The sequence below is a fragment of the Robbsia betulipollinis genome (genome assembly GCF_026624755.1).
GTDB classification, from domain to species: Bacteria; Pseudomonadota; Gammaproteobacteria; order Burkholderiales; family Burkholderiaceae; genus Robbsia; species Robbsia betulipollinis.
In genome coordinates this window covers 56,133-171,475 of record NZ_JAPMXC010000002.1, presented here as the reverse complement: position 1 = coordinate 171,475, position 115,343 = coordinate 56,133, and the positions used below count along the sequence as shown (strand labels likewise).

At 66.2% G+C, this 115,343-nt stretch carries 90 protein-coding genes and 4 tRNA genes (1 of these 94 only partly in view); 50 read left to right on the top strand and 44 right to left on the bottom strand.

Annotation, left to right across the window (positions count from 1 at the left end):
• Positions 1–2,204 carry the 3' portion of an AsmA family protein gene (locus OVY01_RS12550; protein WP_432422236.1) on the top strand. Its footprint begins 178 nt before the window's first position, so 2,204 of the gene's 2,382 nt are visible here — the last part of the coding sequence; its start codon lies off the left edge, out of view; it ends in the stop codon at positions 2,202–2,204.
• Between the two features lie 123 nt (positions 2,205–2,327).
• On the opposite strand, the gene OVY01_RS12545 is transcribed toward OVY01_RS12550, so the two are convergent.
• Entirely contained in the window at positions 2,328–2,537 is a 210-nt protein-coding gene (locus OVY01_RS12545) for a dodecin (RefSeq protein ID WP_267847934.1), read from the bottom strand.
• A gap of 63 nt (positions 2,538–2,600) precedes the next feature.
• Complete coding sequence (locus OVY01_RS12540) at positions 2,601–3,050, bottom strand: hypothetical protein (protein WP_267847933.1); 450 nt, start codon at positions 3,048–3,050, stop codon at positions 2,601–2,603.
• Between the two features lie 250 nt (positions 3,051–3,300).
• Between OVY01_RS12540 and OVY01_RS12535 the strand changes: the two genes are divergently transcribed.
• Positions 3,301–3,423, top strand: coding sequence for a hypothetical protein (locus OVY01_RS12535; RefSeq protein ID WP_267847932.1), 123 nt, complete (start codon positions 3,301–3,303; stop codon positions 3,421–3,423).
• 157 nt (positions 3,424–3,580) lie between these two features.
• On the opposite strand, the gene mscL is transcribed toward OVY01_RS12535, so the two are convergent.
• From mscL to OVY01_RS12510, 5 genes are all read right to left on the bottom strand, one after another.
• Positions 3,581–4,048, bottom strand: a complete 468-nt coding sequence (gene mscL, locus OVY01_RS12530; protein ID WP_267847931.1) for a large conductance mechanosensitive channel protein MscL — start codon at positions 4,046–4,048, stop codon at positions 3,581–3,583.
• 185 nt (positions 4,049–4,233) lie between these two features.
• Positions 4,234–5,181: an efflux RND transporter periplasmic adaptor subunit gene (locus OVY01_RS12525; protein WP_267847930.1), complete on the bottom strand. Its 948-nt coding sequence runs from the start codon at positions 5,179–5,181 to the stop codon at positions 4,234–4,236.
• A 63-nt stretch (positions 5,182–5,244) separates the two neighbouring features.
• Positions 5,245–5,514 carry a DUF1656 domain-containing protein gene (locus OVY01_RS12520; protein ID WP_267847929.1) on the bottom strand — a complete coding sequence of 90 codons (270 nt, stop codon included), beginning with the start codon at positions 5,512–5,514 and terminating at the stop codon, positions 5,245–5,247.
• Positions 5,511–7,865, bottom strand: coding sequence for an FUSC family protein (locus OVY01_RS12515; protein ID WP_267847928.1), 2,355 nt, complete (start codon positions 7,863–7,865; stop codon positions 5,511–5,513). The genes OVY01_RS12520 and OVY01_RS12515 overlap by 4 nt, the downstream gene beginning before the upstream one ends.
• Positions 7,862–9,379 carry an efflux transporter outer membrane subunit gene (locus tag OVY01_RS12510; protein WP_267847926.1) on the bottom strand — a complete coding sequence of 506 codons (1,518 nt, stop codon included), beginning with the start codon at positions 9,377–9,379 and terminating at the stop codon, positions 7,862–7,864. The genes OVY01_RS12515 and OVY01_RS12510 overlap by 4 nt, the downstream gene beginning before the upstream one ends.
• A 204-nt stretch (positions 9,380–9,583) precedes the next feature.
• On the opposite strand from OVY01_RS12510, the gene OVY01_RS12505 reads away from it, so the two are divergent.
• Together OVY01_RS12505 and glgX are read left to right on the top strand one after the other, a co-directional pair.
• Positions 9,584–10,537 (top strand): LysR family transcriptional regulator, encoded by a 954-nt coding sequence (locus OVY01_RS12505; RefSeq protein ID WP_267848073.1) that lies wholly within the window; start codon positions 9,584–9,586, stop codon positions 10,535–10,537.
• Positions 10,538–10,800: 263 nt separating this feature from the next.
• The gene (gene glgX, locus OVY01_RS12500) at positions 10,801–13,002 is read left to right on the top strand and encodes a glycogen debranching protein GlgX (protein ID WP_267847924.1); all 2,202 of its coding nucleotides are present in this window, start codon (positions 10,801–10,803) and stop codon (positions 13,000–13,002) included.
• Between the two features lie 255 nt (positions 13,003–13,257).
• Here glgX and OVY01_RS12495 read toward each other — a convergent pair whose 3' ends face one another.
• Positions 13,258–14,475, bottom strand: coding sequence for a tetratricopeptide repeat protein (locus OVY01_RS12495; protein WP_267847922.1), 1,218 nt, complete (start codon positions 14,473–14,475; stop codon positions 13,258–13,260).
• Between the two features lie 13 nt (positions 14,476–14,488).
• Positions 14,489–15,166: a PspA/IM30 family protein gene (locus tag OVY01_RS12490; protein WP_267847921.1), complete on the bottom strand. Its 678-nt coding sequence runs from the start codon at positions 15,164–15,166 to the stop codon at positions 14,489–14,491.
• Between the two features lie 380 nt (positions 15,167–15,546).
• Here OVY01_RS12490 and OVY01_RS12485 point away from each other — a divergent pair, with 380 nt between their 5' ends.
• Entirely contained in the window at positions 15,547–17,952 is a 2,406-nt protein-coding gene (locus OVY01_RS12485; protein WP_432422235.1) for a penicillin-binding protein 1A, read from the top strand.
• Positions 17,953–17,991: 39 nt separating this feature from the next.
• Here the strand turns inward: OVY01_RS12485 and OVY01_RS12480 are convergent, their stop codons facing one another.
• Entirely contained in the window at positions 17,992–19,119 is a 1,128-nt protein-coding gene (locus tag OVY01_RS12480) for a cation diffusion facilitator family transporter (RefSeq protein WP_267847919.1), read from the bottom strand.
• A 162-nt stretch (positions 19,120–19,281) separates the two neighbouring features.
• On the opposite strand from OVY01_RS12480, the gene OVY01_RS12475 reads away from it, so the two are divergent.
• A complete protein-coding gene (locus OVY01_RS12475) occupies positions 19,282–19,740 on the top strand; it encodes an ArsR/SmtB family transcription factor (RefSeq protein ID WP_349293518.1) in 459 nt (152 codons plus the stop codon).
• Positions 19,741–19,767: 27 nt separating this feature from the next.
• On the opposite strand, the gene OVY01_RS12470 is transcribed toward OVY01_RS12475, so the two are convergent.
• The 4 genes from OVY01_RS12470 to OVY01_RS12455 form a co-directional block, all read right to left on the bottom strand.
• A complete protein-coding gene (locus OVY01_RS12470) occupies positions 19,768–20,631 on the bottom strand; it encodes a phosphorylase family protein (protein WP_267847918.1) in 864 nt (287 codons plus the stop codon).
• A complete protein-coding gene (gene shc / locus OVY01_RS12465; RefSeq protein ID WP_432422234.1) occupies positions 20,628–22,706 on the bottom strand; it encodes a squalene--hopene cyclase in 2,079 nt (692 codons plus the stop codon). The genes OVY01_RS12470 and shc overlap by 4 nt, the downstream gene beginning before the upstream one ends.
• Positions 22,707–22,788: 82 nt before the next feature.
• On the bottom strand, positions 22,789–23,724 hold the full coding sequence (gene hpnD, locus OVY01_RS12460; RefSeq protein WP_267847916.1) for a presqualene diphosphate synthase HpnD: 936 nt from the start codon (positions 23,722–23,724) through the stop codon (positions 22,789–22,791).
• 154 nt (positions 23,725–23,878) lie between these two features.
• On the bottom strand, positions 23,879–24,154 hold the full coding sequence (locus OVY01_RS12455; RefSeq protein WP_267847915.1) for a hypothetical protein: 276 nt from the start codon (positions 24,152–24,154) through the stop codon (positions 23,879–23,881).
• Positions 24,155–24,343: 189 nt separating this feature from the next.
• Between OVY01_RS12455 and OVY01_RS12450 the strand changes: the two genes are divergently transcribed.
• On the top strand, positions 24,344–26,659 hold the full coding sequence (locus OVY01_RS12450) for an FdhF/YdeP family oxidoreductase (protein WP_267847914.1): 2,316 nt from the start codon (positions 24,344–24,346) through the stop codon (positions 26,657–26,659).
• On the opposite strand, the gene OVY01_RS12445 is transcribed toward OVY01_RS12450, so the two are convergent.
• From OVY01_RS12445 to mdtD, 3 genes are all read right to left on the bottom strand, one after another.
• The gene (locus tag OVY01_RS12445) at positions 26,656–27,588 is read right to left on the bottom strand and encodes a Cof-type HAD-IIB family hydrolase (protein WP_267847913.1); all 933 of its coding nucleotides are present in this window, start codon (positions 27,586–27,588) and stop codon (positions 26,656–26,658) included. The two genes, OVY01_RS12450 and OVY01_RS12445, sit on opposite strands and share 4 nt — an antisense overlap.
• A gap of 47 nt (positions 27,589–27,635) precedes the next feature.
• Entirely contained in the window at positions 27,636–28,373 is a 738-nt protein-coding gene (locus tag OVY01_RS12440; protein WP_267847912.1) for an ROK family protein, read from the bottom strand.
• A 183-nt stretch (positions 28,374–28,556) separates the two neighbouring features.
• Entirely contained in the window at positions 28,557–29,996 is a 1,440-nt protein-coding gene (gene mdtD / locus OVY01_RS12435) for a multidrug transporter subunit MdtD (RefSeq protein ID WP_267847910.1), read from the bottom strand.
• 319 nt (positions 29,997–30,315) lie between these two features.
• Between mdtD and ppc the strand changes: the two genes are divergently transcribed.
• The 5 genes from ppc to OVY01_RS12410 all read left to right on the top strand — a co-directional run bounded on the left by ppc (position 30,316) and on the right by OVY01_RS12410 (position 38,551).
• Positions 30,316–33,420 (top strand): phosphoenolpyruvate carboxylase, encoded by a 3,105-nt coding sequence (gene ppc, locus OVY01_RS12430; RefSeq protein ID WP_267847909.1) that lies wholly within the window; start codon positions 30,316–30,318, stop codon positions 33,418–33,420.
• 156 nt (positions 33,421–33,576) lie between these two features.
• The gene (locus OVY01_RS12425) at positions 33,577–33,780 is read left to right on the top strand and encodes a DUF3311 domain-containing protein (RefSeq protein WP_267847907.1); all 204 of its coding nucleotides are present in this window, start codon (positions 33,577–33,579) and stop codon (positions 33,778–33,780) included.
• On the top strand, positions 33,777–35,267 hold the full coding sequence (gene mctP, locus OVY01_RS12420; protein WP_284700866.1) for a monocarboxylate uptake permease MctP: 1,491 nt from the start codon (positions 33,777–33,779) through the stop codon (positions 35,265–35,267). The genes OVY01_RS12425 and mctP overlap by 4 nt, the downstream gene beginning before the upstream one ends.
• 67 nt (positions 35,268–35,334) lie before the next feature.
• Positions 35,335–35,874 (top strand): response regulator, encoded by a 540-nt coding sequence (locus tag OVY01_RS12415; protein WP_267847906.1) that lies wholly within the window; start codon positions 35,335–35,337, stop codon positions 35,872–35,874.
• A gap of 181 nt (positions 35,875–36,055) precedes the next feature.
• A complete protein-coding gene (locus OVY01_RS12410) occupies positions 36,056–38,551 on the top strand; it encodes a hybrid sensor histidine kinase/response regulator (RefSeq protein WP_267847905.1) in 2,496 nt (831 codons plus the stop codon).
• Positions 38,552–38,631: 80 nt separating this feature from the next.
• Here the strand turns inward: OVY01_RS12410 and ycaO are convergent, their stop codons facing one another.
• The gene (ycaO, locus tag OVY01_RS12405; protein ID WP_267847903.1) at positions 38,632–40,344 is read right to left on the bottom strand and encodes a 30S ribosomal protein S12 methylthiotransferase accessory factor YcaO; all 1,713 of its coding nucleotides are present in this window, start codon (positions 40,342–40,344) and stop codon (positions 38,632–38,634) included.
• A 39-nt stretch (positions 40,345–40,383) separates the two neighbouring features.
• On the bottom strand, positions 40,384–43,341 hold the full coding sequence (locus OVY01_RS12400; protein ID WP_267847902.1) for a hybrid sensor histidine kinase/response regulator: 2,958 nt from the start codon (positions 43,339–43,341) through the stop codon (positions 40,384–40,386).
• 400 nt (positions 43,342–43,741) lie between these two features.
• Here OVY01_RS12400 and OVY01_RS12395 point away from each other — a divergent pair, with 400 nt between their 5' ends.
• Together OVY01_RS12395 and OVY01_RS12390 are read left to right on the top strand one after the other, a co-directional pair.
• Positions 43,742–44,794, top strand: coding sequence for a phosphotransferase (locus tag OVY01_RS12395; RefSeq protein WP_267847900.1), 1,053 nt, complete (start codon positions 43,742–43,744; stop codon positions 44,792–44,794).
• Positions 44,795–44,915: 121 nt separating this feature from the next.
• Positions 44,916–46,274, top strand: a complete 1,359-nt coding sequence (locus OVY01_RS12390) for an aspartate aminotransferase family protein (protein WP_267847898.1) — start codon at positions 44,916–44,918, stop codon at positions 46,272–46,274.
• A gap of 98 nt (positions 46,275–46,372) precedes the next feature.
• Here the strand turns inward: OVY01_RS12390 and OVY01_RS12385 are convergent, their stop codons facing one another.
• Positions 46,373–46,711 carry a hypothetical protein gene (locus tag OVY01_RS12385; protein ID WP_267847897.1) on the bottom strand — a complete coding sequence of 113 codons (339 nt, stop codon included), beginning with the start codon at positions 46,709–46,711 and terminating at the stop codon, positions 46,373–46,375.
• Between OVY01_RS12385 and OVY01_RS12380 the strand changes: the two genes are divergently transcribed.
• From OVY01_RS12380 to OVY01_RS12355, 6 genes are all read left to right on the top strand, one after another.
• Positions 46,706–47,611 carry a DNA/RNA non-specific endonuclease gene (locus tag OVY01_RS12380; RefSeq protein WP_267847896.1) on the top strand — a complete coding sequence of 302 codons (906 nt, stop codon included), beginning with the start codon at positions 46,706–46,708 and terminating at the stop codon, positions 47,609–47,611. The two genes, OVY01_RS12385 and OVY01_RS12380, sit on opposite strands and share 6 nt — an antisense overlap.
• Positions 47,612–47,829: 218 nt before the next feature.
• Positions 47,830–48,945, top strand: a complete 1,116-nt coding sequence (locus OVY01_RS12375) for a porin (protein WP_267847895.1) — start codon at positions 47,830–47,832, stop codon at positions 48,943–48,945.
• A gap of 192 nt (positions 48,946–49,137) precedes the next feature.
• Positions 49,138–49,992, top strand: a complete 855-nt coding sequence (locus OVY01_RS12370) for a TauD/TfdA dioxygenase family protein (RefSeq protein WP_267847893.1) — start codon at positions 49,138–49,140, stop codon at positions 49,990–49,992.
• A gap of 100 nt (positions 49,993–50,092) precedes the next feature.
• Positions 50,093–50,794 carry an ABC transporter substrate-binding protein gene (locus OVY01_RS12365; RefSeq protein ID WP_267847892.1) on the top strand — a complete coding sequence of 234 codons (702 nt, stop codon included), beginning with the start codon at positions 50,093–50,095 and terminating at the stop codon, positions 50,792–50,794.
• A gap of 196 nt (positions 50,795–50,990) precedes the next feature.
• Positions 50,991–51,896: a cation diffusion facilitator family transporter gene (locus OVY01_RS12360; protein ID WP_267847891.1), complete on the top strand. Its 906-nt coding sequence runs from the start codon at positions 50,991–50,993 to the stop codon at positions 51,894–51,896.
• A 79-nt stretch (positions 51,897–51,975) separates the two neighbouring features.
• Positions 51,976–56,046, top strand: a complete 4,071-nt coding sequence (locus tag OVY01_RS12355; RefSeq protein WP_267847890.1) for an ATP-binding protein — start codon at positions 51,976–51,978, stop codon at positions 56,044–56,046.
• Positions 56,047–56,099: 53 nt separating this feature from the next.
• On the opposite strand, the gene OVY01_RS12350 is transcribed toward OVY01_RS12355, so the two are convergent.
• Positions 56,100–57,311 carry an asparaginase gene (locus OVY01_RS12350; RefSeq protein ID WP_267847888.1) on the bottom strand — a complete coding sequence of 404 codons (1,212 nt, stop codon included), beginning with the start codon at positions 57,309–57,311 and terminating at the stop codon, positions 56,100–56,102.
• 189 nt (positions 57,312–57,500) lie between these two features.
• Here OVY01_RS12350 and lexA point away from each other — a divergent pair, with 189 nt between their 5' ends.
• The 6 genes from lexA to OVY01_RS12320 all read left to right on the top strand — a co-directional run bounded on the left by lexA (position 57,501) and on the right by OVY01_RS12320 (position 60,712).
• Positions 57,501–58,145: a transcriptional repressor LexA gene (lexA, locus tag OVY01_RS12345; RefSeq protein WP_267847887.1), complete on the top strand. Its 645-nt coding sequence runs from the start codon at positions 57,501–57,503 to the stop codon at positions 58,143–58,145.
• Between the two features lie 13 nt (positions 58,146–58,158).
• Positions 58,159–58,545, top strand: coding sequence for a hypothetical protein (locus OVY01_RS12340; RefSeq protein WP_267847885.1), 387 nt, complete (start codon positions 58,159–58,161; stop codon positions 58,543–58,545).
• 171 nt (positions 58,546–58,716) lie between these two features.
• Positions 58,717–58,884, top strand: a complete 168-nt coding sequence (locus tag OVY01_RS12335; RefSeq protein ID WP_267847884.1) for a hypothetical protein — start codon at positions 58,717–58,719, stop codon at positions 58,882–58,884.
• A gap of 94 nt (positions 58,885–58,978) precedes the next feature.
• Positions 58,979–59,356 (top strand): hypothetical protein, encoded by a 378-nt coding sequence (locus OVY01_RS12330; RefSeq protein WP_267847883.1) that lies wholly within the window; start codon positions 58,979–58,981, stop codon positions 59,354–59,356.
• A gap of 164 nt (positions 59,357–59,520) precedes the next feature.
• Positions 59,521–60,567 carry a tRNA dihydrouridine(20/20a) synthase DusA gene (gene dusA / locus OVY01_RS12325; protein WP_267847881.1) on the top strand — a complete coding sequence of 349 codons (1,047 nt, stop codon included), beginning with the start codon at positions 59,521–59,523 and terminating at the stop codon, positions 60,565–60,567.
• 69 nt (positions 60,568–60,636) lie between these two features.
• Positions 60,637–60,712: transfer RNA gene (locus OVY01_RS12320), tRNA-His, on the top strand.
• 200 nt (positions 60,713–60,912) lie between these two features.
• Here the strand turns inward: OVY01_RS12320 and OVY01_RS12315 are convergent.
• From OVY01_RS12315 to OVY01_RS12305, 3 genes are all read right to left on the bottom strand, one after another.
• Complete coding sequence (locus tag OVY01_RS12315) at positions 60,913–61,143, bottom strand: DUF1653 domain-containing protein (protein ID WP_267847880.1); 231 nt, start codon at positions 61,141–61,143, stop codon at positions 60,913–60,915.
• Positions 61,144–61,464: 321 nt separating this feature from the next.
• Positions 61,465–61,815, bottom strand: a complete 351-nt coding sequence (locus tag OVY01_RS12310) for a Rap1a family protein (RefSeq protein ID WP_267847878.1) — start codon at positions 61,813–61,815, stop codon at positions 61,465–61,467.
• 159 nt (positions 61,816–61,974) lie between these two features.
• Positions 61,975–62,199 (bottom strand): hypothetical protein, encoded by a 225-nt coding sequence (locus tag OVY01_RS12305; protein ID WP_267847877.1) that lies wholly within the window; start codon positions 62,197–62,199, stop codon positions 61,975–61,977.
• Positions 62,200–62,422: 223 nt separating this feature from the next.
• On the opposite strand from OVY01_RS12305, the gene OVY01_RS12300 reads away from it, so the two are divergent.
• The 4 genes from OVY01_RS12300 to OVY01_RS12285 all read left to right on the top strand — a co-directional run bounded on the left by OVY01_RS12300 (position 62,423) and on the right by OVY01_RS12285 (position 65,790).
• Positions 62,423–62,499 (top strand) — tRNA-Met (locus OVY01_RS12300).
• A 457-nt stretch (positions 62,500–62,956) separates the two neighbouring features.
• Complete coding sequence (locus tag OVY01_RS12295) at positions 62,957–63,229, top strand: hypothetical protein (RefSeq protein WP_267847875.1); 273 nt, start codon at positions 62,957–62,959, stop codon at positions 63,227–63,229.
• Between the two features lie 620 nt (positions 63,230–63,849).
• Positions 63,850–65,175 carry a hemolysin family protein gene (locus OVY01_RS12290; RefSeq protein WP_267847873.1) on the top strand — a complete coding sequence of 442 codons (1,326 nt, stop codon included), beginning with the start codon at positions 63,850–63,852 and terminating at the stop codon, positions 65,173–65,175.
• Positions 65,176–65,349: 174 nt separating this feature from the next.
• Positions 65,350–65,790, top strand: a complete 441-nt coding sequence (locus OVY01_RS12285) for a hypothetical protein (RefSeq protein WP_267847871.1) — start codon at positions 65,350–65,352, stop codon at positions 65,788–65,790.
• Positions 65,791–65,797: 7 nt separating this feature from the next.
• On the opposite strand, the gene OVY01_RS12280 is transcribed toward OVY01_RS12285, so the two are convergent.
• From OVY01_RS12280 to OVY01_RS12270, 3 genes are all read right to left on the bottom strand, one after another.
• Positions 65,798–65,965, bottom strand: a complete 168-nt coding sequence (locus tag OVY01_RS12280; RefSeq protein WP_267847869.1) for a hypothetical protein — start codon at positions 65,963–65,965, stop codon at positions 65,798–65,800.
• A 123-nt stretch (positions 65,966–66,088) separates the two neighbouring features.
• The gene (locus OVY01_RS12275) at positions 66,089–66,454 is read right to left on the bottom strand and encodes a DUF1488 family protein (protein WP_267847867.1); all 366 of its coding nucleotides are present in this window, start codon (positions 66,452–66,454) and stop codon (positions 66,089–66,091) included.
• A 45-nt stretch (positions 66,455–66,499) separates the two neighbouring features.
• Complete coding sequence (locus tag OVY01_RS12270) at positions 66,500–66,772, bottom strand: hypothetical protein (RefSeq protein WP_267847865.1); 273 nt, start codon at positions 66,770–66,772, stop codon at positions 66,500–66,502.
• Between the two features lie 234 nt (positions 66,773–67,006).
• Here OVY01_RS12270 and OVY01_RS12265 point away from each other — a divergent pair, with 234 nt between their 5' ends.
• The 7 genes from OVY01_RS12265 to OVY01_RS12235 all read left to right on the top strand — a co-directional run bounded on the left by OVY01_RS12265 (position 67,007) and on the right by OVY01_RS12235 (position 72,294).
• The gene (locus OVY01_RS12265; RefSeq protein ID WP_267847863.1) at positions 67,007–67,351 is read left to right on the top strand and encodes a hypothetical protein; all 345 of its coding nucleotides are present in this window, start codon (positions 67,007–67,009) and stop codon (positions 67,349–67,351) included.
• A gap of 71 nt (positions 67,352–67,422) precedes the next feature.
• A tRNA-Met gene (locus OVY01_RS12260) sits at positions 67,423–67,499 on the top strand.
• 367 nt (positions 67,500–67,866) lie between these two features.
• Positions 67,867–68,415, top strand: a complete 549-nt coding sequence (locus tag OVY01_RS12255) for an NUDIX hydrolase (RefSeq protein ID WP_267847861.1) — start codon at positions 67,867–67,869, stop codon at positions 68,413–68,415.
• 23 nt (positions 68,416–68,438) lie between these two features.
• Positions 68,439–69,176 (top strand): leucyl/phenylalanyl-tRNA--protein transferase, encoded by a 738-nt coding sequence (aat, locus tag OVY01_RS12250; protein WP_267847859.1) that lies wholly within the window; start codon positions 68,439–68,441, stop codon positions 69,174–69,176.
• Between the two features lie 72 nt (positions 69,177–69,248).
• A complete protein-coding gene (locus OVY01_RS12245; RefSeq protein ID WP_267847857.1) occupies positions 69,249–70,079 on the top strand; it encodes an arginyltransferase in 831 nt (276 codons plus the stop codon).
• 185 nt (positions 70,080–70,264) lie between these two features.
• Complete coding sequence (locus OVY01_RS12240; RefSeq protein WP_267847856.1) at positions 70,265–71,302, top strand: quinone-dependent dihydroorotate dehydrogenase; 1,038 nt, start codon at positions 70,265–70,267, stop codon at positions 71,300–71,302.
• A 182-nt stretch (positions 71,303–71,484) separates the two neighbouring features.
• Positions 71,485–72,294: an IclR family transcriptional regulator gene (locus tag OVY01_RS12235; RefSeq protein WP_267848069.1), complete on the top strand. Its 810-nt coding sequence runs from the start codon at positions 71,485–71,487 to the stop codon at positions 72,292–72,294.
• Positions 72,295–72,416: 122 nt separating this feature from the next.
• Here the strand turns inward: OVY01_RS12235 and pbpG are convergent, their stop codons facing one another.
• The 4 genes from pbpG to aceE form a co-directional block, all read right to left on the bottom strand.
• Positions 72,417–73,526: a D-alanyl-D-alanine endopeptidase gene (gene pbpG / locus OVY01_RS12230; protein WP_267847855.1), complete on the bottom strand. Its 1,110-nt coding sequence runs from the start codon at positions 73,524–73,526 to the stop codon at positions 72,417–72,419.
• A 264-nt stretch (positions 73,527–73,790) separates the two neighbouring features.
• Complete coding sequence (gene lpdA / locus OVY01_RS12225; protein WP_267847854.1) at positions 73,791–75,653, bottom strand: dihydrolipoyl dehydrogenase; 1,863 nt, start codon at positions 75,651–75,653, stop codon at positions 73,791–73,793.
• Positions 75,654–75,757: 104 nt separating this feature from the next.
• A complete protein-coding gene (gene aceF, locus OVY01_RS12220) occupies positions 75,758–77,503 on the bottom strand; it encodes a dihydrolipoyllysine-residue acetyltransferase (protein WP_267847852.1) in 1,746 nt (581 codons plus the stop codon).
• A 183-nt stretch (positions 77,504–77,686) separates the two neighbouring features.
• Positions 77,687–80,395, bottom strand: a complete 2,709-nt coding sequence (gene aceE / locus OVY01_RS12215) for a pyruvate dehydrogenase (acetyl-transferring), homodimeric type (protein WP_267847850.1) — start codon at positions 80,393–80,395, stop codon at positions 77,687–77,689.
• Between the two features lie 284 nt (positions 80,396–80,679).
• On the opposite strand from aceE, the gene OVY01_RS12210 reads away from it, so the two are divergent.
• From OVY01_RS12210 to OVY01_RS12195, 4 genes are all read left to right on the top strand, one after another.
• Positions 80,680–83,292, top strand: coding sequence for a PAS domain S-box protein (locus OVY01_RS12210; protein WP_267847849.1), 2,613 nt, complete (start codon positions 80,680–80,682; stop codon positions 83,290–83,292).
• Complete coding sequence (locus OVY01_RS12205; RefSeq protein ID WP_267847848.1) at positions 83,285–83,905, top strand: response regulator transcription factor; 621 nt, start codon at positions 83,285–83,287, stop codon at positions 83,903–83,905. The genes OVY01_RS12210 and OVY01_RS12205 overlap by 8 nt, the downstream gene beginning before the upstream one ends.
• 203 nt (positions 83,906–84,108) lie before the next feature.
• The gene (folD, locus tag OVY01_RS12200; protein WP_267847846.1) at positions 84,109–84,966 is read left to right on the top strand and encodes a bifunctional methylenetetrahydrofolate dehydrogenase/methenyltetrahydrofolate cyclohydrolase FolD; all 858 of its coding nucleotides are present in this window, start codon (positions 84,109–84,111) and stop codon (positions 84,964–84,966) included.
• Between the two features lie 91 nt (positions 84,967–85,057).
• Entirely contained in the window at positions 85,058–87,202 is a 2,145-nt protein-coding gene (locus OVY01_RS12195; protein WP_267847845.1) for a M3 family metallopeptidase, read from the top strand.
• 144 nt (positions 87,203–87,346) lie between these two features.
• Here the strand turns inward: OVY01_RS12195 and OVY01_RS12190 are convergent, their stop codons facing one another.
• Entirely contained in the window at positions 87,347–87,508 is a 162-nt protein-coding gene (locus tag OVY01_RS12190; protein WP_267847844.1) for a DUF1328 domain-containing protein, read from the bottom strand.
• Positions 87,509–88,043: 535 nt separating this feature from the next.
• On the opposite strand from OVY01_RS12190, the gene OVY01_RS12185 reads away from it, so the two are divergent.
• A complete protein-coding gene (locus tag OVY01_RS12185) occupies positions 88,044–89,618 on the top strand; it encodes an FAD-dependent oxidoreductase (protein WP_267847843.1) in 1,575 nt (524 codons plus the stop codon).
• Positions 89,619–89,636: 18 nt separating this feature from the next.
• On the opposite strand, the gene OVY01_RS12180 is transcribed toward OVY01_RS12185, so the two are convergent.
• Both OVY01_RS12180 and OVY01_RS12175 read right to left on the bottom strand, forming a co-directional pair.
• Positions 89,637–90,485, bottom strand: a complete 849-nt coding sequence (locus OVY01_RS12180; RefSeq protein ID WP_432422242.1) for an aldo/keto reductase — start codon at positions 90,483–90,485, stop codon at positions 89,637–89,639.
• Positions 90,486–90,569: 84 nt separating this feature from the next.
• Positions 90,570–90,872: a putative quinol monooxygenase gene (locus OVY01_RS12175; RefSeq protein WP_267847841.1), complete on the bottom strand. Its 303-nt coding sequence runs from the start codon at positions 90,870–90,872 to the stop codon at positions 90,570–90,572.
• A gap of 160 nt (positions 90,873–91,032) precedes the next feature.
• Here OVY01_RS12175 and OVY01_RS12170 point away from each other — a divergent pair, with 160 nt between their 5' ends.
• A complete protein-coding gene (locus OVY01_RS12170) occupies positions 91,033–91,335 on the top strand; it encodes a DUF4148 domain-containing protein (RefSeq protein WP_267847840.1) in 303 nt (100 codons plus the stop codon).
• Between the two features lie 126 nt (positions 91,336–91,461).
• Here OVY01_RS12170 and amaB read toward each other — a convergent pair whose 3' ends face one another.
• A complete protein-coding gene (gene amaB, locus OVY01_RS12165; protein ID WP_267847839.1) occupies positions 91,462–92,973 on the bottom strand; it encodes an L-piperidine-6-carboxylate dehydrogenase in 1,512 nt (503 codons plus the stop codon).
• Between the two features lie 363 nt (positions 92,974–93,336).
• On the opposite strand from amaB, the gene OVY01_RS12160 reads away from it, so the two are divergent.
• Both OVY01_RS12160 and hutG read left to right on the top strand, forming a co-directional pair.
• Positions 93,337–94,317: an aldo/keto reductase gene (locus OVY01_RS12160; protein ID WP_267847838.1), complete on the top strand. Its 981-nt coding sequence runs from the start codon at positions 93,337–93,339 to the stop codon at positions 94,315–94,317.
• 117 nt (positions 94,318–94,434) lie between these two features.
• Positions 94,435–95,244 carry an N-formylglutamate deformylase gene (hutG, locus tag OVY01_RS12155; protein WP_267848068.1) on the top strand — a complete coding sequence of 270 codons (810 nt, stop codon included), beginning with the start codon at positions 94,435–94,437 and terminating at the stop codon, positions 95,242–95,244.
• Between the two features lie 54 nt (positions 95,245–95,298).
• Here hutG and uvrA read toward each other — a convergent pair whose 3' ends face one another.
• Positions 95,299–101,328 (bottom strand): excinuclease ABC subunit UvrA, encoded by a 6,030-nt coding sequence (uvrA, locus tag OVY01_RS12150; protein WP_267847836.1) that lies wholly within the window; start codon positions 101,326–101,328, stop codon positions 95,299–95,301.
• Positions 101,329–101,657: 329 nt separating this feature from the next.
• Here uvrA and OVY01_RS12145 point away from each other — a divergent pair, with 329 nt between their 5' ends.
• The gene (locus OVY01_RS12145) at positions 101,658–102,620 is read left to right on the top strand and encodes a chemotaxis protein (RefSeq protein WP_267847835.1); all 963 of its coding nucleotides are present in this window, start codon (positions 101,658–101,660) and stop codon (positions 102,618–102,620) included.
• 42 nt (positions 102,621–102,662) lie between these two features.
• On the opposite strand, the gene OVY01_RS12140 is transcribed toward OVY01_RS12145, so the two are convergent.
• Together OVY01_RS12140 and OVY01_RS12135 are read right to left on the bottom strand one after the other, a co-directional pair.
• Positions 102,663–105,038: an ATP-binding protein gene (locus OVY01_RS12140; RefSeq protein ID WP_267847834.1), complete on the bottom strand. Its 2,376-nt coding sequence runs from the start codon at positions 105,036–105,038 to the stop codon at positions 102,663–102,665.
• Positions 105,039–105,171: 133 nt separating this feature from the next.
• The gene (locus OVY01_RS12135; RefSeq protein ID WP_267847832.1) at positions 105,172–105,723 is read right to left on the bottom strand and encodes a glutathione peroxidase; all 552 of its coding nucleotides are present in this window, start codon (positions 105,721–105,723) and stop codon (positions 105,172–105,174) included.
• Between the two features lie 138 nt (positions 105,724–105,861).
• Here OVY01_RS12135 and OVY01_RS12130 point away from each other — a divergent pair, with 138 nt between their 5' ends.
• A complete protein-coding gene (locus OVY01_RS12130) occupies positions 105,862–107,073 on the top strand; it encodes a putative DNA modification/repair radical SAM protein (protein WP_267847831.1) in 1,212 nt (403 codons plus the stop codon).
• Between the two features lie 5 nt (positions 107,074–107,078).
• Positions 107,079–108,644 (top strand): UdgX family uracil-DNA binding protein, encoded by a 1,566-nt coding sequence (locus OVY01_RS12125; RefSeq protein ID WP_267848067.1) that lies wholly within the window; start codon positions 107,079–107,081, stop codon positions 108,642–108,644.
• A gap of 56 nt (positions 108,645–108,700) precedes the next feature.
• Here OVY01_RS12125 and OVY01_RS12120 read toward each other — a convergent pair whose 3' ends face one another.
• Positions 108,701–109,795: an NADH:flavin oxidoreductase/NADH oxidase gene (locus OVY01_RS12120; protein WP_267847830.1), complete on the bottom strand. Its 1,095-nt coding sequence runs from the start codon at positions 109,793–109,795 to the stop codon at positions 108,701–108,703.
• 175 nt (positions 109,796–109,970) lie between these two features.
• Between OVY01_RS12120 and OVY01_RS12115 the strand changes: the two genes are divergently transcribed.
• Both OVY01_RS12115 and OVY01_RS12110 read left to right on the top strand, forming a co-directional pair.
• A complete protein-coding gene (locus OVY01_RS12115) occupies positions 109,971–110,273 on the top strand; it encodes an ArsR/SmtB family transcription factor (RefSeq protein WP_267848066.1) in 303 nt (100 codons plus the stop codon).
• Between the two features lie 185 nt (positions 110,274–110,458).
• Positions 110,459–110,716 (top strand): hypothetical protein, encoded by a 258-nt coding sequence (locus tag OVY01_RS12110; RefSeq protein WP_267847829.1) that lies wholly within the window; start codon positions 110,459–110,461, stop codon positions 110,714–110,716.
• A 332-nt stretch (positions 110,717–111,048) separates the two neighbouring features.
• On the opposite strand, the gene OVY01_RS12105 is transcribed toward OVY01_RS12110, so the two are convergent.
• The 5 genes from OVY01_RS12105 to tilS all read right to left on the bottom strand — a co-directional run bounded on the left by OVY01_RS12105 (position 111,049) and on the right by tilS (position 115,332).
• Positions 111,049–111,258, bottom strand: coding sequence for a hypothetical protein (locus OVY01_RS12105; protein WP_267847827.1), 210 nt, complete (start codon positions 111,256–111,258; stop codon positions 111,049–111,051).
• A gap of 70 nt (positions 111,259–111,328) precedes the next feature.
• Positions 111,329–111,601: a hypothetical protein gene (locus tag OVY01_RS12100; protein ID WP_267847826.1), complete on the bottom strand. Its 273-nt coding sequence runs from the start codon at positions 111,599–111,601 to the stop codon at positions 111,329–111,331.
• A 223-nt stretch (positions 111,602–111,824) separates the two neighbouring features.
• Positions 111,825–111,918 (bottom strand) — tRNA-Ser (locus OVY01_RS12095).
• Positions 111,919–112,021: 103 nt separating this feature from the next.
• A complete protein-coding gene (locus tag OVY01_RS12090; protein WP_267847825.1) occupies positions 112,022–113,272 on the bottom strand; it encodes an aspartate kinase in 1,251 nt (416 codons plus the stop codon).
• Between the two features lie 374 nt (positions 113,273–113,646).
• On the bottom strand, positions 113,647–115,332 hold the full coding sequence (gene tilS, locus OVY01_RS12085) for a tRNA lysidine(34) synthetase TilS (RefSeq protein ID WP_267847824.1): 1,686 nt from the start codon (positions 115,330–115,332) through the stop codon (positions 113,647–113,649).
• Positions 115,333–115,343: the final 11 nt, after the last annotated feature.

The following is a 115,343-nucleotide window of genomic DNA, read 5'->3' as shown; positions in this document are numbered from 1 at the left end:
TGTCCGACGAACTGGGCCGGCCCTTCGCGATCAATGGCGATCTGAGCGTGCGCTGGCGGCACCCACCTGACGCGCCCGGCTGGCGCGGCTGGATTCCCTGGCCGCATGTGCGCGCCAAGAACATCACCCTCGCCAATACCGACTGGGCGCGCACGCCGAGCATGGCGAGCGTCGACCAGGTCGACTTCGATATCGCCATCCCGCCGTTGCTGGTCAAGCATGTGGTCATTCCAACGATCGCGCTGAGCAATCCGGTGGTGGACATCGAACGCAAGCTCGACGGCCGCAACAACTATACTTTCGCGACCAAGAGCAGCGGCCAGCCGAGCGCCTGGAGCGTGGACCTGCACGACATCACGTTCGGCACCGGCAAGGTGGCATTGCTGGAGGAGAGCCGCAAGGCCGACCTGAACGCCACGATCGACACGCTTGGCAATCCGATTCCGTTTGGCGACGTGCTCAAGCAGCAGTCCACCGTCGCGCGCGACGAATCCGCGGGCGTGGTCGGCAAGCAGGGCGCGGCGCAGTTCCGCAAGGCCGCGGTGGCCAACGAGGCGTCGCAGGCGCAGGCGGCCTCTGCCACCAGCGCCGCGTCGGCGGCCGAAGCGGTGTCGGGCGCGATGGCGCAGACGGCATCCGGAGCGAGCGGCACGGCGAGCGCGTCCGCTGTCGCCAGCGCATCGTCGGCCGCGGTGGCCCGGGTGGCCCCGCAGTCGATCGATCCGTACAAGATCGCGTGGACGATCGCCGGCAAGTACAACGGTACGCCCGTCAGCGGCTCCGGCAAGCTGGGCGAGGTATTGTCGCTGCGCGACGCGACCCGTCCGTTCCCGCTGCAGGCGGACGTGAAGATCGGCGACACGCGCATCGCGCTGGTGGGGACGCTGACCGATCCGGTTCATCTGGCGTCGCTGGATCTTCGGCTGTGGCTGCAGGGCACGAGCCTGTCGCACCTGTATGCGCTCACGGGCGTCACGCTGCCGTCATCGCCGCCGTTCGCGACGGAAGGCCGGTTGGTGGGCGAATTCAAGAAGAGTGGCGACATCTTCCGCTACCAGAATTTCACCGGGCGCGTGGGTGGCAGCGATCTGAACGGTACGCTGGTGTATGAGGGCGTGAAGCCGCGCCCCCGGCTCTCCGGCGCGCTGGTGTCGCACCTGCTGCAGTTCTCCGACCTCGCACCGCTGATTGGCGCGGATTCGAACAAGAGCAAGGAGGTGCGCGGCGCGACGACCAAGCAGCCGGCGGACAAGGCCCTGCCGGTCGAGGAGTTCCGCACGGACCGCTGGAAGGCGATCGATGCCAACGTCGAGTTCACCGGGAAACGCATCCTGCGCGACAAGGATCTGCCGATCACGGATCTGTACACCCACGTGATCATGACCGACGGCGTGCTGAAACTGGTGCCGCTGCGTTTCGGCGTCGCGGGCGGCAACATCACGTCCGATATCAACCTGGACGGCAGCACCACGCCGTTGAAGGCGAAGATGTCGCTGGGCGCGCGGCACGTCAAGCTCAAGCAACTCTTCCCGACGTCGAAGACGATGCAGCAAGCGTTGGGCGAGATCAATGGCGAAGGCGCATTGTCCGCCACGGGCAATTCTCCCGCGGCGTTGGCCGCCTCGTCGAATGGTGAAATCAAGCTGTTGGTCAATCAAGGCGCGGTCAGCGCGTTCCTGATGGAGGCGGCGGGACTGAATATCGCCAACGCGGTGGTGGAGAAGCTTTTCGGCAACCGCGACGTGAAGATCAATTGCGCGGCATCCGATTTTGTCGTGACCAACGGCAAGCTCGATTCCAAGGTGTTCATCGTGGATACCGACGACGCGGTGATCAATGTCGACGGCTCGATCGATTTGAAGTCCGAGACGATGGACCTGGGCGTGCATCCGCACACGAAGGGCTTCCGGGTGTTTTCGTTGCGCTCGCCCCTGTATGTGAAAGGCACCTTCAAGAAGCCGAGCATCGGCGTGAATCCCGTGCCGCTCGCGCTCAAGGGCGCGGGCGCGATCGTGCTGGGGCTGATCAACCCGTTCGCGGCGCTGATTCCATTGCTCTCGCCCAGCCATAACACCGACACGCCGTGCAGCCAGTTGCTGGCGGCGATGAACAAGAGCACGAAAGCGCCGCCGCCGGGACAGAAGATGTCGCCGCACGCAGCCGATGCCACGGTACGTGCCGTGACGGGAAAGACGGCGAAGTAATGCGTCGATGCGGGCACTGCCCGCATCCGACGAGCGGTTCCGAAAACGAAAAAGGCATCCCGCGGGATGCCTTTTGCATGGGGGCGGCCGTTCCGCGCCGTGATGCGCGTACCGCCCCGTCGATCAGTCGTCGATGCGCAGGCCGACCTTGAGCGTTACCTGCCAATGCGCGACCTTGCCGTCCTGCAGGTGACCGCGGGTTTCGGTGATTTCGAACCATTCCAGGTTACGCAGCGTCGCCGAGGCCTTGGCGATCGCCGATTGCACGGCGTCTTCGATCGACACTTCGGATGAACCGGTCAATTCGATTTTCTTGTATACGTGATTGCTCATCAGCGTATTCCTCCGGAAGATGGGTGTCGGGAGCCGGGCCGCAAGGCAGCGCCGGCCGTCAGCCTATCTTAACCGGATGCCGCGAAGGGTGCTGGCCGCCACGCGCGCGTTCGAGCCGAGCGTGTCGGCGCCGAAATCCCGCAGGATGCGGGCGCGCGCCGAACTGGCGAAGACCAGCACCGCCAGCCCGTTGAATTCGTACCAGTGTCCGCCTTCCTCGATCCGTCCCGGCGGCTGCGCCAGTGCGTGGGCGACGCTGTCAAGGCAGCGCTGCCGCAATTCGGAAAGCGCCGGGTAGGGCGCCCGTGCACCGGGAACCGCGCACAGAAGCAGATCCAGGCCGGGCAGCAGATGCGAGTACAGGACAGGTTCGTCCTGGGACCGCGCCCGGGCGAGCTTGGTATCCAGACGCGATTGCACGCCCCAGCCAGGGGTCCAGTCCAGCAGGATATCGAGATAGGAAGAGGTCCCGGCGGCGGGCCGGTCGCGTTGGATTTTCTTCGGAATCGGCATGACGCGGAAGAGAAGCGGGAGACGGGCAGGAAAAAAATGACGGCCCTCGCGCTTACGCCATGGCGCTGGCGCGGGAAGCGAATCCGGGCACATCGAAAAGGCACGCTAGGGTTTAGCATACCGCATATACGCGTCGGGTTCAGCAAGGAACGCGTACTGGTGGCTGCCCCGCGGCGTGCGTTTTATGCCACGGCTTTATGCGAAACTACGGGCTGTCGCAGGTTCGTTTCAACCGGAACTGGAGAAGGAAATGATCAGGAAAATCGCGGTGCTCGGGTTTGTCAGCGGCGTGGCGCTGTTTCTCTATGGCCGCAAGCTGCTAGCGCAGACACAGGCCAGCGTCATCCCGGGCGAAGACGCTGGCGGTCGGTAGTATCCGGCGATCCGGCGATCCGGCGATCCGGCGATCCGGCGATCCGGCGATCCGGCGATCCGGCGATCCGGCGATCCGGCGATCCGGCGATCCGGCGATCCGGCGATCCGGCGCGCACGCGTTCGCGCGCCGGGTCGTCACCGCCAGGGCGTTGCGCTCAGGAAACGTTGCGCGGGGCGCCACCCGTGGTGTGCAGCGCATCGCGGATATCGCGCAGCAGCAGGACTTCCTCGGCGATCGCGGGTGCGGCCGCCGCCTGTTCGAGATGCGCGGCGGTACGCAGGCGGTTGATGCCCTTGACCATGAGGAAGATGATGAAGGCCAGAATGATGAAATTCAGCAGCACGGTAAGAAAATTGCCATAGCCGATGGCCGCCACGCCGGCTTTCTGCAGGTCGGCGTACGACGCGGGGTTACCGTGGAACGTCTCCGGCAGGTGGCCGATGCGAATGAACAGATTGGAGAAGTCGAGGCCGCCGACCGCCAGGCCCACGACCGGCATGATCATGTCCTTGACGACCGAATTGACGATGGTCGAGAAGGCGCCCCCGATGATCACCCCGACGGCCAGGTCGACGACATTGCCCTTTATGGCGAAGTCCCGAAATTCACGAACGATACTCATACTCGGCAAACTCCCTTGTTGGCTGGACGAAAAGATGCGATTGCGTATCCCGCGATTGCGTATCTCGAAATACCGCTGACAATGGCATCGGATGCGCCTCGCGCGCTTATGTTACAACGGGTAACCTGCGGGTGAGATGGGAAGCATGCGGCTGTGCTTCGCATGTCGGTGCCGGAATTCTGCAATCAGCGCAGCGGCTGGTGCCGTGGTCCCGCCGGCCGGCCCGGCCCGGCGGCGTCGGTGTCGGCCCCGGTGTCGGCCCCGGTACCGGCCGCCGCCGGCGTGACGACGACCGTGCAGGTCGTGCCAGCGGCCAGCAGCATGCCGGGCGGAACGGCGTCGATATGGATGCGAACGGGCACCCGCTGCGCGAGACGGACCCAGTTGAACGTCGGATTGACGTCCGATATGAGTTCGTGGCCGACCGGGTTGTCCCGGTCGGTGATGCCCCGGGCGATGCTCTCGACGTGTCCCTGCAACTGTTCGCCGCTCATCATCTGCATGCGCGCGGCATCGCCGACCTTGATATGGGGCAGCTTGGTTTCCTCGAAATAGCCGTAGACCCAGAACGACGCGCTGTCGATGAGGGCGACGCGCGCGACTCCTGCGGCGGCGTAGTCACCGCGATGCGTGAGCAGATTCGTGACGTAGCCGTCCACCGGTGCGAGCACGCGGGTTCGCGACAGATTCAGGCGCGCCGCGTCGAGTTGCGCCTGCGCGGCCTGGTATTGCGCGGCGGCCGAATCGGCGCTGCGCACGGCGTTTTCGCGGGATTCGCTCGACACCACGAGACTGTCGAGATCGGCACGGCGCGCGGCGTCGCGGCGCCGCATCTGCAGGTCCGCGCCGCGCGCGGCCAATAGCGCCTGGGCTTCGGCGACGGCGATCCGGTAACGTTCGGGATCGATCTGCATGAGCAGTTCGCCGCGATGCACGAATTGATTGTCGTGCACCGGCAGGTCCACGATCATTCCCGAAACGTCCGGAGCGACATTGACGATGTCGGCCCGCACGCGTGCGTCGCGCGTCCAGGGCGCGTCCATATAGTGCTGCCACAGCAGGCGTCCGGCCAGGATCGCCACGGCGAAAATGCACAGCGTCACGCACACGCTGAAGAGATTCTTGATCGTCACTTTTTTCTCGATAAAAGCCGCGCTGGCAAACGGTGCCCGGCCAGGATGATGCGAAGTGCCATTTCAGCCGTATAGCGCCAGGCCCGCCACCGACAGCAGGCAGACGAACAGGCTGATGCGAAACAGCGGCGGGTGCCAGATGAAGCGGTAGGCACCGGCACGCGCGAGACCGAGGTCGATCAACCAGGTCAGTGCGCCGCAGCCGACGAAGACCACCATCAGGGTGGGCACGTAGGCGCCGCCGAGCGAGGTTTCGCGCGGCAGGGTCCAGGACGCGAGCCAGCGGTGCAGGAGCGTCAGCCAGCCGGGCAGCGTGGACGTGAGGTCGCTCATCGCGACGGCGCCGGTGAGGACGCGGGGGGATCGCGTCGCGCCATGGATGCCGTTGCGGCCCCGCCGCAGGCCGCAAGCGGCGATTGCGGATCGAGCAGGGCGGTATGGATGAAATGCAGATAGCTGAGAATACGCTGCAGGCGCTGGCGTTCGTCGCGCTCCCGCGCGATAGGCAGCATCGCCTCGGTCTGCGCGAGTGCCCGCGTCGTCAGGTCCGCTGCCGTGCGCCAGCGCGCCGCGCTGGGCCGTTCGAAGAGTTCGACCAGACCGCGGCGCAGCGCGCGCAGCGGCTGGCGCCAGCGCGAGCCCGGCTGGTATAGCGGATCGCGGGCGAGGGCGGCCGGCAGGGACGCGAATTCTTCGCGCAATTCGATCAGCGCATGGCCGATTTCGAGCACGGCGAACATCCAGCCGAGCATCGCGCGCTGCTCGGCGGGTTTTTCAGCGGTCAGGCCGCCGATCTGAAACATGTAGTCGCGGGTCTGGTTGTCGAACCGATGCGCGAGACCGGCGAGCTTGCCGAAGCCCGCGACGCCGACCTGGCGCCGCAGGTCCGCCGCCATGCGGCGCAGCAACCAGCCGGTGGTGGGCGGCAGGAGGATGCCGAACGCCGCGGCGCTGACGCCCATGGCCACCATCAGGGCGATGCAGTTGTTGACATAGACGAGCACATCGTAATTGTTCCGGTTGTCCGGGCCGGCAAGGAAGCAGAAAAAGATGCAGAAGCCCATTCCCGCGCCCATGCCGTTGCGCCGTGTCGTCAGCCACGCGCCGAACATTAAGAAAGGGGCAAGCCCCGCGGCCATCAGCAGGAAGCCGGAGCGGTCGACCAGCACGTGGAACGTGAAGACATAACCTGCCAGGCAGGCAAGGGCGGAACCGATGGACATCTGGACCGCGGCGCGGGCGGGTTGGGGCGATGCCGACACCAGCGCGCAGACCGTACCGGCGGTCACGGCGGCGAAGTCGCCCGATGGCCAGCCGCTGAAGATCCAGAACGCCGACACCAGCAACAGCGTGACGCCGGCGCGCGCGCCGGCGATCGCGGCCATCAGACCGTTCGTCTTCGGCGTATAGCGCCATGCGTTGGCGCGGTCCCGGTCGGCGCGGTCGGGCCCTGGATCGGCGGCGCCCTTCCGGGTGCGTTCGGGAGCGTGGTTGCCCGGGGTGGAACGGCGCAGCGCGGCATAGGTCGACGCGAAGTAATGCAGTTCGACGACGAACCGATACAGGAGTTCGGTGGCGCTATCGAAATCCCGCATCTGACTGTGCGGCACTGCGGCGATCGCCGCAGCGGACGGCAAGACGCGCGCCGCGGCGCGCGTGGCGCGCAGGCGTGCCGGCAGCCGCGCCTTGAAGCCGTCCAGCTGCGCGGCGACGCGCGCCGCACCGGCCGCGTTCGGCACCGATTCGCCATCGATGCTCAGTTGCTCGCTCAACTCGTGCAGGTAGGGCGTGATCGCCTCGACGATCCAGGGCGCGCCTTGCGCACGCACGCGTTCGAGCAATTGATGCAGCGCATGAAAGCGTGTCGCCACGCTCATCGATTCGCCATTGAAGCGCGCGATGTGGGCGCCCATGCGGCGTGAGACCGGATCCTCGAAGATCGTATAGCTGCGCAGGGCTTCGAGGCCGACCACTTCGGCGATGAACCCCATGTTGCGCCGCTCCATCGCCGTGCGGTCGATGCTGCCCCGCAGTGCGGCGCGCACGAATTCGACGAAGCCGCCGAAGCGCGCGCGCACGTGTGTCTGCAACGCGGCCGACGCATAGCGCGGAAAGATCACCGAACTGACCACGGCCGAGCAGAGAATGCCCAGACTCACTTCGATCGCGCGCGTGACGCTGGCGTCGAACGCGCCCAGCGGCGCCTCGGCGTTCGTCACGCCGACCAGGGCGGCGGTGTAGCCCGCGAGCAGAAAGCCATACGAACGGAAATGGCGATTGCGTGCCGAACCTGCCGTGCAGACGCCGATCCACGCTGCCAGGCCCGCCAGGAACAGCGCATGGGCCTGGGAAAACAGGCTGATGAGCGTGAGCATCGCCGTCAGACCGGCCAGCGTGCCGAGCAGGCGGTAGAAGCTTTTCGACAGCACCATCCCGCTTTGCGGCGTCATGACGACGAATACCGTCGTCAGCGCGGTGCGGGGCGAGGGCAGTTCCAGACGCATCGCCAGGTAGAGCGCGAGCAGACCCGCGAACACGGCCTTGCCGACATGCACCCACAGGGGGCCTTCCGTGTGGTACCAGTCGCGCGCGGTATCCGCCAGCGCCCGGCGCAGCGGCACGCGTGGCGCGGCACCGGACGGCGCCGTGCCGGGTCGATTCGGCGAAGGCAGGCCGCCGCTCATCGGACGGGCTCGCCCTGCGCGATACGCGGCGGCTGCACGCGCGGCGAGTCCGCCGGTTGCGCCAGTCCCCCGCCCAGTGCCGTCATCAGGTCCGCGTAGGCCGTCAAGCGTGACGCCTGGAGGCGCTTCATGCTGCGCTCCTCGCGCAGCAGGCCGTCCTCGGCGTTCAGAACGTTGAGATAGTCGGTGAGGCCGCGCGTGAAGCCCATCGTCGCCAGGTCGAAACTGCGCTGCGCGGTGGCGATCGCGCGGGCCGCTGCCGCCTGTTGGCGTCCCAGCGACTGGAAGGTCAGCACCTGATCGGCGATCTCGCGCAGCGCGCGGACCACGGTATCGTTGTACTGGCCGACCGCGACGTCGTACTCGGCGGCTGCCGCGCCAAGACCGGCGCGCAGGCGCCCGCCCTCGAAAATCGGCAAAGAGAGGGCCGGGCCGAACGACGTGCCCACGCTCGACAGACGCGCGAAGCTGGAAAACACCGGACTGACCGCCATCGCCCCGGCGCTGGCCACCAGGTCGACATTGGGGTAAAACGCCGCCTGCTGCACATCGACGGCGCGTGCCTGCGCCTCGATCCGCCAGCGCATCGCCACCACGTCGGGCCGATGCCCGATCAGTTCGGCAGGCAGCGCGGAGGGCAGTGCGATGGCGGCATCGAACTGTAGCGCCGGCGTCTGCAGGGCGTCGCCGGCGCCCGGTCCCTGGCCGATCAACGCGGCGAGCTGGTTGCGCGACAGGGCGATTGCCTCGTCGATCTGTTCCAATGCCACTTCGCTTTGCGGCAGCGGCGCCTGCGCCTGGCTGATTTCCAGTTGCGTGCCGATGCCCGCCTGCCAACGCCGTTGCGCGAAATCGCGCACGCGCTGCTGGTCGACGAGCGTGCGCCGCGCGACGTCGCGCAACGCGAACTGCAACGAAAACCGAAGATAGGCGCGCACCACGTTCGATTCGAGACTCAACTGCGCCGAACGCGCGTCGGCAGCGAGCGCATGCGCGGCGTCGATCGCGCGTTGCGCGCCCTGGCGCTTCGCGCCGAACAGATCCAGCGGATAGTCGAAGCGCAGGGTGGCCGTATTGTTGAAATTGTTTTCGCCGGGAAACGTCGCCTTGTAATAGCCGCTTTGCGGCCAGTGCTCGCGGCTCAGATTGGCGCTGGCGTCCAGCGTGGGCAGGGTCGCGGCGCGTGCTTCGCCGGCCATCGCCAGCGCTTCGCGCAGACGCGCCGCGGCGATCGACTGCGTCGGGTTGCCGTCGATGGCCGCGTCCACGAGCCGGTCGAGCTGCGGGTCGCGATAGACGCGCCACCATTGGCGCATCGGCCATTGCGCGCTGGCGTCGGCCGCGGCGCGCGCGGCGGGGGCGGCGTCGCGCAGCGTGTGGCCGGCATCGAGATCGTTCGCCGCGCGCGCCGGCACGTGGGGCGTGATGCCCGACCAATCGGCGCATCCGCCCAGGGTCATGCCGATGGCGAGAACGGCCGCACGGCGCGGGTGTCGGCGCAAGGCAGAAAACACGGTTCGTCGGGACGCGCGCCCCATGGTGAAGGAGGAGCGATTGTAATGGCCCGGTTGCGCCGGAAATAGGGGGTTTCCTGCGAATTTTTCTTACGTAATATGCAACAATCGGCGCGGATGGCGGGTGCCGTCCCCCTTTCCCTGCGGACCCTGTCCGCGCCCTCAATCACGCTCGATCACGCAGAAGACGCCGGGAGCCGGAACATCGATACGCTCAACAATATGCGCATCTTCACGCGCGTCGTCGACGCCGGCGGGTTTACCGCGGCGGCGCGGCAACTGAACGCCACCACCGCTCAGGTGTCGCGCGCGGTGTCGGACCTGGAAACCCATCTGCGCACGCGGCTCCTGAACCGCACGACCCGCCGTCTCGCGGTGACCGAGGCGGGGCAACGCTACCTGCAACGCTGCGCGCACATCCTGGCGATCGTCGATGAAGCCGAGGCCGAAGCGGCCGACGCGAACGTCGTCGCCTCCGGCACCTTGCGCATTCACGCGATGACCAGTTTCGGCCAGCGCTATCTGATTCCGGCGATCGCGCGTTACCGGGAAGCGCATCCCGCGGTGGCGGTGGAATTGACACTCTCGCAGCGCATCCCCGATCTGATCGACGAGGGATACGACACGGCGGTGGCGCTCAGCGGCGGCCTGCCCGATTCGGGCATGATCTCGCAGCGTCTGGGCAGCGTCTACAGCGTGTTGTGCGCGTCGCCCGGCTACCTGCGCGCGCATGGCACGCCGAGCACGCCGGAGGCGCTCGCCGGTCATCCGTGCCTGCAATTGCAGGGACCGTTCTTTCCGCTCGACCGCTGGACCTTCGAACCGCTGCCGGACGGCGGCGCGGGGCCCGCGTGCAGCATCGACGTCAGCATGAGTTCGTTTCGCGTCAATGTCGCCGAAGCGCTCGATCAGGCCATCCGGGAAGGCATGGGCATCGGCATGCTGCCGTCCTACGCCGCGCTCGATGGATTGCGCGACGGCTCTCTGGTGCGCCTGTTCGCGCACTACCGGCTGCAACGCTTCGAGATCCACGCCCTCTATTCGTCGCGGCAGTACATCGACGCCAAGATCCGCACCTGGGTGGATTTCCTGAGCGCGCGGCTGCCGCTGGCGATGGGTGAGGACGATGCCGTTCTGGCGGAAATTGCACGTCGTTGAGCATCGCGGGGCTGGATGACGCGCCCGGGCGCGGATCCTGCTTCATCTGGCCGCGATCGGCTCGCGGCGGCCCGGCGGACGGGACGCACGGCAGGGCCGCGATGCAAAACGGCGGTGCAGGCCCCGTGGACGACCGCGCTTGCTGCCCAGTCAGGCGGCAAGGAAACGGTCGGTGCATATCGAGATTCCTCGCCGGTTCGGCGATTTTTTAATTTTCCGGCCCACCAGTGGTGGCCGACCAGGACCGTGGAGCAAAGGTAAAAATGACGAAAACCCAGAGTCGTATTTCCGAAGGATCGCCGTTTCCGCGTGGGGCGACGTGGGATGGCAAGGGCGTGAACTTCGCGATGTTCTCCGCCAATGCGACGAAGGTCGAACTGTGTCTCTTCGACAAGGACGGCAAGTCCGAACTCGAGCGCATCGAGATCCCCGAATACACCGACGAGGTCTGGCATGTCTATGTCCACGATCTGCCGCCGGGCACCGTGTACGGCTATCGTGTGCATGGGCCGTACGAGCCGGACGCGGGTCACCGTTTCAACCCGAACAAGCTGTTGCTCGACCCGTACGCGAAGGCGCATGTCGGCGAACTGAAGTGGGGCCCCGAGGTGTTCGGCTACACGCTGGGCCATGCCGATCAGGATCTGTCCTTCGACACCCGCGACAGTGCGGCCTTCGTGCCGAAATCGTGCGTCGTCGACACCGCCTTCAGCTGGCACCATCCCACCCGCGTGCGGGTGCCGTTCGATCGCTCGGTGGTCTATGAAACGCATGTGCGCGGCTACACGAAGCGCCACCCGGGCGTGCCCGAGGAACTGCGCGGCACGTTCGCCGGGCTCGGCGAGCCGGCCGTCGTCGACTATATCCGCGGCCTGGGCGTGACCACCGTCGAATTGCTGCCGATCCACTCGTTCGTCAACGACAGCCAGCTGCTCGACAAGGGCCTGACGAACTACTGGGGCTACAACACGATCGGTTTCTTCGCCGCCGACCAGCGCTTTTTCGCGACCGGCAAGATCGAGGAATTCAAGCAGACCATCGACCGGTTCCACGATGCGGGCCTCGAAGTGGTGCTGGACGTCGTCTACAACCACACCGCCGAAGGCAACGAACTCGGGCCGACGCTCTGCTACAAGGGCATCGACAATTCGACCTACTACCGTCTGATGCCGGAGCAGCCGCGTTTCTACATCAACGACACCGGTACCGGCAATACCCTGAACCTGTCCCATCCGCGCGTAGTGCAGATGGTAACGGACAGCCTGCGCTACTGGGTCACCGAGATGAACGTCGATGGCTTCCGCTTCGATCTCGCGACGATTCTCGGCCGCGAACCGGACGGTTTCGACCAGCGCAGCGGTTTCCTCGACAGCTGCCGCCAGGATCCGATCCTCTCCAGCGTGAAACTGATCGCCGAGCCGTGGGACTGCGGTCCCGGCGGCTATCAGGTGGGCGGTTTCCCGCCGGGCTGGGCGGAGTGGAACGATCGTTACCGCGATACCGTACGCAGTTACTGGAAAGGCGAAGAAGGCGAAACGCCGGAACTCGCCAAGCGCATCACGGCCTCAGGCGACAAGTTCAACCACCGTGGCCGCCGGCCGTGGGCGAGCGTGAACTTCATCACCGCGCACGATGGTTTCACGCTCAACGACACGGTCAGTTTCAACGAGAAGCACAACGACGCGAACGGCGAGGACAATCGCGACGGCAGTTCGGACAACCGGTCGTGGAACTGCGGCGCCGAGGGCCCGACCGACGACGTCGAGATCAAGGCACTGCGCGAACGGCAGAAGCGCAACATGCTCGCGACCCTGCTGTTCTCGCAAGGCACGCCGATGCTGCTGGCGGGCGATGAATTCGGACGCACCCAGCATGGCAACAACAATGCCTATTGCCAGGACACCGAGATCAGCTGGGTGGATTGGGAGGGTATCGACGAGGACGGTCACGCGCTCGCCGAATTCACGCGCAAGCTGCTCTCGCTGCGCCGCACCCTGCCTGTGCTGCGCCGCAATCGCTTCCTGACCGGCGAGTGGAACGAGGAATTGCAGGTCACGGACGTGCGTTGGGTCAGCACCGACGGCAACGAACTCACGCCGGAGCAGTGGAGCGATCCCGCGATGAAATGTTTCGGCATGGTCATCGACGGCCGCGCGCAGTCTTCGGGCATCCGTCGTCTCGCGTCCGACGCCACGCTGTTGATGGTATTCAACGCGCATCACGACGTGGTGGACTTCGTCTTGCCGGATGTGACCGGTAGCGAACAGTGGACCTGCATGATCGATACCAACGTGCCGGTGCGCGACGACTTGCCGCAGTTCGGCTCGGGGGATGTCTATCAGGTGACGGGACGCTCGCTGCTGCTGTTCGCGCTGCGCGCACGCGGCGCGACGCAGCGGGTCTTCGACAAGCTGGGTGAAACGCTGACCTCCGAATCCGACGCCTCGGCGCCGGGCGCGGCCTGAGTTCGGGGCTGAACGTCGGCGTCTCCCTCTGGAGCCAGTTCGTCTGGCTCTGGGACACGCTCGTGGCCATCGTCCGGTTCTTCTTCGGTTTGCTGGCCTGGCTGGCGCGTTGAAGGAAAAGGCGGCAGCGCAAAGCGATCAGGGGCGGCAGTCATTCGTGACTGCCGCCCCTGATCGCTTTCGGGTTCATGTGTCGATGCCCTGCCGGTTCGACGCGCCCGGTTTCACCGTACGCGTCGGACCGGAGCATGCCATTCAGGCATTGTCGTCCCAGCTGTTGTCGTCCGCGTTGCCCGCGTCGATCTGTCCGCCGCCGTCGGACCAGCTATCGTTGCCATTGCCAAAATCGACCGCACCGCCGGTGTTGCCCGCGTCCGCCTGCTGGAACGGCGGCGCGGGATTGTCGCGCTCGACGACGACGTCGCGTTCGCGGTGGCCCCCCATGATCTCGCCCAGCACGACGCCGGCAGCCAGTCCGCCCAAACCCGCGCCGAGGGTCGATCCCATCCCGCCTTGCGGTTGCTGCTGGACCGGCTGATTGCCCCACGGCGCGGACCCGGGCTGCTGCCCGTACGGTTGCTGGCCATAGGGCGTCTGGTACGGCGGCGGCGCCATCCGGTTCGCTTCGCCGGCATAGGGCGAGGCATTCGCCATGCCGGCCTGCGGGTCGGGCCGGCCCGCAGCCAGCGCCTTGAGCCGTTCGACGCTGCGATCGAGTTCCTCCAGCTGATACGCCGGGGCGGTTTCGGGCCCGCGCGCGCCACCGGTCGTGCCCAGGGTGTCGATCAGATGGCTCAACTGCGCTTCGACGTCTTCCGCGTCGCTGACCCACGTTTGCCGGTCGGGCGAGGTGGACAGTTTCAGATCGAGTTTCACCGCCCGCACGCTGTCGAGCAGCTCGGTCGCGCGTTTGAGCGCGGCGCGATGCATGTCCGTCGCCCCGACGTCGTCCTGCTGGCGCCGGCGTCGCATGCTCCAGACGATCAATCCCACGACCGCGGCGAGCACGATCAGCAGGCCGAGCCAGGCGATGGGCGAGGGGCCGCGGTGCACGGGCGCGGCGGGCTGCACCGACGACTCACCGGCGTTTGGGAAGGACTGGATCGACGTCGCCGGACGCGTGCCCGCCTGCGCCTCGGCACTGATGCGGCGCTGCACCGTTTCGAACTTGGCGCGATCCGTGAAACCGAGGGCGGGGTCGATACGGCGTGCCGCGTCGAGCTGGGTCAGCGCGTCGCCATAGCGGTGATTACGCTCGAGCACCTGCGCGTCGAGGTAGTGCGCACGGGCGCTGCCCGGATGCGCCGCCACGACCTGATCGAGCATGCTCTGCGCGCCTTGCAGGTCGCCGCGGTTGATCGCCTGCTCGACATCCTGGACCGAGGGCGCCGGGGACGCGGCGAACGCGCTCGGCGACAGACTCGCTGTCAGCATCGATGCGCACAGCGCACCCCTGATAAGCCATGTTTTCATCGCGGAAGCCGCCTTAGACGTCGGTGCCAATCTGTTTTTTCAATGCCGCCAGACGGTCTTCGACCGACGGCCCCTTGTCGATCGACGCGAGCCGGTCGTCGAGCGACTTGCCGCTGGCCTGATCGATCGAACCCAGGCGGGCGTCCGAGCGTGCGTTGGCCAGATTGACCTTTTCCTCCATGCGTCCGAAATCGGCCGACAGATCCTTGCCGCCGATGCCGCCGAGCGCGGTGGCCGCGACATCCTTGGCATTGGCGATTTCCTGCTTCGCGGACAGGATATTGGTGCGCGAGCGCAGGTCGTCGCGACGCTTGCGCATGTCGGCGATCTGCGTCTTCAACTGATCGAGCGACGGCTCGAGCTTGGCCAGCTCGGCCCCCAGCGCGTCGCGCTCGGCTTCCGCGTTCGACTGCGCGGCCAGCGCCTCGCGCGCCAGGCCCTCGTCGGCGCCTTTCAACGCGCGCAGCGCGCCATCGGCGTATTTGCGCGCCTTGTCGTCGGCGAGATCGCGCTTGCTGCGCTGATTGCTCAACTGCGCCTGGATCTCGATCATCGCGTTTTCCGCGCGACCGATGCTTTCGTCCAGTTCCCGGACGATTTGCCGCGCATCGCGCGACGGGTCCTGGACCGAATCGGCGGCATCGTTGAGCAGCCCTTTGAGGGTACGGGAAATACTATCGAACAGCGACATGCTGGCCTCCGGAATGGGGGGTGGTGAATGGGCGCCGAAACGGCGCCGGGCGATGTTTTTCAACATAGCACAGACGCGCGCGCCGGGCCGGCGCAATGGCCGGTATCGCGCCCGCGCCGGGGCCTTTTTTTGTGACCAGCCTGGGCTTTCGGTAACGGCCCGTTGCGGCGCGGCCGAATCCGCCCGGCGGCGCCGGAAAACCACGCAGGGCCGATTGCGTCGCGCTTGCCGGCGGGTTTCTTTACAATGCGGCTTGGCGCAGTACTTTGTCCCATCCTACCGTCGGACATCCGGCCGGCGCCGGCGGGGCGCGCGTGGCAGGGCATGGGTCCGCCACCGCGCCCCGCCGGCGCCGGCCCGAACCGACCGAACGCTTCTACATGGCTCCTACCCGACAAACGACTCCCCCCGGCAACGTGCCGAAACCCTCTCGCTCGCTGGCCTCCCGCCTGCTACTTGCGATCCTCGCACTTTTCGTCGGTCTGGGCGCGCTGGGCGCGCTGTTCGCCGGCTACGTGCTGATCGTGATGACGCCCAATCTGCCGCCGCTCACGGCGCTGACCGACTATCGCCCGAAGGTGCCGCTGCGCGTGTACACCGCGGATCACGTGCTGATCGGCGAGTTCGGCGACGAGCGGCGCAGTCTCGTGCGCTTCGATCAGGTGCCCGACGTGATGAAGCACGCGGTGCTGGCGATCGAGGACTACCGTTTCTATCAGCATGGCGGGGTCGATTTCCTGGGAATCCTGCGCGCGGGCGTGGCCGACGTGGTGCGGGGCGGCGCCTCGCAGGGCGCGAGCACCATCACGATGCAGGTCGCGCGCAACTTTTTCCTGTCGAGCGAGAAGACCTACACGCGCAAGGTCTACGAGATGCTGCTCGCCTACAAGATCGAGTCCGCGTTGACCAAGGACCAGATCCTCGAGCTGTACATGAACCAGATCTACCTGGGGCAGCGCGCGTATGGTTTCGCCAGCGCCGCGCGGGTCTATTTCGGCAAGGACCTGAAAGACATCACGCTCGCGCAGGCCGCGATGCTGGCGGGGCTGCCCAAGGCGCCGTCGGCGTATAACCCGGTGGTCAATCCGAAACGCGCCAAGATCCGCCAGGAATACATCCTCAAGCGCATGCTCGATCTGGCCTATATCACGCGCGAGCAATACGATCAGGCGATCGCCGAGAACATCCATACGCGTGCGGGCGGCGCGACGCAGTTCAGCGTGCACGCCGAGTACGTGGCCGAGATGGTGCGCCAGATGATGTACGCGCAGTACAAGGAAGACACCTACACGCGCGGCCTGAACGTGGTGACCACGATCACCTCGGGCGATCAGGAGGCGGGCTACCGCGCGGTGCGCAAGGGCATCATGGATTACGAGCGCCGTCACGGGTATCGGGGTCCGGAAGCCTTCATCGATCTGCCGGCGGCCGACGACGACCGCGAACAGGCGATCGAGGATGCCTTGCTCGATCACCCGGACAACGGCGATCTGGTGTCGGCGGTGGTGGTGGCGGTGTCGTCGAAGGAAGTGCGGGCGGTGCGCCTGAGCGGCGAGACGGTGACGATCTCCGGCGCGGGGCTGCGTTTCGCGGCACCGGCGCTGTCCCCGCGTGCCCAGCCGAACCAGAAGCTGCGCGCGGGCGCGGTGATCCGGCTGCTCGCCGACGACCGCGGCAACTGGCAGATCACGCAGTTGCCCCAGGTGGAGGGGGCGCTGGTCGCGGTGCATCCGAACGACGGTGCGCTGGTGGCGCTGGTGGGCGGCTTCGACTTCAACAAGAACAAGTTCAACCACGTCACGCAGGCCTGGCGGCAGCCGGGCTCGACGTTCAAGCCCTTCATCTATTCGGCGTCCCTGGAGAAGGGGCTCGCACCGGCGACGATCATCAACGACGCGCCGCTGTATTTCAGCGCGGCGGAAACCGGCGGGCAGCCCTGGGAGCCGAAGGACGACGATCAGCCCGAGGGACCGATGACGATGCGCGCCGCGCTCGAGAAATCGAAGAATCTGGTCTCGATCCGCATCCTGAACTTCATCGGCACCCACTACGGGCAGGATTTCGTGTCGCGCTTCGGTTTCGATCCGGCGAAGAATCCGCCGTATCTGCCGATGGCCCTGGGCGCGGGTCAGGTGACGCCGCTGCAACTGGTCGACGGCTACAGCGTCTTCGCCAACGGCGGTTACCGGGTCAACCCCTACCTGATCGCCGAGGTCACGGACGCGAACGGCGCGGTGCTCTCGCGCGCCGAGCCGCTGGTGGCCGGCGCGAACGCGCCGCGCGTGATCGACGAACGCAACGCCTTCGTGATGGACAGCCTGCTGCACGACGTCGCGACCAAGGGGACCGGCGCGGGCACGAACGCGCTGCGCCGCAACGATCTGTCCGGCAAGACCGGCACGACGAATGATGCGCACGACGGCTGGTTCGCCGGGTATCAGCGCTCGGTGGTGGCGGTGGCGTGGCTGGGTTACGATCAGCCGCGTTCGCTCGGCAGTCGCGAGTTCGGCGCGCAGCTGGCCTTGCCGGTGTGGACGGCCTATATGGGCGAGGCGCTCAAGGGGGTGCCGCAGACGCGCATGCCGATGCCGGCGGGTCTGACGACGATCGACGGCGAACCGTATTTCGACAATATGACGCCGGGCGCGGGTTTCGTCGCCTCGATCGGCATGGATGATCCGGGTGCGGGCACGCCGGCCGATGGCCTGCCGGGCGCCAGTCAGGTCGCGCCGACGATCGATTCGAACGAGCGGCAGCAGATTCTCAATTCGTTCGACAAGCCCTAGCCGCAGGAAAGGCGGCAGGGGGGAACGTCGGGCCGCCGCTCAATAGCACTGCGCGGCGGGAGGCTTCGGGGCGCCGGTAGCGGATTCTTCGCGCGTCGGACCGTGGTCGTGCCCATCGTGGTCGTGGGCGCCGTGGTCGTGGCCATCGTGCCCGTGTGCGTGCCCATGTTCCTGCTCATGCGCTTGCCCCGCGCCGTCGGCGTCCGTGCAGTGCTCGGCTTCGACCTGCACGGTGGCGTGATCGATCGAGAACCGCTCCTTCAACCGCGCGCAGACGGCCGCCGGAATGCGCAGCGGGTCCGCGCCGGGGGTGGCGCGAGCATGCAGCGTCACCATCGCCTGTTCGGAGGTCAGCGACCAGGCATGCAGATGATGCACGTCGCTGATCTCGCCGATCTGCGCGATCAGGTCGGCACGGACCTCTTCCAGATCCAGATCCGACGGCGTCGCCTCCAGGAGGATACGGCCGGCGCTGCGCACGATCTGCCAGGCGCCGCGCACGATCAGCACCGAGACGAATATCGACAGGATGGGGTCGATCGGCGAGAAACCCGTCAGCAGGATCACGCCGGCCGCGATGATCGCCGCCACCGACGAGACCATGTCGCCCAGCACGTGCAGCCAGGCCGAGCGCATGTTCAGGTTCTCGCGGCTGCCGCCATTGAGGATCAGGAAGGTGACGACGTTCGACAGCAACCCGGCGACGGCGACGGCCATCATCATCGGGCCGAGCACCGGTTGCGGTTCGGCGAAGCGCCGGACCGCCTCGATCATCACGCCCAGCGAGACGAGCAGCAGCGTCAGGCCGTTGATAAAGGCCACGAGTACTTCGAGGCGTCGATAACCGTAGGACAGACGCGCCGTCGCCGGGCGCCGGCCAATGCGCAATGCCGCCCAGCTCATGCCGAGCGCCACCGCGTCGGACGCCATGTGCGCGGCGTCCGCGATCAGCGCCAGCGAGCCCGACAGCAGGCCGCCGACGATCTCGATTCCCATGAAAAGGACGATGACCAGCAGCGCCCAGGCGAGCCGCGTCTCGTTGGTGCTGCCATGCACGTGCATGTGACCCGCGCCGCCGTGATGGTGACCGTGGTCGTGGCCGGCGTGACCATGATCGTGCGTGGAAGAGGCGGGGGCGCTTGCCCCCGATGGGTGCTGTTGGGTCATTCGCGATCACTCCGAAGCGCAGGTAACGATACAATGGACCTTAACATAGTTACGTATGAATAGTTGTTCATATGTAATCGCATGACAGCGCCGCCGCCGGTGTGACTCCCGTGGTTCGCCGATGCGCGTTTTCAACCCGTTTCAGAGAGCAGCACGAGCGTCATGTCCCGAATTCCACCGCACAGCGTGCCGCGTCGCGCCGGCACGGCCGTCGCAGGCCCCGCCGGGCACGCGGTGCCCGCGCCAGCGGCTGCTGCCGTGCCGGCCGCCGGCCCCGGTGGGCCGGCGTTGCTGGAGCGCGACGGCGCGGCCGATCCAGCGGCGGGAACCGCTTTCGTGGTGGATGCGCTGGCGCCGTTGTTTCGCCTGCTGGGCGACCCGAGTCGCCTGAGCATCGTCTTCGTCTGCCTGCACGAGGCGGTGTGCGTGTCGGAAATCGCCCGGGCGACGGGCTTGTCGCCGTCGCTGGTCAGCCATCATCTGCGTTTGCTGCGCGGTGCGCGGGTGGTGCGCGGCGTGCGCCGCGGCAAGCAGATCTTCTATACGGCGGCCGACGACCATGTGCGGCGCATGATCGACGACATGCGCGAGCACGTCGTCGAGTGCCCGCAGGACGAGTGACCGCCTCGACCCCGCCGTCCCCGCAGGTCAGCCCCTGCCGAAGCCGGGCGGCATGTGGCGCGCCAGCCCGGTCATCGTGCGCCGCGCGCGTCGCGCGTCGTTGGCCAGTGCGAGCAGGGACGGCAACTGTGCGGGATGGCGCAACAGCGAGGCGATGACCGGCAGGATGCGGGTACCGCCGTCGGCATGCATGCCGGCGAGCGCGGCAGCCGGCAGCGTGTGGCTGGCGCGGTCGATCACGACCCGGCAGACGACGAACGGCAGGCCGTGCGTGGCGGCGACGCGGGCGAGCGCCGCCGACTCCATGTCGACGGCGGCCGCGCCGGTGCGCCGGTGCAGCAGCTGTTTTTGCGCGGCGCTTACGACCGGCGTGGCCGACCCGACGAAGTCCACACAGGCGGCATGCGGCAGGGCGGCAACCAGTCGTTCCAGCCAGCGGGCGTCGACGGGATGGCGCCGCATGTCGCGGGTCCCGGTTTCCGTTCCCGCTTCGCTTCCCGCCCGGGGCATTCCCGCCCGGGGCATTCCCGCCCGGGGCATCCCCGCGTGGGGAGACACGACATCGGCGGGGTCCGGCGCGCGCGCCGGGGGCAGTTCCAGCACGGTCCGCGCGAGCAGGCAGTCGCCGGGCTGGCACGCGGGATCGAGCGCGCCGGCCGTGCCGAAGCTGACGATCCCGCTCGGGCGCCGCCCGGCCGCCGCCAGCCGGGCATGCAGCGCTGCCGCGGCCGCGGCGCCCACGCCGAAGAGGACGTCCACGTCCGCGCAGCGGCGCGCGATCGCCGCCTCGAACGCGAGCCCGGTGACGACGAGCACGCGTGGCGCGCCGTCACCGGCCGACGCGCCGCGGCCTGCGCCCTCCTGAACCGGATCGTCGCGGCCTGGCGTCACAGTCCGTAGGCGACGTGACGCGTGCCCGCGCGCCGCAGGTTGCGGTAGCGGGCGAGCGCCCAAAGCGGGAAGTAATGCGCATACCCGTGGTAGCGCAGATAGAACACGCGGGGAAAACCGGTGGCCGTGAAACGCGGTTCGTCCCAGAACCCCGCGCGGTTCTGCGTCGCGATCAGATAGGCCACCCCCCGCGCGACCCGGGCGTCGTCGACGACGCCGGCCGACATCAGGCCCAGCAGCGCCCACGCGGTCTGCGACGCGGTGGAGGGCGCGCTCGCGTGACCCCGGTAGTCGAGCCGGTAGCTGTCGCCGTCCTCGCCCCAGCCGCCGTCTGCATTCTGGATCTGAAACAGCCAGTCCACCGACCGGCGGATCAGCGGGGAGCCATGCGCGTCGATGCCCACGCCATTGAGCGCGCACAGCGCCGCCCAGGTGCCGTAGATATAATTCATGCCCCAGCGGCCATGCCAGCTGCCGTTCGCTTCCTGATGGGTGAGCAGATAGTCGGTCACCCGCGCCACCGCCGGATCGTCGCGGCTCGCGCCCAGCTGGGTCAGCATCGACAGGCAGCGTGCCGACACGTCCACCGTGGGCGGATCGAGCAGCGCGCCGTGATCGGCGAACGGAATGTTGTTCAGATACTCGTGCGTGTTCTCGGGTTCGAATGCGCCCCAGCCGCCTTCGCTGCTCTGCATGCCCAGTACCCATTCGCGCCCGCGCGAGATCGACCGGGTGTAGTCGGCCGTGCCCGCGAGGCGGTCCATCGCCATCACCACCACCGCGGTGTCGTCGACATCGGGGTAATGGTCGTTCGCATACTGGAACGCCCAGCCTCCCGGGCGCACGTCCGGCCGGCGCGCCGACCAGTCGCCGGCGGTCTCCAGGATCTGCAATGGTCGCAGCCACTCCGCGCCGGCAAGGGCCGCGCGCCGCGCCGCAGGGGTGCCGGACTCGAGCAGCGCATGCGCGGCCAGCGCCGTGTCCCAGACGGGCGAGAGGCAGGGCTGGCAATAGGCTTCGTCGTCACGGATGACGAGCAGTCTATCGATCGCGCGGCGGGCGATCGCGCGTTGCGGATGCTCCGGCGGGTAGCCCAGCGCGTCGAACATCATGACCAAGTTCGCCATCGCGGGGTAGATCGCCCCGAGGCCATCCTCGCCATTGAGGTGCGACGAAACGAATTCGACCGCCGTGCGCTTGGCGCGTTCGCGCAGCGAGGCGGGCATCAGCCAGTCGGTCGCCCGCAGCAGCACGTCGGTCACGCGGAAAAAGCGGAACCAGTGGCGGTTCTGATGCGGGGCGTGTTTCGCGAGCCCGACGTTCACCGCCGGCTCGACGAACAGTTCGTCGAGCCGCACGCCGCGCGGATTGCGCGCGCGTGGCCGGTCGAGTTGCAGCACCAGCAGCGGCACGATGACCGTGCGCGCCCAGTACGAGATCTTCGACAGGTGGAAAGGGAACCAGCGCGGCAGCAGCACGATCTCGATCGGCATCATCGGTACCGCGCGCCACGACAGCACCCCGTACAGTGCCAGCAGGATGCGGGTGAAGACATTGCTGCCCGCCGCGCCGCCGTGCGCGAGGATCGCCTCGCGCGCGCGGCGCATGTGCGGCGCATCGATCGCGTCGCCGATCATTTTCAGCGCGAAATAGGCCTTCACGCTCGCACTGATATCCAGCGGTCCGTCGTGAAAGAGCGGCCAGCCGCCATGCGCGCCCTGGATGCGTCGCAGATAGACGGCAATCTTCGCTTCCAGCGCCACATCCGGTTTCTCGGCCAGATGGTGCACCAGCAGCACGTATTCGGCGGGGATCGTCGCATCGGCCTCGAGTTCGTACAGCCAGTGACCGTCGGGACGCTGGGCATCGAGCAAACTCTGCGTGGCGGCCTCGACCGCGTTTTCGAGCCCGGCGGACGAGGCGGCGTCGGGCGCCATGGGCAGACCGGGCGACGTGGCCAGGGTTGCGGATCGCGATCGCGGCTCGGCGCGCATCCCCGGCGCAATGGCGTCCGCGTTCGCGCGAAGGAGGGTGTCGGCGAGGGCCTGCTTTTCAGGCTGAGTGGTATCGTTCATGCGTTATCTTGGCTTTGCGTCGCCGCTCGAAGGCGGCTGTCGTTTCATCACCGGTGCCGCAGATTGCGCGACGCTCCCAATATCAAAAGAATCCGTATCGAAGATACAGGGTGGCCAGCCGCAATCGCGATACCCGCACGCGCTCGCGGGGAGCCGTCCAGCCGCGCGCGACGGTTTTTTCCAGCGTTTCGCGATAGACCGCCGACATCAGGCGCGGCGCTTTCACCGTGGCGCGCGGCGCGCGGCGCATCAGCGCATCGGCTTCGACGTAATGCACCCGTGCCGCGCGCGCCAGCCAGGTGCAGGCGAGCGGCAAGCCCGCGGCGGCGAGCACTGCGTGCGGGGTCCGCTCGGCGATATCCGCGCCGATCAGCGATTCGCGCGCGAGGTAGAGACGATTGATCGCCGCGTCCTCGTCGAGATCGCGCAGGATGTTCGTGAACTGCAGCGCCCGGCCCAGGTGATGGGCGAGCTTCACGCCCAGCGGGCGGGGCAGACCGAAGACCTGGGTGCAAAGGCGGCCGACCGCGCTGGCGACCCGGTCGCAATAGAGATCGAGAACTTCGAAGCTGGGCGCCTGGATATCGGCGTCGAGATCCATCTGCATGCCATCGATCACGGCGACGAAATCGGCCTGCTGCAGGTCGAAGCGGGCCACGGCGGCGGCAAGCCGGGGCGGTGCCACGGCGCCCGGGCCGGCTGCGACGTTCACGGTCGACGTTCCCGGATACATCGCATCGATCCGCTCGCGCCATACGTCCAGCGCTGCACGTCGCGCGCCGCGCTCCCCGTCGCCGTCGGCGATATCGTCGACGGCGCGACAGAAGCTGTAGATCTCGTACATCGCTTCGCGCTGCTCGGGCGGCAGCACGCGCATCGCCAGATAGAACGAACTGCGCCGCGCCTGCAAAGGGCTGCCGTCACCCGCGTTGACACCGTCGGCGCCCGGTGCGGGGCGCGTGCCGGGTTCGACGGGTTCGCGGGGTTCGATGGGATCGATGGAATTCGCAGTCGCCAACCGGCTGCTCCTGATTGAGGTCGATTGAGGTCATACCCCGGCTTCAGGGTCCGGGTCCGGAGAGGATTATACCGAAGCAGTGCAAAGACGTTCGATGGGCGCGCCCGGGGGCCGACCAGCGTGGCTCACCGCGAAGGGCAGTACGGTGCCGCCGCTAGCAGAGCAGTCCGTTGCGCGGCTTGAGTTCGGTTTCGGCGTCGTCGGACTCGCTGTCGTCGGACTCGCTGTCGCGCTCGACGTCCTCGCCATCGTCGTCGTCCGCCGCGCCGGCCGGGCCGCTGGCGGCACGCCGTCGCGCGCGGTTCACGATGCGCTCCAGGAAGGCGAGTTGCTGGTCGAGCCGCGCGTCGCGTGCCTGCGGATCGTCGGGCAGGCCGGGGTCGTCCGCTGGCAGGATCACGGCTATTGCGGGTCGGTTTCGGTCGGACATGGCACCCTCCGGCGGCAAGCGGGCCGCGATTGGTCGGTCAAGCCATCGATTGACCGCACTCGGGATTGCATTCGAGTGTAGACGATCGCGCGCCGAGATCAAGGCGCAAAGCCGTCCCGTGCGGCATGGTATCTGCTAGGGTTTGTCATAGGGGTGCGGTGCGTACCCGATCGAGCAAGGACGATGACCATGAGCGCGACCACGAGCGGCAAGAAGATGAGCGACCCCTATCCCCATCCCTCCGGCGGCTGGGGGTCGATTCGCGAGGTGACGGAGATCCTGGTCCAGGAAAACGTCCTCTCGGCCAAAGGGATCAAGGTACTTCTCAAGCAGAACAAGTCCGATGGCTTCGCCTGCGTGAGCTGTTCGTGGGCGAAGTCCGGAAAACCGCACGTGGCGGAATTTTGCGAAAGCGGGGCGAAGGCGAGCGCCTGGGAAATCACCAGCAAGCGTGCCGACGCCGCCTTCTTCGCGCAGCACACGCTTACCGAACTGGAAAGCTGGAGCGATCACGAACTGGAGGGCACCGGCCGCCTCACCGAGCCGATGAAATGGGACGCGGCGAGCGACCGTTACCTGCCGATCGCCTGGACGCAGGCCTTTGCGGAAATCGGCGCGGCGTTGCGCAAGCTCGATCCGAAATCCGTCGTCTGTTATGCGTCGGGCCGGGCTTCGCTCGAGACGTCCTACATGTGGCAACTGTTTGCGCGCCTGTACGGCAACAACAATCTGCCCGACAGTTCCAACATGTGCCACGAAACCACCTCGGTGGCGCTGCCGCAATCGATCGGCGTGCCGATCGGCACGATCCGTCTCGAGGATTTCGAGCACACCGACTGCATTTTCTTCTTCGGCCAGAATGTCGGCACCAACAGCCCGCGGATGCTGCATCCGCTGCAGGAAGCCCGCAAGCGCGGTTGCGAGATCATCACGTTCAATCCCATCCGCGAGCCGGGCTTGATCAGTTTCGCCAATCCGCAGTCGCCGCTGGAGATGCTGACGCCGAAACAGACGACGATCAGCACCCAGTATCATCAGCCGCGCGTGGGCGGCGACAGCGCGGTGGTGATGGGCATCTGCAAGACGGTGATCGCGGCCGACGATGCGGCGCTGCGCGACGGCGACGCGCGCATACTCGACATCGAATTCATCGAACAGCACACGCACGGCGTCGAGGCGTTCAAACAGGCGGCGCGCGCGACCGCATGGGAGGTCATCGAACGCGAGTCGGGGCTCAAGCGCGAGGCGATCGAGCGGGCGGCGGCCGTGTACATGAAGGCGAAGGCGGTCATCGTCCTGTACGGGATGGGATTGACGCAGCATCGCAAGGGCGTGCGCAATGTGCAGATGCTGTGCAACATGCTGTTCCTGCGCGGCAATATCGGCAGGCCCGGCGCAGGCGTCTCGCCGGTACGGGGCCATTCGAACGTGCAGGGGCAGCGCACCGTGGGCATCACCGAGAAGCCGGAGCTGGCGCCGCTGGACAAGCTCGCCGAATTGTTTCATTTCGAGCCGCCGCGCGACAAGGGACTGACCACGGTGGAAGCGTGCGAGGGCGTGCTGGACGGTAGCGTCAAGGCCTTCCTCGGGCTGGGCGGCAATTTCACCCGCGCGGTGCCCGATACGGACCGGGTCGAGGCGGCGTGGCGCTCGCTGCCGCTGATGGTGCAGATCGCCACCAAGCCGAACCGCAGCCACCTGATCCACGGCGAACTCGCCTACCTGCTGCCCTGCCTGGGCCGCATCGAGATCGACCGGCAGGCCAGCGGCGAACAGGCGGTCTCGATGGAAGACAGCACGGGCGTCATGCACGGCTCGCGCGGACAGGTCGAACCGGCGGCCGACACGCTGCTTTCCGAGGCGGCGATCGTTGCCGGGATCGCGAAGGCGACGCTCGACCCGAATCCGCATGTCGACTGGGACGGCTGGGTCGGCAACTACAGCAGGATACGTGACATGATGGCGCTGACTTTCCCGGAAAACTACAAGGACATCAATACCCGGATGTGGTTTCCGGACGGTTTTCCCCGGCCCAACGCCGCTCGCGAACGCAAGTGGAAGACCAAGACCGGCAAGGCGACCTTCGCCACCCCCGACAGTTTCGAGGCCAATCCGGACATGCCGGAGACCGAACCGGGCAGGAACCTGCAACTGTTCACGATCCGCAGCGATGGCCAGTTCAACACGACCGTCTACACGATGGACGACCGGTTCCGCGGCGTCTATGGCACGCGCAAGGTGTTGCTGATGAATCCACGCGACATCGCCCACTGGGGACTGAACGACGGCGAGGTGGTCAAGGCGAGCACGATCTCGCACGACGGCATCGCGCGCAGCGTCGGCGGGCTGAAGATCATGTCCTTCGACGTGCCCGACGGTTGCGTGGCGGGCTATTACCCGGAATGCAACCCGCTGATCCCGCTGTGGCATCACGACGACCAGGCGAAGACGCCGGCGTCGAAATCGATCCCGATCAGCCTGGAGCGGGAGCCGGTGGCGGCCTAGCCGCGCTGCACGCGCGGCAGTATCAGCGCGTGGATGGCGGCGGCGACGCCGTCGTCGGCATTGCTCAACGTGACGGCGTGCGCGTGCGCGCGCACGTCTTCGCGCGCCTGACCCATGGCGATCGCCAGTCCCGCCTCGCGAAACATCGCGACGTCGTTGGCCATGTCGCCCAGCACCGCCACTTCGGTAACCGGCACGCCCAGTTGCCGGGCGATGCCCCGCACCGCCTGCCCCTTGTTGGCGTCCGGATGGGTGATGTCCAGGTAATAGACCTGCGACAGACCGATCGTCAGCGCATCCCCGAGCGCGGCGCGCATGTCCCGGTCGACCTCGGCCAGATGCGCGACGTCCACGCATGGCCCGACGATCTTGTCCACCGAGCTGAGGTCGTCGAAGCGTTCGACGAGGGTCGGCCCATAGCCGATGGTCTGCTCCTCGTGGTCGACATAGTCGCCGTCGCGGCGCCGGATCTGCCAGGCGCCGCGCGTGAACACCCAGGCGTCGATGCCCTGGGCTTCGAGCATGTCCAGCACGCGCCGCGCGAGTGCCGCGGGAATCGGATGCGATTCCAGGACATCCAGCGACGGCGAGACGATATTGCCGCCGTTGTAGGCGGCGAGCGGCGCCGTGATGCCCAGTTCGTTGAGATAGCCGAGCAGGCCGCGGGGCGGGCGTGCGCTGGCGAGCGAGAACGGGATCCCCGCCGCCTGCAGGGCGCGCACCGCGGCCACCGTTGCCGGCGCGAGCGACTTGTCCGGGCGCACCAGCGTGCCGTCGATATCCGAGATGACCGCGGAAATGCGTCGTGCCGGCGGTGCCAGGCCCGCGTCGCGGATTTCCTGGTCCGTGCGCAGCGCCGGCCGGTCGGCGGCCGTCGGGTTGGCCGATCTGGGCGCGGACGGCGGATGGCTGTGGTCGTCAGGTGACATGGGCGAGGCTCCGGATGGGAAAGACATCGGTCAATGGTAGAGCAATCTCAGTCTGTGAGCGCGGGTCCGGCAAGCCGCCAGAGCGCCGCGCCGCCCTCGAGCCCGGCGTCGTTCGACACCGTGCTGATCTCCGGCGGCAGGCACACGTCGATGCGCGCCGCGTTGCCCCCACCGATATAGAGATGATCGTAGTGCAGCAGGCTGTCGAGGATGGCGATGGTGCGCAGCACCCGCCGGTTCCAGCGTCGTCTGCCGATTTTCTTGCGCGCGACGTCGCCGACATAGTCGTTATAGCTTTTGCGGCCGCGAATCGGATGATGCGCCAGTTCCAGGTGCGGCGTGGGTTGACCATTCAGGAAAAGGGCGGTGCCCGCTCCCGTGCCCAGCGTCAGAACCAACTCCAGGCCCACGCCGCGGATGGCCGCGAGCCCCTGCATCAGCGCGTCGTTGACGAGACGCGCCGGCCGGTTGCCGAACGCCTGCGACAGCGCGGTCTCGAGCGGGTATCCCACCCAGTGTTCGTCCTTGAAGTGCGGCGCGGTCAGGACCCGGCCGTCCCGTACCACACCGGGAAAGCCGATCGCGACGCGGTCATAGTCCCCGAGTTCGCGGCACAGCGTCACCAGCGCGGCAATGAGTACGTCGGGCGGGCAGGGATAGGGCGTGGGCGTGCGCAGCCGCTCGCCGATCAGCGTGCCTTGCGCGTCGATCAGCGCTGCCTTCAGACCGGTGCCGCCGATATCGATCGCCAGAATGTTCAGGGATGCAGGTTGGGATTTTGCCATTTGCTTCCGCCATGGGGTTTCGTTCAAAGAAGGATGCGGCGCCGAAAACACATATTCGGAAGGCGCTTCTTGCTTTCTGTCAATTAATGTTTATACTTGGAACAGTCTCCTCCACCTCCTCCTTGGTGGATTCAGGCCCGAACTTTTGGTTCGGGTTTTTTTTTGCCTACCGCCCCGGCATGCTCAGATTTCGTCGGATGCGTGCCGCTCGTGCGGGGCGCCGAGGCGATTTGCACCCGCCCGTGCGACGCGTTTCACGTCCGGCGCCAGTTGCGCGAAGATCCAGGCCGAGGCCGCCGTGATCAGGCCGACGCTGAGAAAGGTGGCGTGGAAGGACGGCAGCGAACCTGCGCTCTCGTTGGTCGCGAGCATCGTCTGGAACGCGGCCAGCAGCGCCCCCGCGACGGTCACCCCCAGACTCATCGCCAGCATTTGCACCATCGAGAATAGCCCGTTGCCGCTGCTCGCGCCGCCTCGTGCCAGATCCTTGAGCGTCAGCGTGTTCATGGCGGTGAACTGCAGGGAGTTCACCGCGCCGAACACGCCGAACTGCAGCAGGCGCAGGGCGAGCGGTTGATGGGGCGACACCAACGCGAAACTGGCCATCGCCAGGCCGACCAGAACCGTGTTGGTCACCAGCACGCGCCGATAGCCGTAGCGCACGATCAACGGCGCGGCCACCCGCTTGACGGCCATCCCTGCGGCGGCCACCGGCAGCATCATCAATCCCGCGTGAAACGGCGTGTAGCCCAGGCTCACCTGCAGCAGCAGCGGCAGCAGATAGGGCATCGCGCCGCTGCCGATGCGGGCGAACAGATTGCCCAGCAGGCCGACGCAGTACGAATGGATGCGAAACAGGTCGAGCGGGAAGAGCGGGTAGGTGGCGCGCGTGGCGTGCAGTGCATAGGCGGTCAGCGCAGCGAGGCTCACGACCAGCAGCACCAGCACCGTCGCGTGCTGCAGTCCGAGTTCGGCCAGACCGTCGAGCGACAGCGACAGCGTCATCATGCCCACGGCGAGCAGGAAATAGCCCTTGAGATCGAAGCGTTGCACGGGTGTACGCGCGTCCAGCATGAACAGACGCGTGGCGACGATGCCCGCCAGGCCCACCGGTACATTGATCAGAAAGATCCAGTGCCAGGAGGCGATCGACACCAGCCAGCCGCCCAGCGTCGGGCCGATCAGCGGGCCGACCAGCCCCGGTATGGCGACGAAGCTGAGCGCCCGCAGGTACTGGTCCGAGGAAAACGTGCGCAGGATCGCGAGGCGTCCGACGGGCAGCAGCATCGCACCGCCCACCCCCTGAACGACGCGTGCGGCCACCAGCGCGTCGAGCGAACGCGACAGCGCGCAGGCAAGGGAGCCGGCGACGAACAGAACGATCGCCGCCATGTAGACGCGTCGCGTGCCGAAGCGGTCCGCCAGCCAGCCCGAGGCGGGGATCGCCATCGCCATCGTCAACGCATAGGCGATGACGACCGACTGCATGCGCAATGGGCTTTCTCCCAGCGCCCGGGCCATCGCCGGCAGGGCGGTATTGACGATCGTCGTGTCCAGGGTCTGCATGAAAAACCCGACCGCGACGGTCCACAGCATGATCGACATCGAACGTGGCGTCTGCATCTGTTTCGTTATCCTCCCGATCGCGACGCGTGCGGGGCGCCGCCGCCGTTGGCCGCCAGCTGTCCATTAGGGTATTTGCCAGTGCGAATGACTGCGTGGAGTATAGCGCGTTCGGGCAGCGACGCGCTGTGGGCGAAGGCGCTGGAGCATGCGCGGGCGTTCGCGTGCCATCCGGCGCACGCCGCAGTGACCGGGCCCGATGCGCATGGCATACTCGCCGCGTCTGTCCGCCGCGCATCCGCCTGGCGCATCCGCCTCGCGTATCCGCCCAGGTCAACCGCCGTCATGGGTGACCGCCCGTTCCAGAGGAAGCTTCGTCATGACCGATCATGCGCTGAACGATGCGGGGTCCGCTCCGTCCGCTGCGTCCTGTCCCTCTCCGTCCGATCGTTCCGAAGGCGCGGCGCCGCGGCGCCCGCATGACGTTACGCACGGGCCCACTGCGGAAGCGCCCTTGGAACCGCTCGCGGAAAAGGACCGCGCGCTGTTCGACGACATCCGTTTTCTCGGTCGATTGCTCGGCGACGTCGTGCGCGAGCAGGAAGGCGAAGCGGTATTCGCGGTGGTCGAAGGCATACGCCAGACGGCGGTGCGGCTGCGCCGCGACGGCGAGGCGCAGGCCACGCGCGAACTCGATGCGCTGCTCGCCGGGCTGAGCGCCGAGCAGACCGTGTCGGTGGTGCGCGCCTTCAGTTATTTTTCCCATCTGGCGAATATCGCCGAGGACCGGCATCACAACCGTCGCCGGCGCCACCACAGGCTGGCGGAATCCGCCCCGCGCGCGGGCACGCTGGCGTTCGCGCTGGCGCGGCTGGCGGACGAAGGCCGTGATCCCGGCGCGGTGCGGACCTTTCTCGAAGACACGCTGATCGTGCCGGTGTTGACCGCGCATCCCACCGAGGTGCAGCGCAAGAGCATCCTCGATGCGCAGCGCGCGATTGCCCGGCTGCTCGCCACGCGCGATGCGCCGTCCAGCCGGCGGGAACACGCGCACAACGAGGCGCTGCTGCGCGCCCAGGTCACGACGCTCTGGCAGACCCGGATGCTGCGGCACGTCCGGCTCAGCGTGGAAGACGAGATCGAGAACGCGCTCAGCTATTACCGCGCGACCTTTCTGCACGAGATTCCCGCGTTGTACGCCGATCTGCAGAGCGACCTGGAGCAGGCCGAAAGCGCGCTGCCCGCGGCGCCGCGGGGCGCGACCCCGGCGTCGTCGCCTGCGGCATCACCCGCCCCGGCGGACGCGGCGCGCGCGCGCCGCGATCTGCCGTGTTTCCTGCAGATGGGCAGCTGGATCGGCGGCGACCGCGACGGCAACCCGAACGTCGATGCATCGACGCTGCGCGCCGCGTTGCGCCGCCAGGGCGCGGTGGCGTTCGATCACTATCTGGAACAGGTGCATGCGCTGGGCGCGGAACTATCGGTGTCGAGCACGCTGGTGCCGGCGAGCGCCGCGTTGCGCCGGCTCGCCGAGGCGTCGCCCGACGTGTCCGAACATCGCGCCGACGAGTGGTACCGGCGGGCGCTGATCGGCATCTACGCGCGTCTCGCGGCCAGCGCACGCGTGCGGCTCGGGGACGCCGCGCCGCCGGGCCGCCCCACGCAGGACGCGGCACCTTACGACGATGCCGAGGCGTTCGCGGCCGACCTGCGGGTGGTGCGTGATTCGCTCGACGCGCATCATGGCGCGGCGCTGGCCGAGCCCCGGCTCTCGCCATTGCTGACGGCGATCGACGTCTTCGGCTTCCACCTCGCGAGCGTCGATCTGCGCCAGACTTCCGATGTCCACGAGGCCGTGGTCGCCGAGTTGCTCGCGGTGGCCGGCGTCACGCCCGCGTACGCATCGCTCGACGAAGCCGCGAAACGGCAAGTGTTGTTGGCGGAGATCGCCCAGCGTCGGCCGCTGCGCTCGCCGTATTTCGCCTACTCGGCGCGCTGTGCGGGGGAACTGGCGATTTTCGAGGCGGCCGCGGCCTTGCGTGCGCGTTTCGGACCGCGCGCGGTGCGCAACGTCATCATCTCGCACACGGAAGCCGTCAGCGATCTTCTCGAAGTCATCCTGTTGCAGAAAGAAACCGGCCTGGCCGTCGCGCCGCATGGCGAGGAGATGCCGGGTCTGACGGCAACGCCGACGGCGGATCCCGCGGCGGGCTTGATGGTGATTCCGCTGTTCGAGACGATCGAGGATCTGCGGCATGCGGCGGACATCATGCGCGAGTATTTCGACCTGCCGTGCACCGCCGGGCGGCTGGGCGCGCAGCGGCACGAGCAGGAGGTCATGCTCGGCTATTCCGACAGCAACAAGGATGGCGGTTTTCTCACGTCGAACTGGGAACTGTATCGCGCCGAACTGGCGCTGGTCGCGTTGTTCGACGAACGCCGCGTGCGCCTGCGCCTGTTCCACGGGCGGGGCGGCACGGTCGGCCGGGGCGGCGGCCCGACGTACCAGGCGATTCTCGCCCAGCCGCCCGGCACCGTCGACGGCCAGATCCGCCTGACCGAGCAGGGCGAGCAGATCGCCGGGAAATACGGCAATCCGGAAATCGGCCGACGCAATCTCGAAGCGGTGGTTGCCGCCACGCTCGAGGCCAGCCTGGGACGCCGTCAGGCATCGGACGCATCGCTCGCGCGCTTCGAGGCGACGATGGCGGCACTGTCCGGCGCGGCGATGCGGGCCTATCGCGCATTGGTCTACGAGACGCCGGGCTTCGTCGATTACTTCTTCGCCGCCACGCCGATCGCGGAAATCGCCGAACTCAATCTCGGCAGCCGGCCCGCGTCGCGCAAGCTTCAGGACCCGCAGGCGCGGCAGCTGTCGGATCTGCGGGCGATCCCCTGGGGATTTTCCTGGGGGCAATGCCGGCTGTTGCTGCCCGGCTGGTACGGCTTCGGCAGCGCACTGCAGGGCTGGCTGGCCGGCGATTTCGACGACGCGTCGGCGCCGGTTGCGGGGAGCGCGGGCGCCCCGGACATCGACGCGGCAGCACAGGTGGCCGCCCAGGCGGCGACCGGCGCGACACGGCTCGCCGAGTTGCAGGCGATGTACCGCGACTGGCCGTTCTTCGCGAACCTGCTGTCGAACATGGACATGGTGCTGGCGAAGACCGACCTCGCGCTGGGCGCACGCTACGCGAGCCTGGTGCCCGACGCCGCGTTGCGCGACACCGTGTTCGGCCAGATCCGCGCGGAATGGCAACGCAGCGTCGACGCTTTCGCCGCCATCACCGGCCACGCCGAACGCCTCGTCGGCAACCCTCTGCTGGCGCGTGCGATTCGTAATCGCTTTCCCTATCTTGACCCGCTGAATCATTTGCAGGTCGAACTACTGCGCCGGCACCGGGCCGGCGAAAGCAGCGAAAAACTGACGCGCGGCATCAAGCTGTCGATCAACGGCATTGCGTCGGGCCTGCGCAATACAGGCTAAAGTCCCGCGCCCACCGCGGGCAAACCGGCGTCGTCGCTTGACGCCGCTTCCCGCGAAAGGATAATGTCTGTCGGCGGTGGCGCGGCACAGTGTCGCACTACCCGCGCTGCCATGCAGCGGTGATTTCCCCGGCCGATTTCCATAAAAAGAGACAAGATGACTACGAGCGACGCATCGTCCGGACGCGCCTCCTGGCTGAAGCTGATTCTGCTGCTTCCCTATATTGGCCTGCTCTGGGTGCCCTTCTACAATGGACGGGAACCCGACTTCCTGGGCTTTCCCTTCTTCTACTGGTATCAGTTCCTGTGGGTGCCGCTCACCTCGCTGCTGATCTACATCGTCTACAGGGTGGCGCGATGATCACGTCCCAATTCAACATCGTCGCGGTCGGCGTCTTCGTCGCATTCTTCGTCCTGGTCACGGTGATCGGTTTCGGCGCGGCGCGCTGGAAGGCCGGGGACCTGAGCCAGCTCCACGAGTGGGGGCTGGGCGGGCGGCAGTTCGGCCCGGTCATCACCTGGTTCCTGGTGGGAGGCGATTTCTACACCGCCTACACGGTGATCGCCGTGCCGGCGCTGGTGTATTCGGTTGGCGCCTACGGCTTCTTCGCCTTGCCCTACACCATCATCGTCTATCCCTTCGTGTTCCTGGTGATGCCGAAGCTGTGGAAGATCTGCCACAAGCTGCAGCACATCACGGCCGCGGATTTCGTTCAGGGCCATTACGGCGGGCGCTGGTTCGCCGCCGCGATCGCGGCGACCGGCATTCTGGCGACGATGCCGTATATCGCGCTGCAACTCGTCGGCATGCAGGTGGTGATCGAGGGATTGGGCGTGTCCGGCGAGGTGCCGCTGATCATCGCGTTCGTGGTTCTCGCGGTCTATACCTATGCCAGCGGATTACGCGCGCCGGCGATGATCGCCTTCGTCAAGGACATCATGATCTACATCGTCGTGATCGCCGCGGTCTGGCTGATTCCGTCGAAGCTCGGCGGGTATGCGTCGGTGTTCAGCGCGGCGGATCATTATTTCGCGGCGAAGGGCGGGGCCACCGGCATCACGTTGCTGCCGTCGCAGTACACCGCGTACGCGAGCGTGGCCTTCGGCTCGGCCCTGGCGGCGTTCATGTATCCGCATACGATGACCGCGATCCTCGCGTCGGGGTCGCCGTCGACGATCAAGACGAATGCCGTGTTCCTGCCGGCCTACACCCTGCTGCTTGGCCTGATCGCGCTGCTCGGGTACATGGCGATCGCGGCCGGCATCCATGTGAGTTCGGCGTCCCAGGTCGTCCCGGCGCTGTTCAACAAGCTTTTCCCGTCGTGGTTCGTCGGTTTCGCCGCCGCCGCGATCGCGATCAGTGCGCTGGTACCGGCGGCGATCATGTCGATCGGTGCGGCGAACCTGTTCACGCGCAATCTGTGGCGTCCGCTCGTCAACCCGCACATGACGCCGGCCCAGGAATCGAAGAGTGCCAAACTGTTCTCCCTGCTCGTGAAGTTCGGCGCGCTGGTATTCATCCTGTTCGTGCCGGCGAAATATGCGATCGACCTGCAACTGCTCGGCGGCGTCTGGATCCTGCAGATCTTTCCGGCGGTGGTCTTCACGCTCTTCACGTCGCGGCTGAAGTTGCCGGCCCTGTTCCTGGGCTGGGGAGTGGGGATGACGCTGGGAACGTGGCTCGCGCTCGAGCAAGGCATCAAGCCGCTCTATACGGTGAGTGTGGCGGGCGGGCACTATCCGGTGTACATCGGCCTTCTGGCGCTCGCGGCCAACATGGTTGTCGTCTTCGGATTGTCGGCGTTTCTTAAATCCGGACGCCCGGTGGTACCTGCCACGTCGACCTGAACGGGCCCGACTGGCACGGCAAGTGCTTGGTTCCATGAAGAATCCTTGCACTTGGCCGTTACCGTCGATGAAACTTTCCTCTCACTCCAAACCTCGCGGATGCACGTCCTCGGCGCTCGCGCCGTGGCGTGCATCCACTGCCGGACGGCCCATACGCCCGGACAGCGGATGCGAGGAAGCCGCGGGGCGCCGCTGGTTCGCGCTCAATTCGCAGGCAAGTTCGCGTATCGCCACGGCAAAGATTACCCGCCTGATGGTCGTCGACGACAACGTCGACGTGCGCTTCGCCATGTACGAGTGCCTGAGCGCCGAGGGCTACGACGTGGCGATGGCCGCCGACGGGTTGCGCGCGCTGGAACTGGCCAAACTGGTGAAACCCCATGCGATCCTGCTCGATCTCGGCATGCCGGCGCTCGACGGTTTTTCTACCGCCCGCGCGCTACGCCGGGTCGGCGCATTGGCCGAGGTGCCGATGATCGCCGTAACCGGGTTTTTCGAAAAAGAGCACTTCGATACCGCCCGGGCCTCGGGCTTCGATTTTTACTTTCAGAAACCCGTTGAAATCGACGCCCTGCTGGACCTGTTGCGTGGCGAGTCGCAAGACTGAAAGAATTCATCCATAAAAAAGGATTTCAGTCAAGAGGGTTGTGGGTCGTCGTCCGTGCCAACTGGCGAGCGTGCCGCCGCTCTGGCAGAATGCAGAATCTCAAGCAGAATGCAGAGCCGAAGCGGTGTCCGGTTTGCGTCGGAATCGACAACAAAATTCTAATTTTCGCGGCCCTCTGACCTTGCACAACGATCACGTGGTCCGATCCCGGAGCGGTTCCGAGGAGATCGGCGACCCCCTTGACGCCGATCAGGTGCTCGGCCGCGAGCCCGACCGTAACTTCGCGAGCGTGCGTCGCGCCTTCGTGATCCTGTTGGCGGCAGCCATCGTGTTGCCGCTGATCTACGTCGTCATCGCCGCGATAGGTGACTTGCGGGACCGTCAGCGCGTGGCGCTGGTGGTGACCAGCCGGGTCGCGCGGATCGCGGAGGAGCACGCGATCAAGGTCTTCGACCTCAATCAGAGTCTCAATGAGCGCGTGCTCGACCTGTTGGGCGGGATGAACGACATAGGTATCCGGCAGCACGAACGTTTGATCCACGAGCGGCTGCGCCAGATCGGCGGCGGTTACCCGCAGGTCGCCAGCGTGTCGGTGTTTTCCGGCAACGGACAGATGCTGGCGAACAGCTACGTCTTTCCCGCGCCGGCCACCAGCGTGCGGCACCGTCCCGAGTTCGACGCGCTGGTGAAGGGACGGGCGTTCGACGTTTCCTCGCTGATGAGCGGAACGCTCTCGCACCGGCCTGTATTCACGATGAGCGTGCCGCGCAGGGACGTCAATGGCGGCTTCAACGGTGTCGTTTCGGTGGCGCTGCGGGTCGACTATTTCTCGGATTTCTACAAGGATCTGGCGGGTACCGAGAAGTCGATGACGATCGGCCTGGCGCGCGAGGATGGCGAATTGCTGGTGCATTACCCGCTGGTCGACGTCGATGTCGACGCGAACGGCAACGCCGCCGGCGGCACGATGCGCGAACCGCCGCCGTACCGGATCATCGCCAGTCTGCTGCGCCCGGCGCTGGAACGCAATCACGCCATCGTGGGCCGCGCCACGCTGGGCGTCGATGGCGAAGAGAATATCGTCGCCTACCGCAGCGTCGCAGGCTATCCCGTCTATGTCTTCGCGAGCTACCCGAATCATGCCATCATCGCCGCCTGGTTGAATCACGTGGCGCTGCTGGCCGCGGGTGTTTTCATTCCGTGCCTCGTGCTCTGGGGCGTCATCGTGATGTCGCTGCGGCGCCTCACTGCCGAGGAGAAAGCCTGGGCCGCGTGGCGCGACGAAGCGGCGACGCGGCGCGCCGTCGAGGCGGCGTTCCGGCAGGCGCGGCGCATGCAGGCGCTGGGCACGCTGGTGGGAAGTGTCGCGCATGACTTCAACAATCTCCTGATGACGATGTCGGCGAACGCACAGGTAGTGCGCCGGCGCGGCCCGGGCAACGCGGAAAACGAAGTCGCGGCCATCGAGCGCGCGATCAAGAACGGCAAGCGGCTCACGCGCCAGTTGCTGGGCGTGGCGCGCAAGCAACCGCATCGCACGGAAATCGTGCAGATGCAGGCGTGGTTGCCGGGCGCGCAGCCGCTGCTCGCGTCGGCGCTGGGCATCAAGGTGGCGTTGATTTTCAAGGTGCACCCTGAGACATGGCCGTTTCTGGCCGACGCCGCCGAGCTCGAACTGGCGTTGATGAACATCGCGCTCAACGCGCGCGATGCGATGCCGGATGGTGGCAAGCTGATGATCGAGGTGGACAACCTGCGGCTGGGCGAGGGCGAAGCCTTTGCGCACGCAGGCGATTATGTCCGCATCTCGGTGACGGACAGCGGCAGGGGTATGACGCCGGGAATTCTTGCCCGCGCCTTCGAGCCGTTGTTCACGACCAAGCCGCTGGGCATGGGTACCGGGTTGGGACTGCCGCAGGTATCGGGCTTTTGCGAGCAGTCGGGCGGCACCGCCTCGATCGAGAGCGAGGAGCTGCGGGGCACCACCGTGCGTCTGTATTTGCCTCGCGTCGTCGCCACCGCGGCCGCGGGCACGCCGTCCGATGAGCCGCAGGTCCCGCATCCGTTCGCGCAGGCGATGGCGAGCCGGATGGCGAGTGCAGCGCCGGCCCAGACCGCCGCGGACGAGGCCGGGACGGCGGCGTCCACCGTGCCGTTCTTCGCGGTGCGTGGCGCGGTCGGGGCGGTGGGGGCGGCGGTGCTCGCAGATGCCACGGCCGAGGCCGCATTCGGCGTGCGCGGCGACACCCCGCTCGCGCGGCCCGACATTTCGATTCTGCTGGTGGAGGACAATCCCGAGGTGGCCGCGGGTACCGAAGCGCTGCTGGCGATCATGGGCCATCAGACCCACTGGATCGACAATGCCGACGCCGCCTACGAGTACCTGCTGGAAACCAGCGCGGCGGCCGGTATGGGGGAAGAGGCCACCCTGCCGTTCGATCTCGTGCTGTCCGACATTCACATGCCGGGGAAGATGAACGGCATCGATTTCGCGATGCAGTTACGCACGCGTTATCCGGCGATGCCGGTCATTCTGGTGACCGGTTACGCATCGGAACTGGAGCGCGCGAAGCTGGCGGAGATACAGGTCATCAGCAAGCCTTTCGACGTCGAGGTGCTCGAGTCGCTGATCGAGGAAATGTCGAACGTGCGCCAGCGCCAGTCGCTGCCCGCGTGAAACCGGGCGGCATGGGGTTTTTCGATACGGGCGTTACCGTTTGATTGCGCGCGCAGGCGGCACGTCGGGCCGCCTGCACTTCAAACGAACAGCTTGTCGTAGGCCGCGAGCAGATTCTGATGCATCGCGCTGCCTTCGTAGTCCGTTCCCAACGGTTCCAGCCCGAAGAACCGTTCCTCGCCCGACACGAGGGCTTCGGCCTGGCGCACCACGGCTTCGCCGTACATCAAGGTCAGTGCGTGCCGGTAGTTCGCCGGGGGGTCCAGGTTCAGCAAGGCCTCCACGCAGCGGTACACCAGCCAGCGCGGGCGGCTCAGCTGCCGGTAATGGTGGATCCAGTCGCAGCCTTCGCGGCTGGCTTCCTCGTCGCCGATGGCCAGCGCCAGCAAGGTCTTCAGTTCGCCGATGCGCAGTTCCTTCCACGGCGTGCCCACCGGCACGGCCAGACCCAGGATCTCCCAGAGCGGCCGTTCGTCGCCCAGATTCATGGTTTGAAGCTCGTCGAGCAGATCCCGGCATTCTTCGTCATCGAGGCTGTCGAGCTGCACCAGCGCCGGGCGAATATCGTTGCCGACGCTGTTGTTTTCCCATTGAAGATCCTCGACCGGATAGATCTCGGACATTCCCGGCACGAGGATACGGCAGCTGTAGACATCGAGCTCGTCGAAATCCGCGATGTAGATTTCATGGCCTTCCGCGGCGATGCTCGCGCACAGCCAGTCGTAGTCTTCCTGGGTGGTGGTGCTGAAATTCCAGTCCGCGAACGGGTGGTCCGGCGTATCGCCGAGGAAGTTCCAGCTGACGACACCGCTGGAGTCCACGAAATGGATTTCGAGGTTGGCGACCGCGGTGATTTCGTCCATGTCGAAACCCGGTTCCGGAAAATTCTCCAGTGACGCCAGCGCGCGGCCCTGCAGCAGTTCGGTCAGGGCGCGCTCCAGCGCGATCTCGAAACGCGGGTGCGCGCCGAAGCTGGGGAAACAGCCCTGGTCGCCAGGATGCAGCAGCGTGACGCACATGACCGGGTAGCGCCCGCCCAGGGACGCATCCTTGACCAGGATGCCGAAGCCCGCTTCGCGCAAGGCGCGGATGCCCGCGGCAATGCCCGGGTAGCGCGCGATGACGTCTTCTGGAACGTCGGGCAGACAGAGTCCTTCCCGGATGATCCGATACTTGATGGCCCTCTCGAAGATCTCCGACAGGGCCTGGGTGCGCGCCTCCATCAAGGTGTTGCCCGCCGACATGCCGTTGCTGACATAGAGATTGCCGATCAGATTGACCGGAAACCAGGTCTGCGCGCCATCGCTCAGCCGTTGATACGGCAAGGCGCAGATACCGCGCTCGACGTTGCCCGAATTGAGGTCGACCAGCACGCTCGCGTCGATATCGCCGTCCGGATTGTAGAAGGCGTGGAGTTGCGGGTTCAGCAGCGCCGCCGGCCAGGCGCCGTCCTCGGTGGGAGCGAACCAGCGCTCGCGCGGATAATGGACGAAGGGCCGCGCCGCGCGGGTGGCGCCCAGATAGAAATGCGTCCAGAAGTAGTGGCACTCCAGGCGTTCGAAGAATTCGCCCAGCGCGCTCGCGCGGGCGGCGAGTTCCGAGGCGCCCTTGCCGTTGGAGAACAGCATCGGGCAATCGGTATCGCGCATATGGACGGACCAGATGTTCTCGACCGGGTTCAACCAGGCGCTTTCCTGCATGTGAAAGCCGCGTGCCGCGAGCTTCCTGTGCATCGACTCGATCGAAAATTCGAGCGAGGCGTCTTTTCCGGCGATGAAACTTTCTTGTGACATGGCGTGATGTGGTGAGAGTCGGGGACGCTGGCCGCAGGCCTATGAGGCGCTGCGGTCGGCGCTGCGGTCGGCATTGCGCTCGGAGGGCGCGTTTGCGTGCGGTGAATCGGGTGCGCTCGGGGCCTGCGCCGCGGGCGTCGCGGGCTGCTGCAGGCGTTGTTTCCGGTTCGCCATCACATGGCGGATCTTGCGCGCGAGCGCTTCGCGCGTATAGGGCTTGCCGAGCAGTTCGACACCGGGGTCGAGCCGGCCGCCGTGAACGATGGCGTTTTCGGTATAGCCGGATGTGAACAGTACCGCGAGATCCGGCAGGCGTTCGCGCGCCTTGCGGGCGAGTTCCGGGCTGCGCAACGGCCCGGGCATCACGACGTCGGTGAACAGCAGGTCGATCGGCGCGCCGCTATCGATGATCGCGAGCGCGCTGCTGGCGTCATTCGCCTTCAGTACCCGGTAGCCGAGTCCGGTCAGCATGTCCATCACGGTCGCCCGCACCGCGGCGTCGTCCTCGGCCATCAGGATGGTCTCGACGCCGCCGACTACGGGCAGGGCGTCGACCGGTTCGACCCGGTCCTCGTCCTGCAGCGTGCGCGGCAGGTAGATCCTGACCGTGGTGCCATGACCCGGTTCGCTGTAGATCGCGACGTGACCGCCCGACTGTTTGACGAAACCGTAGACCATCGACAGGCCGAGACCCGTCCCCTTGCCTTCGGGTTTGGTCGAGAAGAACGGTTCGAACGCCTGCGCGATCACGTCTGCGGGCATGCCGCTGCCGGTGTCGGTGACCGCGAGCAACACATATTGTCCGGGCTTGAGTTCGGCATGATCGCGCGCATACTCGTGGTCGAGATACGCATTGCCGACCTCGATGGTCAGGCGGCCGACTCCGTCCATGGCGTCACGCGCGTTGATCGACAGGTTCAGGATCGCATTTTCGACATGCGCCGGATCCACGAGCGTGCTCCACAGACCCGCCGGGATCACCATCTCGATCTCGATCGTTTCGCCAAGCGAGCGGCGCAACATGTCTTCCATGCCGCTCACCAGGCGCCCGATCTTCAACGATTTCGGCTCCAGTGCCTGACGCCGGCCAAAGGCGAGCAGGTGGCTCGCCAGCTTCGCGCCGCGTTTGACGCCGGCCAGCGCGTTGCTCACACGCTGTTCCGCCTGCGGCTGGCCCTTGACGTCGAAGGCCAGCAACTGCAGGTTGCCCGAGATCACCTGCAGCAGATTGTTGAAATCGTGGGCGACGCCGCCGGTCAGCTTGCCGATGGTCTCCATTTTCTGCGATTGGTACAGGGCCGCCTCGGTGCGGCGCAAGGCCGCCGCCGCCGCGCGGTCGGCGGTGACGTCGCGGCCCACCGCGTGGAGGCGCTGCGCGTCGGGCACGGCAGCCCACGACAACGTGCTGTAGCCGCCATCCTTGCGTTGATAGCGGTTCTCGAAGCGCAGTGTCCTGGCGCCGCGCGACAGCGCGGTGAGTTCCGCGAGGGCCGCGTCGCGGTCGTCCGGATGCACGAGTGCGATGAAGGGGCGTCCGAGCAGCTCGGCTTCGGTCCAGCCGAGCAGGTGGGTCCACGCGGGATTGACCGTGACGATGGTGCCGTCGAACTCGGCGACCAGCATGACGTCGGTCGACAGCCGCCAGATGCGGTCCCGGTCGGCGGTGCGGGTGGCCACCTGGTGTTCCAGCGTCTCGTTGTGCCGGCTGAGGGTCTCGGTCACGGCCTTCTGATTCTCGATATCGGTATTCGTCCCGATCCAGCGCACGATGATGCCGTGCTCGTCGCGTACCGCGAACGCACGCGACAGATGCCAGCGGAACGCACCGTCGGCGCGCCGGATACGCATCTCGTTCTCATAGGGCGTGCCGTCGCGGGTGGCCTGCGCCCAGCGGCGCGTGGCCTGTGCGACATCCTCCGGATGGATGCGGTTTTGCCAGCCCTGGCCGGCCAGGGTGGCATGCGTCGCCCCGCAGTATTCATAGGCGCGGGCGTTGAACCAGTCGAGCCTGCCGTCGGCCGGGGCGGCCCAGACCTGGTTCGGCATGGCCTGCGCCAGGGTGCGAAACGTGTTTTCGCTGGCTTCCAGTGCCTGCTCGGCGAGCACCCGGTCCGTGACGTCGGTTCCCTGGACGAAGATGCCGATGATCGTGCCGTCACCGCCGCGCACGGGCTGATACACGACGTCCACATACCGTCGCTCCGGCGCCGCATGGGGCTGGCGCTGCAGCAGCACGGGCAATGAATTCGCGGAAAAGGCCTCGCCGCTCGCGTAGATCGCATCGAAGCGGTCGCCGAGTTCCTGGCCTGAGATCTCCGGCAGCACCTCGCGCGCTGTGTGGCCCAGCACCTGACGCTGACCGATCAGGCGCATGTAGGCGGGGTTGACCAGTTCGAAGACATGCTGCGGGCCGGTAAGCATCGCCATGAAGCCCGGTGCCTGCTCGAACATGCGTTGCAGGCGTTCGCGCTCGCCGCTGAGGTAACGCTCGGCGCGAACCTTCGCGGTGGTTTCCACCACGATCGAGATCACGCCGGCCGGTCGACCGGCATCGTCGATGACCGGGGAGTAGTCGAGATTCATCCAGACCGGCTCGGGCGCGCCATTGCGCTCCAGCGTCAGCTCCTGGTCCCGATACGCGAGGGTGCCGCCGGCGAGGCCGACCTGCATCACGTGATCGTTGAAGTCGGCGACTTCCGGCCAGCCTTCGCGTACGCGCGAGCCCAGCAAGTGCGGATGCCGGTCGCCGGCGAACGCCGAATAGCGCTCGTTGTAGATCATGATGCCTTCCTCGCCCCAGAGCGTGACGATCGGCACGGGGGAGCGGAGCAGGACGGCGACGGTGGTCTTCAGATAGCCGGGCCAGGTGGCGAGCGGCCCCAGCGGCGTGCGGGACCAATCGAATGCTTCGATCAGCGCGCCGATTTTTCCGGCACCGCTCAGGAAAACAAGCGAGGCGGCGGGCGCGCCATCTTCTGCCGGTCTGTCTTTCGTCATAGGATTCTTGAAATCTCGCGCCCGGTACCAGGCGGGGTGGCCCGCCTTACGCGGCGCGGGGCAGCCGCCCGCATCTCGGCGGCGGCAGGGGCGTCGGATGGCATCGTCGCCGTGCGGCGTCAGGGCCGGAGCACCGGCGCGACGCGGCTCAGCGGGAACGGGTCGCGGAGACACCGGCGAAGCGGACGCAGGCGGCTCCCGCATCCCATGCCGGACGCCTTCCGGGGCGTCTTGGCGATCGTCGTCGACGGGTGCCGCCGCGCAGAACAACGGATATTACCATCCGTCAATTCATCCGGTGCATGGCGCGGCCGCCGCGCCTTGCCGCACGCCACGCGGCGAGGTTTTTTGACGATCTATGATGCAGCATCTTTTCAAGCATCGCGCGCCGGGGACAGATATGCCAGCAGACCAGGGAATCGTCGGTGACACGCGCCGCGACAGCGATGCGGCGAACGCCTGGTTGCTGACACCGCCGCCGGGGGTCCCGATCGCCTTCGCCGCGGAGGTGGCGGCACGCGAATACGGTTTTCGTGGTCCGATCGCTTCGCTGAGCAGCGAACGGGACCGAAATTTCGTGGTCGACGCCGCCGGAGCCGGGGCGGGCGGCGCGCGCATCGTCCTGAAATTCATCAATTCGGCCGAGCCGCAGGACGAACTCGACTGTCAGATCGCGCTGCTCGAGCATCTGGAGACCAGTGCGGTGCGCGCGATCACGCCCCGGCCGCTGCGCACGGTGTCGGCGGCGCGCCACTTCGTCGCGACCACGCCGGCCGGCGCAGTGCTGCGGGGCAGGGCGTACGGTTTTCTCGAAGGCCGCGCGGCCACCGAGGCGCCCGCCTCGCCTGGCCTGCGGCGGGCACTGGGCAGGCGGCTGGCGGAGTTCGACCACGCACTGGCCGGTTTCACGCATCCGGGCACGTCGCGCCCCTTTTTGTGGGACCTGATGCAGATCGGTGCGCTGCTGCCGCTCACGCATGTGATCGACGAGCCGCAGTTGCGCGCGTTCGCGCGGGCTTTTCTCGAACGCTTCGTCGCGGTGATTCGACCGCGGCTGGCGGAACTGCCGCATCAGGCGATTCATAATGACCTGAGCAAAAGCAACTACCTGGTCGCACCCGAGGACGCCGCGCGCATCGTCGCGATCCTCGACTTCGGCGACGTGGTGCATGCGCCGCGGGTCGTGGATCTGGCGATCACCGCTTCCTATCAGATCGGCGATGCGGCCGACCCGCTGCTGGCGCTGGAGGAGGTCGCAGCGGGTTTCGACAGCGTGACACCGCTTGCGCACGAGGAGCGGGCCTGCCTGCGCGATCTGGTGACGGCACGCCTGGTACAGCGCCTGGTGATCACCGAATGGCGGGCGGCGCATTTTCCGGAAAACCGTGTTTATATCCTGCGCCACAATCCGGAGGCGCGACGCGTCCTGCGCCTGCTGAGCGGTCTGCCCTGAGTGCGGGCGGATGCGCGGCCAAGCGCACGGGCGGGTAGCCGGTGCCTGGCCCTCCAGCGTTGCGTCGTGGTCGTGCGCGACTCGTTTCCCCGTCCCTTGTCTTTTTTCCGGAATTCCCCTCATGTCCGTCGCGCCTGCCTTCGATGCCGCCGCCATGTCCCTGTCGGTCGACGATGCCGCCTTGCTCGGCCGGCGTGCGGTGCTGGGTCCCGCCTATCGCCTGTTCTATGAAAAGCCCTTTGCCCCGGTGCGGGGGCTGGACGTCTGGCTTTATGACGCCGCGGGACGTGCCTACCTCGACGCGTACAACAACGTGCCGTCGGTGGGCCATTGCCATCCCCGCATCGTCGCGGCGCTACAGCGCCAGGCGACGGCGCTCAATACGCATACCCGGTATCTGCACGAAAGCGTAGTGGAGTACGCGGAACGGCTTGTTGCCCGGTTTCCCGCGGCGCTCGATACCGTCATGTTCACGTGCTCCGGGAGCGAGGCCAACGATCTGGCATTGCGCATCGTCCACGAAGCGACCGGCCGGCGCGGACTGATCGTGACGGAAAACGCGTATCACGGCGTCACCGCGGCGCTGGCCGATCTGTCGCCGTCGGTGCAAAGCCGGGCGTACCGGGGCGCGGCGCCAGGCGGCGCGCCGGCACTGCCGCTCGCGCCGCATGTGCGCACGGTACGTGCGCCCGATGTCCAGCGGGCCGGTTTGCGCGGCGCCGCGAGCGGGCCCGACGTCGCCGCGCGTTTCGCGCTGGATGTGCGGATGGCCATCGCCGATCTGCAACGCGGCGGGGTCGAACCGGCGGCGTTGATCGTCGACACGGTGTTCGCCAGCGATGGCATCCATACCGACCCCGTCGGCAGTCTGGCGGCGGGCGCGGCGGTCATCCGCGAGCACGGCGGCCTGTTCGTGGCGGATGAAGTGCAGGGCGGGTTCGGCCGCACCGGCGGCGTGTGGTGGGCTTTCGAGCGCGACGGCATCGTACCGGACATCGTGACGCTGGGTAAACCGATGGGTGCCGGGCATCCGGTCGCCGGGCTGGTGACCCGGGCGGAACTGCTCGCGGACTTCGGCGCGCGGCGTCGTTATTTCAATACCTTCGGCGGGAATACGGTTTCGGCGGCGGTGGGACTCGCGGTGCTCGACGTGATCGAGGAGGAGGGTCTCGTGGAGCGGGCCGGCGTCGTGGGCGCGCATCTGCAGGAACGCCTGGCGGCGCTCGCGCTGCGCCACGCCGAGATTGCGGAGGTGCGGGGGCGGGGCCTCTATATCGGCGTGGCGTTGATCGATCCGGATGGCGGTCCCGGTACCGAGCGCGCCATCGGCGTGATGAACCGCCTGCGGGAGCGGGGGATCCTTATAGGGTTGTGCGGACTGGACTCGAACGTGCTGAAGATTCGGCCCCCCTTGACGTTCGGCGTCGATCACGCCGATCTGCTGGTCGGAGCGCTCGATGCGGCACTGGGCGAAGCATGACCGCATGTCCTGGGACAAAACCGGAAATATCCATGTTATTTTAAAAATGCAACTAACAGCCTAATTTTAATAAAATCCAAAACAACATCGAAAACCGCTCACAGCGGAAAATCGAAAACGGGAAAACACATCGCGCTCCATACCGAAAACCGCACCGACAGCCGCAGCGACGCGGCAGCGCTGGCATAATCGCGCCTCGCATCTGAAACGGAATCGCCGACACCTTGCTCATCACTTTCCACGACACCCGGGCGTCGTTCGACGCCATGCCGACAGTGGGTCGGAACCGATCGCGACACGTCGTTCGACGCTTCGTTTTCGTCACGTTCATCGCATGCAGCGCGCCGGCATTTGCCTCGAGTACGCAATGTTCCGCCTTCTTTGCCGGAGGAGAAGCGCCCGATCTGCTCGTGCCATCGCTGGGGCAGCGCTTGCACGCACTCTGTTTTCGCTTTTATTCGACGGCGGAATCGGGCGTCACGCGTACCGCGCTCTGGTCGGCCGAAAAACTCACGCGTGATTCGGTCGCCGGTGCGCAGGGCGAAACGCGCGTCAACGCGTTTCATGTCGAATCCGCGATCGACGCCGAGGACCGCGCGGATATCGCCGACTATCGGGGATCCGGATACGACCGTGGCCACATGGCGCCAAGCGGCGACATGCCCAGCGACGACGCCCAGTATGAAAGTTTTTCGCTCGGCAATATGGTGCCGCAGGCGCCCGACAACAATCGTCATCTGTGGCAGGGCATCGAAATCGCCACGCGGGCAATGGCGAAATCGGAAGGGGAGATTTATGTGGTCACCGGGCCGCTGTTCATCGGTCCGCGCGCTTTGTTGAACGCCCGGGTCAGCGTGCCGACCCAGATATGGAAGGCCATTTACGCACCGCAACGCGGCGCGGCCGCCTATGTCACGGCGAACCGGCCAGGGGCCGGCTATGCGGTCATTTCGATCGCCGAACTCGCTCAGATCACGGGTATCGACCCGTTTCCCGCATTGCCGGCCTCGGTCAAGCAATCAGCCATGTCGTTGCCGCCGCCGCGGCCGAGCGGCCGCAAATTGAAGTCCGGACAAGTGCCGCTGACCGATCTCGGTATCGGTGCGCAGGGAACCGGCGCCGGCCTGTCCGCTGAAGTGACCGCGGCGGACACGACCGAGGCTGGCGACCGGTCGAGTCCGGAAACCACCACGCGGTCACACACGGAACGGCATCGCGCGCAAGAGCAGCAAGAACATACGGCGGCGTCGGCGCCACAGGGCGTCGGCTATATCCTCGACACCGTGCTGCGCGCGTTGAACATGATATTGCGGTTGGTTTCCTCGGTGAGCCATTGAAATCCGTGCCGACGACATGCCGTTCCAAGCGGACATCACGATCTAGCTACTGCAACTGAAAAACCGATAATTCGTGTTATGTTAAATTATAGAAAGATCCGGTCATAGACCTGTTTGCCGTCCGAATCGAGTCGAACAAGTTACGAAGCGTCTGCGGTCAAGTGTTTGGAAATTTGCCTGGTTAGTTTTCGGTATCCCCTCTATCCAGGATCAGACAAATGAAAAGAAGCTTGTTGGGTGTGGCCCTGACGCTCCTGGCCTCCGGGACTTACGCCCAGGGATCGGTCACCTTGTACGGCATCATCGACGCGGGTTTGACCTATGTGAGCAACGAAGGCGGACATCGTCTGTTCGAGGCCCAGGACGGTGCGAATTTCGGCAACCGCATCGGGTTCAAAGGCACCGAAGACCTGGGCGGCGGCATGAAGGCGCTGTTCGTGCTCGAAAACGGTTTCAGCCTCAACACGGGCGTCATGCGCCAGGGAGGACTCGAATTCGGCCGTCAGGCCTTCGTCGGTCTGTCGAACCCCTACGGCACCCTCACTCTGGGCCGCCAATACGACTTCATCTACGACTACATCACGCCATTCAACCTGAACGGTTACGCAAGCGTCTACTCCGGACATATGGGGGATTTCGACCGCATCGCCGGCGACCAGCTGAACAACACGGTGAAGTTCCAAAGCGCCACCTACGGCGGGTTCTCGTTCGGCGTCATGTACGGCTTTGGCAACGTCTCGGGCGATTTCCACGAGGACAGTTCATGGAGCGCCGGGATCGGCTACAAGATGAACGGTTTCTCCGCGGCAGCCGTCTACACGCGCGTCAACGACGTCGAACTCGACCCGTATGCGCAAATCGGCGTCACGTCCTTTCTGGGCCAGACCATGGCTACGCGCAACGCCGACGGGACCGTCACCGACCTGGATTCCAGCACCTATTTCACCGTGGATCGCGAATCCATCGCCGCGGTGGGCGCAAGCTATTCGTTCGTCAAGCTGACCCTTGCCGGCAATTTCACGTCGACGCATCTGAATCACGCGTCCAATAGCGCCACGATGAATGTCTGCGAACTCGGCGCGATGTATTTCATCACGCCCTCTGTCATCGCGCTGGGGGGCTACGAGTACACGACTTTCGCCAGCCGCCACTGGAACCAGCCGACCTTTGGCATGCAGTATCTGTTGTCCAAACGCACCTGGCTATACGCGAACGTCTCCTATCTACGCGCATCGTCCGGCGTGGATGCCAACCAGGGCGCGGGCTTCTATTCGGTGCCTTCGAGCACGCGCACCCAGACCGTGTCGCGCGTCGCCATGATCCACACGTTCTGACGCTCCCGCCGCCGGCGGTTGCCGTGCGCCGCCCGATATGCATCGCGCTCCAGTTTCCCGTGCGCGCTGCGACAAGACCGCGACAAATCGGCTGCTTATTCTCTCGGTTGTGGTTGTTGCCCTGGCCATTTCATTGACTACCCTCGTGCGTGCGCGTCGGTCACCGTCATTATTCAGAAATAAAGGTCGAACATGCTCCCCGCTTCTCCCTTTTCCACCCGGGAACTCAAGCCCGGTTTCGGCGCCGAGATCCTGGACGTCGATCTGGCCAGCGTTGCCCCGGATGTGCTGCGGGACGTCGTCAGCTGCTTTCATCTGCATGGCGCCATCCTGTTGCGTGACCAATCGATGGCGCCGGACGATCTGGTGCGTTTCGCATCGGCGTTCGGCGAACCCGAGGGCCACACGATCCAGGAATTCACGCTGCCGGGTCACCCGGAAATCTACGTGCTGTCGAACCGACTTGTCGATGGCAAGCCGATTGGTGCGCACAACGATGGCGTCGGCTGGCACACCGATTACTCCTACAAGGCCGAACCGGTGATGTGCACGATGCTGTACGCCGTGCAGGTGCCCGAAGAGGGCTCGGACACCCTCCTCGCCGATACCTGCGCGGCCTACGATGCGATGCCCGAGGACGAGCGCGCGGCGCTGGAAGGTCTCGTGCTGCATCACAGCTACGCGCACTTCATGGCGACGCGCGAGTTCCAGCGACGCGAGCTGACACCGGCGCAGTTGCTGGATAACCCGGACGTGCGTCATCCGCTGGTGCGCACGCATCCCGCGGATGGACGCCGCGCGCTCTGGCCGAGCCTGGGCACCGTCAAGGGCATCGACGGTATGGAGACCGATGCCGCGTTCGCGCTGCTCGACGACGTGATCGCGCATTGCACGCAGGAACGTTTCGTCTACACCCACAAATGGCATCGCGGCGACGTGCTCGTCTGGGACAACCGCTGTTCGCTGCACACCGGCACGCTGTTCGACGACAAGAAGTACGTACGCGAGATGCACCGGCTCTGGATCAGGGGCGATCGGCCGTTTTGAATCGCTTCGGGGACCGGATCCAGGGGCCATCCAGGGGGGGCGCCTTTGGTGTCCGCTATCCCGCAATGTGTCATCTCCACGAACCAGAAGGGATCATGTCATGACCGACCGTAGAACGTTCCTGCAGCTGCTTTCGGGCGCGGCCGCCCTGCCCGGTCTGGCCGGTTTCGGTGCGCTCGGGTCTCTGGGCGTGGCCGCGAGCCGTTCTGCGCTGGGCGCCCCGCTGCCCGCGGCCACGCCCGTCACGATCGCCTTTCCCGCCGATGTCCCGTCATGGGATCCGCTGGTGCGCGTCGCGCCGGATCCGATCTCGATCTATCGCAGCGTCTTCGACACCGCGATCGATATCGACGCACAAGGCCGGTTGCGGCCAGGCGTCGTCACCGCATGGCGCTGGAAGGATGGCGACGGCCGCGTGCTCGAACTGGACCTACGCGACGACGTGCTCTTCCACAATGGCGACAAACTGACGTCGGACGATGTCAAGTTCACGTATTTCGACCGCCTGCATGCGGACAAATCGCTGCAGGTGGGCGGCATCTGGTGGGCGCTCGAGGGCATCGAGACCCCCACGCCGAACCGCGCCGTCATGCACTTCAAGGCGCCGATGATCACCGCGCCCGCCTTCCTAGCCTACCTGGGCGGCTATCTGATTTCGATGGGGATTCAACGATGCGGCGCACTCCAGCCGAAGTTTTCGGGCAAAGTTCGGGATCACGCCGCGCCAGTGTCGCGTGTCGGGAAAACGCATGGTTCAACTCGTTTCGTGACTGCGAATTGCATTTGCATGATGAACGGCTGAGTTGGTGTGGATGGCTGGTTTACGTCAGTTGATCTTTATTTTTTAAAAATTTGACTGTTAGTTGCATTGTTTGAGTTGTACTTGCAAACAGCTTTCGCGTCCATCTCGCACCATGACATTCGCATAGAATTGAAAGCGGTCTTCGCCGAGGGTGATCCTCGTGCGGCGGCCCTCCTCATCATCTTCAAGGAACAGAATGGCAAGCGAATCTCCCGTCGCAATTTTCCTCGCGCTTGGCGTGAACGCATTGATCGCCGCCGCGAAATTCGGCGCTGCGATCTTTACCGGTTCCGGCTCGATGCTCGCGGAGGCGATTCACTCGCTCGCAGACTGCATGAACCAACTGCTGTTGCTGTTCGGCATGCGTCAGGCCAGGGAGCCGATATCCGAACTTCATCCACTGGGCAATGGACGCGTCAGTTACTTCTACTCGATGATCGTCGCCCTGCTGCTGTTCTTCATCGGCGGCGCTTTCTCCGTGTACGAAGGCGTGCATCGTCTGCTGCATCGCGAACCCCTCTCCTACCCCTATGTCGCCATCGCCGTGCTGGTGTTGTCGCTGATCCTGGAAGCCGTATCGCTGACCGGTGCAATCAAGCAGATTCGCCATTCCAACGGCAGCATGCCCTTGTGGCGGTGGTTCCGCGAGACGCGCGAGTCGGAACTGCTCGTGGTCGCCGGCGAGGATTCGGCCGCGCTTGCCGGCCTCAGCGTGGCACTGATCGCCATCGTCGCCTCCACCGTGACGGGCAACCCCGTCTACGACGCATGCGGATCGATTGGCGTGGGCCTGCTGTTGATGATCGTCGCGGCACTGGTGTTGCGCGAGGTCAAATCGATGATCGTCGGTGAATCGGCCTCGCCGGACACGCGCCGCGGCATTCATGCCTTTCTGGAAGAGCGCGAGGAAGTGCGCCGCGTCATCAATCTGATCACGCTGCAGTGGGGCGAACATATCGTCGTCGCGGTGCAGGCGGAACTGATCGACTACGCCAGCGGCCGCGCCCAGGTCGACGCGATCAACCGTATCGAAGCCGATCTCCAGGCCCGCTTCCCCGAAGCGCGCTGGGTCTTTTTCGAACCCGACGTAAGTCGCCACTGAGCGACGCGTTCGCCGGTCGCCACTGGTTCGGCGCCTGGCCGGTATGCAATAATTGCTTTTTAAGCATACCGAAATAACGATGCGGGAAACACCATGCACGCACCGTTTTCCTCGTCGCGCGGCGGCACTGTCCCGCGACTGCGGCGTGCGCGCCCGTCGGACATGGGTTTTGCCCCGCGGCGGGTTCTGGTTCCGGTTCCGGCTGTCCCTCCTCTATCTGGCGATCGCGGGCACGGCAACCGGACTGGCGCCGCGTCTCGCACATCCGCAGGCAATCGCCGCCCCTACCCCGCGCGTGCTGACCATCGCCGATGCCTGGGATGCGCCGGATGCCGCGATCGCCCCGCAACCGCCGGGCATGCCTTCCGCCCGGCCCGATGTCGTGCGTCATGTTGCGGTCGGCATGATCCAGGGCATTCGCCCCACGGCCATCATCGATCCCGAAACGCTGCGCGTGACCGGCGTGGCGACCGACTACCTGCGCCGCATCGGACAATTCGCCGGCATCGAATGGGCGGCGCGGCTTTACGCCGATCCGGCCGCCCTGCGCGCCGCGCTCGCGAGCGGCGAGGTCGCGGTCGCGATCGGCATCGACAGTCCGCCAGCGGATCGCGCCGGCGCCGAGGCGAACCGCCGGCCCGACGCCCCGGTGACGACGGCGCCCTTCGCGCGCAGCGCGGTTGCGGTCATTGCCCGGCACGACCATCCGCCAGCCGCCGGTCTGGCTGGCGAAACGCTGGTCTACGTCCGTACCGCGTTCGCCGACGCAACGCTCGCGCAGCGTTATCCGCAAGCCCGGCGCGTTGCGGTCGATACGCCCTATCACGCACTGGAAAGCCTGGCGATCGGACGGGCGACGGTGTATGTCGGCGACCCCGGCGCGCTGCGCGCCTACGCCCGCACCGTGCTGTTCACCGGGCTCGAGATCAAACAACGGCTGGATGCCCTGAGCATTCCGCATGCGTTCGCCGTGAATCCAGCGCAGCGCGAACTGCTGGCCGAACTGAACGCCGCGCTCGGGCACATCCCGCCCCAGATGCACGCGCGCATCGCACGGCGCTGGAGCGACGTCACACAGGCGACACGGCCGCAACGCTTGCCATTAAGCGAGGCTGAACAGGCATGGATCGACGCCCATCCCGTGGTGCGCGTCGCCACGCCCAGCTATGTGGTGCCGTTTGCCTTCGAGGACAGCGGCGGGCGCTTTTCCGGCATCACCGCGTCGCTGCTCGACATGATCGCCGCGCGCACGGGCCTGGTCTTCGAACCGGTATTCGTCGCACCGGTCGCGGCGATGCGCCAGCAAGCGGCGCAGGGCGAGGTCGACATGGCAGCGCTCGCGCTCGGCGCCGATCACGATGATCCTGACGGACTGCTTCATACCCGCCCCTTCATGTTCACCACCGCTGCGATCGTGGCGCGCCGCGACGACGCGGCCATCACCGATCTCGACTCTCTGCGCGGGCGCAAGATCGCTCTCGTGAAAGGCCAGCCGCTGACGCCCTACCTGCTCGCGCGCGGCCTCGCGCCTCGCGACATCATCTATGCCGGGAGCGGCATCGATGCGCTGGAGCACGTCGCCGCCGGACATGCGGACGCAACCGTGCTGTACTTCGCGACCGCGGACTATTTCATCCACCAGTACTACGCGCGTGCGCTGCGGATCTCCGGCACCACCGGGCCTGCCGCGGTGCCGGTGCAATTCGCGATTCGCCCGGGCGCGCCGCACTTGCGCGCCATCGTCGATCGGGCCATCGGCGCCCTCCCCGAAGCCAGCATCGATGCGCTCAACGCGCAATGGAGCGCCCTCGCGCTCGTGCCGCCCAGCTGGGTGCCGCATCGTGCGCTGATACGCCATGCAACGCTCGCCGTCGCGTTGCTGTTCGGCGCGATCGTCGCCTGGAGCCTGTGGCTGAGGTTCCGCATACGGGCCCGCCAGCGGCATGAACGACTCCTCGAACAGCAGGTCGCCTTTCTGCGACGGCTGATCGACGCCAACCCCAATCCGACCTATGTTCGCAACGCGGCCGGCGTACTGGTCGATTGCAACCAGGCACTTTGCGCAGCGATGGCCTTGCCGCTGCAAGACCTCATCGGACGCACGATCGCCGATACGCCCGGTTTCGACGCGCAGAGCCGCAGACTCATCGACGACGCCTATCGGCACCTGCGCGCGGGTGCGGAAAAGTATTTCGAGACGCTCGCGCTGCGCCTGCATGGACGCCGCATCGAAGGCTGTCACTGGGCGGTGCCGCTCGGGCAGCTGAGCGTGCCGGTTCCGGCGGGACGCGATGGCGCGCATGCTTACAGCGGCGGCATGTTGGGCGGCTGGATCGATCTTACCGACCTCAAACACATGGAACAGGCGCTGCGCCGCGCCAAGGAGGAAGCGGAGGCCGCGAATCGCGCGAAGACCTTGTTCATGGCCACCATCAGCCACGAAATACGTACGCCGATGAATGTCATCATCGGCGTGCTCGAACTCCTGCAGTCGGAGCACGGAACACGCGCCGACGACGTTGAAGCCGTCGGCACGCGCTGCGTCCGGACGGCGCCGGGCGTCATGCCCATCAACGCCGCCCGGCGCCGGCAACAGGCACGACTGGCCTACGGCTCGGCCACCGCGCTGATGACCTTGCTCAACGATATCCTCGACTATTCCCGCGCCGAGTTCGACCAGATGCAATTGAACCGGACGCCCGGTCGTCTCGCAGACCACCTGCGCGAGGTCGTCGATTTCTTTCAACCCAGCGCCGCATCCAAAGGACTCGCACTGCGGCTCGAGCTTCCCGGGGAGGCGCCGGCCGGCCTGCCCGATCTGGCGCTCTTCGACGCGAGTCGGCTGCGGCAGGTATTGAACAACCTGCTCAGCAATGCCATCAAGTTCACCGCATCGGGGACGGTCGCGTTGCGTGCGCAATGCGGTGCACTGCCCACGCCGGACGGCGCGCCCGCGGCAGGCATCACCATCACGGTAAGCGATACCGGTCCGGGCATCGCGCCCGCGGCGCAGGAAAAGCTATTTCAACCTTTCCAGCAGCTCTCGGGCGCGATTTACGCCCGTTATGGCGGCACCGGCATGGGCCTGGCGATTTGCCGCCGCATCGTCGAAGCCATGGACGGTACGATCGCCCTGCAAAGCCGGGAGGGAGCGGGCACGACGGTCACGCTCGTCCTGCCGCTTCTCGTGCCGCACCACGACACCGCGCCATCGCGTCCGGCAGGTTCCGGCGTCGCCCGTCCCCTCGCCTTGCCGCTCGAACCGGGGGCACGCGTGCTGGTCGTCGACGACCACGAGGCGAACCGGGTATTGCTGGCCACGCAACTCATGCAGCTGGGGTTCGCGGCACAGACGACGTCGGACGCCGGGGAGGCGCTGGCACTACTGGCGGCGGAGGCTTTCGCGCTCGTCATCACCGATTGCAACATGCCGGGCATGAGCGGATATGCGCTTGCCACTGCCATCGTCGAACGCCGGGGATCGACCCTTCCGGTTATCGGCTACAGCGCCGACGCCTCCGCCGCGTCGCGGCAGCGTTGCCTCGACGCGGGCATGCTCGGCCTGCTGGTCAAGCCCCTGACCCTCGCCAGCCTGCGCGCGCAACTGCTGCCGACGGCAGACCACAGCGATGCGCACGAGGCCACGGCTTCGGCGGACAGCGTCGCGCCCGCGTCGCCCGAACCCGCCGAGCGACTGGACGAACTCGCCGAGCGTCTGATGCGGATCGCGAACGGCGACCGCACGATGGCCGCGCGGTTGCTACGCCTGTTCGAGGAGGGACTCGACGCCTCGCATCCTCGTTACGAACAGGCCATGCGAACAGGCGACCGCGCCGCGTTGCGTCAATACGCGCACCACAACAAAGGTCCGGCGAAAATGCTCGGCCTGCATGCCTTCGCCGATGCCTGCGACGCACTGACGCGGGCGAGCAGCATCGCCGCCGGCCTTGCGCCGGAGGCCGACGATGACGAAAACGCGTCGCACGACGCTCGCCCTGTGGCACGTTCGGCGCCGGACGCCGGCGACACGGCGCGCGCTGCCGTCCGGCTCTCTCGGGCGAATCGCGATTTTCTGGCGGACCTCGCCGGGGTGCGGGCTCTGGTGGCGGCACTGCGCGCGCAGCTGGAGGATGCGGCGCGGGCTCGCTGAGCGGCACCGGATGAGCGGCACCGGATGTCGGTCATGCGCTATGGAAAAACGCTTCAATAGGCATCGAACAGGGTCTGCAGGGCAGTGGGCGCCGCGATGCCGTCCGATAGCGCGAGCAGCAATAGCAGCCGTGCCTTGTACGGGTTCAGCGTACCGCTCGCCACGAAGCCGAGCGCCGCATCGTCGACCGCCGCGCCACGCGTCACACGTACCTCCAGCGCACGGCTGGAGCGCACGACCGCGATGCCGGCGCCCGGCAGCTGCGCCAACGCCTGCTGCAGATCGGCATGCAGCGAGCCATTGCCGGTACCGGCGACGACCACGCCGGCCACCCGCCCGGCGGAATCGCGCATCAGGGCGTCGATGTACCTGGGCGAAACGCCTCCATGACTCACCACGATATCGACGGCGGCCAGATCCGCGGCCTGCCAGCCCGATGCACGGGCGAAACGGCTACCGGATGTGTGCAACCCGGTGTGCAACCCGGTGTGCAACCCGGTGTGCAGATCCTGAGCGGCCCGTGCGAACGCGACCTGGCCATCCTGAACCCAACCCAGTGCGCCCGATTCCGGCGAGGCGAAAGCGTTCACCGAGTGACTACTCGCCTTGACCACATCGCGTGCGGAGTGGATGCGGTTGCCGAATGCCACCAGCACGCCCTGTCCGCGCGCAGCCGGTGCCGCGGCGAGCGTGACCGCGTCGAAGAGATTCGCCGGGCCGTCCGCCGAGAGTGCGGTCGCGGGACGCATCGCCGCAGTCATCACGACCGGTTTGTCGCTGCCCACCGTCAGATGCAGCCAGTAAGCCGTTTCTTCCAGCGTATCGGTGCCATGCGTGATCACGACGCCATCGACATCGTCGCGTGCCAGCACCGCGTTGACCTCGCGACTCAGACCACACAGGAAATCGAGACTGGCATCCTTGCTGTCGATTGCGGCGAATTGCCGGGACGCGATGGCGGCCAGCCGATCGAGACCGGGAACCGCCGCCAACAGCACGTCGAGCGTGAGCGCGCCCGCGCGGTAATGAAGGGATTCTGCCGCGCTTGCGCCCGACCCGGCGATCGTTCCGCCCGTGCCCAGTATCACCACGCGCGGCAGGGTCGCCGGTCGTGCCGCGGCAGCCCTTCCGGCAGCGGCGGCAAGCGGCGGACCCGCAGGCGTGACAGGCGATGCGGCGGGCAGTGCGCCGATGGCGTCCGGCGCCACGCGGGCTGGCGCATCGCCAGCGGGAAAATACGGTGTTGAAGCAGGAGGAACATTCATCTGGAAACAACCGGGGCGAAGGATGGGGAAACCGCGACTGTAGCGCACAGAGGCACGCTACTTGCAACCGCAATTGCCACGTCGCATGGGACCCACATCGATGACGGACATGCGGCGGCGACCGGCGAAAAAGGTTGCCAGCCGGAAAATACTGTATAGAATTACAGTATCGCATCCAGGAACGACGTCATGCTCAAGCTTACCGCACGACAGCAGCAAGTCTTTGAATTAGTGCAGCGTGCCATCGAGCGCAGCGGCTTCCCGCCCACACGCGCGGAGATTGCCGCGGAATTGGGATTCAGCTCGGCGAACGCCGCCGAGGAACACTTGCGTGCGCTCGCCCGCAAGGGCGTAATCGAACTGGCGCCGGGTGCATCGCGCGGTATCCGGATCGTCCAACCGGACGCGGCGAACGACGCCGCACCGGCCGCCTCGCTAACGCGCGCACTGTTTCTTCCGCTCATAGGTCAGGTCGCGGCCGGCAATCCGATTCTGGCGCAGGAACACGTCTTGCGTCAGTACGGCTGCGATCCGGCGATGTTCTCGAACAAGCCGGATTATCTGCTCACGGTCAGGGGCCTGAGCATGCGTGACGCGGGTATTCTCGATGGCGATCTCCTCGCGGTGCAACGTCGCCGCGAAGCGAACGACGGCCAGATCGTTGTGGCGCGACTGGGCGACGAAGTGACGGTGAAGCGTTTCAAGCGCACTGCCACGGGCGTCGAGTTGATTGCAGAAAACCCTGATTTTTCGAATATTTTGGTCGACCGCGAGCGAACGGACTTTGAGCTCGAAGGTATCGCCGTCGGTCTCATACGTCCTACCCAACTTTGAACGGAGAAACGTCATGTCGAGGCTCGTCCGCCTGTTGTCTGCCAGTACCGCGCTTCATACCTTCGGGCGAGCGCGACTCACCCGCGTCTTTCGCTCCTGCCGGGACAAGGGCGACAAGGGCGACAAGGGCGAGTTTCCCGCAGCAGCGGCGACGCCTGCCGAATCGCAACGCTTCGGCTCGGGAATCGCGGGTGGCGGCATCAAGCGCACGGCCTCCGTACGTCCGGTTCAGGTCACGCCGCTATCCGCGACCCGCAGCGCGGTGCGCGTTTATCGTGGCAGTTCGGGCACCACCATGGTCGGAAAGATCGACGCAATATGCCGGATGATCGATCGCTGCATCGCGGACGAGAGCGCGGCCATGATGACAACGGGAAACGAAGCGGGCCGTTCGATCTGATCCTCGCCCCCGCCCCTGGCCTCAATCCCCACGTTGCACCCGCGTCTTGCCTGGTTTTTGCCCTGTCTGCAGATGTATCGTACGCGAACGGAGATAAGCACTCCTGAGGTGAGCAACGCACTGGTATCATTATTGCTTGACGACTGAGTCAACCATGACAGGAGAATCCGAATGAGCGAAGACAACAAGACCCCCGCGGCACCGGCAGCAGACGTTACGGTGGCCAAGCATAGCGACAACGAAAAGAGCGCGATTCCCGACCGGGCCGACGAAGGGCGCGACGCTGCGCCCAACGACCCACCGGGACAAGGCGAAGCAGCGGAACCGCCGGTAGGCTGAGTTTCACTTTGAAACACCTGGCTGTGCAAGGCAGGAGTGGGTCGGTCCGCTGCTCGCTCGACAGCGCACCGCGTATCGCTGCAGGCGAAGGACCATGAAAAGACGACTACTGAGTACCCTGATCGTTTGTACGGCGCTCGCCGGTTGCGCGACGAAGTTTTACGGGCGGGAGAGCGAACTGACCGCCTATGAAAAAAACAGCCTCAGCTGCCCGGAAATCGATATCGAAACCGCCAAGATAGATGATTTCCAGAGGCGAGTAGGTCAAGAGAGTCAGTTCGATGGCCGCTCCGCCCTCTCGTTCGCGACGGACTTCGGCATCGGTAACGCGATGGAAAAAAGCGCCGCGATCAAGAGCGCGAACAACCGACGCAATCAACTCGACGATCTGCGTGTGGAAAAAGGATGCGCAAAGGATGCGCCACCGTCCGTACGCACGATGCCGTCGACCTCGCCGACATCGGCCGATTAGCCGTCTGATGCATGCCATGGCGGAGCATGTCGCGTGCCGCGTCCATATGGGATCGACCGCAGCCAGGTCTCTGCCGGGGTTCAGTGGAGGCTCTTTTAGCCACGCACGAAAACCCGCGTAAACTGTCGCTTCGCTGGCCCTGCGCCTGACACTGCCCCATCTCGATGAACCACCTCGAATCCATCCTTCCCGCTCACGGGCGTCGCATATGCGTTGCGCCCATGCTTGACTGGACCGACCGCCATTGCCGGTTTTTCCACCGGCAGTTTTCCAGACATGCATGGTTATATACCGAGATGGTCACGACCGGCGCGCTGCTGCATGGCGACGTCGCGCGTCATCTGGCATTCAATGAGGCAGAACATCCGGTCGCGTTGCAGCTCGGCGGCAGCGAGCCCGCCGAGCTCGCGCGTGCCGCGCGGCTCGCCGCAGACTGGGGATACGACGAGGTCAATCTCAACTGCGGTTGCCCGTCGGAACGCGTACAACGTGGCGCATTCGGGGCGTGCCTGATGGCCGAACCCGGCCTGGTGGCGGATGGCGTCAAGGCGATGCGCGACGCGGTCACATTGCCGGTGACGGTCAAACACCGAATCGGCATCGATCACGGCGAAGACTACGGTTTCGTTCGCGATTTCGTCGGCGTCGTCGCCGCCGCCGGCTGCGCGACGTTCATCGTGCATGCGCGCAACGCGATTCTCAAGGGTCTGAGCCCCAAGCAAAACCGTGAAATTCCGCCATTGCGTTACGAGTATGCGTATCGCCTGAAACGGGATTTTCCCGATCTCGAAATCATCGTCAATGGCGGTATCCAGACGCTGGATCAGGCGGCCGAGCATTTGCAACGGGTCGACGGCGTGATGCTGGGGCGCGAGGCGTATCAGAATCCCACCATCCTGCGCGGAGTCGACCAGCGTTTCTACGGATCGACGGCGCCCGCCATGAACGATGCCGAGATCGAAGCGGTGCTCATCGCTTATTGCGAGGACGCCCACCGGCGGGGCACGCCGCTCAACGCCATCGTGCGCCATGTCCTGGGCTGGCACCGCGGCGCGCCGGGGGCACGCAACTGGCGACGCATATTGTCGGATACGCCTCGGCTCACGCGGGGCGACTTCACCCTGTTCGACGACGCCCGTGCTGCCCTGCGAACGATGCAGGCAAACTTCACGACCTTCGGAGAACACGCAGAATCTTCTAGCCAAGTTTGAAATGCATCGCTATAATCTTGTTCTTCGGTGATGCGACTACATAGCGTTGCCGCTAGCAAGAAGACCGTGGTGGCTGTAGCTCAGTTGGTAGAGTCCTGGATTGTGATTCCAGTTGTCGTGGGTTCGAGCCCCATCAGCCACCCCAAGAATATACGCTGGCCAGCATACAAAATGCATTGTGTGGCTGGCGATTCAAAACGTTGGCCCTTCCATCTTATTGGATAGGGCAATGCAGAAGGCCTGCCTCTACGGCAGGCCTTCTGCATTTAAGCGAATGACATGCATCGTCCGGGCGAAGAAACCGATATTCCTGAATGGTGCCTCCCCTCATCGTGCAGAAGCAGCTCATTCGACCCGCCGCAGGATGGGCGGCACGCTAGTGGGCGCGTAGCGTCCGTCGAAGAACTCCGCACTGGGCCGCACCCAGATCCGTCCGCTTTTGAGGCTTTGGTACACCACCACTTCCTCGCCCGACATTTCCAGCTTCGCCCTGGTCACGACGCTATACAGGCGCCCGGTACGCTGATGCTTGTAGACGGTGTTTTCCGACAACTTTTCCGACAATACATGCGACATTTCGAATATTCCGATTCAGTGAATTCTATCGAATCCCTGCGATACGATGCGCACAACGGTATCCGACACCATTTGGCGACACTGCCATCGCGATACAGCAACGGGTGACTGCATTTACTATAAATCGACGAGCACACCCGCCATGTGTCGAAAAGAGCGGGAAAACCCGCTCAACTCCCATGCCATTTGGCCTGCAAACAACAATTTCAACGATAAAACCGCCCCGAGGAGGAAGACGTCGGTCCTACCGACTTCATGCCCGGCAACCTTCGCCCCGCCCCCGGCAGACTTCACGCAGCGGCGCCATGCCACCGCATGGATTCAACAAGGGAACGCCGTCATCCATGAAATGAACACGAGCTGATGCAGCGTATAGTTCGATTGCGCTGGGTGATGCGCCATATAGTCCTCCAGCAGTCCGGGTCCGCGAACATAGGTTACGCCGTCGGGCAAGCAAACGAATTTGTGGGAAACCCTGTGGTCCGCGATCAAACCCCGGCTGGTCATAAGTACCAACTGTTTCGCGCCAGCGGGATCGCGCTGGGCAAACTGCAGGTATTGCGCACCCGTCATGCCGCCCGTCGGGTCGGCGCCCTGGGCGACGGCAAGCGTGCTGGATGCCATGCCGAGCCAAAAAAACGCGGAAAGGAGTGCCCGCGGCAGCGTCGCCATCGTTCGCCATCTTCTTGTACCACTACCCATCTCACCGCTGGTCATTCGTCCCACCCTCCGGAAAAGCGCTAGCGTATACCTTCTTGCCATGGCGGGGAATCCCCGGAGTCGGCTTGTCCGCGCGACTTGCACACATTGACATTGCCGGGCTGGAGGCCCTCATCCGATCACGGCGGTCTTGCTCCAATATTTCACCGCCATCGCCCGCGCTTCATCAAACGCCCGCAACGGGTCGTCGGAGGTCTCGCCGAAGTGAATCTCGTCATCCGCCGAAAGCGCGCCGTCGAGGTGAATACGAAAAATCGCCTGGAATTGGCCGTCACTCGTCGGAACGGCCTCGAGACTGAAACGGCGTAGTCGATCGCTATGGGGGGATTGGCTCATTGTCTCGCTCCTGAAGCGTCGTTATCCGGCATTATGGGTTTTCTGTCCGTCACGAAAAGAGGACGGCCATGTGGCAAGCAAGATCCGTTCCTTTCTGTTTTCGACGCGATCTGCATCCCACCCCCCTCACTTGGCGTATAAGGCCATTCGCTCGCGCCCGGGACGGATTTCACTTGTTCCCACTTGCGGCGTGCGGCACGTTGCGCTATACTGTTTTTTCTGACGCGGGGTGGAGCAGTCTGGCAGCTCGTCGGGCTCATAACCCGAAGGTCGCAGGTTCAAATCCTGCCCCCGCAACCAGTTTCAAGAACGCCCCTTTGCGCAAGCACAGGGGCGTTTTTCATGGGGCAGCGCGATAAAGCGCCCGCTTGCGGTGCATCGGGCCATGGTTCTGGATGACACCCCGAGATACGACACCGCAACGACACCTCGCCCTCGACGCTTTTCCGGCATAACGTTTGCTTGATATCCGTTTCCCGAGTCAAACGATATTTGCCATGATCGCTACGTTGCCCCGCGGCAGACCTCTGTCCGCTCATCGGCCGGAACCCATTCCCGGACAGCCCGAACGCGATCCCTTTTCCGAGCCTCAGCCGGATGACATACCCGGTCTGCCGCCCGGCCCGCATCCGGGACACGACACGGGCGACGACCCCATCGCTCCACCTGTCGAAATACGCTATCCGGGCATGCACTGACGGTAGGTGAATGTCTCGGCGCCACTGTGTCGATCACACCGACACCATCGGAGAAAACGATGATCAAGAATTTCATACATACGGTAAATGGGCAGAATCTCGATTTCTGTGCAACCCTCGGCGACGGGCCGGAAGGTCGGCGCGCGATCATCAGCACAGTCCAATCCCCCGAAACGCTGGTGATCATGGAGGCTGAAGGTGCCCTTTCTGCCCTCAAGGTGCGACTCGAATCGCCCGAAGCGATGCTGGACGATGCCATCGACAAGGCGAAGGAAGGCGGACTGATCGACCGCGCGATCGAAACCGGCACGATTCAAAACGGACGCCTGTAACTGCGTGGCCCCGTGCACCGCATACGGATTGCACCCGCACGTGCTTCGCAGCCCTTTGAAAACCGTGTAATCTGTTTGAAATAATTTCCTCTGGTGAAACGGATGACCGGCCGGGCAAGGGTATCGATCAGCGACGCAGCGAGTCATCCGTCCTCGCTCCCGCGCGGCATATCGCACGGAATGGCGTTCCGAATTTTCCCGATGCCGGCATCGATCGGGCTATGGGGACTGCTAGGGCTGGCGGTTTTTTCGGTTGCGTCGGCCGGTTCGGCGTTGGCCGCCGAGCGGGGAAAGGCGAACCCTTCCATGGGACAGGCCGCTGCTTCGGCATCCACGCTTTCCGCGCCCCCTGTCCGGCGCTCCCAACCGCGCCCCCTTCCCCACGGCATGACCCACGATCCAGGTCGCGTCGCGGACCCTATGCCGGTCAAGCGTCCGCCCGCGCATGCGACCGAGGACCGTATGATCCACGATCGCGCCGCCAGCGATGCGCTGGCGCGATGAACCGCGCTTGTCGGAAAAAACAGCCCGCCCGCGCATGGGTCGACGCTTGCTTGCTAGACTACCTGCCTCCTTCCCCTCCATCGCCTGCCCATCCGCCCGATCGGCCGCGTCTCTGAATGCAAAACGTCCTGTTGGCTGTCGCTGCCCTGTTTCTTGTCTTGCTTAACGGGTTTTTCGTCGCCGCCGAATTCGGTCTGGTGAAATTACGAAGCACCCGGGTGATCGAACTCGCCGAGGTGCTGGGCTGGCGGGGACGCATCCTGCAACGGGTGCATGGTCAACTCGATACCTATCTCTCGGCTTGCCAACTCGGCATCACACTGGCGTCCCTGGGCCTGGGCTGGGTCGGCGAACCGGCCTTCGCGCGCCTCCTCGCGCCCGCTCTGCATGCGTCCGGCATCGCCGCGCCGACCGTGGTGTCGGGCGTCTCGTTCGCGATCGCCTTTTTCCTTATTTCCTTCCTGCACATCGTCGTGGGCGAACTCGCGCCGAAGTCCCTCGCCCTGCGAAAACCCGAAGCCGTGGGTGCCTGGACGGCATGGGCACTGTATGGTTTCTACTGGTTCGCCTTGCCGGCCATCAAACTCCTGAACGCCAGCGCGAACGCGACCCTGCGCATCTTCGGCCTCGACACGGGCGATCATCCCGACGCGACGTATTCGTCGTCGGAGCTCAAACTGATTCTGCGCTCGCGCCGCACGAGCGCCAACATGACGGCGCCGGAGCGCAATATCCTCGCCCATTCGCTGGACTTCAGCGAACTGGAGGTGTCCGACCTGATGCGTCCCATTGGAGAAGTCGTCTCGATGTCGCGCGCACTGAGCGTCGAGGAAAACCTGGCGATCGCCAGCAAGCAGCGCTTCACGCGCTACCCGTACTTCGATGCGGATGGCGAAACCGTGCTGGGCATCATCCACGTCAAGGACCTCTTTCTCGCCGGTATCGAGCACGAAGAAATCGACTCGCTCGAACGCTTCATCCGCCCGGCGCAGCGGGTCGCGCCGAATCTCCCGGCGCCGGAACTCTTTCGGCGGTTTCGCGGCGGCGCGCCGCATTTTGCGGTGGTCGGCCATGCCGATCCGCTGCAACCCGTCAAACCCGTCGGCTTCATCACGCTGGACAATCTGCTGACCGCCATCGTCGGCGAGATCCGCGATGAATTCGGCGAACATGGCGACGACTGGACACAGCTCTCGGACGGCACGCTGGTGGGCAAGGGCAGCCTGCCGCTGTTCACGCTGGAACGCGCGCTGGGGATCGATCTGGGCGTGGAAGAGGTCGAATCGATCGGCGGCCTGGTGACCTACCGTCTGGAAGAACTGCCGGTGGAAGGACAGCGTATCGCCTTCGACGATTTCGATGTCCTGATCGAAAAAATGACGGGACCCAGGATCACCACGGTCAGGATCGCGCCACGCCTGAAGGATTCGCGGGAAGCGTGAGACGGTCCGCAAAAGCGTGCGCCGCGCGCTCGCACGCTTCGTGCAAAGTTGCCTGTCCGACGCCCCGCACGCACTCTATAATGAAGCCCCGATCGGAAGGGGCCGCGGTGTCGTGAGCGCGCCCTCGACCGAGCACCCGCCGCCCGCTCACGGGACTGCCGACCGCGAACCTCTATGCAACGCTTTATCCTGCCTTATCTGTGCGGCTTTCTTGCCGTGCTGTTTTTCCAGCAAGCAACGATCGGCATGCTTCACGCCGCGGGACTGACCGCGGTCGCACCGTTTGCCCTGGTACGTATCGACCCCTTCGGTCTCCCCGGATTCATCGTTGCCGGTATTGCATCCGGTTTTTATGCGGTCGTGATGGCGTGGCTGCTGCGCGTCGATTCCTCGCGCGCCGCCCCGTGGCTGGCTGCCTTCGTATTCGGAGGCATCGTACCCACGGCCATGACGATCTTCGTGCAGGGGCCATTGCAGGGCCAATGGCCGACCGGCAATATCCTGCCGGAAGTCGCCTTCGGCTTTGCGACCAATGCGATGTGGGGATGGGGAACGCTGGCGTTGATTCGCGCGATGTCGCCCGCGCCCAGGCCGCCGGCCTATCAACGCGACTAAGGCGCGGTCATCCCCGCATGGCACCGGATTCGTCGCGTACCCGGTTTGCCAGGGGCGAGACGAGCGACGGTTCTTCCTCGCCCATCAGCGAGGATGCAACGATCACGACCGCTGTCAGGAAGAACACGCCTACCGCCAGGACGATAAGCCAATACCCTGGTTCGAATTCAAACATTTCCACCCCGCAAAGCTCGTTTTTACTGTACCAAGCAATATTCGCGCCAATCGCTCGGAAACGCGGTGGAGAAAGGCTTTGGCGTTTGCCGGTGGAACGCCTGGCAATATCGGAATGCAGTTCTTACACTTCGGGCGGCATACGTGAAGCGGGAACGTCGACGCTGGGTGCCTGCGGGTGGAAATGGCCGCTCTTGAGCAGTACCGGGCGGCCGGCGTCGAGCAACAGATGGTGACGGGCCCGGTCCTCGATTGCCGCCCGACTGCGCGCGAATGCGGCGAGCCAGCCGGCTTCGTCGGTCGACGCCACGCTGAAATGGTCTTCCAGCGCTTCCACGGAGATCGCGCACTCGACGTCGTGCTCGCCCACCCGTGCCGGAAACACCACGGTCAGATTATCCGCTCGATACCGGGCCGGTACGTTCTCGAAGCTCACTGCGGAGTTCGCAACCGAACTCGCAGCGGAGCTCGCGGTTGTATGACGGTTCATGGCAATGTCGCTTACTTTGTTATCGCCGCAAGTCCTGTTCAAATCTCAGCCGCCCCGTTCCCGCGGCGACAGCAACTCGTCGATGTAGTCCCGTGCGGCGCCTTCCAGCTGTTCCAGCGCCGACTGCGCATCCGGGAAGTCCGTTACGCTGCCCAGTTCGACGAGACGCTCCAGTTTGCGGGGTTCGTCCACGCCGTGCTCCGTCAGGCTCAACGCGCCGACATAGTGCGGCGCATTCGCACTGCCCGATGCGCCATTCAGCGAAGCGCTCGCATTGATGAAGAACCCCTTGTAGGGGCCGGTGATTCGTCCTGCCATTGCACAACTCCTGATGATGTCCTGCCAATTATGCCTGCAACGGCACCAGGACCGCAGACGTGCGGTTGCCTGGGAGGAGGAGGAATGCCGCGGGGAGACAAGCATTCCGCCACCCGAAAGACCGGCAAATTGCTAGAATCGTTCCCGCGGCCGGTCCGGCCCCGGGCCTTCACGCCCTGATTCCGGCGCGTTTCCGCTCCGTCTTCCTGCCTTGCATCCTTGCTGCGCATTTCTATGATCACGACCTTCGCCCGCCTGTCTCCCGCCGCATGCCTGCGGCTGGCCCTCCCCCTGACCTTGATCCTGAGTGGCATCGTCGGCCTCGGCGGCTGCGCATCGTCCAGCTCCACCCAGTTGATCAACTTGCCCGACGGCCGTCAGGGCTTCACGATCAACTGCAGCGGCAGCGACGCGCGCCAAAGCTGGGCGCAGTGCTATGAATCCGCCGGCAAGGCGTGCGGCGCGACCGGCTACGACGTGGTCTCCAAGGACGGCGACGATGGCGTGACGGGCGGCTCGGTCAACGGCTTGTTTTCCGCGAACATCCGCAACCGTGCACTGGTCGTGCGTTGCCACTGATCGAGTCAATCCGGTTTTCCACGAATCCTCTTGCATGTAAAATGTCCCGATGCTATAGTTCTGTTCTCGGACGCGGGGTGGAGCAGTCTGGCAGCTCGTCGGGCTCATAACCCGAAGGTCGCAGGTTCAAATCCTGCCCCCGCAACCAACGCTTTCCGAAAGCCCGAACTTCTCACGAAGTTCGGGCTTTTTTCGTTTTGGCCCGTTTCGTTTTGGCATGCCGTGATGCGGGCGCGGCCCGGCGTGTATCGCGAATTCGGGCAACCGTCGCGGTGGCCGATGGTACACTCGAAGGCACCGCGCCGGCCGGGTCCGCCGCGACGCACGCGCTACGTGCTGCGCGCTGCGCTCCGTCTCGGGCGTGCGTGCTTTGACGCCGTGCTTGACGCGGCGTGCTTTGACGCCGTGCTTGACGCGGCGCGCTTCGACCCGGCCTGCCAAAAACGCGTCGCGACCGCACTCGACACGGGCGCAACGGACGCACGCTGTTCGAACCGACGAATAAGAAAGCCTGAATGAATTACTGCTCGAACTGTGGACATCATCCCGTCGCTCGTCTGATTCCCCCAGGCGACACGCGGGAACGTTTCGTCTGCCGCCAATGCGATACGATCCACTACGAGAATCCACGCAACGTGGGCGGCACCGTGCCGGTATGGGGCGAACAGGTATTGCTGTGCCGGCGCGCGATCGAGCCACGCCTGGGATTCTGGACGCTGCCGGCCGGCTTCATGGAGATCGGCGAGACCACGGCGGAATGCGCCTCGCGCGAAACGCTCGAGGAAGCCGGCGCGCGCGTTGAAATCGAAGGCCTGTTTTCGCTGCTCGACGTGCCGCACGTGCATCAGGTGCACTTCTTTTACCGCGCGCGACTTCTCGATCTGGACATCGCCGCGGGCGTGGAAAGTCTGGAAGTGCGTCTGTTCTCGGAAGCGGACATTCCGTGGGATGAAATCGCCTTTCCGACCATTACGCAAACCCTGCGCTTTTTCTTTGCGGATCGGCGCGCCGGGCGGTTCGAGCTGCATACCGCCGACCTCCGGCAGCCCATGCGCACGGACTAGGCTGCGGGCCGGAGGACAGCACGATGATTCCCTGGCTCGCCGCTATCGACCCCTTTCCGGCGCTGGAGCGCGCGCTTGACGCCGCCAGCGACGCGCCGGGCCTGCTGGCCGCCAGCGCGGATCTGACCCCGGCGCGTCTCGAGTGCGCCTACCGCAGCGGCATCTTCCCGTGGTATTCGGCCGGACAACCGGTACTCTGGTGGAGCCCCGACCCGCGCATGGTGCTGCGTCCGGCGGCCTTCAAAGTGGCGCCGTCGCTGCGCAAGACGCTGAAAGCCGTGTTGCGCGACGCACGCTGGCAGGTGCGCGTCGACGTCGACTTTCGCGCGGTCATGTCGGCCTGCGCCGATACCCCCCGCGAAGGCCAGAACGGCACCTGGATCACCCCGAGCATCATCGCCGCGTATGGCGCGCTGCACGCGAAGGGCCTCGCCCACAGCGTCGAAACCTGGTACGACGGCGAACGCGTCGGCGGGCTGTACGGGGTGGCGATCGGCGCGATGTTCTTCGGCGAGTCGATGTTCGCCCACCGCAGCGACGCCTCGAAAATCGCGCTTGCGGCACTATGCGCGCATCTGAGACGGCACGCGGTCGAGTTGATCGATTGCCAGCAGAACACGGCGCACCTCGCGCGGCTGGGCGGCAGCGAGATCGACCGCGCGGTGTTCGTTCGGCACCTGGGGCGCGCCTGCGCACAGCCGGCGATTCCGTGGGACTTCGGCAAGCAGACGCTGGCCGACTGGTTGTCCGCCCCGGGCTGAGTCCGCCGCCCGCGCGGGCCATTGTTTGAAATGATAGACTGGGCGCGTCCGCAAGCCCGTGGAGTTCCTGGCGTGACCCATCCACAAGAGTTTCCGCTCTCGCCGCTGTCGGCGCTGCAGTTTTATGCAACGGCGCCCTACCCGTGCAGCTATCTCGCGGGACGCACCGCGCGCTCCCAGGTCGCGACGCCCGGCCATCTGATCAATTCCGACGTCTACACGGAACTGGTAGGCGCCGGCTTCCGGCGTTCCGGCGTGTTCACCTACCGGCCCTATTGCGACGGCTGCCGGGCATGCGTGCCGGTGCGTGTCGTCGTCGACGGGTTTCGGCCAAGCCGCACGCAGCGCCGTACGTGGAAGCAGCATGGCGATCTCCTCGTCCAGGCCGATCCGCTGCATTTCGACGAGGAACACTACGCGCTCTACACGCACTATCAGTCGCAACGCCATGCGGGCGGCGGAATGGACCGCGACAGCCGCGAACAGTACGATCAGTTCCTGCTGCAAAGCCGCGTGAATTCGCGTCTCGTCACGTTCCGCGAGCCGCCGGCCGCCATTGCCGCATCCGGCGATGACGGCCGGCCACGCGGCCGGGAGCGCGTTTGTGGGGACCCCTCGCCGGCAGGCATATTGCGCATGGTCAGCATCATCGACATCCTGGGCGACGGACTGTCTGCGGTCTATACCTTCTACGACAGCGCGCTCCCCCACGCCAGCTTCGGCACCTACAACATCGTCTGGCAGATCGCCCAGGCGCGAAGCCTGCAGCTACCGTACGTCTATTTGGGGTACTGGATCGCGGAAAGCCGCAAGATGGCCTACAAGGCGGGCTACGCGCCTCTCGAAGCGCTGATCGACGGACGCTGGCAGGCGTTGCCGCCCGAGGCCGGCATCGGGCAGTAATATCAGGCGGCAACGCCCGACGCCCCGCTTCGTGCCCGCATCGGCGGGTTCCCCGGGCTACGCGGACGCGGCGTGCCGGCCCCGCCACGTGTGCGTGCTTTTTCCTGCCGCATCACGGCGATAGGCCATAAAATAGCGCCACTTTCGATTCCCGCCTCCGATTCACGACTTTCCAAGCAACCCTCGTGCTCAGCTCCCTGTACCCGCTCGCCCGCCGCTCCCTGTTCCGCCTCGACGCCGAACGCGCCCACCATCTGACGCTGGCCGCGCTTGGCGCGGCGGGGCGCGCCGGCCTGTCCGGCTGCGTGGCCGGGCGCGCCGTCAAGGCGCCCGTGACCGTCATGGGATTGCGGTTCGACAACGCGGTGGGTCTCGCCGCCGGGCTCGACAAGGAAGGCGCCTGCATCGATGGCCTGGCCGGACTGGGATTCGGCTTCATCGAGGTAGGCACCGTCACGCCCCGCCCGCAGCCCGGCAACCCACGCCCGCGCATGTTCCGCATCCCGGAAGCACAGGCGCTGATCAATCGGATGGGTTTCAACAACGGCGGCGTCGACCGCTTTCTCGCGAACGTGCAGGCATCGCGCTGGAAAGGCGTCCTCGGGTTGAACATCGGCAAGAACGCGAGCACGCCGATCGAACGCGCGGTGGAGGACTATCTATATTGCCTGGATCGCGTCTACCCGTTCGCGAGTTACGTGGCGATCAACATTTCCTCCCCGAACACCAAGAATCTGCGTCAATTGCAGGGCGCCAGCGAACTCGACGAACTGCTCGGCGCGCTGACCGAACGCCGCCGTCAGTTGAGCGAAATGCACGGCAAACAGGTGCCGCTCGCGCTGAAGATCGCGCCCGACCTCGATGAAGCCGGCATCCAGAATATCGCCGACACCGTGTTGCGGCACCGCATCGATGGCGTGATCGCCTGCAACACCACCTTGTCGCGGGCCGCCGTCCAGGGACTGCCTCACGCCGACGAGGCCGGAGGCCTTTCGGGCGCCCCGGTACGCGATGCGTCGAACCGCGTGATCGCCGCACTGCATGCGCGCCTGGGCGACGCCGTGCCGATCATCGGCGTGGGCGGCGTGCTGTGCGCAGCGGACGCGCTGGCGAAGATCGATGCCGGCGCCTCTCTCGTGCAGGTGTATTCCGGACTGATCTACCGCGGTCCGGCCCTGGTGGCCGAATGCGCGACGGCGCTCGCGGCGCGCATCGGGCGCTGAAGGAATGCCGGTGCCGCCGTCGCGCACGTGGCCGACAGCCGGTCTTCCACGATATGATGGAGGCCCAGCGCGTCCGACAGGCATCCATGAAGCATTCCGGTCGTTCTCCCCGCCCGCCCGCCGGTAGCGGCGTCATCCCCAACGTGGCGCCCGACCCGCGCCCGAATGCGAACCCCGGCGCGATGGAGGACGGCGCGCGCGGCGGCGAGACGTCAGGCGAAAGCCGTACCGCCATTCAGGTCATCGACCGGATGATGCGGCTGCTCGACGCGCTCGCCGCGCACAGCGAACCGGTGAGCCTGAAGGATCTCTCCGCCGATACGGGATTGCATCCGTCCACCGCGCATCGCATCCTCAACGACATGGTCAGCGGACGCATGGTGGATCGCGCGGAACCGGGCACGTACCGGCTCGGCATGCGCCTGCTGGAGCTGGGCAATCTCGTCAAGGGCCGTCTGTCCGTACGGGAAACGGCGATCGGCCCGATGCGCGAGCTGCATCGCCTGACGGGACAGACCGTCAATCTTTCGGTGCGCCAGGGCGACGAGATCGTGTATGTCGACCGGGCGTTCAGCGAACGCTCCGGAATGCAGGTAGTCCGGGCGATCGGCGGGCGCGCGCCCCTGCATCTGACCTCGGTCGGCAAGCTGTTTCTCGCCGCGGACGAGGCGCCGCGCGTGCGCAGCTATGCCGCACGCACGGGTCTGGCCGGCCACACGGCGAACAGCATCACCGATGTGGGCAAGCTCGAACGGGAACTGCAGTGGGTACGTCAGCACGCGTGCGCGCGCGACAATGAGGAACTGGAACCCGGTGTGCGCTGCATCGCCGCGGGCATCTACGACGACACCGCGCGGCTCGTCGCGGGCCTTTCGCTTTCCGCTCCCGCGGACCGGCTGCAGGAGTCCTGGTTCGCGCAACTCAGCGAGACCGCGCAAGTGATCTCGCAAGCATTGGGCTACACGCGCGACGAAAGCGGCAGCCAGCCATAGGACCGGGTGCGGCGCGGCATGCGGTCCATCCACCCGCGCCAGCAATCGCGACGGCGCGACCGATGCGGGTCACGCCAGCGAGACACCGATGCGAACGCATCGGCATTCACGTACTCACGCACTCACGTGCCCGAATGGCCCGTGTCCGCGCTCGTCACGCGCTGGATGTTGCCCGTCTGGATCAGCCAGTTGCGCACGCGCGTCGCATCGCCTTCCCGCGAATACTTGCCTACCGAGTCGAGCAACACGATGACCACCGGCCGCGACTGGATGATCGTCTGCATCACCATGCATTCGCCCGCCTCGTTGATGAAACCGGTCTTCTGCAAACCGATGTCCCAGCTGGCGCTGCGCACCAGGCCGTTCGTGCTGCCGTAGTGCAGGCGCGCACGGCCGGTGTCGACGTCGTATGAAGACGTGGTGGAGAGGCGGCGGATCAGCGGATATTGATACGCCGCGTCGACCATCTTCACCAGATCGCGGGCGCTCGACACGTTGTGAAAGTTCAGGCCCGTCGGGTCCTCGAACTTCGTGTCCATCATGCCGAGATCGTGCGCTTTCTTGTTCATCGCGGCGACGAACGCCGGGCGACCGCCCGGGTAATAACGGCTCAACGCCGCTGCCGCCCGGTTTTCCGACGACATCAGCGCGATGTGCAGCATGTCCTCGCGCGACAACCGCGAGCCGACGGACAGGCGCGAACCCGTGCCCTTTTCGTAATCGCGGTCCTCGTCGGTCACCATGATGGTGTCCGTCATCGGGCCCTTGCCGTCGATGGTCACCATCGCCATCATCAACTTGCTGATCGACGCGATCGGCACGATGGCGCTGGAGTTCTTGTCGATCAACGGCGCGGACGTCGTCTGGTCGACCACGTAGGCAACCGACGAGCGCAGGTTCGGGCCGTCCTGCAGTTCGCGCAACCCAAAGGCGTGCGGCGCGGCAACGGCCGGACGCGGCGCATAGGCGACCGAGTGCAGCGTGCCATGGCGCCGGCCATGACGGCCGGCGCGCGGCGCGGCCGCGACAGTGGTGGCCGCGGCGTGGCCGCGCGCGGCGACATTCTGATGAGGGGCTTTCCGGTGACCGGCCGCTGCCTTGTGAGCGGGCGCGGCGACAGCCAGCGACGGCCCGACAAGGAGGGACCCGAGCACGGCGGAGAGGGCGAATGAGGCGACGGCACGGCGCGCGGCGCCATGCAACGTTTCGAGCGAGACTTTCGAGCTCTTCATTCCACGATTCTTGAGAAGGCTAAAGGGGCGACAGCTTGGGGATCTGAACAGTTTAGTGAAGGCGGTACATTAACGCAATTAAATAGTTAGGCCTCGCACTTAAAGTGTCCTCTGCGTCCCACGCAGGGCGCCATGCCCCGCCGGGGAGCCCGTGGGCGGCACGCTTTCGCCCGTCGAAAAAAAAGAGCAGCCGGACATGCTGTCCGACTGCTCTTTCCCGCCTCCGCGTGCGCCCCGGCTCGACCGCGGCGGATGCCGCGCCGGCTATTTCTTCGCCGGCGGCAGGTCCGTGCAGACCCCTTCATACAGTTCGGCCGCCATGCCCACCGACTCCCCAAGCGTGGGGTGCGGATGGATGGTCTTGCCGATATCCGTCGCATCGGCGCCCATCTCGATCGCCAGACACACCTCGCTGATCAGATCCCCGGCGTTCGTGCCGACGATGCCGCCGCCGATCACCCGGTGCGTGGCCTTGTCGAACAGGAGCTTGGTGAACCCCTCGTCCCGCCCATTTGCGATTGCCCGGCCCGACGCCGCCCACGGAAACACCGCGCGGCCATACGACGCGCCTTCGGCCTTCAACTGATCCTCCGTCTTGCCGGCCCACGCGACTTCAGGGTCGGTATAGGCCACCGACGGAATCTGCGCCGCGTCGAAGTAGGACTTCTCACCCGCCGCGACTTCGGCCGCGACATGGCCTTCGTGGACGGCCTTGTGCGCAAGCATCGGTTGCCCGACGAGGTCACCGATCGCGAGGATGTGCGGCACGTTCGTGCGCTGCTGCTTGTCGACGGCGATGAAGCCGCGTTCCGACACCGCGACGCCGGCCTTGCCCGCGTCGATCTTGCCGCCGTTCGGCGAACGGCCGACGGCCACCAGCACGAGGTCGTAGCACTGCGCCTCTGCGGGCGCGCCCTCGCCTTCGAAGCGCACGTGAATGCCGTCGTCACGGGCTTCGGCGGAAACGGTCCGGGTCTTGAGCATGACATTGGCGAAGCGCTTGGCGTTGTGCTTCTGCCAGACCTTCACCAGGTCGCGATCCGCGCCGGCCATCAGGCCGTCGAGCATTTCGACGACATCGATGCTCGCGCCCAGGGTCGAATACACCGTCGCCATCTCCAGACCGATGATGCCGCCGCCGATCACCAGCATGCGCTTGGGGATCTGGCGCAATTCCAGCGCGCCGGTCGAATCGACGACGCGCGGGTCCTTCGGCATGAAGGGCAGGCTGACCGCCTGCGAGCCGGCCGCGATGATCGCCTGCTTGAAGCGGATCACCTGCTCGCCGTCGGCGCCCTGCACCGCCATGTGGAACGGATCGACGAAGCGGCCGTCGCCGGTGACGACTTGCACCTTGCGCATCTTGGCCATGCCGGCGAGACCGGTGGTGAGCTTGGTGACCACGGACTCCTTGAAACCCCGCAGCTTGTCCAGATCGATCGTCGGGGTGCCGAAGCTGATGCCGTGCGCGGCCAGCGCCTGCGCTTCCTCGGTGATTTGCGCGGTGTGCAGCAGCGCTTTCGACGGGATGCAGCCCACGTTCAGACACACGCCGCCCAGGCGCGCATAGCGCTCGACCAGGACTGTCGACTGGCCGAGATCCGCGGCGCGGAAGGCCGCGGAGTACCCGCCGGGGCCGGCGCCGAGCACCAGCACGTCGCAGGCGATGTCGACCTTGCCGGCATAGGCGCCGGCCGGCGCGGGCGCCGCGGCCGACCCCGCCGGGGCGCTCTCGCGCTTTTCCGAGGTCGATCCCACGGGTGCGTCGGGCGCGCCGCCGGCGGCATTGACGACCGGGGCACCGGATGCGCCAGCCGTCGCGGAGGTGGCACCCGCGCTGTTCGTCCCGCCAGATGCCGCCGGGGCACCTTCGGACGCCGCGCCTTGCGCGACCGTCTCGACCAGCGCGATCACCGATCCCTGCGAAACCTTGTCGCCCGGCTTCACGCGCAGCTCCCTGACGACGCCCACGATGTCGCTCGGCACGTCGATCGAGGCCTTGTCGGACTCGAGCGTGATCAGCGACTGTTCCTTTTCGATCGAATCGCCCGGGGCGATCGACACTTCGATGATGCTGACGTCCTTGAAGTCGCCGATATCCGGCACCTTCACTTCGACGAGACCCATGCTTGTCCCCTGTTCTTTCGCGCGGCTTCTACGGGGCCGCGCGAGCCCGTTTCACTACATGCGTCACAACATGGCAGCGCGGCGGCGGGCCGCGCCGTCGCGCCTTACAGCAGGACGCGGCGGAAGTCCGCCAGGATCTGGCCGAGGTAGGCATTGAAGCGCGCGGCTTCCGCGCCGTCGATCACACGGTGGTCGAACGAAAGCGACAACGGCAGCATCAGGCGCGGCTGAAACTGCTTGCCGTCCCACACGGGCTGGATCGCGCCACGGCTGACGCCGAGAATCGCGACCTCGGGGGCATTGATGATCGGCGTGAACGACGTACCGCCGATACCGCCGAGCGACGAAATCGAGAAACATCCGCCCTGCATCTGTTCGCCCTTCAGCTTGCCGTCGCGGGCCAGCTTCGCCAGATCCGAGCTTTCCTTCGCGATGTCGAACACGCCTTTCTTGTCCGCGTCGCGGATGACGGGCACGACCAGGCCGTTCGGCGTATCGGCGGCGAAGCCGATATGGAAATATTGCTTGAAGACGAGGGTGTCGCCATCCAGGCTGCTGTTGAGCGTGGGGAATTTCTTCAACCCCGCCACCACCGCCTTGATCAGGAAGGCCAGCATCGTCACCTTGACGCCGGATTTCTCGTTTTCCTTGTTCAACTGCACGCGCAGCGCTTCGAGTTCCGTGATGTCCGCGACGTCGTTGTTCGTGACGTGCGGGATCCGTACCCAGTTGCGGTGCAGGTTGGCGCCGGAGATTTTCTTGATGCGCGAGAGCGGCTTGGCGTCCACCGGACCGAATTTCGCGAAATCGACCTTCGGCCAGGCGAGGACATCGAAGCCGGCGCCCGCGGCTGCGGTGCCCGACGCCGTGCCGGCGGCTGCGGCCGGCGCGCTCAGCGCGCCCTTCACGAAGGCGCGCACGTCATCCTGCGTGATGCGGCCCTTCGGGCCCGAGCCGGCGACGCGCGTGACATCGACGCCCAGTTCGCGCGCGAACTTGCGAACCGACGGGCTCGCGTGGCTGACGCGATGCGCGCCGGTCTGCGGCGGGATCGAAGGCGCCTCGGCCAGTGCGGAAGGCTGCTCGGCGGACTGGGCGGCCGGTGCCGGCGCGGGAGACGACACCGGTGGCGACGCGGGTGCCGCGCTCGGCGCCGGCGCCGCAGCGGCAGGTGCCGCAGCCGGCGCGTCGCCCGCCAGCGTCAGGATCACGACGCCCTGCGCGACTTCGTCGCCCACCTTCACGTTGACGGACTTGACGACGCCCGCCGCGGGACTCGGCACGTCCATCGTGGCCTTGTCCGATTCGAGCGTGAGCAAGGACTGCTCGGCTTCGATCCGATCGCCCACCTTGACCAGCACCTCGATGACCGGCACCCCCTTGTAGTCGCCGATGTCCGGGACCTTCACCTCGACGTCGGCGCCCGCAGCGGGTGCCGCGCCGGTGGCGGGTGCCGCGGCCGGCGTTTCGGCTGCGGCCGTCTGGCTCGTGCGCGTGCCCGCGGCGGCCTGCGCCGCCGGTGGCGCGTCGCCGGTCGGCGTGCCCCGATTCGTCGGGGCTGGCGCTGCATCGGGCGCTGCAGCGGCACCCGATGCAGCGGCGCCCGACGCGTTGTCCTCCAGCGTCACGATCAGCGTGCCCTGCGAAATCGGGTCGCCCGGCTTCACATGGACGGCCTTGACGGTGCCGCCGGCGGGACTCGGCACGTCCATCGTCGCCTTGTCGGATTCGAGCGTCAGCAGAGACTGTTCCGGCTCCACGACATCGCCGACGCTGACCAGGACCTCGATCACCGGCACATCCTTGTAATCGCCGATATCCGGCACCTTGACTTCGATCGCTTGACTCATTTTCCGCGTGTCTCCAGGGACCACCCGCCGCATCGCCGCACCTGACCCACAGGTCGCGCGGTCCGGGCCTTCTCGTTTCGTCTCGTTTCGAACGGGACCCGGGAGGCATGCCTCCCGGGTCCCGCGCTCCTCAACCTCTCCCACCACCGGCGCTGCGCCACCACTGCCGCGCGACGCCACCGGCTAGACGGTCATCGGGTTCGGCTTGGCCGGGTCCAGACCGTACTTCTTCAGCGCTTCGCCCACCACGCTGCGCGCGATCGTGCCTTCGTCGGCGAGCGCCTTCAGGGCGGCGATCGTGACCCAGTAGCGGTCGACCTCGAAGAAGTGCCGCAGTTTCTCGCGCGTGTCCGAACGGCCGAAACCGTCGGTGCCGAGCACCGTGTAGCGGCGCGGCACGAACGCGCGGATCTGTTCGGCGAAGGCGCGGATATAGTCCGTCGCCGCCACCACCGGGCCCTGCGTGCCGGCCAGCAGCTTCTCGACGTGCGAGACGCGGCGCTCGGCCTCCGGGTTCAGCAGATTGAAGCGCTCCGCGTCCTGGCCGTCGCGCGCCAGTTCGGTGAAGCTCGGCGCGCTCCACAGATCCGCTTCCACGCCCCAGTCGTCCTTCAGCAGGGCCGCCGCGCCGATCACCTCGTTGAAGATCGTGCCCGAACCCAGCAACTGCACCCGCGCTGCCGGCTTGCCCTTGGCCGCATCGGCAACGTCGGCGCCGCGCCGGAACGCGTACATGCCCTTGATGATGTCCGCCGCCACGTCGCCCGGCATTTCCGGGTGCTCGTAGTTTTCGTTCATCAACGTCAGGTAGTAGTAGACGTCCTCCTGGTTCTGCACCATGCGGCGCAGACCATCCTGGATGATGACGGCGACTTCATAGCCGAAGGTCGGATCGTAGCTGACGCAGTTCGGAATGAAAGCGGAGAACAGGTGCGAATGACCGTCCTCGTGCTGCAGTCCTTCGCCGTTGAGCGTCGTCCGGCCCGCGGTGGCGCCCAGCAGGAAGCCACGGGCGCGCATGTCGGCCGCCGCCCAGGCGAGATCGCCGATGCGCTGGAAGCCGAACATCGAATAGAAGATGTAGAACGGCACCATCTGTTCGCCGTGCGTCGAGTACGCGGTCGCCGCGGCGATCCAGTCGCTCATCCCGCCGGCTTCGTTGATCCCTTCCTGCAGGATCTGGCCGTTCTTCGTTTCCTTGTAGAACATCAGCTGGTCGCTGTCTTCCGGAACGTACTTCTGCCCGTCCTGGTTCCAGATGCCGATCTGACGGAACAGGCCTTCCATGCCGAAGGTACGCGACTCGTCGGGGACGATCGGGACGATCCGCTTGCCCAGCGCCTTGTCCTTGAGCAGGATGTTGAGGATCCGCACGAAGGCCATCGTCGTAGAGATCTCGCGGCCCGGGCCCGTGCCCTTGAGCACCGGATCGAATGCGCCCAACTCCGGCGTCGGCAGCGGCTCGGCCTTCTGCCGGCGCGCCGGCAAATAGCCGCCGAGCGCCGTGCGCCGTTCGCGCATGTAGGCGAGTTCCTTCGAGCCTTCCTCGAACTTGAGGTACGGCACGTCGGCGATTTCGTCGTCGCTGATCGGCAGGCGGAACTGGTCGCGGAAGCGCTTGAGCGCTTCCACCGGCAGCTTCTTCTGCTGATGGGTGATGTTCATCGCCTGGCCGGACTCGCCCATCCCGTAGCCCTTGATCGTCTTGGCGAGGATCACCGTCGGCTGGCCGACGGTCTTGGTCGCCGCGTCGAACGCCGCGTAGAGCTTGTGCGGGTCGTGGCCGCCGCGATTGAGGTTCCAGATGTCGTCGTCGGACCAGTCCGCCACCAGCGCCTTGAGTTCCGGGCTGTTGAAGAAATGCTCGCGCACGAAGGCACCGCTTTCCGATTTGTACGTCTGGTATTCGCCGTCGACCACTTCCATCATCCGGCGCATCAGCGCGCCCGACTTGTCGCGCGCGAACAGCGCGTCCCAACGGCTGCCCCAGACCACCTTGATGACGTTCCAGCCGGCACCGCGGAACTCGCTTTCGAGTTCCTGGATGATCTTGCCGTTGCCACGTACCGGGCCGTCCAGACGCTGCAGGTTGCAGTTGATGACGAATACCAGATTGTCCAGCCGCTCGCGTCCGGCCATGCCGATCGCCCCCAGCGACTCCGGCTCGTCGGTCTCGCCGTCGCCCAGGAAGGCCCAGACCTTGCGCCCGTCGGTCTTGACGATGTCGCGCGCCTGGATGTACTTCATGAAGCGCGCCTGGTAGATCGCCATGATCGGGCCCAGGCCCATCGACACCGTCGGGAACTGCCAGAAATCCGGCATCAGCCACGGGTGCGGGTACGAGGAAATGCCCTGCCCGCCCACTTCCTGGCGGAAGCTGTCGAGCTGCTGTTCGGTCAGACGGCCCAGCAGGAACGCGCGCGAGTACATGCCCGGCGACGAATGGCCCTGGAAGAAAATCAGGTCCCCGCCATGCTCCGGAGACGGCGCGTGCCAGAAGTGGTTGAAGCCGACGTCGTACAGCGTCGCAGCCGAGGAAAACGACGCGATGTGACCACCGACGTTCGTGTCCTTGCCGGCGCGCAGCACCATCGCGAGCGCGTTCCAGCGGGTATAGGAGCGGATGCGGTGTTCCAGATCCTGGTCGCCGGGGATCTTCGCCTGCTGGCTGACCGGAATCGTATTGATGTACGGGGTGTTCGCCGAGAACGGCAGATGCTCGCCGTGCACGCGGGCGAATTCGATCTGCTTTTCGATCAGGTAGTGCGCGCGGCCGGGACCGGCCGCGTTGATCACGCCTTCCAGCGCTTCAAGCCATTCCGTCGTTTCCTGGCGATCGTCGTCCTGATCGGCGGCGACATATTTCAAGACTTCTTCGGGCACTGCGGACATGTGTGTCTCCTCAAATGCGAAATCGCGCAACCGACAGGCTCAAGGCAGGCGACGACCACGCGCCAATTGCCGACGGACGGCGCTGATTGTAAGAACGCCGGGTAGGCAGCGCAACAACAATTTTCAAATGACGGGATCGCGTTTCATGATGCGAAATATCCTGGTAAATCAGCGAAAAAGCCTCCGGATAAACCCTTAGTGACGCCCGGCGTCCTGCGCGCGGCTTTTCATTGCGGGAGCAAATCCTTCGCGTTTCCCGCAGTCGCCTGCGATACAATCCGCGCATGTTGACCAATTGGCTGTTCGCGCGCTTCTCCCAGAGGGCAAAGCCCTCCGAATTCCCTCGTGTCGCGCGAGCGCAGCGGGGCACGCCGCATTCCTGGTGGTCCAACGCCTATCTCTATACGCCGCTATTGTCGATCATTGTGTTCCTGATCGTCATGAGCCTGATCCTCTGGAGCCTTACGCGACGCGAACAGCTCCAACAAGAGGATACGCTGTATCGCAATGTCGCCTGGGCCCAGCAGCAGATCCGACTGTCCCTGACGGAAGTCCAGGAGCAGCTTGGCGCCCTGTCGCGCGACATCGCCACCGGGCATTCGGATCCGGCCTCGCTGCTGGCTCCCACGACGGAGATTCTCGACAGCCATCCGGAAATCCTGGCGCTCGTCTGGCTCGGCCAGGACGGCGCGCCGAAATGGCGCGCGCCCATCCCGGTCAATGCGCTGCACCTGAAGCGCCCCGACGCCGACGCGTTCGACGCCGCGCCGCATGCCGGTCTCGACGAGGCACGCGACAGCCGCCGCCCCGTCTACGCGCCCATCTTCTACGATGCGCTCGGCAACGGTTACATCACGCTGCAGATGCCGATCTTCTCGAACCGGACCTATCTCGGCGCCATTGCCACGGTGTTTTCGATCGAGGGCATGTTGCGGCGAGAATTGCCCGCCGAACTGTCGTCGAAATACGAAATCTCGATCCTCGACGCGCGCGGTCACGAATTGTCGCGATCGTCCTCGCGCCCGCGCCTGTCGCGCGACGTGCATCGCGACCTGCCGCTCGACCCGCCGGGCAATGGCCTCTCGGTCCGGGTCTATGCCTATCCGCACAACACCGCGAACCTTTTCAACAACCGTCTGCTGTGGCTGATCGCCGGACTGTCCTGCTTCGTGCTCTGGAGCCTGTGGAGCGTCTGGAAACATACCCGCCAGCGCTTCGTCGCCCAACTGCAATTGTTCGACGAGGCGTCGTTCCGGCGCGCGATGGAGAACTCGGTGCTGGTGGGCATGCGGGTGCTCGATCTGCAGGGACGCATCACCTACGTCAACCCGGCGTTCTGCCGCATGACCGGCTGGGAGGAAAGCGACCTGCTCGACACGCTGCCGCCCTATGTGTACTGGCCGGCGGAATCCTTTTCCGAGATGCGGCGCCAGATCGACATGACCCTGCGCGGCAAGGCGCCGTCGAGCGGTTTCGAGATGCGCATCCGGCGCAAGGACGGCTCGACGTTTCACGCGCGCATGTACGTCTCGCCGCTGATCGACGGCAACGGCCGGCAAAGCGGCTGGATGTCGTCGATGACCGACATCACCGAACCGCGCCGCGTGCGCGAGGAATTGTCGGCCGCGCACGAACGCTTCACCACGGTGCTCGAAAGCCTCGACGCGGCGGTCTCGGTGCTGGCCACGGACGAGACGCAGCTGCTGTACGCGAACCGGTACTACCGCCACGTCTTCGGCCTGCGGCCCGACGGTCATCTCGAACTCGCGGGCGCGCTTCCCGACGAGGCGGACGAGGCCGACGATGCGATCGACATGATCGACACCTACGCCGGCATGCCGTCGGCGACGCTGACCGAAACGGCCTCGGACGCGCAGGAGATCTACGTCAAGAGCGTGGGCAAGTGGTTCGACGTGCGGCGTCAGTACATCCAGTGGGTCGACGGCCATCTGGCGCAGATGCAGATCGCGAGCGACATCACATCGCGCAAGGAAGCGCAGGACCTGGCACGCCAGCAGGACGAGAAGCTCCAGTTCGCCAGCCGCCTGACGACGATGGGTGAGATGGCGTCGTCGCTGGCGCACGAGCTGAACCAGCCGCTCGCGGCGATCAGCAACTACTGTTCGGGCGCCGCCGCGCTGGTGCGCAACGGGCGCGCCTCGTCCGAGACGCTGCTCTCGGCGCTGGACAAGACGTCGCAGCAGGCGCTGCGCGCGGGCATGATCATCAAACGCATCCGCGAGTTCGTCAAACGCAGCGAACCGAAGCGCAAGCCCGCGCGCCTCGCCGATATCGTCGCCGATGCGATCGGCCTCGCGGAAATCGAAACCCGCAAGCGCGGCATCCGCATCGTTACCGAGACGCGCGGCCGCCTGCCGACGATCTGGGTCGACACCGTGCTGATCGAGCAGGTGCTGGTGAATCTACTGAAGAACGCGGCCGAGGCGATGGCGGAGTATCAAGCCGACAAGCTCGCCGGCAAGCATGCCGACAAAACGCCCGCGGACACGTCGCTGCCCGGCAAGCCCGCCGAATACTGGCATGCGGCGGCCGACCAGACCATTCATCTGGTGGTCGTGAGCGACCCCGCGACGGTATGCGTGTCGGTGGTCGATCGCGGCCCGGGCGTCGACGAGGCCACCACCGAGCGGCTTTTCGAGCCTTTCTACAGCACCAAGGCGGACGGCATGGGCATGGGCCTGAACATCTGCCGTTCGATCATCGAATCGCATCGCGGCCGTTTGTGGGTCGAGAACAATCTCGCCGCCGACGGCCGGCGCAATGGCTGTACGTTCCACTTTACCCTGCCCGTCACGCCGGAACGGGTGCCGGGCCTGAATCAGGCCGACCCTTACCCTTTATTGAACCCCTCAACGCTACGGGAGAATCATGAGTAGCCAGCCACTCCACGCCGAAACGGTGTTTGTCGTCGATGACGACGAGGCGGTCCGCGATTCGTTACGCTGGCTGCTCGAAGCGAACAACTACAACGTCCAGTGCTTCGCCAGCGCCGAAGCGTTTCTGGAAAGCTATCAGGCCGCGCAGGTAGGCTGCCTGATCCTCGACGTGCGTATGCAGGGCATGAGCGGACTCGAGCTGCAGGAAAAACTCCTGGCCCTCGGCTCGACGTTGCCGATCATCTTCGTCACGGGCCATGGCGACGTCGGCATGGCCGTATCGACGATGAAGAAAGGCGCAAGCGATTTCATCGAGAAACCGTTCAACGAAGCCGAGCTGCTGCCGCTGGTGCAGAGCATGCTCGAACGCGCCCGCGACCAGAGCAGCGAAGCGGCCGTGCATCGCGCTTCCGCGGAACGCCTGGCGAAGCTGACCGCGCGCGAGCAGCAGGTGCTGGAGCGGATCATCGCCGGGCGTCTGAACAAGCAGATCGCCGACGACCTGGGCATCAGCATCAAGACGGTGGAAGCGCATCGCGCGAACATCATGGAGAAGCTGAACGTCAACACCGTCGCCGACCTGCTGCGTCTCGCGCTGTCCACGAAGGCCTGAACGCACCGCGTACGCGCCGCACCGCGCCAGCGATCGCGGCCCCGCGCCGTGACGCCGCATACGGGTCCGCGTGGGCTCCGGCGGGCCGATCTATAATGCACGGCATGCCGCCCGCCGGCGCCCATCCTGATATCGATGCCGCCGCGGCCCGCGCCGCGGCAGGCACGGGCTTTCCCTCACCGCCTTTTCCGACCCTCATCATCATGACCGCCACCCTGATCGACGGCAACGCCTTGTCGAAAACCCTTCGCGCCGCTGTCGCCGTGCGCGCCGCCAAGCTGACCGCCGCCGGGCACCAACCGGGACTGGCCGTGGTGCTGGTGGGCGCCAACCCCGCCAGCGAGGTGTACGTGCGCAACAAGGTCAAGGCCTGCAACGATCACGGCATCCATTCGTCGTTCGACCGCTATCCGGCCGATCTCGCGGAAACCGCGCTGCTGGCGCGCATCGACGAGCTCAACCGCGACCCCCGGATCGACGGCATTCTGGTACAGCTGCCCCTGCCGCCGCATATCGACAGCCACAAGGTGATCGAGGCCATCGCCCCCGGCAAGGACGTCGACGGCTTTCACGTGGCCAATGCCGGCGCGCTGATGACGGGCATGCCGCTGTTTCAGCCCTGCACGCCCTATGGCGTGATGAAAATGCTCGATGCGTACGAGATCCCGCTCGCGGGCGCGGAGGCCGTCGTCATCGGCCGTTCGAACATCGTCGGCAAGCCCATGGCGCTGATGCTCCTTGAAGCCGGCGCAACCGTCACCATCTGTCATAGCAAGACGCGGGACCTGGCCGCGCACACGCGACGTGCCGACATCGTCGTGGCGGCCACCGGCCGGCGCAACGTGCTGACGGCCGACATGGTCAAGCCGGGTGCGACGGTCATCGACGTCGGCATGAATCGCGACGACGCCGGCAAGCTGTGCGGCGACGTGGACTTCGCCGGGGTATCGACGGTGGCCGGGCATGTGACGCCGGTACCCGGCGGCGTCGGGCCGATGACGATCACGATGCTGCTGGTCAATACCGTCGAAGCCGCGGAACGCGGACACGGGAGTTTCTGAACGCGGCGGCCCGCTTCGGCCTGCTGCGATCCAGCCCCCTTTCACGAATCCGGATGCCTTCGGGATCCGGGCCCTTACCGGCAGGAGATGTATGACGACACCCGATAATTCTCATCCGGACCCCGTACAGGATCCACAGGCCAACCCCCTGCTCGACGGCGCGGGCCTGCCGCGCTTCGCCGACATCCGCGCCGAGCACGTGAGCCCGGCGCTGGACGTGCTGCTCGCCGCCGCGCGGGAAGCCGTCGCCACCGCGAGCGCGCCGCAAACGCCTGCGCGCTGGGACACGGTGATCGACGCATTGCAGATGGCGATGGAGCCGCTCGGGCGGGCCTGGAGCGTGGTCGGCCATCTCAGTTCGGTCGCCGATACGCCGGCGCTGCGGGCCGCCCATGCGGAAAACCTGCCGCGGGTCACGGAGTTCTATGCCGGGGTCGGACAGAACCTGGCACTGTACGAAAAGTACAAGGCCATCGACGCGGCGGTGGGCGCGCGCCTGACGCCGACGCGGCGCAAGGTGCTGGACGACTCGCTGCGGGACTTCCGCCTGTCGGGCGCCGAATTGCCCGAAGCGCAAAAACCGCGCTTCGCCGAACTCCAGGAGCGGCAGGCGAGCCTGTCGAAAGACTTTTCCGACCATGTGCTCGATGCCACCAACGCCTTCGCGTTGTATGTAACGGACGCTGCGGAACTCGTCGGCCTTCCCGAGGACGCCGTCGCCGCGGCGCGTCAGGCCGCGCAAACCGCGGAACGCGAAGGCTGGAAATTCACCCTGCACTTCCCCTCGTACTTCCCGGTGATTCAGTACGCCGAACACCGGCCGCTGCGCGAAGCGATCTACCGCGCCTACGTCTCGCGCGCCTCCGAACTGTCGCCGGAATTCGGCCAGGGCAAGGCCGAGTGGGACAACACCGACATCATGCGCGAGCAGCTCGCGCTGCGCGCGGAAGAAGCGCGCATGCTGGGCCTGGGCAGCTACGCGGATCTGTCGCTGGCCGCGAAGATGGCGGAGTCGCCGTCGCAGGTCATCGACTTCCTCGACGACATCGCGCAGCGCGCGCGCCCGTTCGCGCAGGCCGACTGGGAGGCGCTGAGCGGCTTCGCCCGCGATCACCTGGGTTTCGCGACCCTGCAGCCGTGGGATATCGCGTTCGCCGCGGAAAAGCTGCGCCAGCAGCGCTACGCGTTTTCGGAAAACGAGGTCAAGCAATACTTTCCCGAGGCGAAGGTGCTCGGCGGTCTGTTCGGTCTGATCGAGAAATTGTTCGGCGTCAGCATTCGCCCGGACGACGCGCCGGTGTGGCATCCGGACGTGCGTTTCTTCCGCGTCGAATCGGCGGGACGCCTGCTCGCGCAGTTCTATCTCGACCCGTATGCGCGCGAAGGCAAGCGCGGCGGCGCATGGATGGACGACGCACGCTCGCGTCGCCGCCGTGCCGACGGCAGCGTGCAGACGCCGGTCGCCTACCTGGTCTGCAATTTCTCGCCGCCGGTCGGCGACAAGCCCGCCCTGTTCACGCATGACGAGGTCGTGACGCTGTTCCACGAGTTCGGCCACGGTCTGCACCACATGCTGACCCAGGTCGACGAGATGGCGGTGTCGGGCATCAACGGCGTTGAATGGGATGCGGTCGAACTGCCTTCGCAGTTCATGGAAAATTTCTGCTGGGAATGGGATGTCATCCAGACGCTCAGCGGGCATGTCGACACCGGCGCGCCCTTGCCGCGCGTGCTGTTCGACAAGATGATCGCGGCGAAGAACTTCCAGAGCGGCCTGGGCACCCTGCGTCAGGTGGTGTTCTCGATGCTCGACATGCGCATCCATACCGACTATGACGCGCATGCGGAGCAAACCGTCAACGCGCTCGCGCGCGAGATCAACGCCCGGTATCACGTGATCGAGCAGTCCCCGGTGTCGCGCTGGCCGAACAGCTTCAGCCACATTTTTTCCGGCGGCTATGCGGCGGGCTACTACAGCTACAAATGGGCCGAGGTGTTGTCGGCCGATGCCTACTCGGCATTCGAGGAAGCGGCACGCGCGCACGGCAGCGTCGTGGATGCGGCGACGGGTCAGCGCTATCGGACGGAAATCCTCGAAGTGGGCGGCAGCCGCGCCGCGATGGCATCGTTCAAGGCGTTCCGGGGCCGTGAACCGAGTATCGATGCCTTGCTGCGGCACAATGGCATGAGCGCGCCAGGGGGTGCCGCGGACGCCGCGGCAGGTGCCGCGACGTGACGTGACGTACCCGGCGCGCCTGCGCCGGGGAAACTGACGTTCCGGACGCTGTACATGAAAAAAGCCGGCATCGTGAGCGATGCCGGCTTTTTTTCGGCACCGGCCCGTGGCCGGTGTCCGCCTTGCGTGACTGCCGCGCCCGGTCTACCTGTTGAACAGACCCATCACCAGCGTGACCAGGAAGATCACGACGAAGATGTAGAACAGGATTTTTGCGATCTCGGCGGCGCCGGCGGCGATGCCACCAAAGCCGAAAACGGCTGCGATGATCGCGATCACGAAGAATATGGCTGCATAACGGAGCATTACACCCTCCTGATTTATCGGCTTATGGATGCCGGGGTTGATGGCTGCGGGCCGCCCCGACGCTTCCCGCGAAAAACCGCATTTCACGTTGCAGCAGGCCTGCCACCCTCATAAAGCAAGAGATATGCCTATCGTTACGTCCGCACGGAAACCCAGGCCCGTGACCGGTTTCCGCTGCGTGCGGCGGATGGGTAGAACCTCGTGCCGGTTGCGCACTTCCTCCCTCCCCTTGACGGCGTGCCTGTGCCGCGAAAGCATGTTCCGATCGTTCCCGGCAACTTTGTCTTCCTGGCTGTAAAAAATTCCGCTCGGTCGCGGGAATGCCGACCGTACTCGTCGGCGCGGGTCCGAAGTGCCATAGCGTGGCGCCGGCCGGCGTGCGTACGATGGCGCAAAACGATGCCATGCCGACAATCGCGGCGCCGGATGGCACATGCGTTGCTGCTGCCTACGCGCCGCACGCGTATTCGGCTGTGCTTTCGGCGGATGACCTGACCGTCTCCGGCGCACCTTTCCCCTTCCAGCGAGAACCTGCATGCCCATACACAGCAAAGCGCCGGAAGGCCCCAATTTCGCGGCGGGCATCGGCATCGAGGCGATCGACGACGGCATGATCCTGCGCGGCCATGTGGACGGCGAACCGGCGCTGGCGATCCGGCGTGGCAACCTCTGGCGCATCGTCGGCGCGAATTGCAGCCACTATGGGTTGCCCCTCGAGGAAGGGCTGGTGGTCGGGGAGGAACTGCGCTGTCCCTTCCACCATGCGCGGTTCTGCCTGAAGACCGGCGCGGCGCTCGGTGCGCCGGCACTCGATCCGATCGCGAGTTGGGACGTCACGCTCGACGGTCCGATCGCACGCGCCGGCGCCCGGCGCTTGCCGCCGGCGTCGGACAACATCGCCCCGTCGGACGGCGGCGTGCGGCGCGTGGTCATCGTCGGTAGCGGCGCCGCGGGTCATGCCGCCGCCGAAATGCTGCGTGCCGAAGGCTATGGCGGCACGATCACGATGCTCGGCGCGGACCGCGATCTGCCCTACGACCGGCCGAAATGCTCGAAAGCGCTGCTGTCCGGCGAAGCGGAAGAAAAGGACGTGTTCTGGCGCGATACGGACGACTTTCGCCGGCAGCGGATCGACCTGCATACGGGGACCGTCGTGACGGCCATCGACCGGGCGGCGAACGACGTCGTCACCGCTACCGGCGAGCGCTTCGCCTACGACGCGCTGCTGCTGGCCACGGGCGCCCAACCGCGCCGCCTCGACGTACCCGGCGCCGATCTGCCGCACGTGCATTATCTGCGCAGCCTCGACGATGCACGCGGCCTGATCGCCGCGGCCAGCGCAGCGTCGCCGCACCCGCCGCGCGTCGTGGTGATCGGCGCGAGCTTCATCGGCCTGGAGGTGACGGCCGCACTGCGCACCCGCGGCCTGCCGGTGTCGGTCGTGTCGCCGGGGGCGCTGCCGCTGGAGAAACGATTGGGCCAGGCGCTCAGCGATGCGCTGCGCGACACCCACGAACAACACGGCGTGGTATTTCATATCGGTGCCGAAGTCGCCTCGGTCGACCGCGACGCGGTGCATCTCGCGAACGGCACGTCATTGCGCGCGGACCTGGTCGTGGTGGGAATCGGCGTGGTGCCGCAGCTGGATCTGGCGCGCGACGCCGGCCTCGCCGTCGGCGGGGGTATCGCCGTCGATGCCGGCTTGCGCACCAGCGCACCCGGGATCTATGCCGCGGGGGATGCCGCCGAATGGCCGGATCCGCTCGACGGCACGCCCACGCGCGTCGAACACTGGGTAGTGGCGCAGCGCCAGGGTCAGGCCGTGGCCCGCGCCATCGTGGGGCGCGGCGCGCCCTTTCGCCAGGCGCCCTTCTTCTGGACCATCCAGTACGACTTCGGCATCGGCTACACCGGCCATGCGCCGGCGTGGGACCGCATCGCCTGTGCGGGGGACCTCGCCGAACGCGATGCGAGCTTTACCTATTTCAGCGGCGGCGTGCCGCGCGCGATGGCGATCGTCAGCCGGAATCTGGACGGGTTGCTGATGGAAGCCGAACTCGAACGGCGGATGGCGGCCATCCCGCCGGAGCCCGTCATCGACACGCCCTGAGCGCGCGCCGCGCCCCAGTCACAGAATGTCGAGCGGAACCTTGCGGCGCGGTGGCGGAAACGCGGCGTCGAGATCCGCGAGATCCCGCGCGTCGAGCGTCAGCGACAAGGCTTGCGCATTCGTGCGCACATGCGCCTGATCGCCGGCCTCGGGAATGGCGATCACGCCGCCCGCGCGGATCGCCCAGGCGAGCGCGAGCGCCGCCGTCGTCGTATGGTGCCGCTCGGCGATTTCCCGCAAGGCCGGATGCCGCAGCAGGCCGGCGCCACTGCCCAGCGGAGAGTAGGCCATGACCGGCATGCGCCGCGCCGCGCACCACGGCAGCAAGTCGAACTCGATACCGCGGCTCGCGACGTTGTACAGCACCTGGTTCGTCGCGCAACGTTCGCCCTGCGGCACGCGCAGCAGGTCCTCCATGTCGGTGACGTCGAAATTCGAGACGCCCCACGCGCCGATCTTGCCCGCCGTCTTGAGTTCCTCGAACGTCGCGACCGTCTCGGCGAGATCCGCGCCGCCCCGCCAGTGCAGCAGATACAGATCGAGCCGCGGCACGCCCAGACGCCGCAGGCTGGCGTCGCAGGCCTTGCGCAGCGCCGCGCGGCGGGCGTTCTGCGGATAGACCTTGGACACCAGGTACAGGGTGTCGCGCTCGCCGGGCAGGGTTTTCGCGATCAGTTCTTCGGCACGCCCCTCGCCATACATCTCCGCGGTGTCGACGAGACGCAGACCCAGTTCATATCCCAGGCGCAGCGCAGCCACCTCCTGCGCGGCCGGGCGCCGCTCCTGGCCCAGATGCCAACTGCCCTGTCCAAGCGCCGGCACGACCGTACCGTCGGCGAATTCAATCGTCTTCATCCTTTCTCCGATCCGCCGGGCGCGGCAACTGCCCGCCCCCGGCCTGGTTTTCCGACTGCACTGGCGGCGGAATCAGGTCCGCGCCGAAGCCCGCGCTCACGCCTCGCCAAGCGACCGCAATACCGAGACCTGCGGCGCACCCGTCACCAGATCGCCGATTTCACCGCCCAGCGCACGGTAATGCGGCGTCTGCTTGTGCGCTTCGAGTGCCTGCTGGCTTGCCCAGCGTTCGATCACCACGATCCGGTCGGCATCCGCCAGGTCCTGGTGCGCGGTGTAGAAATGACATCCTGCCTCCAGTCGGCTGGATGCCACACAACGCTGCAACGCTTCCCCCAGCGCCTTGCCGGTACCGGGTTTGCCTTGCAGGACCGCTACTACGCGAATTTCGTCGCTCATCGTCGTCATTCTCCCTTGTCGTTATGCGGGACGTCCCCTGCTCCGTCTCAGCATACCGCGCCTTGCGGCGTCCTGCGCGCGGCGCGCGCGAGCGGCGGACATGCGAGGCATGACTTGTGCTTGGTGTTGGTGAGCCAGCTCAACCCATCGGGATAAAAACATGTTCAATTCGAAAAAACGTACCGTTGCCTCGCTGCTGTTCGCCGCCGCGCTCGGCTGCGGCATCGCCAGCCCGGCCTTCAGCCAGACGCCGACCGCCGACACGAGTTCGGCCGCGTCGATGGACTCGGGATCGACGAAAGCGGAAACGCACGCACAGCGCAAGGCCGACGGCAAGGCACGCCGTGCCCGCAAGAACGCGGAACTGCGCAAGCTGGAGAAAGCGGGCTACAACCCGAGCGCGAACGACCCAGACTATCCGAACGATCTGCAGAAAGCCGAGAAGAAGGCCAACGGGCAGTAATATGTCCGCCTGTGTTTCCCGCATGGCACCGCGTCGTGCGGGAAACGTTGCGGCGTGGTTCGCAGGGAATCCTCAGCGTCCCGTCACCGCGGCGCCTGTTCGCTCCGGCACCCTGTCGTCGGCTTCCTATATGTCGAAGCGCACGCCCTGCGCCAGCGGCAGATCGCGGCCGAAGTTGATCGTGTTGGTCGCGCGCCGCATATAGGCCCGCCACGCGTCCGAACCCGACTCGCGTCCGCCGCCCGTTTCCTTCTCGCCTCCGAACGCCCCACCGATCTCCGCGCCGCTGGTGCCGATGTTCACGTTGACGATCCCGCAATCACTGCCGGCGGCCGACATGAAGTACTCCGCCTCGCGCAGGTCGTTGGTGAAAATCGCCGAGGACAGGCCCTGCGGCACCGCGTTGTGCAGGGCCACGGCCGCGTCGAAGTCGTCATAGGTCATGACGTAAAGGATCGGTGCGAAGGTCTCCTTCGCGACCACCGCCGACTGCGCGGGCATGCGCACGAGGGCCGGACGGACGTAGTATCCCGCCGCGCCGATCGCCACGCGTTCGCCGCCACTGACCACGCCGCCTTCCGCCCGCGCCTGCGCCAACGCGCCCTGCATCGCGACGAACGCCGCCTCGTCGATCAACGGCCCGACCAGCGTGTCGGGCGCGAAGGGATTGCCCACGCGCACCGAATCGAACGCGCGCTCCAGCCGCGGCATCAGGCTCTCGGCGATGCTGCGGTGGATGATCAGGCGGCGCAGCGTCGTGCAGCGCTGCCCGGCTGTCCCGACCGCGGCGAATGTCACCGCGCGCACCACCAGATCCAGGTCGGCGCTGGGCGCCACCACCATGCCGTTGTTCCCGCCGAGTTCGAGAATGCCGCGGCCCAGGCGGCGGGCGAGCCGCGCGGCCACGTCGACCCCCATCGACACGCTGCCCGTGGCGCTGAGCACCGGCACCCGGGGCGATTCGCTCAGCACCACGCCGACATCGCGGCCGCCCAGCAGCAACTGATGCAGGCCCGGCGGCAGCGGGTCGGGCTGCGTCGCATCGAACGCCGCGCAGGCTTTCCGGAACAGCACATGGCAGGCGATCGCGGTCAGCGGCGTTTTCTCCGAGGGTTTCCAGACGACGGTATCGCCACAGACCAGCGCCAGCGCTGCGTTCCACGCCCACACCGCCACCGGGAAGTTGAAGGCCGAGATCACCCCGCAGACGCCCAGGGGGTGCCATGTTTCCATCATCCGGTGTCCGGGTCGCTCGGACGCGATCGTCAGGCCATACAACTGGCGCGACAGCCCGACCGCGAAGTCGCAGATGTCGATCATCTCCTGCACTTCGCCCAGGCCTTCGGAATGGATCTTCCCGGCCTCGAGCGTGACGAGGGCGCCCAGCGCCGCCTTGTGTTCGCGCAGCACGTTCCCGAACAGGCGCACCAGTTCGCCGCGACGCGGCGCCGGAATGGTCCGCCAGCCCAGAAAGGCCGCATGCGCGAGATCGATCCGGTGGCGTGCCTCCTCCGGCGTCGCCGCGGCGAGCCGCGCGAGCACCGCGCCGTCGCAGGGCGAACGGGCGGTCAGGGCGTCGCCCTGCCAGAGGGTCAGGTCGATGCCGAGCGCGGCGAGAATCGGGTGAGCGGTTTCCATGGGAGTGTCCTCATTGAAGGGGAAAGGGAAAAGGGGCCGGATGGGGCCCACCCGGGCCAAGCCGGACCACGCGAACATGCCCTGCGGCGCAGACGAGAGCACGCCGCCTGTCTCGCGCAAGATCGGTCGTTCTGCAAAACTACCGTGTACTCAAGGTGCATGGCAAGCGTGACCACGACCGGCGCCGGCGCGCCCCGTTGTGTCGGCGTAAGATGATCCTTACTTCGGCACGGTGCGCAGCAGGCGCCGCACGCACGGCACGCCCCCCCCCCCTGCGCGGCGTGCGCGCCCATCCGACATGCGCTTTTTTCCGCCTCGCGTCGCTTTTCCCCGCTTTTCCTTTTTCCGCTCAAGGATCTTTCCATGGATTACGTGAAACTCGGCCGTACCGGCCTCGATGTCTCCCGTCTCTGCCTCGGCTGCATGAGCTACGGCGTACCGGAACGCGGCCCGCACCCGTGGTCGCTGCCCGAGGAGCAGTCCCGGCCCTTCATCAAGCAGGCGCTCGAAGCCGGCATCAATTTCTTCGATACGGCGAACGTCTATTCCGACGGTACCAGCGAGGAGATCGTCGGCCGGGCGCTGAAGGACTTCGCGCGGCGCGATGAGATCGTGCTGGCGACGAAGGTGCATGGCCGCATGCACCCGGGACCGAACGGCGCGGGACTGTCGCGCAAGGCGATCATGGCCGAGATCGACGCGAGCCTGCGGCGCCTGGGCACGGATTACATCGACCTGTACCAGATCCACCGCTGGGACCCCGCGACGCCGATCGAGGAAACGATGGAGGCGCTGCACGACGTCGTGAAGGCCGGCAAGGCGCGCCATATCGGCGCCTCGTCGATGTACGCGTGGCAGTTCTCGAAAGCGCTGCACGTCGCCGAGACACACAACTGGACGCGTTTCGCGACGATGCAGAACTACGTGAACCTGCTGTATCGCGAGGAGGAACGCGAGATGCTGCCGCTGTGCGAAAGCGAGGGCATCGGCGTGATTCCCTGGAGCCCCATGGCGCGTGGACGTCTGACTCGGGACTGGGATACGAAAAGCGCCCGCTCCGAGACCGATACGTTCGGCAACACGCTCTACGCGAATACCGAGGATGCGGACCGCCGGGTGGTGGAGCGCGTTGCCGAGATCGCCGCTGCCCGCGGCGTGCCCCGCGCGCAGGTCGCGCTCGCCTGGGTGCTGCAGAAATCGGCAATCACCGCACCGATCGTCGGCGCGACGAAAGCGAATCATCTGGACGATGCGATCGCCGCATTGTCGCTGCGGTTGACGTCCGAGGAAATCACCGCGCTCGAGGCGCCGTACGTACCGCACGCGGTGACCGGGTTCAAATGAAGTCGTCGTCGATGGAGCGCCTGCGACCCATCGATGCCTTGCCATGCCACTCTCTGCTGCACACTCCACACCTTGTTTCATCACCTCGTCTCATCACCTTGTCTCATGCCGATGCCCATGTCCAGCCACTACGACCTGCACCGCGGCGACGCGCCGTTCCTGCTCTCGATCCCGCACGTCGGCACCCATATCCCCGACGAATTACGTGAGTGCTACACGCCCGAGGCGCTGGGCGTCGCCGACACCGACTGGCATCTCGACACCCTCTATGCCTTCGCCCGGGAGTTGGGCGCGACCGTGCTCACCGCGCGTTACTCGCGCTACGTGATCGATCTGAACCGCCCGGAAGACGACGCCAGCCTCTACCCCGGCAGGATCACCACCGGCCTCTGTCCGACCGAAACCTTCCGCGGCGAGCCGGTCTACCGCGACGGCATGACGCCGCACGACAGCGAGAAGCACCGCCGCGTCCAGGCGTACTGGCATCCGTATCACGCCTGTCTCGTCGAGGAACTGGCACGGCTGCGCGAACGTCACCCGCATGTATTGCTGTGGGAGGCGCATTCGATCGCCAGCGTGCTGCCGCGCCTGTTCGAGGGCAAATTGCCGGACCTGAACTTCGGCACCGCGGATGGCGCGAGCGCCGCGCCGCAGATCGAGGCGGCGCTGAATGCGGTCAGGGCTGCCGCCCCGGCCTTCACCTCGGTCATGAACGGCCGCTTCAAGGGGGGCTACATCACCCGCCGCTACGGTGCGCCCGACAAGGGGGTCCACGCGGCGCAGCTCGAGATGTGCCAGTCGACGTACATGTCCGAGACCGCCCCGTTCGATTACCTGCCGGCGCTGGCGAACCGGGTACAGCCGGTGCTGGCGCAGCTGGTCGACGCCGCGTTGCAGGCGACGGTGTCCCTGCCGGCCGAGGCCTAGGCCTCGGCGGCGGTTTCGCGTGCCACGCCGATGGGCGTCAGCGCTCTAATACCATCACGCGGGCGGCCAGACGCGGGTCGCCGGCGCCTCGACCGCGGTATCCGAAGCGGTATCCGAAGCGGTATCCGGACCGGCCGATAGGCTCGACGCTCCCGGCACCCCGGCGCCGTCCCCAAGCGTGGTGCCGGCATCCAGGGCGCTCGGCACCCCGGACGCCACGCGCGCCAGTACGGGTCCCAGGGCGACGCCGGTGTGGCTGCGCGGGTTCGCCGCGAGCGTCAGGGGGTCGGTTGCGGCGACGATCTCGCCGCCCTGGGAGCCGCCCTCCGGACCCAGGTCGATGATCCAGTCCGCCTCGGCGATGACGTCGAGGTCGTGCTCGATGACCACCACGCTGTGACCCGCCTGTACCAGCCGGTGCAGCACGCGGATCAGTTTCGCGACATCGGCCATATGCAGACCGACCGTGGGCTCGTCCAGCACGTAGAGCGTATGCGGAATCTTCTGCCCGCGCCGCGCCACGTCGTCGCGCACCTTGCTCAGTTCGGTCACCAGCTTGATGCGCTGCGCCTCGCCGCCCGACAGCGTCGGCGACGGCTGCCCCAGCGTCAGATAACCGAGCCCGACATCCTTCATCAATTGCAGCGGATGCGCGATGCTGGTCATCGCCGCGAAGAAATCGACCGCCTCGTCGACTTCCATCGTCAGTACCTCGCCGATGTTCTTGCCGCGCCACGTTACCGCCAGCGTCTCGGGATTGAAGCGCTGGCCGTGACAGACATCGCACGGCACCTTGACGTCAGGCAGGAAACTCATCGCGATCGTGCGTACGCCCTGGCCTTCGCAGGCGGGACAGCGCCCCGCGCCGGTATTGAAGGAAAAGCGCGAGGCCGTATAGCCGCGTGCGCGCGATTCGAGCGTGTCGGCAAAGAGCTTGCGGATCGTGTCCCACATACCGATATAGGTCGCCGGGCAGGAGCGCGGCGTCTTGCCGATCGGCGTCTGATCCACTTCGAGCACGCGGTCGATCGTCTCCCAGCCCGTCACGCCACTGCACCCCTGCCAGGCATGCGTGACGTCGAACTGCAGGCGGGGCGCTTCACGTGCGAGCACGCTGGAGCGGGCCTTCGCCGCATTCCGGGTCGTGCCGGAAGCGGCCTGCGCGCTTGCGCGCGCGCGTCGCGTGGCCGGCGACGACAGCACCGAACGGCCCACCGCATCGAGCAGATTCGCCATCAGCACGTCGCGCGCGAGCGTCGACTTGCCCGAGCCGCTGACGCCGGTGATCGCGACCAGTCGCGACAACGGCAGGCTCGCGGTGACGTTTTTCAGATTGTGCAGATTCGCTCCCTCGACCGTCAGCCAGCGTTCCGGCACGGCGGCACGGGCGCCCTTCGCCGGCCGCACGTCGCGTCGCGCCTGCAGCGGGTGGACGATCGGATGCGCGAGGAACTGTCCGGTCAACGAGTCCGGCTGCGCGGCGAGATCGGCGACGCTGCCCTGCGCCACCACCCTGCCGCCGCGCTTGCCGGCGCCCGGCCCGATATCGATGATGTGGTCGGCACGCCGGATCGTGTCCTCGTCGTGCTCGACCACCACCAGCGTATTGCCCTTGTCGCCGAGCTTGCGCAGCGCGTCGAGCAGGATCCGGTTGTCGCGCGGGTGCAGGCCGATCGTCGGTTCGTCCAGCACATAGCACACGCCCTGCAGGTTGCTGCCGAGCTGTGCGGCCAGCCGGATGCGTTGCGCCTCGCCGCCCGAGAGCGTGGGCGCCGCCCGTTCCAGACTCAGATACCCCAGGCCGACCTCCTCCAGGAACTGCAGACGGCCCTCGATCTCACTCAGCACGTCGCGCGCGATTTCCGCATCGCGTCCGTGCAGCGTCAACGACGCGACCCAGGCGCGCGTTTCGCTGACGGTCCAGCGTGCCACCTCCGTGATCGCCTCGTCGGCGAACGTCACCGCACGCGCCGTCGGGTTGAGCCGCGAGCCGCCGCAATCGCCGCATGGCTGGTCGCCGACATCGTCGGGCTCCTGCTGCGCGGACGGAATGGTCTGTTCGCGCCCGCGATTGTCCTCGGCGAGGAGCGTGTCGTCGTAGATGTTTCGTTGCTCGCCCGTTAGTTGCAAACCTGTGCCGACGCAGGTCGTGCACCAGCCGTGTTTGCTGTTGTACGAAAACATCCGCGGATCGAGTTCGGGGTAACTGGTGCCGCAGACCGGACAGGCGCGCTTGGTCGAGAACACCTTGGTGGCGCCGATGCCCTTGGTGCGCCTGCCCTTCGCCATCGCGATATCCAGGCCGTCGAGCGGCGCGAGCAGATGCATCACGCCCTTGCCCAGTTCGAGCGTCGCCTCCAGCAGTGCGCGCAGGGCCGGCTCCTCGGCGGCGGAAATCACCAGATCGCCGACCGGCAGCTCGATCGTGTGTTCCTTGAAACGGTCGAGTTTGGGCCAGGGATCCACGCCGAGGAATTCGCCGTCCACCCGCAGATGGGTATTGCCGCGCGCCTTCGCCCACTTGGCCAGATCGGTATAGATGCCCTTGCGGTTGATCACCAGCGGCGCGAGCAGACCCACGTGCTGCCCCTTGTGATCCCGCATCAACTGGGCGAGGATCGACTCCGCGCTCTGCGCGGTCACGGCCGCGCCGTCGTAGATGCAGTGCTGAATGCCGAGTTTCACGTACAGCAGGCGCAGGAAATGCCAGACTTCGGACGTGGTCGCCACGGTACTCTTGCGGCCGCCCCGCGAGAGCCGCTGCTCGATCGCCACCGTCGGCGGAATGCCGTACACCGCATCCACTTCCGGGCGTCCCGCCGGCTGCACGATCGAGCGCGCGTAGGCATTCAGGGATTCGAGATAGCGCCGCTGCCCCTCGTGAAACAGGATGTCGAACGCCAGCGTCGACTTGCCCGAACCCGAGACCCCGGTGATCACGTTGAATTTGCCGTGCGGGATATCGACGTCGAGCGATTTCAGATTGTGCTCGCGCGCGTTGACGATGCGCACCACGTCCTCGCCCTGCAGTGCACGCCGCGCCCGCACCACCTCGGCCGCGTGCTGAAGCGCGACGCCGTCGTCCGCGCCGCGGCTGGCGGCGAGCCGCGCCGCCGCGCCGGGCGCCATCGCCTGCTCGTACGCGATCAGGGCCTGCCCGGTATGCGACTGCGCGCATCCCTGCAGATCCTGTGGCGTGCCCACGCAGACCACTTCGCCGCCGGCGTCGCCGCCCTCGGGACCGAGATCGATGATCCAGTCCGCCGCGCGAATGACGTCGAGATTGTGCTCGATGACGATCAGCGAATGACCGCGTTCGAGCAGGCGCCGCATCGCCTGCATGAGCTTGGCGATGTCGTCGAAATGCAGGCCGGTGGTCGGTTCGTCGAACATGAAGAGACGCGCCGGCCCGCGTGGCGCGTCGCCGGAGGTCTCGGCCAGAAAGCCCGCCAGCTTCAGCCGCTGGGCCTCGCCGCCGGACAGGGTCGGTACCGGTTGACCGAGCTTCACGTATTCGAGCCCGACGTCCACGATCGGCTGCAACACGCGCAGCACCGCGGCATCGCCGGCGAACAGCGCGACCGCTTCGCTGACCGTGAGTTCCAGCACGTCCGCGATGCTCAACTCGCGCGCCGTGGCTGGCGCGCCGTCGTCGCCGTCCGTGCCGGGCAGCGTCCTTTCGATCTTCACATCGAGGATCTCCGGCCGGTAGCGGCGGCCGTCGCAGTCGGGACAGCGCAGATAGACGTCGCTCAGGAACTGCATTTCGACATGCTCGAAGCCCGAGCCGCCACAGGTCGGACACCGCCCGTCGCCCGAATTGAAGCTGAACATGCCGGCGCCATACCCGCGTTGCGCGGCAAGCGGGGCTTTCGCAAACAGTTTGCGCAGTTCGTCGAAGGCGCCCACATAGCTGGCCGGGTTCGAACGCGCGGTGCGGCCGATCGGCGACTGGTCGACGAAGACCACGTCGCTGAGCGCCGCTTCGCCGGACAGCGCACGGTACGCGCCGGGCGTTTCGCTGGCCTTGCCGAAATGGCGGGCCAGCGCCGGCGCCAGCACGTCCTGGATCAGCGTCGATTTCCCGGAACCCGAGACACCCGTCACGCACACCAGCCGCTGCAACGGGATTTCGACGGTGACGTCGCGCAGGTTGTGCGCGGTGACGCCTTCGAGCACCAGGCGCGGCGTGCCCGCGTCCACCGCCCGCCGCTGCCAGTTCGTCGCGTTCGCAACGTGCCTGCGCCCGCCCAGGTAGGCACCCGTGAGCGTGTCGCTCTGCTCGATATCCTGCGGCAAACCGTCATAGACGATGGCGCCGCCACGTTCGCCGGGCCCCGGGCCCATGTCGATCAGCCGGTCCGCGGCGAGCATCACCGACGGATCGTGCTCGACCACCACCAGCGTGTTGCCGGCATCGCGCAGCCGGTGCATCGCCTCGACGATGCGGTTCAGGTCGCGCGGATGCAGACCGATGCTGGGCTCGTCGAGCACGAACAGCGTGTTGACCAGCGAGGTGCCCAGCGCGGTCGTCAGATTGATGCGCTGCACTTCGCCGCCCGACAGCGTGCGGCTTTGCCGGTCGAGCGTCAGATAGCCGAGCCCGACGTCGCACAGATAGCGCAGACGCGTACGGACTTCCTCGTGCAGCAGCCTGAGCGCATCGTCGAGCAGCGTGCTGGGCAGCGTGAGCGTGTCGAAGAAGCGCCGGATGCGCTCGATCGGCATCAGCATCAGGTCATGCACGGTCAGACCGGGCAGGGCCGCGAGTTGCGCCGGCGTCCAGCTCACCCCACGCGGCATGAAACGCCCGGCCGGCGCCAGCACCGCGTCCGCCTGCGGCTTCGTGCCCAGGCGCCAGAGCAGCGATTCGGTTTTCAGGCGCGCGCCGTCGCACGTCGGACAGCGGGTGTAGCTGCGGTACTTCGACAGCAGCACCCGGATATGCATCTTGTACGCTTTCGATTCGAGATAGTCGAAGAAGCGCCGCACGCCGTACCATTGGGTCTTCCACTTGCCCTTCCAGTCCGGCGCGCCGTCGATCACCCAGTCGCGCTCCCGCTGCGTAAGTTCGCTCCACGGCACACCGCAGCGCACGCCCGCCGGCCCGGCATGGCGCAGCAGATCGTCCTGATTTTCCTTCCAGGCCGGCGTCTGCATCGTCTTGACCGCGCCCTCGCGCAGGGTCTTGCGCTCGTCCGGGATCACCAGGCCGAGGTCGACGCCGATCACGCGGCCAAAGCCGCGGCAGGTCTCGCAGGCGCCGTACGCGGAATTGAAGGAAAACAGCGCCGGCTGCGGTTCGGCATAGCGGATGTCGCTATCCGGGCTGTGCAGCCCGGTGGAGAAGCGCCAGATCGCCGGTTCCGCCGTGTCGTCCAGACAGTACACGTCGACGCGGCCGGTGCCGCGCAGCAGCGCGCCCTCGATCGCCTCCATCGCCCGCACCCGCTCGGTGCCGTGCAGGCGGAAGCGGTCCGCCACCACGTCGAGCAGTTGCCGCTCGCCGCTCTCGGTCGCCACCGTGCGCCTGGCCTGCACGCGCGTGTAGCCGCTGGCCGACAGCCACTGCTCGATTTCGGCGTCGCTCGCCGTGGCGGGCAGCTCCACCGGAAACGTGATCGCGATCCGGGGATCGCGCTCGCGCGTGCGCTCCAGCAGGGTCGCGTAGATCGTCTCGGGCGTGTCATGCCGCACCTGACGCGCCGTCTCCCGGTCGAACAGCTCCGCCGCGCGCGCATAGAACAGCTTCAGATGATCGTTCAGCTCGGTCATCGTCCCGACCGTCGAGCGCGAACTGCGCACCGGATTGGTCTGATCGATCGCGATCGCAGGCGGCACGCCGTCCACGCGGTCGACCTGCGGACGGTCCATCCGGTCGAGAAACTGCCGCGCATAGGCGCTGAAGGTTTCGACATAGCGGCGTTGTCCCTCCGCATACAGGGTGTCGAACACCAGACTCGATTTGCCCGATCCGGAAGGCCCGGTGACGACGGTCATTTCACCGGCGTACAGGTCGAGATCGATATTTTTGAGATTGTGCTGGCGTGCGCCGCGGATGCGGATGGGCTTGTTTGACGACACTATTCCTGTCCGATTCAATGAGGCAGATCGATTCGAAGACGGCGGCGGCGCGCCTGCGCGCAGGGCGGCGTCCGCTGGCCGGGGTAACAAACAGAATACACGCAGAAACCTGGCCGCTCAGGGGGGGCGACCTGGCCGAAGCGCGATGGATACTGTACACCCATACAGTTTCGGCTGCACGACCCGGACGCGCGGCGGCGCGCCGGAACCGCTTGTCGAGGCACGTAAGCCGTTGAAAACGCTAAGCACAAAATTTCTCAACTTCGCGTGACCGTTGCCGTTAATCAGCTATCCGCACGATTGCGGCGATCGGTTCTGGAGACCCCAAGATGAGCAACTCGCAACAAGACATCGAACAACGCGTTCGGCTCGCAGGCAACAACATGTTCGAATTATTGTTGTTTCGCCTGGGAGAATCGCCGGAGTCGTCGCAACGGGAACTGTATGGCATCAACGTTTTCAAGATCCGCGAGATCCTGGCGATGCCGCCCATCACCGCCATCGCCGGCTCGCCCCCGGAGATTCTGGGCGTCGCCGACATTCGCGGCCAGATCCTGCCCGTGATCGATCTGCCGCGCATCACCGGCTGTACTCCGCGCAGCGGCCACAAGATCCTGCTGGTGACCGAATTCGCCCGCACCACCCAGGGTTTCGCGGTCGAGGAGGTCGAAGAGATCGTGCGTCTCGAATGGAATCAGGTGCTGTCGGCGGAAACCTGCTCGGGCGGCAACACGGTGACGAGCTTCGCCCGGCTCGACGGCAATGTCGACGGTTCGCGCCTCGCGCAGGTCCTCGATGTCGAGCAGATCCTGCGCGATGTCATGCCCGCGGCCGAGCAGGAGATCAATGAATCGAGCGTGGGCCGGCTGCTGCTCAAACCCGGCGCGCGGGTGCTGGCGGCGGACGACTCCGGCGTGGCGCGCAGCCTCATCGAGCAAAGTCTGTCGGCGATGGGCGTGCCCTATGTCATGACCAAGACGGGTCAGGAAGCCTGGGCCGTGCTCGAAAGCGCGCAGCGCAAGGCGCTGGAAGCCGGTACCGACGTCACCGACGATATCGCCCTGGTCCTGACCGATCTCGAAATGCCCGAGATGGATGGCTTCACCCTGACGCGCCGCATCAAGGCCGCGAGCGGCCTGCAGGCGATCCCGGTCGTGATCCATTCATCGCTGTCGGGTTCCGCGAACGAAGAACATGTACGCCGCGTGGGCGCGAATGCCTATGTCTCGAAGTTCGTCGCCGAGGAGCTGGCCACCGTCATGCGCGAGGCGATGCGCAAGACCGGCACCTGAGGTACCTGGAGCACCGCGCCCCGGCCGTCTGACCGGGGCGTTTCAAGCCGTGCCACGCGCGCCGATATTCCGGAGCATGCGGTCCAGCGCCACGATGTCGAAGGGCTTGGAAAACACCGGCCGGTTCGCCTGCCGCGCCCGCTCCAGTTCACGGGTATAGCCGGTCACCAGCAGCACCGGGAGTCGCGGAAATACCTGCGCCAGCCGTTCGGCGAGGTCGATGCCGTTCATCGCGCCGGGCATCTGAATGTCCGAGACCACGACATCGATCGCGCTCGCCGCGCCGCGCTCGAACAGCGCCATCGCCGCGTCCGCGGTGACGGCCCGCTGCACCGTATGCCCCATGGTCGCCAGCAACGCCCCGTTGGCCTCGGCCACCGCGTCGTCGTCCTCCACCAGGAGGATGCGCAGCGCCACCGCGGCGGCCGGGTCCGCCGGCTGCACCGCGGCGGCGACGACCGGCCGCAGCGCCGACGTTGCGTGTTGCCCCATCGGCACTGCTGGCACCACGTGTTGCATCGCGTGTTGCGTCGGTTGTGGCAGCGTATCGCGCGGCAAATAGAGGGTGACCGTGGTCCCGTCGCGCGGCACGCTCTCGATTCGGGCCATGCCGCCCGCCTGTTCGCAGAACGCAAAGACCTGCGGCAGGCCCAGCCCCATGCCCCGCCCTTTGCTTTTCGTCGAGAACAGGGGTTCGAACGCCCGCGACAGCACCGCCGGCTCCATGCCGATGCCGGTGTCCCGCAACGTGATGCACACGAATTCACCCTGCAACGACGGCGCCTCCCGCCCATCGCACCAGCGCGTCGCGGCTCGGATCGTGAAACGGCCACCAGCGGGCATCGCGTCGCGCGCATTGAGCGCGACGTTGGTGAGCGCCAGTTCGAATTCGTAGGGATCGACGCGAACGCGGCAGGCATCGGGCACGGTCCACGACAGGACCACGACGCTACCCAGCACTTCGCGCAGGCGCTGTTCCTGCATGGCAAGCCAGCCGTACAGTGCGATTGGCTCGACGCGCAGCGGCTGCTTGCGCGCCACGCCCAGCAATTGGCGCGTGAGGCTCTGCCCGTCGCGCACGGCCCGCTCGATCGCCGCGATCTGAGGCGCCACCTTCGGCGCATCCGCGAACCGGACCAGCTGCGTATTCGCCGAGACGACCATCAGCAGATTGTTGAACTCATGCGCGACGTTGCCCACGAGGCGCCCGAGCGCTTCCATCTTGAGCGACTGCCGATAGGCTTCCTCGACTCCCTTGCGCACGGCGACTTCCGCCTGGAGCTCGCGCCAGTCCCGCTCGCCGCGTGCAAGCCGGTGCAACGACCAGGCGATGACGCTCCACAGCAACAGGCACGGCAGCAACAACGAGGCCGTCAGCAGGCCCATGTGACGCAGCCATTCCGCCCGGATGGCGGCCAGCGAAACGCTGGCGCTGACGAAGACCGGAAAGCCGTCCACCTTGCGAAAAGCCAGCACGCCGGTGCCCGCATCGCCGGTGCCCGCGTCGAACACCGAGCGCGGCGTGAACAGTCCGGCCGTTTTCCCCGCCGCCAGCGCGTGGAGCGCCGCCGCGTTCTCGCCGCCGTCCGAAACGGGATCCACGGCGAAAGCCGGCCCGTTTGCGCTCCCGGCGTCGGTCCCGGCCGGCGCATGCGCTTCCACGGCCGGAGGATAGCGGGCGAGCACCGCGCCATCGATGCGGCTCAGCCGCAAGCTCCAGGGCGGCGACACGCCGGCGGTCTCGCGATAGAACGCCGTGAAATAGCGGGGACGCAGGGCGATCGACACGATGCCATCGAAGCCGCCATCCGCACGGGTGCGTCTGGCGGTGGTGCTGAAGAGCCGTTCATGGCTGATCGCGCCGACAAACAGCGGCGATACTTCGTCGAGTGCCCTGCCCGCCATCGCGCCGCGCAGATAGGGCTGACGCGTCAGAGCGACGCGCGGCACCGGATAGGCGATGCTCGATGCCACGATCGCCCCCTGCGCATTCGTGACGTAGATCGAGACGACCGACGGAATATGCAGGGCCATCGCGCACAGGTGCGCGTGGATGCGCGGCTGCAACCTCTCGAAGTCGCCGTCGTCGAACCCGTCGAGGTAATCGACGACCTGCTGTTCGAGCGCTTCGTTGAGCTGCAACACTTTGAGCGCATGCTCTTCCACCGCACACGCGGTGCGCATGGCGACGGTGGCGTAGGTCGCCACGCGGTCGTGCCAGTCATTGACCGCGACGATCGAGATGAACAGGGCGGCGAGAATGGCCGACCCTCCGGCCACCATCCGCAGCAAATTTCTCTGGAGTTCAAAGGAGCGGCCCGCCGTCGCCTGTTCACGATCGGCATCGGCCGCTTCCTGCGCACGCGATGCGCTCACGCTGGACCGCACACCATCCGCACGCATCTCGGGACCAAACATATGTCCTCCTGCGGCGTTCGAGGACCGGCGCGCCCTCCACGCGTGGCACGACGCCTCGGCACGTGGCCCCCTATGGCCGCATCTGCTTCCTATCCCTTCCCGCGCGGCAGGAATTGCCCGCCACGCGGCAGCCTCAATGCGCTTTCGCGAGTTCCGCTTCGACCGCCGCCAGCAGGCGGGGATCGTCCGCGGCGACGTCCGGCGCGAATCGTCCCACCACTTCGCCCTCGGCATCGACCAGGAACTTCTCGAAATTCCACAGGACTTCGGGCGCCGTGTTGGGCGTCATGCCATAGCCTTCGAGGCGCTCCCGGAAGGGGCCGTCGCCGGTCGCATGCGGCTGCGCGATCGTCAGCGCGTGGTACAGCGGATGCTGATCGGCGCCCACGACCGAGATCTTCGAGAACATCGGGAACGTCACGTCGTAGGTCAGGCTGCAAAACGATGCGATCTCCGCGTCGCTGCCCGGCTCCTGGCCCTTGAAGTTGTTCGCCGGAAAGCCCAGGATCTGCAGCCCCTTGGCGTGCCAGTCCTTGTACAGCTTCTCCAGACCTTCGTATTGCGGCGTGAGTCCGCACTTCGACGCCACGTTGACGACCAGCAGCACCTTGCCCTTGAATTGGGCAAGTGTCGTCGGCGACCCGTCGATCGATTGGACGGGGATATCGTAAATGGTCTGGGTCATGGCGTTGTCCTCGGCAGCTGTGTTGAACGGAATCGGATCGATACTACCCGATTGCATCCGATCCCGACGGCGCACGACTCGGCCGAACCCGGGGAAAGCGCGTAGAATACTGTACAAACGAACAGTCAAGAGGCATCGATGGAACTCTCCGAAAAGCTGGAAATCCTCGCCGATGCCGCGAAGTACGATGCCTCCTGCGCGAGCGGCGGCGCGCCGAAGCGCGCGTCACGCGGCATCGAGGGACTGGGGGCGAGCACCGGTGCCGGCATCTGCCACAGCTTCACGCCCGACGGGCGCTGCGTGTCGCTGCTCAAGATCCTCCTGACGAATTTCTGCCTGTACGACTGTCAGTACTGCATCAACCGCCGCTCCAGCAACGTGCCGCGCGCGCGGTTCAACCCGAAGGAAGTCGTCGACCTGACGATGGATTTCTACCGCCGCAACTACATCGACGGTCTGTTCCTCAGTTCCGGGGTGATCCAGTCGAGCGACTACACGATGGAACAACTGGTGCGGGTCGCGCAATCGCTGCGGGAAGATCATCAGTTCCGCGGGTACATCCATCTGAAGACGATCCCGGACGCCGACGCCCGCCTGATCGCGCAGGCCGGCCGGTTCGCCGACCGCCTCAGCGTCAATATCGAACTGCCCACCGACGGCGGTCTGCAACGCCTCGCGCCGGAGAAGAGCGGGCGTACGATCAAGCGCGCGATGGGCGCGATCCGCATCGCGTCGGAGGAAGCGAGCAGCGAACCGCGGGGCCCACGTTTCGCGCCGGCCGGACAAAGCACGCAAATGATCGTCGGTGCGGACGCGACCGACGATCGCACCATCCTGGATACGGCCGAGACGCTTTATGGATCGTACCGGCTCAAGCGCGTCTACTATTCCGCCTTCAGTCCGATTCCCGACAGTCCGGCGGCCGTGCCGCTGCAGGCACCGCCGCTGCAACGCGAACATCGGCTGTATCAGGCGGATTTCCTGCTGCGCGGCTATGGCTTCACTGCCGCGGAACTCCTCGACGGGCCGGGCAACCTGGCGCTCGACATCGATCCGAAGCTGGCGTGGGCGCTCGCCCACCGCGAGCATTTTCCCGTCAATCTCAATACCGCGCCGCTGCGCATGATCGCCCGGGTGCCGGGTATCGGGATGCGCAACGCCAAGCGGTTGGTCGAATTGCGCCGCACGCATCGCGTGCATTACGGGGATCTGGTCCGGCTGCGCTGCAGCATGGAGAAGATCAAGCCTTTCGTCGTCACCGTCGACTATCGGCCGCCGCTGCGCGATGTGCCGTCGCAACGGCTGCGCCAGTCCTTGCTCGTACCGCCGGTCCAGCTCTCGCTCCTGTGACCGGGATGCAGGCGATCGAGATCGACGACACCTTCGCGAGCTGGCGTGCCGCCGCCTTACGTGCGATCGCGGCCGGGATGGCGCCAGCGCTGATCGAATGGCGCGTGCGCGGCGATCCGATGCGTCCGGGCGGACCGGCACCCGCGCTGTCGCTGTTCGATACGCGCGAGGGTACCGATACCGATACCGATACCGATACCGATACCGTGTCGCCGCCGGCGCATACGGTCTTGCCGGACGAGGAGCCCTTGCCGGGCGGGGAAGCCTCGGCAGCCGGAGAAGCCACGATCAGCGTCTCGCGGGAACTGCGCGTATTGCTGGGCGATGCCGCGCTGTTCGACGATGTGCAGCGCTGGGCCTTTCTCTATCGGGTGCTGTGGCGCTGGACGCGTGGCGAGCGGCATGTCGCCTCGCCCGCGGACGAGGACGGCGCGCGGCTGCACCGGATGGCGAAGGGCGTGCGGCGCGACAAACACGACATGATGGCGTACGTGCGTTTCCAGCAACGCCCGGCGGCGGCCGGTGCGCCCGAATATGTCGCATGGTACGAGCCTGCCCACGACATCCTCGCCTGGGGCGCGGAATACTTCGCGCAGCGCATGGGCCGCACCAGCTGGCTGATCACCACGCCGCGCGGCGCGGCGCTGTGGGATGGCGCCGTCCTGCGTATCGAACGGCGCAACGCCGTGGCGGCCGACCATGCCCACGACCATGCCGACCGGTCCCAGGCCCTGTGGCTGACGTACTACCAGAGTATCTTCAACCCGGCGCGTCTCAACGAATCGGCGCTCGAGCAGAACATGCCGGTTCGTTACTGGAAGGGATTGCCGGAAAGCCGCCTGATTCCGGCGATGGTCAGCGAGGCCCGCAGCGGTTCGCGCCAATTGGCGCAGGCGCGCGCGGTGGGCGCAATGGGAAGGGTCTCGGGCAAGGTGATTCCGGTGGACGCGGAACGCGCGCAGCCGGTTCGCGACACGGCGACGACGCTGGATGCCTGCCGGCGCTGCGAACTGTGGCGTGCGGCCACGCAGGCGGTGCCGGGCGCAGGGCCGGCGGCCGCCCGCATCATGGTGATCGGCGAGCAACCGGGAGACCAGGAGGATCTGGCGGGCCGCGCCTTCGTCGGCCCGGCGGGACAACTGCTCGATACCGCGCTGCAACGCGCCGGCCTGCCGCGCGCGGAGGTCTATCTGACCAATGCGGTCAAACATTTCAAGTGGGAGCCCCGCGGCAAGCGCCGCCTGCACAAGACCCCGCAGCAGCGCGAGATCGAGGCCTGCGGCCACTGGCTCGACGGGGAACTGGACGCCGTGCGCCCGGCCGTGGTCGTGACGCTGGGCGCCACCGCCCTCACCGCCCTGCTCAAACGCCGCGTGGCGCTGACGCCCTATCTCGACGCGCCTTTCACATTCGCAGGACGCTGGGTGCTCGCCACCTACCACCCCGCGTATGCGCTGCGGCAGAGCGCGGCGGCGCAGCGGGACGCCGCGCTCGACACCATCGTCGCCGCGCTCGCGCGCGCGCAGGCGCTCGTCGACGCGCCCATCGATGGGAACGCCCTGCTTTCCTAGAACGCCGAACGCCTGGATGGGAACGTCCCGCTTTCCCGGGGGACGCCAGCCGCCCGTCAGCCGACCGCGTAGCGCTCGAGCCAGTGCGCATACGGCGCCGGCAGGGTCCAGGACGGACGCTCCAGACCCAGCTTCTTCGCCGCATAGTACGGCCAGTGCGGGTCGGCGAGCTGCGCGCGTCCGACCATCACCAGGTCGAGCTGCTCCGCCGCCACGACCTGCTGCGCGAGCGCCGGCGTATCGATGCCCCAGGCCGATGACACCGGCAGGCCCGATTCCCGGCGCACGCGCTCCGCTACGGGCGCGAGGAATGCCGGCGCCCAGGGAATCGCGGCGTTCGGCGTCGAGAAACCGATGCTCACGCTCAACATGTCGAGCCCGCCTCGTTTGAAGTTCTGCGCCAGTTCGATCGATTCGGCGAGCGTCTGCTCGTCGCGGCCGTCATATTCGATGACGCCGAAACGCGCGGTCAGCGGCAAATGCTCGGGCCAGACTTCGCGAACCGCCGCCAGCGTCTCCAGCAGGAAACGGCTGCGGTTCTCGAGGCTGCCGCCGTAGGCGTCGTCGCGCTGGTTCGAATGCGTCGAGAAGAAACTCTGCGCCAGATAGCCATGCGCGAAATGCAGTTCGAGCCATTCGAAGCCGGCGTCGAGCGCGCGCTTCGCGGCGGCGACGAAATCCTGACGCACGCGGGCGATATCGTCGAGCGTCATCGCCTTGGGCACCTTGGGCAGATTCGCGCCGAACGGGATCGCCGATGGCGCCAGCGTCTGCCAGCCGCGGGCATCGTCGGCGATATGGTCGTCGCCTTCCCACGGCCGGTTCGCGCTCGCCTTGCGGCCGGCGTGCGCGATCTGGATGCCCGGCACCGCACCGGCCGCCTTGATCGCGGCGACGACGGGCGCAAACGCCTGCGCCTGCGCGTCGTTCCAGAGACCGAGGCATCCCGGCGTGATCCGGCCTTCCGGCGCGACCGCGGTCGCCTCGACGATCACCACGCCCGAGCCGCCGCGCGCGAGGCCGGCCAGATGCACCCGATGCCAGTCATTGAGCAAACCGTCCTCGGCCGAATACTGGCACATCGGCGGCACGGCGATGCGGTTGCGCAACGTCACGCCCTTCAAGGTGTAGGAATCAAATAAAGCAGTCATCTGAAAACTCCGACCGGAACATCCGGAAAGTTTGTAAAATTCCGTGCAACCCTGTCTATCGCGCAAGACACGCGAACGGCGTTACACTGAAGTCCAATTACCATTCTTCGATAAATATCGAACAATGGATTATCGCATGGATTCTCCCCTTCCACTTCCGTTGCCGACGACCGCCATGCGCTCCTATTCCCATCCCGCCGTCGAGGACGTCACCCTCGAGCATGTCTTCCATGCGCTGAGCGACAGCGTGCGGCTCGGGATCGTGCGCCATCTGGCCCGCGTGAGCGAGGCCAGTTGCGGCGAACTGGATGGCGGGCGGCCGAAATCGAGCATGTCCCATCATTTCCGCATCCTGCGCGAGGCGGGACTGGTCCGCACACGCATCGTCGGTACCCTGCATCAGAATACCCTGCGCGCGGCGGAGTTGAACCAGCGCTTCCCCGGCCTGCTGGAGACGGTCCTGAAGCAGCCGTCCTGATTGTCTCGCGTAGCGTGTGAGGACCCACAGACCTCGTCGCACGAAGCGGTTACCTTTCCCGTAACGTCCGACGCAGGTCACGCGGACGAGCGCGGCACGGAGGCGGACGACCCCATCACGGGAGAGACGCGGTCCGGCCTGCCATGACGGCGGGAAAAGCCGCAGTCATGGCTCGAGGAGCGAACATGGAACAAGCACGCAAACCGGTCTTGCTGACCGTCCGCAGCGGACAGGGCCGTACGCCCGCACTACCTGTCGTGGAACTGGCGGACGGCACGCCCATCGCCGGCGTCAGCTCCGCGGTCCTGGCGATCGACGACGACGGCACGCCGGTTCTGACGATCCAGCTCCGACGTTTCAGCGTCGACGCGGCGGAGACGGACCCCGCGCCTTACCCGTGGAAGGATCTGGGAGCACCGGCACTGCCGTATCACCGCGCTTGAGCCGGAAGCGACCACCGCGTGCGGCAATGCTGCACGCGCGGAACCCGCGCCGATTTTCCCCCATGCGGTTCGTGCCGCCAAGCCGGGGCTCGGTTACCATGAGCGTTAATGCCGGGAACGTTTCCCGGCGCTTACCGGCGCCTGCCGTGCACGCACGGCGCCCATACGGGGAAAGAAATTGAAAAAAATGCTTGCCGTTCTGCTGGTATCGCTGGTCGCCGCGTCCGCCGCTCAGGCCTGCCCGAAGGGCACCCATATCCACGGTGGCACGGGGCCGCATCATAAAGGCGGCACCTGCTCCCGATAAGCCGACCGGCCAGCCCAGGGCGGGGCTAGACCGCGGACGCGCCCCACTCGTCGCTCAGCAGGTGGTGAAAGGCCAGCGCGCCCATCGACAGCAGCACGCCGTGCTCGGCTTCGCTGAACCGGGACCAGTTCTCGCTAAGCCATCGGATATAGCGTGCCATGCTTGCCGGCGTGGGAAACGTTTCGCTTTCCACGCAACGGTGTTCCAGGTGAACGACGATATCGTGAGCTCGCATGGCAATCTCCGGTTGACCCCCTATGGAGCAATCGGCGGACCCGCTCGCGCGCGAGCGGCATGCAATGCGCTCACCGCTCGCACATGACGGCAATCCCTTCGTCTCGGGGCGCGTGCTGCGCGTCGTCGCGACAGGACGATGCCAGGGCAGATCCCGCGCCCGACATCCACTGACGAAACACCGCCGCGCCGACCGAAAGCATGACTTCGCGTTCCCGCGCGGATAGCGTTTCCCAGTGTTCGCTGATCCAGATGACGTATTGGTCCAGTTGTGCGGTGGTCGACAGCAGGTCGCCCCTTTTCCATGCGTGCTCGAAATGGTCGATGATGTCCGACGGCGTCATTGCAGATCCCGTTCCACGTTGTTTCCTGTTCTACGTTGCCGATGCGCGATTGGATCTAGAGGGGCGATGCTAATCGTCACACGCCGGTTCCGCATGACACAACGCCTCGCGCGGCATACCGGGCGAGGCGTCGAACAATCATGAAAAAAGGGCCCGAAGGCCCTTTCAACACCGGAAAAGCTCTAACTCGTCGGAATGCATCGGAGTCTTTCCGGAAAATACCTGGCGGAGACGAAGGGATTCGAACCCTTGATGCAGGTTTTGGCCCACATGCTCCCTTAGCAGGGGAGTGCCTTCGACCTCTCGGCCACGTCTCCGTTCTTGCATTCCCCTGGCGTTCAGGGGAAGCAGAATCATAGCGGCTCCTGGACTCGCGGTCAAACACAACGTGAAGATATCGTGTTTTCGGACGACCTTCGCTCAGGCGGTTTCCAGCCCGAAGACCTTGTGCAACGCGCGCACGGCGAGCTCGGTGTATTTTTCGTCGATCAGCACGGAGATCTTGATTTCCGAGGTCGAGATCATCTGGATGTTGATGCCCTCCTCCGACAAGGTACGGAACATCGTGCTGGCGATGCCCACATGCGAGCGCATGCCCACGCCCACCACGGAGACCTTCGACACCTTCGGCTCGCCCAGCACCCGCTCGGCGGCAACGTGATTCTTCACCTGGTCGTTCAGGATCGCCATCGCGCGCGCGTAATCGCCGCGACCGACGGTGAAAGTGAAGTCGGTCTTGCCCTCGACGCTCTGGTTCTGGATGATCATGTCGACGTCGATGTTCGCGTCGGCGACCGGACCGAGGATCTGATACGCGATACCCGGACGATCCGGCACGCCGATCACGGCGATGCGCGCTTCGTCGCGCTGGAACGCGATGCCCGAGATGACTGCTTTTTCCATGGTCTCGTCTTCTTCAAAGGTAATCAGGGTGCCGGAGCGCATCTCTTGCTCGAGCGCGATCAGCGGGTCGGTCAGACTCGACAATACGCGCGTCTTGACGCGATATTTGCCGGCGAATTCGACGGAACGGATCTGCAGGACCTTCGAGCCGAGACTCGCCATCTCCAGCATTTCCTCGAACGTCACCCGGTCCAGACGCCGCGCCTCCTCGACGACGCGCGGATCGGTGGTATAGACCCCATCGACATCGGTATAGATCAGGCATTCGGCCGCGTCCAGCGCGGCGGCGATGGCCACGGCCGAGGTGTCCGAGCCACCCCGCCCGAGGGTCGTGATGTTGCCGTCCGGGTCGACGCCCTGAAAGCCGGTGATCACCACGACGCGGCCGGCGTCCAGATCCGCCTTGACCTTGGTGCCGTCGATGCTTTCGATGCGCGCCTTCGCAAAGGCGCTGTCGGTTTTCACCGGAACCTGCCAGCCGGCGTAGCTGACCGCTTCGAGGCCCTCGGCCTGGAGGGCCAGCGCCAGCAGCCCGACGCTGACCTGCTCGCCGGTAGAGGCGATCATGTCGAGCTCGCGCGGACTCGGCTGCGCCGAGATTTCGTGGGCGAGCGTGAGCAGCCGGTTCGTCTCGCCGGACATCGCCGACGGCACGACCACCAGCTGATGGCCGGCACGGTGCCATTTGGCGACCCGCCTGGCGACGTTTTTGATGCGCTCGACCGAGCCCATCGAGGTGCCGCCATACTTGTGTACGATCAATGACATGGTCTTCAGGGGTCAGTGGCGCGCGCCGCGAATCGGCGTGCGCGCAGTCTTCGGTGTTTCAGGGTGCGCGGCCGATGCTCCCCGGTCCGGCACCCGCGCGAAAGGTCGGACGCCGAGCCGAACGCGGTCCTGCCTGGCGCTGCGGACGGGGTCTCGTCCTCCCCCGCGCGGGTGGCGGGGCGCCCGCCCGTGGCGCGTCTTGCGCAGCCCGGGCATCGGCCGACATGCGCGCGGGGAGAGCGGCGTACATCCCGGCGTATGGCGAAAAGATGAAAAAAATACAGGATGCGGTCGCGAAAAACAAGCATTACCGCCGAATAAGCATGCCGCGCCCTGCCCTGCAGGCGCCCGGCGCGCACCGGAGGTCAGGTCGTTCATCCATCGCCGTCGCGCCATGGCACCCAGCGCAGCCGGATCATCGCGGTGCCGCCGGGGTGCGGCAGGGTGACGCGCGCCTTGTCCTCCCTGGTCGCCGCGGGCCTCTCCGGCCCGGGAACGCAGCCCCCCAGCAAAGGCACGAAGAACAACTGGCCGTCCAGGTAAAACAAGGGCACGGCGCGCTGCGATGGCGCCACGCCGGCGCTCTGGAAAAGCTGCTTCAGCGAGCGCGACGGCCGTCCGGCACCCAGGCGCAGCCGCTCGCCGCCCCCACGCGCGCGCGCGCCCAGCACCGCCCCGCGCAGGCGCGCCGCCGGCACGGTGATGTCATGCAGCGGCGCTTCCATGGCATCCGCCGCATCCGTCCCGTCCGCGGCGAACGGGGTCGCGGCGCGGTGCGGCATGCCCTTCTCGGCGGCGGTCTCCGCCCCTGCGCCCCGGTGCGCGTCGCATGTCACGAACTGCAGTTCGCCATGCCAGGCGGGCAGGCGCCAAACGGGCTGCCCTTCATACCGCAGCTCAACCAGCGGGGCGGGACCCCGGGTCTGGGCATCGTGCCGGCGGTCGGACGTCCAGAAAACCTGATCACGATGGCCCAGCAGCAGATACGCCGCGTGCGCGATCTCGATGCGCGGGGCGGCACCCGGGGTTTCGCCCAGGCCCGAGTACGAGTCCGCCCCCATTACGGGCGCCGCGCGCAATTGCCGGATCATTTCACCCAGCCGCGCCTCGGACGCCGCGGGCAGCGCCGCGCCACGCATCCAGAAACGCAGCAGATTCGCCAGCCGGCGTTCCGACAGCCCGCGCAGGGCTGCGCGCGCCAGTACGGGCGCGATTGGCAACGCCCCCGCGGCAATCGCGCCGGGCGGTGCGGCGCAGGCCAGCAGGTCGTCCCGTGCGAGCTCGTCGCACAGCGCCTGCGCCGCCGCCGCATGCCGCGCGGTACGCGCAAGCGTGCGGCGATAATCCGGAAAATGGGCGGCAATCGCCGGAAAAACCTGGTGTCGCAGCGCGTTGCGGCGGTAGCGCGGATCCCGATTGGACGCGTCCTCGACCCATGTCAGCGCCCGCGCCGCGGCGTAGGCTTCGAGATCGTCCCGCCGCAGATCCAGGAATGGCCGCAGCAGCGGCAGCGGCGCCTGCGCCGTGCCCAGCGCACGTTCCCCCGGCATGGCGCTCAGGCCCGGCAGACCGGTGCCGCGCAGCATCTGCAGCAGCACCGTCTCGGCCTGGTCGTCGGCGTGCTGCGCGAGCAGCAAGGCACCGGCGCCCCGTGCGCGCGCGAGGCGCTCGAGCACCGCGTAGCGGGCCCGGCGCGCCGCCGCTTCGATTCCCTGCCCCGCGCCGTTGCCCAGCGCCACCCGTTCATACAGGAAAGGCACGCCGCGCGCGGCGCAAGCCGCTTCGCAATGACGCAACCAGGCATCGGCCGAGGGCGACAGCCCGTGATGCACATGGATGGCCAGGCAGGACAAGGACCAGGCGAGCGCCGGCGGTGCGGTGGAATCGTCCGGGGCGAGCGAAAGAGACGGGATGGACGGGGAAAACCGGGCACCAAGACGCGCGAGCGCATCGAGCAGGACCATCGAATCCAGACCGCCGCTCAGGGCGAGCGCGACCGGTCCCCGGTGCGCCACGCGCGCCAGCGCCGCGACGAGCGCACGCTCGACAGCGTCCGTCACCTGTCGTGCGG

What these genes read in the sequence shown, in the direction of transcription:
- OVY01_RS12545 (WP_267847934.1), bottom strand. Translation starts at nt 2,537, where the DNA reads ATGAGCAATCACGTATACAAGAAAATCGAATTGACCGGTTCATCCGAA.
- OVY01_RS12540 (WP_267847933.1), bottom strand. Translation starts at nt 3,050, where the DNA reads ATGCCGATTCCGAAGAAAATCCAACGCGACCGGCCCGCCGCCGGGACC.
- OVY01_RS12535 (WP_267847932.1), top strand. Translation starts at nt 3,301, where the DNA reads ATGATCAGGAAAATCGCGGTGCTCGGGTTTGTCAGCGGCGTGGCGCTG.
- mscL (WP_267847931.1), bottom strand. Translation starts at nt 4,048, where the DNA reads ATGAGTATCGTTCGTGAATTTCGGGACTTCGCCATAAAGGGCAATGTC.
- OVY01_RS12520 (WP_267847929.1), bottom strand. Translation starts at nt 5,514, where the DNA reads ATGAGCGACCTCACGTCCACGCTGCCCGGCTGGCTGACGCTCCTGCAC.
- OVY01_RS12515 (WP_267847928.1), bottom strand. Translation starts at nt 7,865, where the DNA reads ATGAGCGGCGGCCTGCCTTCGCCGAATCGACCCGGCACGGCGCCGTCC.
- glgX (WP_267847924.1), top strand. Translation starts at nt 10,801, where the DNA reads ATGACGAAAACCCAGAGTCGTATTTCCGAAGGATCGCCGTTTCCGCGT.
- OVY01_RS12495 (WP_267847922.1), bottom strand. Translation starts at nt 14,475, where the DNA reads ATGAAAACATGGCTTATCAGGGGTGCGCTGTGCGCATCGATGCTGACA.
- OVY01_RS12490 (WP_267847921.1), bottom strand. Translation starts at nt 15,166, where the DNA reads ATGTCGCTGTTCGATAGTATTTCCCGTACCCTCAAAGGGCTGCTCAAC.
- OVY01_RS12485 (WP_432422235.1), top strand. Translation starts at nt 15,547, where the DNA reads ATGGCTCCTACCCGACAAACGACTCCCCCCGGCAACGTGCCGAAACCC.
- OVY01_RS12480 (WP_267847919.1), bottom strand. Translation starts at nt 19,119, where the DNA reads ATGACCCAACAGCACCCATCGGGGGCAAGCGCCCCCGCCTCTTCCACG.
- OVY01_RS12475 (WP_349293518.1), top strand. Translation starts at nt 19,282, where the DNA reads ATGTCCCGAATTCCACCGCACAGCGTGCCGCGTCGCGCCGGCACGGCC.
- shc (WP_432422234.1), bottom strand. Translation starts at nt 22,706, where the DNA reads ATGAACGATACCACTCAGCCTGAAAAGCAGGCCCTCGCCGACACCCTC.
- OVY01_RS12455 (WP_267847915.1), bottom strand. Translation starts at nt 24,154, where the DNA reads ATGTCCGACCGAAACCGACCCGCAATAGCCGTGATCCTGCCAGCGGAC.
- OVY01_RS12450 (WP_267847914.1), top strand. Translation starts at nt 24,344, where the DNA reads ATGAGCGCGACCACGAGCGGCAAGAAGATGAGCGACCCCTATCCCCAT.
- OVY01_RS12445 (WP_267847913.1), bottom strand. Translation starts at nt 27,588, where the DNA reads ATGTCACCTGACGACCACAGCCATCCGCCGTCCGCGCCCAGATCGGCC.
- OVY01_RS12440 (WP_267847912.1), bottom strand. Translation starts at nt 28,373, where the DNA reads ATGGCAAAATCCCAACCTGCATCCCTGAACATTCTGGCGATCGATATC.
- mdtD (WP_267847910.1), bottom strand. Translation starts at nt 29,996, where the DNA reads ATGCAGACGCCACGTTCGATGTCGATCATGCTGTGGACCGTCGCGGTC.
- ppc (WP_267847909.1), top strand. Translation starts at nt 30,316, where the DNA reads ATGACCGATCATGCGCTGAACGATGCGGGGTCCGCTCCGTCCGCTGCG.
- OVY01_RS12425 (WP_267847907.1), top strand. Translation starts at nt 33,577, where the DNA reads ATGACTACGAGCGACGCATCGTCCGGACGCGCCTCCTGGCTGAAGCTG.
- mctP (WP_284700866.1), top strand. Translation starts at nt 33,777, where the DNA reads ATGATCACGTCCCAATTCAACATCGTCGCGGTCGGCGTCTTCGTCGCA.
- OVY01_RS12415 (WP_267847906.1), top strand. Translation starts at nt 35,335, where the DNA reads ATGAAACTTTCCTCTCACTCCAAACCTCGCGGATGCACGTCCTCGGCG.
- ycaO (WP_267847903.1), bottom strand. Translation starts at nt 40,344, where the DNA reads ATGTCACAAGAAAGTTTCATCGCCGGAAAAGACGCCTCGCTCGAATTT.
- OVY01_RS12400 (WP_267847902.1), bottom strand. Translation starts at nt 43,341, where the DNA reads ATGACGAAAGACAGACCGGCAGAAGATGGCGCGCCCGCCGCCTCGCTT.
- OVY01_RS12395 (WP_267847900.1), top strand. Translation starts at nt 43,742, where the DNA reads ATGCCAGCAGACCAGGGAATCGTCGGTGACACGCGCCGCGACAGCGAT.
- OVY01_RS12390 (WP_267847898.1), top strand. Translation starts at nt 44,916, where the DNA reads ATGTCCGTCGCGCCTGCCTTCGATGCCGCCGCCATGTCCCTGTCGGTC.
- OVY01_RS12375 (WP_267847895.1), top strand. Translation starts at nt 47,830, where the DNA reads ATGAAAAGAAGCTTGTTGGGTGTGGCCCTGACGCTCCTGGCCTCCGGG.
- OVY01_RS12370 (WP_267847893.1), top strand. Translation starts at nt 49,138, where the DNA reads ATGCTCCCCGCTTCTCCCTTTTCCACCCGGGAACTCAAGCCCGGTTTC.
- OVY01_RS12365 (WP_267847892.1), top strand. Translation starts at nt 50,093, where the DNA reads ATGACCGACCGTAGAACGTTCCTGCAGCTGCTTTCGGGCGCGGCCGCC.
- OVY01_RS12360 (WP_267847891.1), top strand. Translation starts at nt 50,991, where the DNA reads ATGGCAAGCGAATCTCCCGTCGCAATTTTCCTCGCGCTTGGCGTGAAC.
- OVY01_RS12355 (WP_267847890.1), top strand. Translation starts at nt 51,976, where the DNA reads ATGCGGGAAACACCATGCACGCACCGTTTTCCTCGTCGCGCGGCGGCA.
- OVY01_RS12350 (WP_267847888.1), bottom strand. Translation starts at nt 57,311, where the DNA reads ATGAATGTTCCTCCTGCTTCAACACCGTATTTTCCCGCTGGCGATGCG.
- lexA (WP_267847887.1), top strand. Translation starts at nt 57,501, where the DNA reads ATGCTCAAGCTTACCGCACGACAGCAGCAAGTCTTTGAATTAGTGCAG.
- OVY01_RS12340 (WP_267847885.1), top strand. Translation starts at nt 58,159, where the DNA reads ATGTCGAGGCTCGTCCGCCTGTTGTCTGCCAGTACCGCGCTTCATACC.
- OVY01_RS12335 (WP_267847884.1), top strand. Translation starts at nt 58,717, where the DNA reads ATGAGCGAAGACAACAAGACCCCCGCGGCACCGGCAGCAGACGTTACG.
- OVY01_RS12330 (WP_267847883.1), top strand. Translation starts at nt 58,979, where the DNA reads ATGAAAAGACGACTACTGAGTACCCTGATCGTTTGTACGGCGCTCGCC.
- dusA (WP_267847881.1), top strand. Translation starts at nt 59,521, where the DNA reads ATGAACCACCTCGAATCCATCCTTCCCGCTCACGGGCGTCGCATATGC.
- OVY01_RS12315 (WP_267847880.1), bottom strand. Translation starts at nt 61,143, where the DNA reads ATGTCGCATGTATTGTCGGAAAAGTTGTCGGAAAACACCGTCTACAAG.
- OVY01_RS12310 (WP_267847878.1), bottom strand. Translation starts at nt 61,815, where the DNA reads ATGGCGACGCTGCCGCGGGCACTCCTTTCCGCGTTTTTTTGGCTCGGC.
- OVY01_RS12305 (WP_267847877.1), bottom strand. Translation starts at nt 62,199, where the DNA reads ATGAGCCAATCCCCCCATAGCGATCGACTACGCCGTTTCAGTCTCGAG.
- OVY01_RS12295 (WP_267847875.1), top strand. Translation starts at nt 62,957, where the DNA reads ATGATCAAGAATTTCATACATACGGTAAATGGGCAGAATCTCGATTTC.
- OVY01_RS12290 (WP_267847873.1), top strand. Translation starts at nt 63,850, where the DNA reads ATGCAAAACGTCCTGTTGGCTGTCGCTGCCCTGTTTCTTGTCTTGCTT.
- OVY01_RS12285 (WP_267847871.1), top strand. Translation starts at nt 65,350, where the DNA reads ATGCAACGCTTTATCCTGCCTTATCTGTGCGGCTTTCTTGCCGTGCTG.
- OVY01_RS12280 (WP_267847869.1), bottom strand. Translation starts at nt 65,965, where the DNA reads ATGTTTGAATTCGAACCAGGGTATTGGCTTATCGTCCTGGCGGTAGGC.
- OVY01_RS12275 (WP_267847867.1), bottom strand. Translation starts at nt 66,454, where the DNA reads ATGAACCGTCATACAACCGCGAGCTCCGCTGCGAGTTCGGTTGCGAAC.
- OVY01_RS12270 (WP_267847865.1), bottom strand. Translation starts at nt 66,772, where the DNA reads ATGGCAGGACGAATCACCGGCCCCTACAAGGGGTTCTTCATCAATGCG.
- OVY01_RS12265 (WP_267847863.1), top strand. Translation starts at nt 67,007, where the DNA reads ATGATCACGACCTTCGCCCGCCTGTCTCCCGCCGCATGCCTGCGGCTG.
- OVY01_RS12255 (WP_267847861.1), top strand. Translation starts at nt 67,867, where the DNA reads ATGAATTACTGCTCGAACTGTGGACATCATCCCGTCGCTCGTCTGATT.
- aat (WP_267847859.1), top strand. Translation starts at nt 68,439, where the DNA reads ATGATTCCCTGGCTCGCCGCTATCGACCCCTTTCCGGCGCTGGAGCGC.
- OVY01_RS12235 (WP_267848069.1), top strand. Translation starts at nt 71,485, where the DNA reads ATGGAGGACGGCGCGCGCGGCGGCGAGACGTCAGGCGAAAGCCGTACC.
- pbpG (WP_267847855.1), bottom strand. Translation starts at nt 73,526, where the DNA reads ATGAAGAGCTCGAAAGTCTCGCTCGAAACGTTGCATGGCGCCGCGCGC.
- lpdA (WP_267847854.1), bottom strand. Translation starts at nt 75,653, where the DNA reads ATGGGTCTCGTCGAAGTGAAGGTGCCGGATATCGGCGACTTCAAGGAC.
- aceF (WP_267847852.1), bottom strand. Translation starts at nt 77,503, where the DNA reads ATGAGTCAAGCGATCGAAGTCAAGGTGCCGGATATCGGCGATTACAAG.
- aceE (WP_267847850.1), bottom strand. Translation starts at nt 80,395, where the DNA reads ATGTCCGCAGTGCCCGAAGAAGTCTTGAAATATGTCGCCGCCGATCAG.
- OVY01_RS12210 (WP_267847849.1), top strand. Translation starts at nt 80,680, where the DNA reads ATGTTGACCAATTGGCTGTTCGCGCGCTTCTCCCAGAGGGCAAAGCCC.
- OVY01_RS12205 (WP_267847848.1), top strand. Translation starts at nt 83,285, where the DNA reads ATGAGTAGCCAGCCACTCCACGCCGAAACGGTGTTTGTCGTCGATGAC.
- folD (WP_267847846.1), top strand. Translation starts at nt 84,109, where the DNA reads ATGACCGCCACCCTGATCGACGGCAACGCCTTGTCGAAAACCCTTCGC.
- OVY01_RS12195 (WP_267847845.1), top strand. Translation starts at nt 85,058, where the DNA reads ATGACGACACCCGATAATTCTCATCCGGACCCCGTACAGGATCCACAG.
- OVY01_RS12190 (WP_267847844.1), bottom strand. Translation starts at nt 87,508, where the DNA reads ATGCTCCGTTATGCAGCCATATTCTTCGTGATCGCGATCATCGCAGCC.
- OVY01_RS12185 (WP_267847843.1), top strand. Translation starts at nt 88,044, where the DNA reads ATGCCCATACACAGCAAAGCGCCGGAAGGCCCCAATTTCGCGGCGGGC.
- OVY01_RS12175 (WP_267847841.1), bottom strand. Translation starts at nt 90,872, where the DNA reads ATGAGCGACGAAATTCGCGTAGTAGCGGTCCTGCAAGGCAAACCCGGT.
- OVY01_RS12170 (WP_267847840.1), top strand. Translation starts at nt 91,033, where the DNA reads ATGTTCAATTCGAAAAAACGTACCGTTGCCTCGCTGCTGTTCGCCGCC.
- amaB (WP_267847839.1), bottom strand. Translation starts at nt 92,973, where the DNA reads ATGGAAACCGCTCACCCGATTCTCGCCGCGCTCGGCATCGACCTGACC.
- OVY01_RS12160 (WP_267847838.1), top strand. Translation starts at nt 93,337, where the DNA reads ATGGATTACGTGAAACTCGGCCGTACCGGCCTCGATGTCTCCCGTCTC.
- hutG (WP_267848068.1), top strand. Translation starts at nt 94,435, where the DNA reads ATGTCCAGCCACTACGACCTGCACCGCGGCGACGCGCCGTTCCTGCTC.
- OVY01_RS12145 (WP_267847835.1), top strand. Translation starts at nt 101,658, where the DNA reads ATGAGCAACTCGCAACAAGACATCGAACAACGCGTTCGGCTCGCAGGC.
- OVY01_RS12140 (WP_267847834.1), bottom strand. Translation starts at nt 105,038, where the DNA reads ATGTTTGGTCCCGAGATGCGTGCGGATGGTGTGCGGTCCAGCGTGAGC.
- OVY01_RS12135 (WP_267847832.1), bottom strand. Translation starts at nt 105,723, where the DNA reads ATGACCCAGACCATTTACGATATCCCCGTCCAATCGATCGACGGGTCG.
- OVY01_RS12130 (WP_267847831.1), top strand. Translation starts at nt 105,862, where the DNA reads ATGGAACTCTCCGAAAAGCTGGAAATCCTCGCCGATGCCGCGAAGTAC.
- OVY01_RS12125 (WP_267848067.1), top strand. Translation starts at nt 107,079, where the DNA reads ATGCAGGCGATCGAGATCGACGACACCTTCGCGAGCTGGCGTGCCGCC.
- OVY01_RS12120 (WP_267847830.1), bottom strand. Translation starts at nt 109,795, where the DNA reads ATGACTGCTTTATTTGATTCCTACACCTTGAAGGGCGTGACGTTGCGC.
- OVY01_RS12115 (WP_267848066.1), top strand. Translation starts at nt 109,971, where the DNA reads ATGCGCTCCTATTCCCATCCCGCCGTCGAGGACGTCACCCTCGAGCAT.
- OVY01_RS12110 (WP_267847829.1), top strand. Translation starts at nt 110,459, where the DNA reads ATGGAACAAGCACGCAAACCGGTCTTGCTGACCGTCCGCAGCGGACAG.
- OVY01_RS12105 (WP_267847827.1), bottom strand. Translation starts at nt 111,258, where the DNA reads ATGCGAGCTCACGATATCGTCGTTCACCTGGAACACCGTTGCGTGGAA.
- OVY01_RS12100 (WP_267847826.1), bottom strand. Translation starts at nt 111,601, where the DNA reads ATGACGCCGTCGGACATCATCGACCATTTCGAGCACGCATGGAAAAGG.
- OVY01_RS12090 (WP_267847825.1), bottom strand. Translation starts at nt 113,272, where the DNA reads ATGTCATTGATCGTACACAAGTATGGCGGCACCTCGATGGGCTCGGTC.